This is a genomic window from Flavobacterium sp. Root186, assembly GCF_001428525.1.
In the GTDB taxonomy this organism is placed as follows: domain Bacteria; phylum Bacteroidota; class Bacteroidia; order Flavobacteriales; family Flavobacteriaceae; genus Flavobacterium.
Window position 1 is genome coordinate 230,686 of sequence record NZ_LMHW01000011.1, and the last position, 115,343, is coordinate 346,028.

General features: G+C 32.8%; 111 protein-coding genes and 1 pseudogene (2 of these 112 only partly in view). 36 read left to right on the forward strand and 76 right to left on the reverse strand.

Annotation, left to right across the window (positions count from 1 at the left end):
- Window positions 1-1,159: the 3' portion of a protein-disulfide reductase DsbD gene (locus tag ASD98_RS10060; RefSeq protein WP_056204380.1), read on the forward strand. The gene continues 905 nt to the left of window position 1, outside the view; only the last 1,159 of its 2,064 coding nucleotides appear in the window; its start codon lies beyond the left edge, outside the window; its stop codon occupies window positions 1,157-1,159.
- A gap of 350 nt (window positions 1,160-1,509) precedes the next feature.
- Here ASD98_RS10060 and ASD98_RS10065 read toward each other — a convergent pair whose 3' ends face one another.
- Complete coding sequence (locus tag ASD98_RS10065; RefSeq protein WP_056203772.1) at window positions 1,510-2,826, reverse strand: ammonium transporter; 1,317 nt, start codon at window positions 2,824-2,826, stop codon at window positions 1,510-1,512.
- A 316-nt stretch (window positions 2,827-3,142) separates the two neighbouring features.
- Between ASD98_RS10065 and ASD98_RS10070 the strand changes: the two genes are divergently transcribed.
- Window positions 3,143-4,114, forward strand: a complete 972-nt coding sequence (locus tag ASD98_RS10070; protein WP_056203774.1) for a Gfo/Idh/MocA family protein — start codon at window positions 3,143-3,145, stop codon at window positions 4,112-4,114.
- A gap of 61 nt (window positions 4,115-4,175) precedes the next feature.
- Here ASD98_RS10070 and ASD98_RS10075 read toward each other — a convergent pair whose 3' ends face one another.
- The gene (locus ASD98_RS10075) at window positions 4,176-4,967 is read right to left on the reverse strand and encodes a hypothetical protein (RefSeq protein ID WP_056203776.1); all 792 of its coding nucleotides are present in this window, start codon (window positions 4,965-4,967) and stop codon (window positions 4,176-4,178) included.
- Window positions 4,968-5,379: 412 nt separating this feature from the next.
- Between ASD98_RS10075 and ASD98_RS10080 the strand changes: the two genes are divergently transcribed.
- The gene (locus tag ASD98_RS10080; protein WP_056203779.1) at window positions 5,380-6,915 is read left to right on the forward strand and encodes a YifB family Mg chelatase-like AAA ATPase; all 1,536 of its coding nucleotides are present in this window, start codon (window positions 5,380-5,382) and stop codon (window positions 6,913-6,915) included.
- 186 nt (window positions 6,916-7,101) lie between these two features.
- On the opposite strand, the gene ASD98_RS10085 is transcribed toward ASD98_RS10080, so the two are convergent.
- From ASD98_RS10085 to gltB, 23 genes and pseudogenes are all read right to left on the reverse strand, one after another.
- Entirely contained in the window at window positions 7,102-8,691 is a 1,590-nt protein-coding gene (locus ASD98_RS10085; protein ID WP_056203782.1) for an ABC-F family ATP-binding cassette domain-containing protein, read from the reverse strand.
- A gap of 152 nt (window positions 8,692-8,843) precedes the next feature.
- Window positions 8,844-9,212 carry a nuclear transport factor 2 family protein gene (locus tag ASD98_RS10090; RefSeq protein WP_053471091.1) on the reverse strand — a complete coding sequence of 123 codons (369 nt, stop codon included), beginning with the start codon at window positions 9,210-9,212 and terminating at the stop codon, window positions 8,844-8,846.
- Window positions 9,213-9,247: 35 nt separating this feature from the next.
- Complete coding sequence (locus tag ASD98_RS10095) at window positions 9,248-9,769, reverse strand: hypothetical protein (RefSeq protein WP_056203784.1); 522 nt, start codon at window positions 9,767-9,769, stop codon at window positions 9,248-9,250.
- Entirely contained in the window at window positions 9,769-10,590 is an 822-nt protein-coding gene (locus ASD98_RS10100) for a hypothetical protein (protein WP_056203787.1), read from the reverse strand. The genes ASD98_RS10095 and ASD98_RS10100 overlap by 1 nt, the downstream gene beginning before the upstream one ends.
- A gap of 99 nt (window positions 10,591-10,689) precedes the next feature.
- On the reverse strand, window positions 10,690-11,559 hold the full coding sequence (locus tag ASD98_RS10105) for an alpha/beta hydrolase (protein WP_056203790.1): 870 nt from the start codon (window positions 11,557-11,559) through the stop codon (window positions 10,690-10,692).
- Window positions 11,560-11,645: 86 nt separating this feature from the next.
- Window positions 11,646-12,149: an SRPBCC domain-containing protein gene (locus ASD98_RS10110; protein WP_056203793.1), complete on the reverse strand. Its 504-nt coding sequence runs from the start codon at window positions 12,147-12,149 to the stop codon at window positions 11,646-11,648.
- A 44-nt stretch (window positions 12,150-12,193) separates the two neighbouring features.
- On the reverse strand, window positions 12,194-12,694 hold the full coding sequence (locus tag ASD98_RS10115) for an SRPBCC domain-containing protein (protein WP_056203797.1): 501 nt from the start codon (window positions 12,692-12,694) through the stop codon (window positions 12,194-12,196).
- Window positions 12,684-13,010, reverse strand: a complete 327-nt coding sequence (locus ASD98_RS10120) for a helix-turn-helix transcriptional regulator (RefSeq protein WP_056203800.1) — start codon at window positions 13,008-13,010, stop codon at window positions 12,684-12,686. The genes ASD98_RS10115 and ASD98_RS10120 overlap by 11 nt, the downstream gene beginning before the upstream one ends.
- 176 nt (window positions 13,011-13,186) lie before the next feature.
- Entirely contained in the window at window positions 13,187-14,527 is a 1,341-nt protein-coding gene (locus tag ASD98_RS10125) for a hypothetical protein (RefSeq protein WP_056203804.1), read from the reverse strand.
- Entirely contained in the window at window positions 14,517-16,229 is a 1,713-nt protein-coding gene (locus ASD98_RS10130) for an IPT/TIG domain-containing protein (RefSeq protein WP_056203807.1), read from the reverse strand. The genes ASD98_RS10125 and ASD98_RS10130 overlap by 11 nt, the downstream gene beginning before the upstream one ends.
- A 145-nt stretch (window positions 16,230-16,374) precedes the next feature.
- Complete coding sequence (locus tag ASD98_RS10135) at window positions 16,375-17,562, reverse strand: hypothetical protein (protein ID WP_056203812.1); 1,188 nt, start codon at window positions 17,560-17,562, stop codon at window positions 16,375-16,377.
- A 214-nt stretch (window positions 17,563-17,776) separates the two neighbouring features.
- Complete coding sequence (locus ASD98_RS10140) at window positions 17,777-18,244, reverse strand: hypothetical protein (RefSeq protein WP_056203815.1); 468 nt, start codon at window positions 18,242-18,244, stop codon at window positions 17,777-17,779.
- Window positions 18,245-18,263: 19 nt separating this feature from the next.
- The gene (locus tag ASD98_RS10145) at window positions 18,264-18,674 is read right to left on the reverse strand and encodes a hypothetical protein (RefSeq protein WP_056203820.1); all 411 of its coding nucleotides are present in this window, start codon (window positions 18,672-18,674) and stop codon (window positions 18,264-18,266) included.
- A 32-nt stretch (window positions 18,675-18,706) separates the two neighbouring features.
- Entirely contained in the window at window positions 18,707-19,159 is a 453-nt protein-coding gene (locus ASD98_RS10150; protein ID WP_056203823.1) for a hypothetical protein, read from the reverse strand.
- 54 nt (window positions 19,160-19,213) lie between these two features.
- A complete protein-coding gene (locus tag ASD98_RS10155; protein WP_128414818.1) occupies window positions 19,214-20,167 on the reverse strand; it encodes a hypothetical protein in 954 nt (317 codons plus the stop codon).
- Window positions 20,168-20,172: 5 nt separating this feature from the next.
- Window positions 20,173-20,535 (reverse strand): hypothetical protein, encoded by a 363-nt coding sequence (locus tag ASD98_RS10160; RefSeq protein ID WP_056203829.1) that lies wholly within the window; start codon window positions 20,533-20,535, stop codon window positions 20,173-20,175.
- A gap of 77 nt (window positions 20,536-20,612) precedes the next feature.
- On the reverse strand, window positions 20,613-21,158 hold the full coding sequence (locus ASD98_RS10165) for a hypothetical protein (RefSeq protein ID WP_128414819.1): 546 nt from the start codon (window positions 21,156-21,158) through the stop codon (window positions 20,613-20,615).
- A 468-nt stretch (window positions 21,159-21,626) separates the two neighbouring features.
- Window positions 21,627-22,085 carry a hypothetical protein gene (locus ASD98_RS10175; protein ID WP_056203838.1) on the reverse strand — a complete coding sequence of 153 codons (459 nt, stop codon included), beginning with the start codon at window positions 22,083-22,085 and terminating at the stop codon, window positions 21,627-21,629.
- Window positions 22,086-22,687: 602 nt separating this feature from the next.
- A complete protein-coding gene (locus ASD98_RS10180; protein ID WP_056203841.1) occupies window positions 22,688-23,002 on the reverse strand; it encodes a GIY-YIG nuclease family protein in 315 nt (104 codons plus the stop codon).
- 131 nt (window positions 23,003-23,133) lie between these two features.
- The gene (locus ASD98_RS10185) at window positions 23,134-23,910 is read right to left on the reverse strand and encodes a M15 family metallopeptidase (RefSeq protein ID WP_056203843.1); all 777 of its coding nucleotides are present in this window, start codon (window positions 23,908-23,910) and stop codon (window positions 23,134-23,136) included.
- A 404-nt stretch (window positions 23,911-24,314) separates the two neighbouring features.
- A pseudogene (gene lysA, locus ASD98_RS10190) lies at window positions 24,315-25,541 on the reverse strand (diaminopimelate decarboxylase); the annotation flags it as partial.
- A 368-nt stretch (window positions 25,542-25,909) separates the two neighbouring features.
- Window positions 25,910-27,364 (reverse strand): glutamate synthase subunit beta, encoded by a 1,455-nt coding sequence (locus tag ASD98_RS10195; protein ID WP_056203849.1) that lies wholly within the window; start codon window positions 27,362-27,364, stop codon window positions 25,910-25,912.
- A gap of 97 nt (window positions 27,365-27,461) precedes the next feature.
- Window positions 27,462-31,979: a glutamate synthase large subunit gene (gene gltB / locus ASD98_RS10200; protein ID WP_056203852.1), complete on the reverse strand. Its 4,518-nt coding sequence runs from the start codon at window positions 31,977-31,979 to the stop codon at window positions 27,462-27,464.
- 415 nt (window positions 31,980-32,394) lie between these two features.
- Between gltB and sucC the strand changes: the two genes are divergently transcribed.
- Window positions 32,395-33,588: an ADP-forming succinate--CoA ligase subunit beta gene (gene sucC / locus ASD98_RS10205; RefSeq protein WP_056203855.1), complete on the forward strand. Its 1,194-nt coding sequence runs from the start codon at window positions 32,395-32,397 to the stop codon at window positions 33,586-33,588.
- 271 nt (window positions 33,589-33,859) lie between these two features.
- Here sucC and ASD98_RS10210 read toward each other — a convergent pair whose 3' ends face one another.
- The 4 genes from ASD98_RS10210 to ASD98_RS10225 form a co-directional block, all read right to left on the reverse strand.
- Window positions 33,860-34,318 (reverse strand): DUF1456 family protein, encoded by a 459-nt coding sequence (locus tag ASD98_RS10210; protein ID WP_056203858.1) that lies wholly within the window; start codon window positions 34,316-34,318, stop codon window positions 33,860-33,862.
- Between the two features lie 164 nt (window positions 34,319-34,482).
- Window positions 34,483-35,502: an aminotransferase class I/II-fold pyridoxal phosphate-dependent enzyme gene (locus tag ASD98_RS10215; protein WP_056203863.1), complete on the reverse strand. Its 1,020-nt coding sequence runs from the start codon at window positions 35,500-35,502 to the stop codon at window positions 34,483-34,485.
- Between the two features lies 1 nt (window position 35,503).
- Window positions 35,504-36,514: a dipeptide epimerase gene (locus tag ASD98_RS10220; protein WP_056203866.1), complete on the reverse strand. Its 1,011-nt coding sequence runs from the start codon at window positions 36,512-36,514 to the stop codon at window positions 35,504-35,506.
- Between the two features lie 32 nt (window positions 36,515-36,546).
- Window positions 36,547-37,338, reverse strand: a complete 792-nt coding sequence (locus tag ASD98_RS10225; RefSeq protein WP_369814765.1) for an alpha/beta hydrolase — start codon at window positions 37,336-37,338, stop codon at window positions 36,547-36,549.
- A 57-nt stretch (window positions 37,339-37,395) separates the two neighbouring features.
- Between ASD98_RS10225 and ASD98_RS10230 the strand changes: the two genes are divergently transcribed.
- Window positions 37,396-37,797, forward strand: a complete 402-nt coding sequence (locus tag ASD98_RS10230) for a hypothetical protein (protein ID WP_056203872.1) — start codon at window positions 37,396-37,398, stop codon at window positions 37,795-37,797.
- Here ASD98_RS10230 and uvrB read toward each other — a convergent pair.
- From uvrB to trmD, 11 genes are all read right to left on the reverse strand, one after another.
- Complete coding sequence (gene uvrB, locus ASD98_RS10235; protein ID WP_056203876.1) at window positions 37,794-39,785, reverse strand: excinuclease ABC subunit UvrB; 1,992 nt, start codon at window positions 39,783-39,785, stop codon at window positions 37,794-37,796. The genes ASD98_RS10230 and uvrB overlap by 4 nt on opposite strands.
- 327 nt (window positions 39,786-40,112) lie before the next feature.
- On the reverse strand, window positions 40,113-41,054 hold the full coding sequence (locus ASD98_RS10240) for an alpha/beta fold hydrolase (RefSeq protein ID WP_056203879.1): 942 nt from the start codon (window positions 41,052-41,054) through the stop codon (window positions 40,113-40,115).
- A 400-nt stretch (window positions 41,055-41,454) separates the two neighbouring features.
- Entirely contained in the window at window positions 41,455-42,405 is a 951-nt protein-coding gene (gene rlmF, locus ASD98_RS10245) for a 23S rRNA (adenine(1618)-N(6))-methyltransferase RlmF (protein ID WP_056203882.1), read from the reverse strand.
- Between the two features lie 88 nt (window positions 42,406-42,493).
- Window positions 42,494-43,156, reverse strand: a complete 663-nt coding sequence (locus tag ASD98_RS10250) for a thiamine diphosphokinase (RefSeq protein WP_056203885.1) — start codon at window positions 43,154-43,156, stop codon at window positions 42,494-42,496.
- A 137-nt stretch (window positions 43,157-43,293) separates the two neighbouring features.
- The gene (locus ASD98_RS10255) at window positions 43,294-43,740 is read right to left on the reverse strand and encodes a DinB family protein (RefSeq protein ID WP_056203889.1); all 447 of its coding nucleotides are present in this window, start codon (window positions 43,738-43,740) and stop codon (window positions 43,294-43,296) included.
- A gap of 43 nt (window positions 43,741-43,783) precedes the next feature.
- Entirely contained in the window at window positions 43,784-44,266 is a 483-nt protein-coding gene (locus ASD98_RS10260) for a GyrI-like domain-containing protein (RefSeq protein WP_056203892.1), read from the reverse strand.
- A gap of 6 nt (window positions 44,267-44,272) precedes the next feature.
- Window positions 44,273-45,094: a DUF4249 domain-containing protein gene (locus ASD98_RS10265; protein ID WP_056203895.1), complete on the reverse strand. Its 822-nt coding sequence runs from the start codon at window positions 45,092-45,094 to the stop codon at window positions 44,273-44,275.
- A gap of 36 nt (window positions 45,095-45,130) precedes the next feature.
- Window positions 45,131-47,512 carry a TonB-dependent receptor gene (locus ASD98_RS10270; RefSeq protein ID WP_056203897.1) on the reverse strand — a complete coding sequence of 794 codons (2,382 nt, stop codon included), beginning with the start codon at window positions 47,510-47,512 and terminating at the stop codon, window positions 45,131-45,133.
- A gap of 145 nt (window positions 47,513-47,657) precedes the next feature.
- Entirely contained in the window at window positions 47,658-49,880 is a 2,223-nt protein-coding gene (locus ASD98_RS10275; protein WP_056203901.1) for an NADP-dependent isocitrate dehydrogenase, read from the reverse strand.
- A 280-nt stretch (window positions 49,881-50,160) separates the two neighbouring features.
- The gene (gene rplS, locus ASD98_RS10280; RefSeq protein ID WP_053471187.1) at window positions 50,161-50,511 is read right to left on the reverse strand and encodes a 50S ribosomal protein L19; all 351 of its coding nucleotides are present in this window, start codon (window positions 50,509-50,511) and stop codon (window positions 50,161-50,163) included.
- 174 nt (window positions 50,512-50,685) lie between these two features.
- Window positions 50,686-51,360, reverse strand: coding sequence for a tRNA (guanosine(37)-N1)-methyltransferase TrmD (gene trmD, locus ASD98_RS10285; RefSeq protein ID WP_053471053.1), 675 nt, complete (start codon window positions 51,358-51,360; stop codon window positions 50,686-50,688).
- A gap of 583 nt (window positions 51,361-51,943) precedes the next feature.
- Between trmD and tnpA the strand changes: the two genes are divergently transcribed.
- The 8 genes from tnpA (at window position 51,944) to ASD98_RS10325 (ending at window position 57,797) form a co-directional block, all read left to right on the forward strand.
- Entirely contained in the window at window positions 51,944-52,360 is a 417-nt protein-coding gene (tnpA, locus tag ASD98_RS10290; RefSeq protein WP_369814763.1) for an IS200/IS605 family transposase, read from the forward strand.
- 32 nt (window positions 52,361-52,392) lie between these two features.
- Window positions 52,393-53,301, forward strand: a complete 909-nt coding sequence (locus tag ASD98_RS10295) for an archaemetzincin (RefSeq protein WP_056203903.1) — start codon at window positions 52,393-52,395, stop codon at window positions 53,299-53,301.
- 2 nt (window positions 53,302-53,303) lie between these two features.
- Window positions 53,304-53,837, forward strand: coding sequence for an NADPH-dependent FMN reductase (locus ASD98_RS10300; protein ID WP_056203907.1), 534 nt, complete (start codon window positions 53,304-53,306; stop codon window positions 53,835-53,837).
- Between the two features lie 27 nt (window positions 53,838-53,864).
- The gene (locus ASD98_RS10305) at window positions 53,865-54,734 is read left to right on the forward strand and encodes a sugar phosphate isomerase/epimerase (protein ID WP_056203909.1); all 870 of its coding nucleotides are present in this window, start codon (window positions 53,865-53,867) and stop codon (window positions 54,732-54,734) included.
- A 50-nt stretch (window positions 54,735-54,784) separates the two neighbouring features.
- Window positions 54,785-55,135 (forward strand): cupin domain-containing protein, encoded by a 351-nt coding sequence (locus ASD98_RS10310; protein ID WP_056203911.1) that lies wholly within the window; start codon window positions 54,785-54,787, stop codon window positions 55,133-55,135.
- Window positions 55,136-55,275: 140 nt separating this feature from the next.
- The gene (locus tag ASD98_RS10315) at window positions 55,276-56,412 is read left to right on the forward strand and encodes an MFS transporter (protein WP_242412095.1); all 1,137 of its coding nucleotides are present in this window, start codon (window positions 55,276-55,278) and stop codon (window positions 56,410-56,412) included.
- Window positions 56,413-56,472: 60 nt separating this feature from the next.
- The gene (locus ASD98_RS10320) at window positions 56,473-57,405 is read left to right on the forward strand and encodes a peptidylprolyl isomerase (RefSeq protein ID WP_056203918.1); all 933 of its coding nucleotides are present in this window, start codon (window positions 56,473-56,475) and stop codon (window positions 57,403-57,405) included.
- Window positions 57,406-57,497: 92 nt separating this feature from the next.
- Complete coding sequence (locus ASD98_RS10325; protein WP_056203921.1) at window positions 57,498-57,797, forward strand: c-type cytochrome; 300 nt, start codon at window positions 57,498-57,500, stop codon at window positions 57,795-57,797.
- 112 nt (window positions 57,798-57,909) lie between these two features.
- Here the strand turns inward: ASD98_RS10325 and ASD98_RS10330 are convergent, their stop codons facing one another.
- The 3 genes from ASD98_RS10330 to ASD98_RS10340 all read right to left on the reverse strand — a co-directional run bounded on the left by ASD98_RS10330 (window position 57,910) and on the right by ASD98_RS10340 (window position 60,294).
- Complete coding sequence (locus ASD98_RS10330; RefSeq protein ID WP_056203924.1) at window positions 57,910-58,305, reverse strand: GreA/GreB family elongation factor; 396 nt, start codon at window positions 58,303-58,305, stop codon at window positions 57,910-57,912.
- Between the two features lie 385 nt (window positions 58,306-58,690).
- Window positions 58,691-59,245: a thioredoxin family protein gene (locus ASD98_RS10335; protein ID WP_056203928.1), complete on the reverse strand. Its 555-nt coding sequence runs from the start codon at window positions 59,243-59,245 to the stop codon at window positions 58,691-58,693.
- A gap of 155 nt (window positions 59,246-59,400) precedes the next feature.
- The gene (locus ASD98_RS10340) at window positions 59,401-60,294 is read right to left on the reverse strand and encodes an alpha/beta fold hydrolase (RefSeq protein ID WP_082577829.1); all 894 of its coding nucleotides are present in this window, start codon (window positions 60,292-60,294) and stop codon (window positions 59,401-59,403) included.
- Window positions 60,295-60,424: 130 nt separating this feature from the next.
- On the opposite strand from ASD98_RS10340, the gene ASD98_RS10345 reads away from it, so the two are divergent.
- On the forward strand, window positions 60,425-60,760 hold the full coding sequence (locus ASD98_RS10345; protein ID WP_056203931.1) for a tRNA-binding protein: 336 nt from the start codon (window positions 60,425-60,427) through the stop codon (window positions 60,758-60,760).
- Between the two features lie 290 nt (window positions 60,761-61,050).
- On the opposite strand, the gene ASD98_RS10350 is transcribed toward ASD98_RS10345, so the two are convergent.
- The 4 genes from ASD98_RS10350 to ASD98_RS10365 form a co-directional block, all read right to left on the reverse strand.
- The gene (locus ASD98_RS10350; RefSeq protein ID WP_056203934.1) at window positions 61,051-61,596 is read right to left on the reverse strand and encodes an alpha/beta hydrolase; all 546 of its coding nucleotides are present in this window, start codon (window positions 61,594-61,596) and stop codon (window positions 61,051-61,053) included.
- Between the two features lie 18 nt (window positions 61,597-61,614).
- Window positions 61,615-62,445, reverse strand: coding sequence for an alpha/beta hydrolase (locus ASD98_RS10355; protein ID WP_056203937.1), 831 nt, complete (start codon window positions 62,443-62,445; stop codon window positions 61,615-61,617).
- Window positions 62,446-62,582: 137 nt separating this feature from the next.
- Window positions 62,583-62,951: a PUR family DNA/RNA-binding protein gene (locus ASD98_RS10360; protein ID WP_053471040.1), complete on the reverse strand. Its 369-nt coding sequence runs from the start codon at window positions 62,949-62,951 to the stop codon at window positions 62,583-62,585.
- 69 nt (window positions 62,952-63,020) lie between these two features.
- Window positions 63,021-64,799: an ABC transporter ATP-binding protein gene (locus ASD98_RS10365; RefSeq protein ID WP_056203941.1), complete on the reverse strand. Its 1,779-nt coding sequence runs from the start codon at window positions 64,797-64,799 to the stop codon at window positions 63,021-63,023.
- A gap of 204 nt (window positions 64,800-65,003) precedes the next feature.
- On the opposite strand from ASD98_RS10365, the gene ASD98_RS10370 reads away from it, so the two are divergent.
- The 3 genes from ASD98_RS10370 to yajC all read left to right on the forward strand — a co-directional run bounded on the left by ASD98_RS10370 (window position 65,004) and on the right by yajC (window position 67,673).
- Window positions 65,004-66,110 (forward strand): Glu/Leu/Phe/Val dehydrogenase, encoded by a 1,107-nt coding sequence (locus ASD98_RS10370; RefSeq protein ID WP_056203942.1) that lies wholly within the window; start codon window positions 65,004-65,006, stop codon window positions 66,108-66,110.
- A gap of 284 nt (window positions 66,111-66,394) precedes the next feature.
- A complete protein-coding gene (gene nusB, locus ASD98_RS10375; RefSeq protein WP_056204385.1) occupies window positions 66,395-67,306 on the forward strand; it encodes a transcription antitermination factor NusB in 912 nt (303 codons plus the stop codon).
- A 91-nt stretch (window positions 67,307-67,397) separates the two neighbouring features.
- Window positions 67,398-67,673: a preprotein translocase subunit YajC gene (gene yajC / locus ASD98_RS10380; RefSeq protein WP_056203946.1), complete on the forward strand. Its 276-nt coding sequence runs from the start codon at window positions 67,398-67,400 to the stop codon at window positions 67,671-67,673.
- Between the two features lie 264 nt (window positions 67,674-67,937).
- Here yajC and ASD98_RS10385 read toward each other — a convergent pair whose 3' ends face one another.
- The 6 genes from ASD98_RS10385 to ASD98_RS10410 all read right to left on the reverse strand — a co-directional run bounded on the left by ASD98_RS10385 (window position 67,938) and on the right by ASD98_RS10410 (window position 73,717).
- A complete protein-coding gene (locus tag ASD98_RS10385; RefSeq protein ID WP_199866287.1) occupies window positions 67,938-68,498 on the reverse strand; it encodes a YdeI/OmpD-associated family protein in 561 nt (186 codons plus the stop codon).
- A 27-nt stretch (window positions 68,499-68,525) separates the two neighbouring features.
- A complete protein-coding gene (gene pepT, locus ASD98_RS10390; protein ID WP_056203950.1) occupies window positions 68,526-69,803 on the reverse strand; it encodes a peptidase T in 1,278 nt (425 codons plus the stop codon).
- Window positions 69,804-69,921: 118 nt separating this feature from the next.
- Complete coding sequence (locus tag ASD98_RS10395; RefSeq protein ID WP_056203952.1) at window positions 69,922-71,064, reverse strand: formylglycine-generating enzyme family protein; 1,143 nt, start codon at window positions 71,062-71,064, stop codon at window positions 69,922-69,924.
- Window positions 71,065-71,174: 110 nt separating this feature from the next.
- The gene (locus ASD98_RS10400) at window positions 71,175-72,143 is read right to left on the reverse strand and encodes a DUF6515 family protein (RefSeq protein WP_056203954.1); all 969 of its coding nucleotides are present in this window, start codon (window positions 72,141-72,143) and stop codon (window positions 71,175-71,177) included.
- Between the two features lie 67 nt (window positions 72,144-72,210).
- Window positions 72,211-73,431, reverse strand: a complete 1,221-nt coding sequence (locus tag ASD98_RS10405; RefSeq protein ID WP_056204388.1) for an OprO/OprP family phosphate-selective porin — start codon at window positions 73,429-73,431, stop codon at window positions 72,211-72,213.
- A 22-nt stretch (window positions 73,432-73,453) separates the two neighbouring features.
- Window positions 73,454-73,717: a hypothetical protein gene (locus tag ASD98_RS10410; protein WP_056203957.1), complete on the reverse strand. Its 264-nt coding sequence runs from the start codon at window positions 73,715-73,717 to the stop codon at window positions 73,454-73,456.
- A 211-nt stretch (window positions 73,718-73,928) separates the two neighbouring features.
- Here ASD98_RS10410 and ASD98_RS10415 point away from each other — a divergent pair, with 211 nt between their 5' ends.
- A complete protein-coding gene (locus tag ASD98_RS10415; RefSeq protein WP_056203960.1) occupies window positions 73,929-74,963 on the forward strand; it encodes a quinone-dependent dihydroorotate dehydrogenase in 1,035 nt (344 codons plus the stop codon).
- Here ASD98_RS10415 and ASD98_RS10420 read toward each other — a convergent pair.
- Entirely contained in the window at window positions 74,958-75,665 is a 708-nt protein-coding gene (locus ASD98_RS10420; RefSeq protein WP_056203962.1) for a DUF3307 domain-containing protein, read from the reverse strand. The two genes, ASD98_RS10415 and ASD98_RS10420, sit on opposite strands and share 6 nt — an antisense overlap.
- Entirely contained in the window at window positions 75,662-76,276 is a 615-nt protein-coding gene (locus tag ASD98_RS10425) for a SatD family protein (RefSeq protein WP_056203964.1), read from the reverse strand. The genes ASD98_RS10420 and ASD98_RS10425 overlap by 4 nt, the downstream gene beginning before the upstream one ends.
- A 316-nt stretch (window positions 76,277-76,592) precedes the next feature.
- Here ASD98_RS10425 and ASD98_RS10430 point away from each other — a divergent pair, with 316 nt between their 5' ends.
- The 5 genes from ASD98_RS10430 to guaB all read left to right on the forward strand — a co-directional run bounded on the left by ASD98_RS10430 (window position 76,593) and on the right by guaB (window position 81,556).
- Window positions 76,593-77,459 (forward strand): hydroxymethylglutaryl-CoA lyase, encoded by an 867-nt coding sequence (locus ASD98_RS10430; protein ID WP_056203967.1) that lies wholly within the window; start codon window positions 76,593-76,595, stop codon window positions 77,457-77,459.
- A gap of 14 nt (window positions 77,460-77,473) precedes the next feature.
- Window positions 77,474-77,740 (forward strand): hypothetical protein, encoded by a 267-nt coding sequence (locus ASD98_RS10435; protein WP_056203970.1) that lies wholly within the window; start codon window positions 77,474-77,476, stop codon window positions 77,738-77,740.
- A gap of 204 nt (window positions 77,741-77,944) precedes the next feature.
- Window positions 77,945-78,496: a hypothetical protein gene (locus tag ASD98_RS10440; protein ID WP_056203973.1), complete on the forward strand. Its 552-nt coding sequence runs from the start codon at window positions 77,945-77,947 to the stop codon at window positions 78,494-78,496.
- Window positions 78,493-79,890 carry a DUF5723 family protein gene (locus tag ASD98_RS10445; protein WP_056203976.1) on the forward strand — a complete coding sequence of 466 codons (1,398 nt, stop codon included), beginning with the start codon at window positions 78,493-78,495 and terminating at the stop codon, window positions 79,888-79,890. The genes ASD98_RS10440 and ASD98_RS10445 overlap by 4 nt, the downstream gene beginning before the upstream one ends.
- 193 nt (window positions 79,891-80,083) lie before the next feature.
- Window positions 80,084-81,556 (forward strand): IMP dehydrogenase, encoded by a 1,473-nt coding sequence (gene guaB, locus ASD98_RS10450; protein ID WP_056203980.1) that lies wholly within the window; start codon window positions 80,084-80,086, stop codon window positions 81,554-81,556.
- 60 nt (window positions 81,557-81,616) lie between these two features.
- On the opposite strand, the gene ASD98_RS10455 is transcribed toward guaB, so the two are convergent.
- From ASD98_RS10455 to ASD98_RS10540, 18 genes are all read right to left on the reverse strand, one after another.
- The gene (locus tag ASD98_RS10455; protein WP_056203983.1) at window positions 81,617-81,817 is read right to left on the reverse strand and encodes a hypothetical protein; all 201 of its coding nucleotides are present in this window, start codon (window positions 81,815-81,817) and stop codon (window positions 81,617-81,619) included.
- Window positions 81,804-82,448, reverse strand: a complete 645-nt coding sequence (locus tag ASD98_RS10460) for a hypothetical protein (RefSeq protein ID WP_056203986.1) — start codon at window positions 82,446-82,448, stop codon at window positions 81,804-81,806. The genes ASD98_RS10455 and ASD98_RS10460 overlap by 14 nt, the downstream gene beginning before the upstream one ends.
- Before the next feature lie 161 nt (window positions 82,449-82,609).
- Entirely contained in the window at window positions 82,610-83,500 is an 891-nt protein-coding gene (locus ASD98_RS10465; protein WP_056203989.1) for a L,D-transpeptidase, read from the reverse strand.
- A 100-nt stretch (window positions 83,501-83,600) separates the two neighbouring features.
- Window positions 83,601-84,485, reverse strand: coding sequence for an alpha/beta hydrolase (locus tag ASD98_RS10470; RefSeq protein ID WP_242412097.1), 885 nt, complete (start codon window positions 84,483-84,485; stop codon window positions 83,601-83,603).
- 137 nt (window positions 84,486-84,622) lie between these two features.
- Window positions 84,623-85,135: a hypothetical protein gene (locus ASD98_RS10475; protein ID WP_056203993.1), complete on the reverse strand. Its 513-nt coding sequence runs from the start codon at window positions 85,133-85,135 to the stop codon at window positions 84,623-84,625.
- A gap of 35 nt (window positions 85,136-85,170) precedes the next feature.
- A complete protein-coding gene (locus tag ASD98_RS10480; protein ID WP_056203996.1) occupies window positions 85,171-85,755 on the reverse strand; it encodes an NUDIX domain-containing protein in 585 nt (194 codons plus the stop codon).
- A 56-nt stretch (window positions 85,756-85,811) separates the two neighbouring features.
- A complete protein-coding gene (locus ASD98_RS10485; protein WP_056204000.1) occupies window positions 85,812-87,083 on the reverse strand; it encodes an adenylosuccinate synthase in 1,272 nt (423 codons plus the stop codon).
- Window positions 87,084-87,177: 94 nt separating this feature from the next.
- The gene (locus ASD98_RS10490) at window positions 87,178-87,642 is read right to left on the reverse strand and encodes a Fur family transcriptional regulator (protein ID WP_053471018.1); all 465 of its coding nucleotides are present in this window, start codon (window positions 87,640-87,642) and stop codon (window positions 87,178-87,180) included.
- A 184-nt stretch (window positions 87,643-87,826) separates the two neighbouring features.
- Entirely contained in the window at window positions 87,827-88,369 is a 543-nt protein-coding gene (locus ASD98_RS23705) for a hypothetical protein (RefSeq protein WP_082577830.1), read from the reverse strand.
- Between the two features lie 86 nt (window positions 88,370-88,455).
- Complete coding sequence (locus ASD98_RS10500; protein ID WP_056204002.1) at window positions 88,456-90,678, reverse strand: bifunctional (p)ppGpp synthetase/guanosine-3',5'-bis(diphosphate) 3'-pyrophosphohydrolase; 2,223 nt, start codon at window positions 90,676-90,678, stop codon at window positions 88,456-88,458.
- A 243-nt stretch (window positions 90,679-90,921) separates the two neighbouring features.
- Complete coding sequence (locus ASD98_RS10505; RefSeq protein WP_056204003.1) at window positions 90,922-91,710, reverse strand: RNA methyltransferase; 789 nt, start codon at window positions 91,708-91,710, stop codon at window positions 90,922-90,924.
- Window positions 91,711-91,885: 175 nt separating this feature from the next.
- Window positions 91,886-92,971 carry a phosphoglyceromutase gene (locus tag ASD98_RS10510; protein ID WP_056204006.1) on the reverse strand — a complete coding sequence of 362 codons (1,086 nt, stop codon included), beginning with the start codon at window positions 92,969-92,971 and terminating at the stop codon, window positions 91,886-91,888.
- Between the two features lie 105 nt (window positions 92,972-93,076).
- Complete coding sequence (locus tag ASD98_RS10515; protein ID WP_056204008.1) at window positions 93,077-93,427, reverse strand: hypothetical protein; 351 nt, start codon at window positions 93,425-93,427, stop codon at window positions 93,077-93,079.
- 39 nt (window positions 93,428-93,466) lie between these two features.
- Window positions 93,467-94,798 carry a DUF58 domain-containing protein gene (locus ASD98_RS10520; RefSeq protein WP_056204010.1) on the reverse strand — a complete coding sequence of 444 codons (1,332 nt, stop codon included), beginning with the start codon at window positions 94,796-94,798 and terminating at the stop codon, window positions 93,467-93,469.
- Window positions 94,799-94,872: 74 nt separating this feature from the next.
- Entirely contained in the window at window positions 94,873-95,886 is a 1,014-nt protein-coding gene (locus tag ASD98_RS10525) for a MoxR family ATPase (protein WP_056204013.1), read from the reverse strand.
- Between the two features lie 104 nt (window positions 95,887-95,990).
- Complete coding sequence (locus ASD98_RS10530) at window positions 95,991-97,196, reverse strand: DUF4350 domain-containing protein (protein WP_056204016.1); 1,206 nt, start codon at window positions 97,194-97,196, stop codon at window positions 95,991-95,993.
- Window positions 97,196-97,963 (reverse strand): DUF4129 domain-containing protein, encoded by a 768-nt coding sequence (locus tag ASD98_RS10535; RefSeq protein WP_056204018.1) that lies wholly within the window; start codon window positions 97,961-97,963, stop codon window positions 97,196-97,198. Before ASD98_RS10535 ends, ASD98_RS10530 begins: the two co-directional genes overlap by 1 nt.
- A gap of 12 nt (window positions 97,964-97,975) precedes the next feature.
- Window positions 97,976-98,956: a stage II sporulation protein M gene (locus tag ASD98_RS10540; protein ID WP_056204021.1), complete on the reverse strand. Its 981-nt coding sequence runs from the start codon at window positions 98,954-98,956 to the stop codon at window positions 97,976-97,978.
- A gap of 20 nt (window positions 98,957-98,976) precedes the next feature.
- Here ASD98_RS10540 and ASD98_RS10545 point away from each other — a divergent pair, with 20 nt between their 5' ends.
- From ASD98_RS10545 to ASD98_RS10575, 7 genes are all read left to right on the forward strand, one after another.
- On the forward strand, window positions 98,977-99,720 hold the full coding sequence (locus tag ASD98_RS10545) for an RDD family protein (RefSeq protein WP_056204023.1): 744 nt from the start codon (window positions 98,977-98,979) through the stop codon (window positions 99,718-99,720).
- A 110-nt stretch (window positions 99,721-99,830) separates the two neighbouring features.
- Window positions 99,831-100,676 carry a hypothetical protein gene (locus ASD98_RS10550; protein ID WP_056204027.1) on the forward strand — a complete coding sequence of 282 codons (846 nt, stop codon included), beginning with the start codon at window positions 99,831-99,833 and terminating at the stop codon, window positions 100,674-100,676.
- A 68-nt stretch (window positions 100,677-100,744) separates the two neighbouring features.
- Entirely contained in the window at window positions 100,745-101,347 is a 603-nt protein-coding gene (locus ASD98_RS10555) for a trimeric intracellular cation channel family protein (RefSeq protein WP_056204029.1), read from the forward strand.
- A gap of 121 nt (window positions 101,348-101,468) precedes the next feature.
- Window positions 101,469-102,419: a FemAB family protein gene (locus tag ASD98_RS10560; RefSeq protein ID WP_056204392.1), complete on the forward strand. Its 951-nt coding sequence runs from the start codon at window positions 101,469-101,471 to the stop codon at window positions 102,417-102,419.
- On the forward strand, window positions 102,416-103,516 hold the full coding sequence (locus ASD98_RS10565) for a DegT/DnrJ/EryC1/StrS aminotransferase family protein (RefSeq protein ID WP_056204032.1): 1,101 nt from the start codon (window positions 102,416-102,418) through the stop codon (window positions 103,514-103,516). Before ASD98_RS10560 ends, ASD98_RS10565 begins: the two co-directional genes overlap by 4 nt.
- Window positions 103,517-103,519: 3 nt before the next feature.
- On the forward strand, window positions 103,520-105,028 hold the full coding sequence (locus ASD98_RS10570; RefSeq protein ID WP_056204035.1) for an O-antigen translocase: 1,509 nt from the start codon (window positions 103,520-103,522) through the stop codon (window positions 105,026-105,028).
- Entirely contained in the window at window positions 105,015-105,761 is a 747-nt protein-coding gene (locus ASD98_RS10575) for a hypothetical protein (RefSeq protein WP_056204039.1), read from the forward strand. The genes ASD98_RS10570 and ASD98_RS10575 overlap by 14 nt, the downstream gene beginning before the upstream one ends.
- 36 nt (window positions 105,762-105,797) lie before the next feature.
- Here the strand turns inward: ASD98_RS10575 and ASD98_RS10580 are convergent, their stop codons facing one another.
- A complete protein-coding gene (locus tag ASD98_RS10580) occupies window positions 105,798-106,691 on the reverse strand; it encodes a glycosyltransferase (RefSeq protein WP_056204041.1) in 894 nt (297 codons plus the stop codon).
- 46 nt (window positions 106,692-106,737) lie between these two features.
- Between ASD98_RS10580 and ASD98_RS10585 the strand changes: the two genes are divergently transcribed.
- Genes ASD98_RS10585 through ASD98_RS10595 form a run of 3 tightly spaced genes read left to right on the forward strand, consistent with a single transcriptional unit; the run spans window position 106,738 to window position 109,326 of the window.
- Complete coding sequence (locus tag ASD98_RS10585) at window positions 106,738-107,835, forward strand: glycosyltransferase (RefSeq protein ID WP_056204044.1); 1,098 nt, start codon at window positions 106,738-106,740, stop codon at window positions 107,833-107,835.
- Window positions 107,836-107,839: 4 nt separating this feature from the next.
- Window positions 107,840-108,244 (forward strand): FdtA/QdtA family cupin domain-containing protein, encoded by a 405-nt coding sequence (locus tag ASD98_RS10590; protein WP_056204047.1) that lies wholly within the window; start codon window positions 107,840-107,842, stop codon window positions 108,242-108,244.
- Window positions 108,241-109,326: a glycosyltransferase family 4 protein gene (locus ASD98_RS10595; RefSeq protein WP_056204050.1), complete on the forward strand. Its 1,086-nt coding sequence runs from the start codon at window positions 108,241-108,243 to the stop codon at window positions 109,324-109,326. Before ASD98_RS10590 ends, ASD98_RS10595 begins: the two co-directional genes overlap by 4 nt.
- Here the strand turns inward: ASD98_RS10595 and ASD98_RS10600 are convergent.
- Window positions 109,323-110,210, reverse strand: coding sequence for a glycosyltransferase (locus ASD98_RS10600; protein ID WP_056204053.1), 888 nt, complete (start codon window positions 110,208-110,210; stop codon window positions 109,323-109,325). The two genes, ASD98_RS10595 and ASD98_RS10600, sit on opposite strands and share 4 nt — an antisense overlap.
- A 63-nt stretch (window positions 110,211-110,273) precedes the next feature.
- On the opposite strand from ASD98_RS10600, the gene ASD98_RS10605 reads away from it, so the two are divergent.
- Window positions 110,274-111,110, forward strand: coding sequence for a class I SAM-dependent methyltransferase (locus tag ASD98_RS10605; RefSeq protein WP_082577831.1), 837 nt, complete (start codon window positions 110,274-110,276; stop codon window positions 111,108-111,110).
- Between the two features lie 3 nt (window positions 111,111-111,113).
- On the opposite strand, the gene ASD98_RS10610 is transcribed toward ASD98_RS10605, so the two are convergent.
- Window positions 111,114-111,797 (reverse strand): cell division ATP-binding protein FtsE, encoded by a 684-nt coding sequence (locus ASD98_RS10610; RefSeq protein WP_056204398.1) that lies wholly within the window; start codon window positions 111,795-111,797, stop codon window positions 111,114-111,116.
- Between the two features lie 363 nt (window positions 111,798-112,160).
- Here ASD98_RS10610 and ASD98_RS10615 point away from each other — a divergent pair, with 363 nt between their 5' ends.
- Both ASD98_RS10615 and ASD98_RS10620 read left to right on the forward strand, forming a co-directional pair.
- The gene (locus ASD98_RS10615; RefSeq protein WP_056204056.1) at window positions 112,161-115,178 is read left to right on the forward strand and encodes a tetratricopeptide repeat protein; all 3,018 of its coding nucleotides are present in this window, start codon (window positions 112,161-112,163) and stop codon (window positions 115,176-115,178) included.
- 90 nt (window positions 115,179-115,268) lie between these two features.
- Window positions 115,269-115,343: the start of a PhzF family phenazine biosynthesis protein gene (locus ASD98_RS10620; protein WP_056204401.1), read on the forward strand. It continues 789 nt past the right edge of the window; only the first 75 of its 864 coding nucleotides appear in the window; its start codon is at window positions 115,269-115,271; its stop codon lies beyond the right edge, outside the window.

The following is a 115,343-nucleotide window of genomic DNA, read 5'->3' on the forward strand; positions in this document are numbered from 1 at the left end:
TGTGATCTTAGTTATTTTTGCTACTTCATTTTTAGGTGCTTTTGAAATTATGCTTCCAAATTCGTGGGCAAACAAAGCTGATCAGCAAGCTGATAGAGGAGGAATAATTGGGATATTGTTTATGGCATTAGCGTTAGCAATTGTATCTTTTTCATGTACAGGGCCAATTGTAGGTACGATTTTAGTTGAAGCAGCGACAAATGGAGGTATTGCTCCAGCAGTTGGAATGTTAGGATTTTCTTCTGCATTAGCACTTCCGTTTATGTTGTTTGCAATGTTCCCGGGTTGGTTAAATTCATTGCCAAAATCCGGAGGCTGGTTAAATACTGTAAAAGTAGTTTTAGGCTTTTTAGAATTAGCATTTGCATTTAAATTTTTATCAAATGCCGATTTAGTTTTACAATTACATTTCTTAGAAAGAGAAGTATTCTTAGCGATTTGGATCGCAATTTTCGCAGCAATGACATTATATTTATTTGGAAAAATCACCTTACCTCATGATAGCCCGTTAGAACGTATTTCAGTTGGAAGATTGTATATGGGATTACTTACTTTAATATTTACAGTTTATCTAATTCCGGGACTTTGGGGAGCACCATTAAAATTAATCAGCGCATTTCCGCCACCGCCACAATACAGTGAAAGTCCGTTTGGAGTTGGAGGATCTGGGAATTCAGGCTTGAGTTCTGATGTAAAAGGACTTCCTGAAGGTGCAGAATTAGGTCCGCACGGAATTATGGTTTTCCATGATTATGAAGACGGATTAGCGTATGCAAAAGAAATCCATAAACCAATTATGCTTGATTTTACGGGTTATGCCTGCGTAAACTGCAGAAAAATGGAAAACAACGTTTGGTCTGAACCAACGATTTTACCAATCTTAAAAAATGATGTTGTTTTGATTTCTCTTTATGTTGATGATAAGCGCGAATTACCAAAAGAAGAGCAATTTGTAACAGCTGCAGGAGATAAAATTATTACTGTTGGTGATAAATGGACCGATTTTATGATCTCAAAATATAAAACCAATACACAGCCTTTATATGTAATTACAGACTTAGAAGGAAATAATCTGCATACTTCTAAACCAACAATTAGCTATGTAAGCGCAGATGAATATTTAAATTGGTTAAAAGAAGGAATAGCGAACTTTAAGTAAGTTCTTTTGAGTTATGAATTATGAATTATGAATTATGAGTGAGGAATTAGAGAAATTCTATCTTAATCTCTTGGTAATTTGGAATCTGATATTAAAACATAGCCCGCGGTTTCAACCGCGGGAACACATCAATATCAAACCTTCTATTCTATGCGCCCCACGGTTGAAACCGTGGGCTATGTTTTAAGAAGTTATGCATAAGATATGTGACGAGTGAAGCTTTAATCTAAAATCCACACTCTAAAATCTAAAATATATTTTTAAATCGGTTGAAGTTAATTCAAACAAAAAAGCACTCTAAATAATATAGAGTGCTTTTTTTATCAGCAAGTAGTATAAAAATTAATTTCTTATAAGAATTCTCCGTGTTGAGAGATATCTAAACCTAATTCTTCTTTTTCTTCAGTAACTCTTAGAGGAGTAATTTTATTTACAACAAAGAATAAAATATAAGAACCTACAAAAGCGAAGATTGAAACTACAACTAAAGCAGTTAATTGGTTGATAAATAAAGTTGGAGTTCCGAAGATTAAACCTTGGTTATCACCAACAACAGGGTTAATAGCTTTTGAAGCAAAAACTCCAGTTAATAACATACCTACCATACCACCAACACCGTGACAAGCAAATACATCAAGAGCATCGTCGATTTTTCCTTTAGGGAATTTGCTTACTACAAGGTTACTTACAATTGCAGCAAAAGCTCCAATAAAGATTGCGTGAGAGATACTTACGAAACCAGCAGCAGGCGTAATGGCAACAAGACCTACAACTGCTCCAATACAAGCTCCAAGCGCAGATAATTTGTGTCCTAAAATTTTATCAAGGAAAACCCAAGCCATTGCAGCAGCGGCAGCGGCAACAGTAGTTGTTCCTAAAGCCTGTACAGCTAGACCATTTGATCCTAATGCAGATCCTGCATTGAAACCAAACCATCCAAACCATAGTAAACCTGTTCCTAATAATACATAAGTAATTCTCGCAGGATTAACTTTTTGAATTTTTCTTTTTCCTAAAAAGATAGCTCCGGCTAATGCAGCCCAACCAGCACTCATGTGTACTACAGTTCCACCAGCGAAGTCAAGAACTCCCATTTTAAAGAAAACTCCATCAGGATGCCATGTCATGTGAGCCAAAGGAGCATATATAACAATTATGAATAAAACCATGAATAACAAATAAGCCCAGAAACGTACACGTTCTGCAAAAGCACCTGTAATTAACGCAGGAGTAATAATGGCAAATTTGGCCTGAAATAATGCGAATAACATAAACGGAATCGTTGGTGCAAGACTCCATGCAGTGTTTGTTCCAACACCTTCAAAGAATAAATTAGAAGATGGATTTCCGATGATTCCTCCAATTGTAGGACCAAAAGCCAATCCAAAAGCAACAACAACCCATAAAATTGTAACAATTACCATTGCCATAAAACTTTGAAGCATAGTACTGATAACGTTTTTCTTACCTACCATACCTCCGTAGAAAAATCCTAATCCTGGAGTCATTAACAATACAAAAGCAGTTGCAACGATCATCCAAGCCGTATCTCCTGTATCAAACTTTACAGCTTCTGCCGGAATTGGGTTATCGGCGATGATGAAATTCGATATAAAGGTTAGTACCAAAATAGTGATAAGAATCACACTTAAAATAATTTTTCGCATAGTTATTTAGTTTTAAAATTTTTGATAAAAGTATAAAATGATTTAATACCCCCTAATAAAATAGAGGCTAATGTTTAATTTTTGTTAATTTTTAAATTTAACCCCCTCAATTTTGAATCTATTTGTTAAAATGGACTTAAAATTTACATTTTAGCAGCGTTTTTTTTTACTAGGTTTTCAAATCGAATATTTTTCCTATTTTTTTAATACACTTTTTTGAGTTAAACTTGTTGTTTGTTATCTAAAAACATCTAATTAGATTTATTGTTGAAGTATATTTAATGTTTTTAACACTTTTTATAATTAAAATTTAAGAATGAAAAATCAGAAAATAAAATGGGGAATAATTGGCTTGGGAAATATTGCACATCAATTTGCAACAGACTTATTATTGATAGAAGATGCTGATTTGCTTGCCGTTGCTTCTCGTGATATTTTGAAAGCAGATGAATTTGCTTCAAAATACAATGCAGCAAAAACATACGACTCTTATGAAGCACTTTTTGCAGATCAGGAAGTTGATATAGTTTATATCGCAACGCCTCACGATTCGCACGCTGAATTGTCTATAAAAGCACTTGAAAGCGGTAAACATGTTTTATGCGAAAAACCAATTGCTCTTTCTTATAAAGATGCCGGGCGTATGATCGAGGCTTCTAAAAAACATAATAAGTTTTTTATGGAAGCTTTCTGGACACGTTTTATTCCGGCTGTTCAGGATGTTTTGACAAAAATTGAAAGTGGAATTATAGGCGAACCCAATTACATAAAAGCCGATTTTGCTTTTATAGGAAATGATGAAGAAGGAAGCCGGCTTTTCGATAAAAACCGCGGCGGCGGAGCATTATTTGATATTGGCGTTTATCCATTATTTCTCTCCTATATAGTATTCGGAATTCCGAAAGAGATAATGTCTAAAGCTGTTTATCATAAAAATGGAATTGATTTACAAACTTCAATGATTTTACAATATGAAAAAGCGCAGGCAGTTTTACATTCTTCTATAGTTTCAGAATCTGATATGAAAGCGTTGATTAGCGGAACACAAGGCCGAATCGAATTAAATTCGCCGTGGTTTATGGCCAATGGATATTCTATTTTTAAAGAGGAACATGAATCGATTTATAGTTTGCCGACTCTTGGGAAAGGTTATGCTCATGAGATAATTGAGTGTAATAATTGTATCAGAAATAATCAAATTGAAAGTGAATTTTGGTCACATCAAAATAGTTTGGATTTGAGTAGAATTGTTGAAGAGATTAAAACTCAAATTCAGCTTCCATTTTAAAAAAACTTTTTATTTGTAAAGGCTTACGGAAGTGCCGTTTTTGGGGTTGGAGCCATGACGATTATGATCCAGTTTTTTCAGTTTTACTATAAAGATTTTTTTCAAATATTGTATTCCGGTATATCTCATAACCTTTGTCATTGGTTTCATTGACATATCCCATTTTGTCCATAATTTTGTAGATTAGTTGTCTAACCAATTCACCAATAGTGTCAGGTGATGGTACCTTTTTAAGAAATTCAATTTTGTTGTTTTCTTTATACATTAAAATAAGCAATAAAGAGTTATAGATTTCAATAAACACAATAATATCGTATTTTAAATTTGATTTTTTTGGTAGTTTAGAATTGAGCCAATTCGGTCTCCCTGTCTTGAATGTTGTTACATTTTTAACATCATTTAAGTAAGCACTAACTAAAACATTTAATCTACTAAGTTTGTCGAAATATTGATTAAAATCAATTTTAGAAAGTTCTTCATCTAGATTTGCAGTGATTTTTGCAGATTCTTTCTTGTTTTTCAGTATTTGAATATCTTCTAGTTTTGATAACCTTTCATAAAAGTTATAAAATTGGAAATACTCAATTTGTAAGTCATTCAGTATACCGCACATTTCTTCTAATTTACTGACCAGTATTTGGTGATGACTTACCTTTGTACTTTTATTAACGGCATAAAGGGATATTATTATAGCTATTAAAGTTAATATAGTTCCACACGCAGTAAATACATTATTGTTATCATTAAAAAATTGCACAAAAGGGTATGGTTGAGTTGTAGATTTATTTATAACCCCTTTCACTACATCAGTATGTGAAATTAAAATCATATCGTTAAGTATAGTCTCTTCCATGATAGTTTATATTATCAGATTTTACTAATTTTAAGTATGTAGTACGATTATTTGATTATGTAGTATAAAATAAAGAAACAATTTCATAACGAATAAAGAAATAAATCAAGGCTTTTGAGTTTTTATTTTTAACTTGTTGAAATTTATAAAGTTACAAATAAATTTATGATATTTATTGTTGCCGAAAAGAACAAAAATAAAGTGGTTTAATTTTCGATCCGTCGTTGTTGGAACTGAACTATGTCATAATCTTATTAAACAAATCGATTAATTTTTTTGTTTCCTTGATAAGAACAAACAACTTCATAGAGCTTTATTAAGCTTCAATTTTTAAAACCTTTTATTTGTAATAAAATATTTACAATTTAATATTTTTTCATTAGCTTTAAAAATAAATAATGAAAGGAATATTATGTTAGTAAAAGTTTACGGAAGTGCCGTTTTTGGAGTAGAAGCAACAACGATTACGATCGAGGTTCATATGGATAAAGGAATTGGTTATCATTTAGTTGGTCTTCCGGATAATGCGATAAAAGAAAGCAGTTATAGAATTGCCGCCGCTCTAAAAAATAATGGATTAAGTCTGCCAGGAAAAAAAATTACCATAAATATGGCTCCCGCTGACCTTCGAAAAGAAGGTTCTGCTTATGATTTGCCTCTTGCAATGGGAATTTTAGTAGGTTCAGATCAGATAAAAGCCCCGGAAATTGAACAATATATCATTATGGGCGAACTTTCTCTTGATGGAAGTTTACAGCCTATTCGGGGAGCTTTGCCCATTGCGATAAAAGCAAAAGAAGAAGGTTATAAAGGTTTTTTCCTGCCTATTCAAAATGTAAAAGAAGCCGCCATTGTTGCGGGTTTAGATGTTTATGGGGTTTCGAACCTGCAAGAAATAATTGATTTTTTCGCAGGAAAAGGAACGCTTGAACCAACTGTAATTGATACAAGAGCTGAATTTTATAAAACTCTGGATTTTCCCGAATTTGATTTCTCAGACGTTCGCGGGCAAGAAAGTATAAAACGCTGCATGGAAATTGCTGCGGCCGGAGGACATAATATTATTTTAATTGGCCCGCCCGGAGCCGGAAAAACAATGCTGGCCAAACGTGTCCCAAGTATTCTGCCTCCAATGACACTGCGAGAAGCACTTGAAACCACTAAAATTCATAGTGTTGCCGGAAAATTAAAAGAAGTTGGGTTAATGAATCAACGTCCGTTTAGAAGTCCACATCATACTATTTCAAATGTTGCTTTGGTTGGCGGGGGAAGTTATCCGCAGCCGGGCGAAATCTCGATGGCGCACAATGGCGTTTTATTTCTAGACGAATTGCCGGAATTTAAACGAGATGTTTTAGAAGTTATGCGTCAACCGCTTGAAGATCGTGAAGTTACGATTTCGAGAGCTAAATTTACAGTGACTTATCCGTCATCATTTATGCTTGTGGCGAGTATGAATCCAAGTCCGAGTGGATTTTTCAATGATCCAAATATGCCAAATACTTCATCGCCACATGAAATGCAGCGTTATATGAGTAAAATTTCAGGTCCGCTTTTAGACCGAATCGATATTCATATTGAAGTTACACCGGTTCCGTTTGATAAACTGGCAGACGACCGCAAAGCCGAAAGCAGTGTCGAAATCCGTAAACGTGTTACGGCTGCACGCGAAATCCAAACCAAACGTTTTGCAGACATAGAAAATATTCATTACAACGCTCAAATGAGCAGTAAATTAATTCGTGAGTTTTGTGCACTAGACGAACAATCAAAAGAACTTTTAAAAAATGCCATGGAGCGTCTAAATCTTTCTGCAAGAGCGTATGACAGGATTTTGAAAGTTGCCAGAACTATTGCTGATTTAGATAATGCCCCAGTTGTAATTTCGCAGCATATTGCCGAAGCGATTCAATATAGAAGTTTGGATCGTGAGGGATGGCTGGGGTAAAATTTTAGATTTTAGATTTCTGATTTTAGATTGTAATACTTTGAGGTGAAAACTTTGTCTAAGTTCCCGCAATCTTGTCATTCCGAGGAACGAGGAATCTTCACAAGAAACTCTGCAATCAAAAGACTCAATCTTTGTCGAGTTTCTTGTGAAGATTCCTCGTTCCTCGGAATGACAACAATGCTTTTAATTCAACTCTATAAAATCCTCAATATGTATTTCTTCCAAAAAATGAACATCATGCGAAACTACAATTAAAGTCCCTTTATACTCATTAATTGCAGCAGTTAAAATTTCGATATTTTGAATATCAAGATTATTTGTTGGTTCATCGAGAATAATAATATCCGGTGCCTGATTATTGATTGTTAAGCAGCAAAGCATCAAACGCATTTTTTCTCCTCCGCTTAAAGCAAAACAAGGTTTGTTCCAGTCGTTTTGCGAAAACAGAAATTTATTCAGTTTCATTTTTATATCATGTTCCTGTAAACCCGAAACATTAAATTTTAGAGCTTGTTCATAAACCGAAATTTGATTTTCAATAAGCGAATAATCCTGGTCGATGTAAATTGTTTTCGAATCTACTTTATAAATAGTTCCAGTTTTGGGCTGTAATTCGCTCATGATTATTTTAATCAAAGTCGTTTTTCCAGAACCGTTTAAACCTTTCAAACCAATCCGCTGTCCACTTACAATTTGAAAATTAAGCGGATTTTTCCATAACAATTGATTTTCGTAACCATGATTAATTTCAGTCGCTGTGAAAAGTACTTTCCCTTTATGAAGATTGGTTTTATCAAAGCCAAATTTCATTTGATCAATATCGGGTAAAGCCGATCGCAATTCCTGTAAATCTTTTGAGATTCCGCCAATTTTTTCTGCATGAACACCTTTTGTTTTTGCTGTACTATTTTCGGCATTGTTTCGTAAAGTATTCATCATAATTCTCGAAACGCCGGCTTTCTTCTGCTTTTTTTCACCACGGGAATCGAGTTTGTTTTGACGTTCAAGAGTTTCACGTTCTTTTTCTTTGGCTTTGCGCAAAGCCTTTTCTTTACTTTGAATATCATGACTCAAAGCATTATTTTCGATCTGCTTTTGCTCCGCATAAAAATCATAATTACCGCCATAAACTGTAATTCTATGTTTTGATAATTCGTAAACAGAATGTAGCAAATTCAGTAGTTTTCGATCGTGACTTACTACAATTAAAGTTGAAGAGGTATTTTTTATAAATCCATATAATAATTCTCTTCCCGAAATATCCAAATGATTACTTGGTTCATCGAGTAAAACCAGTTCTGGTTCATGAATTGAAATTCCGGCAAGGAAAACTTTTGTTTTTTGTCCGCCGCTCAGCGTTTCCAGTTTTTGGTTCCAATCTAAATCCTGCAGCTGCCAATATTGTAATGCTTCATTACAGCGTTCTTCGATTGTCCAGTCGTCGTTTAAAATGTTGAGATTTTCTTCAGAAACATTTCCATTAAGAATTTCTTGCAATGCATTCAGCTTGTCTTCAACATGCAAAGCCTCAGCAATTGTAAGATGATTAAACTGCCCAAATATCTGCGGCAGATAATAGGGTTTTGAATCTGTTTTTAATAAACCGTCGGCAGGCTGTAAATCGCGCGCAATAATTTTTAACAATGTTGATTTTCCAACGCCGTTATTGCCAATTAAAGCAATCTTTTCGTGATGGTTAACTGTAAAATTAATTTTATCAAACAACAAATCTTTGTTTGAATGTAGGTATGAGATATTCTGTAAAATAACCATAATTTCTTTCTTTAAGGAATAAACAAATGAGCAAGCCGTTTTGTGGCTTACCTTAAAATTGTCCGAAAGAAATTTTTATTCACATAGAGATTGTGCGGTTTATTTAGTGATGCAAAGATATAAAAAATATTTTTTAAGATTTGAATCTCAGATTATTCAAATTTTAAATTGGCGTTTTTCGACATTAAATAGGAGGTAAGTTTTTTAATTTTCCCATTTTCCATTTCAAAAACATCGCAAAAAACGGCATCGAGTTTATTTCCGTTTTTCATGTTTCCCTGAACAGCGCCTTCGGCAATTACGATGTCATTTTCTTCGATTAATTTTATAATCTGAATCGTTGGACTGCCCACAAAGTTGTCATTTTCAATTTCCTTATCAAATGCTTCTTTACCCACATGCTGATAAATTCCGGGCATTTCCCAAATTACATCATCTGTAAGACAAGCGAGAATTCTTTCATGATCGCTTACCATAAAAGCAGCCATGTATTCGTTTACGGTTTGTTTATTTGGTGTCATATATAAGAAAGAAATAAATAAAGTTAATTACTGTTTTATCGTTCTATTATTTTTGCCTGAAGAATTTTTTCTAAATCCTGAACACTTTTTTTACTTTCAATTTTAAAACCAAATCCAACCATTGCAATTCCGAATATAAGCATTAGATAAGGAATAAACATAAAAAATCCGGCTTCAGAATTAAGTCCGTTGTTGAATAAAATATTGTATGTTACGGCTATACAGGCAACAGAAACACCGCCAATCCAAATAATCATAAAAACTTTTACAAGTTCAGCCAAACTCATTTTTACAATTACTTTAGAGCCATTTATATCCTCTTTAATTTCTCCTTTTATGATAGGTAAAAACGAATTTCTGTAGTTTATAGCTCTTTTAATCTCAAAACTATTATTAAAAATCTTACCAATATAAGGCTTAGAATACGAAAAATTATTGGCGCCAAAACCAAAAGATTTTTCAGCTTCAATTTCGTTTTGCAAATGCAATAAAAGCTCTTCTTTTGTTAGTTTTGAATGGTAAAATAATTCCTCAAAAGGCAGCAATTTTTTAATCATTATTTGATTTTTATTTGTCCGTTTGATTCATAACTAAAAACCCAGGTTCTGCTGCTTTCATAGCTCAAAGCATCATCATAGTATTTAGTTTCTGTATATTTTCTATAATTATTTTTTGAAAGAGATCGATAGAAACACTCCTCTAATAATTGTAATTTTTTGAAAGGATTTGTTGCACTGTCATAATCTTCAAAAGTTCTGATGATTTTTTCGCCCTTACTTACACCATTATGTAATTCAAGATATTCGGTTTTTGTCAAATTACCATTTGCATCGTAATAAAAATTCTCTGCATAAGATCTAACATAATCATTTGGATCTGAAGCATCATAAGGAACATTAGGATAAGTTGTAGTTATTTTTACAAGCTTATTTTCGCTATATGTAAAAATCTGTTTTTTAGCCAAATAAGTACTGGATGTATTTGGGATTTCTTTCGCAATAATTTGATTTGAAGAATTTAAACTAATTAGTTTGGTATTTTTTCCTACTTCAAAATCTGAAGAAGTCGAAAAATCTTCGATAGTTACGGTATTGTTTGAATAAACGAAAGAAGTGTAAACATCTTTTGTGTACACTCTGACGTAACCAGTTGAAGCTGGAACAGGTAAAAAACCACCATTTTTTTTCGCTAGCCTTTGGTTTGAATCATACTCTAAAGTAAACTTCATTCCATCTGAATTAGGTACAAAGTCAGAGTAAAATAAATCAGGGTTTATTTCTTTAAGTAAAGATTCATTATCTGGATTGTTTACCGGCGCATCATCATTAGAGCAAGAAATTATAAACAATGCAAGAAATAAAAATTTAAGTAGTTTCATTTGTTTCAAAATTGTGGTTTTTGGTAATGTTTAATTTTGGTTAAATATAGAGTTTTTTAATAATCTGCTCCTTTTTTTTAAATGAAATTTCTTATTATTTTATTCTTTGCTTTGCGGATAAAAGAATTTAAAAGAATTCGAAACTGCCGGATGTAAAATCGTACCGTGATTCTCCGCAGGGAAATAATCAAAATAACTTTTGATATTTTTGCTTTTTGATGCTTTGATTTTTTCTGCCAATAAATTAGCATCCACTTCCATAACTCTTGGCATTTGGGTTGGCGCAAGTCCTTCTTTGCCTACAGCAATATAAATCTCTATTTGCTGATTGAAATTCTCCTGAAAAATTTCAGAATCCAGATTTAAAATAGATCCATTGTCCCACCATAAGCTTGGGCTTACAATTACGTATTTATTAAAAAGAGAAGGTTTTTTAAATAAGATTTCGGTTTCCAGTAATCCGCCTAAAGATTGACCGATAATCGTTTTAGAATTGTTTGTTTTGTATTTTTTATCAATAAAAGGCTGTAATTCTTTTTCGATAAAAGCAATAAATTTATCTGAATGCCCGGTTGTCGGAAATCGGCTTTTATCCTTTTCGACAGTTGTTGGGAAAGTGAAATCCCTTCTTCTGTCGACAGTTGCAATACCCACAACAATCGATTTTGGAACCTGATTGATCCATTCAAAACTATTAAACTGCACTAAACCCGAAATATGAATAAAATCTTCATCGGCAGAACCATCCAATAGATAAATCACGGGATATTTTTCCTGACCTTTAGGGTTGTAACCTTCAGGAAGGTAGATGTTTAAAATTCTATTTTCGCCTAATTCCTTAGATTGAATTTCATCTATAATACCTAAAACAAAAGGTTTAGTCGTTTCTGTGGTTTTAGATTTGCTGCTTTGGCTGAAAATTAGAGTTGAAGAAAGAAGTAAAAAAGTGAGGATAAAAAACTTGTTCATTATAGAAGTAAAAATGATTTGTAAAAAGACGAAAGTTACAATTTTTATTTTTTGCAGCTTTCGCCTTTCATGCCATTTAAACAAATTTATTTTGCTTTCTCGGCAAAAATCTTGTCTAAACCTTCCATTGCAATGGTAAAACCTTCTTTGAAACCCATTTCGATGATTTTCTCCAAATCAGATAAATTATCATGTTTAATAGCAATATCCACAAAGGTTGAATTTCCTTGCTCAGAAAAATTAACATCCCAACTTGATCTCGGAAAATCAGTATTTAAATTTCCTTCGCTGTCGCTAAAGGCATCCTGATATTTAAAGTTATTTTTCGGACTAATAGAAGTAAAATCAGCAATTGCCCAATGTTCTTCGCCTTGCGGGCCAACCATTGCGTATATTCTGCGTCCGCCTTCTTTAAAATCCATGCTTTTAGTTCTGGATTTCCACGGAGCCGGCGCCCACCATTGATCTAAAATTTCAGGTTCTGTCCATGCAGACCAAACGTTTGCTAATGATGCGTCAAACTCACGTTTTACATTTACGGTACTATTTTCTTTGTCTACAGTAAAATTCATTAAAAGATTTGATTTCATAATTCTCTAGATTTTAAATTCATTCTTACTTTATTGAAACTATTTTATTTTCGTGCTTCAAAGATTTTATCCAGACTTTGCATTGTAGCTGTAATACCTTCTTTGAAACCCATTTCTATTATTTTTTCTAACTCCTCAAAGCTGTCTCGTCTAATTGCAATATCAACAACAGTCAAATCGCCTTTTTCAGAAAATGTTAAATCCCAATAAGAACTTCCAAAAACTGAATTTGGATTTCCTTCGGCATCGCAAAAAGTAGTAGAATGTTTAAAGTTTGTTTTTGGAGAAATCGAAGTATATTCAAAACAACTCCAGCGTTCATCGCCTTCCGGACCAACCATGGCATATAATCTTTTTCCGCCTTCTTTAAATTCCATAACTGTTGTTTTAGATTTAAACGGAGACGGCGCCCACCATTGGTCTAAAATTTCAGATTCTGTCCAAGCAGACCAAACATCTGAAAGCGATGCATCAAATTCACGTTTTATATTTACGGTTTTATTTTCTTTGTCAACATCAAAATTCATTAATAGATTAGATTTCATTTTTTTTAGATTTTAGATTAATTAATACTTGATCCAGCTGGCTAAAGCGGCTTTCCCAGATCTTTTTAAATTGTTCGAGCCATTGGTCAACTTCTTTCATTTTGTCAATTTTTAGTTGATAATAAATTTCTCTGCCCATTTTTTTTTCCTCGAGTAATTCACATTCGTTTAAAATCTTAATATGTTTCGATACGGCTTGTCTTGTCGTATTAAATTGCTCTGCAATAGCATTTGGAGTTAATGCATTGGCAGAAATTAAAACTAAAATTGCTCTTCGGGTTGGATCGGCAATCGCTTGAAAAATATCTCGTTTCATTTTTTAAATATAAATTACGCAACTAATCAGTTGCAAATATAAGCAACTTTTTGGTTGCGCAATATTTTTTTTCAATTTTTTTTAATGTGAGATTTTTATAAAAGAAAAAAGACGCATAAAATGCGCCTTAAAATTTATATATGATGCCTTAACGCATCAGTTGTTAAAAAAAAGAATTAAAACGTTTCGATCGCCGATTTTATATTAAAGCTAAAACTATAATTATAGCTAAAAGACCAATAAGAAAATGATTCATAACTGCCCAGAACTTTAAGTCCTTCGTTTGTCACTAATGGATATATAGGGTACAATTTTGTATCAATAACTTGGATAAGTTCGTAATTGGAATTGAATTTATGTATTTTCTTTTCGCCTTGTACAGTTGCATAAATATTATTATTTGCGTCATAAGCATACTGAAAATAATGTTTTCCTGTAATTTCATTTAGCCTTTTTTCCTCTTTTAATGTTTTAATGTTGTAAACAACTCCATTAATAGAAGTTATAAATTTTGTTCTTGAAGAATTCCAAGCGAGAATATTTGGATCTATAGAGTTGTCCTTTAACATAACCTGAGGAGTAGGATATTGAAAAGTAGGATTACAATCCAAACTTTGACAATTTTCTGGTGTAAAACCATAAATTGACAGCCAATTCGAGTTTCGTGCATATAAAAACAAGAAATTATCATTTCCTATAGATTCGGAATAATCGGAACTCGAAGAGCCTCCTGTTCTGGAAGTTATACCTGTAGAAGTGTCATAAAAAAATAATTCGTCCTGATCTTGATAATAAATACGGTTTCCGGAAACCCAAAAAACTCTTAAATTATAGGCTGATATTCCTGGATAGGATTCAATTGTCTGGTAATTTTCAGCGTTGATTTTGTGTATTTTTCCTTGAAATTCAGCTATATATATTTCGTTGTTTTTTATAATCTGAAATTTACTGTTTAAATAAACTCCATTTTGAAAAGTTTTGGTTTGCTCAACAGTATTTGTTGCACTATTATATTTAATCAGTGATCCGCTGCCATTATTGTCTAATATATGAAAAATATTAGGTTGAACAGGATCTTTTTGAACCTGAAGAGGAACTAAATCGAATTTTACAATCTCACGAATGAATTTTTTTGGTTCGCTTTTCATTTCGTTATTGTAACTAACCTCTTTTCCTCTTTCATCTCTATAAGTAATTCGAACAGAATAGGAAACTTCGTCTTTGTAAGGAACATCGTTATCAATATATGAAGTTTCGTTTGAAGGCAGATTCGCTATTAGCTTTTCCTGATATAAATCAGATTCGCCATTTTTCTCTGTTCTGTATATCAGTAAATTATCAATAATAACACCGTTTGGTCTTTTAAGTTCCCAATCTATTTTTACTTCATTATAAGAAGGTTGAAAATTAGTAATTGATATTGCTAGTTGGCTAGTATCTACTTCATTATCATTGGAACACCCAAAAAAAACAAATGCAATTAAAATATATATTAAATTTCCTTTTTTATAATCCATTTAAAAAATCCTTTCTAAGTTTTTGTGTATATAAACTATTTTGATAGTATGCCGTTGAGCTGTTTTTTAAGTAATAAACTTCATTGTTTATTGTAAAAAAAGATCCGCCATAGCCAAACAGACTATCGAGAGCCATTGGTTTTGATGCATTTGTTACTATGTTGTACAAGTAGTTGAAAAAATTATTATATCGTCCAAAAATATTATTACCATATTCAAAATAGTGTTCATAAGGGTAAGCGGTTACACTTAGATTTGGTGTAATTTTATAAGTTTTAAAATTGATCCCGTACGAAATATAGATATTTCCGCCATTAAAAATATAGCTGCAAGGGTTACCTCCTGCGCTATACTGGCTTACAAGTGGAAGATCTTCAAAGGCAGAGGAAGAAAGTGTAGTCCAGCTATTTGAATTTTTAGAGTATTTGTATTTTTGGTCACGAACAGAAATTTGACCATCATTATTGTTTAAGCCACTAAGGAGATAGAGGTTATCTTGATAGGCAAAAAATATAGGTGCAACAATTTTATTGCTTGGCAATGTTAGCTGTGTTTCTTTAAATGAATTAAGATTTAGTTTCGATAAAGAAAATGACTGATCGCTTACCGACATTTTGTATAAGTAAAGCGTGTCATCATTGTCATATACAGCGTTTACAATATATCCGTAATAATGAAAAGTTGATAACTCGGTCCATTTTTCAGTACTTGGAGAAAATTCTAGCAACGTATAATTGCGGTTAGATTCACCATTTTCTGAAATAGAGTGTTTAAGTGCATATGCTTTATTATTGTGAACAAAAATGGTAAACGGTACATTAACATTTTCTATATAGTCAACTACAATATATTCACCTAAAATTTTAATATTAGAATCAAAGCTGGTTGTCAAACCCGCAGTTTTGTAGGTGATATTTGTAATTGTAAAATCCTTAAAAGGCCCTGGAGGCATCGAAATTTCTAATTTGTTATCTCTTACAGAAAAATAACTTTTAATTCCATTAACATATACTTCTCCAAATTCTTGATTTGGATTAATATTTTCTGCATCTACATAAATAGTTTGTCCTAGCCAGGCTTCACTATTTTGTACACTTTTAATAATGGGATTTTTTAGAACTAATGAAGGAGACGAAGAAGTTTCCTGTAATTGTGATTTAACTTTAACTTCTAAATTAGCTTTTGCAATTTTGGTCGGAATTTGTATTTCGATTTTATTGTAATCATTGTTTACAATTACAGCCTTTTCATTATTTACAAAAACCGAAATAAAATCCTTATTTGTATCAAAATTTTCGCCGTAAACAGTAAGTGTTTCATTAAAAGTAATGCTTTCACTACTATAACTGCTAATAACGGGTTTTTTTAATAAAAAAGTTTTTTCGAAAATCGTTTTATTTTCGTTTAGGTCAATAATTTTCAAAGTTGGATTGCTTCTTTTGATAGTTCGTGGAACAATAACAGTAATTCCTTTTTCCGAACTTTTTTCAATTATTGCTTTTTCCAAGTCAAAGAAAACCTGTAATTTGTCGACTTCAAAATTATCAATTTCTATTGAAATGGGCTGGCCTAATAATCCTGATTCCTGAAAATTTACTAATGTAGGTGCTATATATTGAGGGCCATCAGTGCTGCTGCAAGAATTAAATATAAATGATAATAATACAAATGATATAACAATTGAATATTTGAAAATCTTCATAAATCAGTGTAAAAAATGATTGCTTTTTGGATAAAAATGTAAGAATTAATTTTTCTAGCGCGAAAATAATTCTTTTTTATTGCAAATGTTAAAATTATGACAAGATAAATTGGCCGGTTTATTAAGAAAAGGATTTTTTTAGTATCTAGTTTCGAAATTTATTTCGAACAATAATATCTTTTAACCTTGCTTTTAAATCTTCGCCCGTATCAAAAACCATTTGTTCGTTATTCGGAAACGGAACCGGTCTTTTACTAAAATACGAAATGTAGTTATCCTCGCAGGCATTTCGATCACCTTTGTAAGTCGAATAAATATTTTCAAAAATAAACTCGCTGCTTACCGGAAAAGTCTGCAGTAACTGATTCGTTCTTAAATCAACATAATCTACTTTTGCCGTTACCTGACAAGATTTAAATTGTCTGAACTCGTAAATATTGGCACGAAGCGTTCTGTAATTGTCAACTTTTATTTCTTTTCCTAAACTATCTTTTACAGGTCTTCCGCGACTGTCAAGAAGTGTTTTTACACCATCCTTAATTTGTCTTTCTTTAATAAATTCCTTCTCTTTAATCTGCTCTGGCGATATAAAAATCTCTTTAAAATTTATGATTAAACTGTAATCATAATTTATATTTTTTTGTCTCGCATTGTGGTAAACCGTCCATTTGTCGTTAAGCCCGTACGTTTTAAAATCCAGTAAATCGTCCTGAAGCAGTTTCGGAATCACCATATTGGTTTCGTTTTTAGCATAAACATCCACAAAATCAGTTCCTTTAAACTGCGCATCGTCCATCAGTTTTTTGGTGTTTTTGTAATTCGGATTTATGCTTTCCAAATAGAAAAAATCATCATATGCTTTTCTAAAATCCAGTTTATTTTTTGATTTCAAAAGTGCCGAAGCATTTTCGTATAAATATTTTGAAAGTGCATTTCTACTGCTTACAATTTGATCTGAGTAATTATCAAACGGAAAACTCGCATTTTTTCCTTGTTTCAATAAACGAAGAGGCAGTAAAGGACGAATTTTTTCTTGACGGTTATTTAGCTGTAAATAAGTATTGTAAATACGTTCTGCATTTGCCGGATTGGTTTCTTTTGACATCATATCAAGATCGCGTAAATCTCTGTCTTTTGCCTTTGCAAATGCTTCTTCGAGCAAAAACACATAATCTTGTTTTCCTTTAGAATCCTTATTGTTTCTCAAAGCTTCTACAGCACGATCAATTGCGCCGTCGTAATTACCATCGCTTATTAAAGCCTGAGTTGTTTTAACGCCGCATGAAGAAAAGGCTAAAAATAATATAGAAAATAAAAAAGTAATTTTTTGCATGGTATTCATTTTGAAGGTGTAAATATATCTTTTTTAACTTTCAACAACTATGCCTCTTTTAAATTTTTTAGAAGCAGGGAATTCTGTTTTTCATAATAACCTTTAGTCCCGCTTTCGCCTTTATCTCTTCATTTCATTACGAGGATATCGGCTCTATCGGGGCTAAGCCAGAACAATAGTTTTTCATAAGAAATAGAAAAGATTCTGCCGATTTTTACGCAGTTAAAAACTTTTTAATCAAAACAATCTGTCCTAAATGGTAATAACTATGTTCGATCATGGCTTCGATATTTCTTTTATAAGTTCCGTATTTTTCATCTATAAAAATCTGATCTAATTTTTCGTCGGGCATTTGTTCTGTAAAAGAGGCAAATTCTTCGGCAGCATTCCAGAATTTATCTAAAAAAATCTGCCAGTCTTCCTGCGAAGTAATGGGAGGGAAGTCAAAACTAAATTTGTCTTTTATGTCCAGCGGCCCGCCTTTAAAAACATTATTTATTCCGTTGATATAATAATGAATGTGCTGTGCCAAAATTGAAATAGTATTGAGGTTTTTTACCGGAGTTACAGCAATTTTCCAGTCTAAATTTTCGAGCTGATGTTTGTAATTGGTGTTAGCAATCCAGGTTCCGTTTAAAATAGTTTCTCTAAAACGATTGGCAATTTCTACAGTGTTTTTCATAGTTGTATTATTGACGTTGTTAGTATATTGTTATTTTATATTTTTTAGATGCACCGCTGTTGCACAAATTCTCAGTTTCATCATTATCATTAAGCGGAGTAACTTTTATTGAAACAGTAAATTCATAAGTGCCGCTTGCTTTAGGAATACCGCTAAAATTTACTTTGTCATTTACAATGCTGTAATTAAGTCCCGGAGGGAGATTTCCTTCAATTGAAACAGAAGAAATATAATATTGATCTGTACTTGTGTTTAGCATTTCATAACTTACATTGTCATTGTAAGTTACGAAAATTGGCCCGGCCTTTAATTCTTTAGAAATCAAATCAGGTCTTCTTTCCTTTATACAATCTATAACCTGTTCACAGCTTATAGATGTAAATAGTAAAAAGATGGAAAGAATAATTTTAAAGAGTTTATGTTTTTTCATTTACTTTCATTATTTGAGGATAATAAAGGTTGTTATTTATTTAAAATAGCCTCTATTTTTGCTTCAGATTTTTCTTTGATTGGGCTGTCAGGATGAAAACTCCAGATGATTAGAAATTTTCCTTTTGCCAGATATTCTTCCGGATGTTCATCAGTTGGCTGGCCGTCTTTTCCCCATAATAATCCCTGCAGAAATCGATCGCCTTTAAAAACGTGATCAAATTCAAAATACATAATTGAGCCGCTGTCTGCTCTGTTCTTAAAACTTTGTATTTGTTTGCTTTTTACGGTTCCTACAATGTTGCTGTAGGTTTCAATATCTGTATAAAAATTACAAGCCTGGGGAGTAACACAAATCTGACCGTCATTAGGAGTGTAGCCTTTGGGAATTTCTTTGGCTTTTAGTTTTAAATCAGCAAGAGTCTGGCTTAATACATTTGCCGTAAATAATAAAAATAATGCCGACAGGGGAATCGTAATTTTCATAAGTTTTTGGAGTTTGATTAGGTTAAGTTTTTATAGTTTTAGTTTGATATTGATTTAGGAGTTTTTTAAATTCAGAATGATATTATAAACATTATTCCAATTGATTAGAAGTCCGATTGAAAATGAGATTACATTACATACTACAGAAGCTAAAAGCGCCTTTTTAAAATCTATTTTTAATAATTTATAAATTATAACTGATTCAATAAGTATTGCAAAGCATTCGCTAAATGCGATATAAGGAAATCTTGATGTTATAAATGCCGGAAAAACTAACCAAACGTACGGTAAAGTTGAAAATGAAGCTATAAACCCTGTAATTAACAACAGCTTATTTGTTATGTTTAGTTTCTTGTATTTGGTTTTAAATAGAAGAAATAAAATAAGGGTTTCGATGAAAATTGTAAACAGCAATGCAATTAAAAAATGGAATACTTCGGCGTTTGGGTAAATCTCAATTATTCTGTCGTCATTTTTAAAAGGATAAACATCGCTTTTGCTTTGTTCTTCATAAACATATTCTTTTACCGAAAATGGTTCTCCATTACTATATTCAAATAATTCGGTGCATTTATATAATATAATTCTTGTCTTGGTAAGTTTCACAATTTTATAATGTTCTTCAAGAAACGACAAGGGATCGTCATTATCAGTGTATCCGCCCTCGCTGCCGATAGAAATATTAGCTTTTAGAACATTTTTATCCTCTAACCAATTAATATTATCTAAATTTTTATTTAAAAGATAACTTTTCTTGGCAGCCATGATATAAAGCATGTTGAATTTATATCCTTTGTGAAGGCAATCTTTAGAATTTATAATATAGGATTCAGTAGAGTGGTCTCCTGACACTTTCTTTATATAGCCAATAAAAGAATAATCCGGAAACTCATCTATGTTTATTATTTTGACGCATTTTTCATAGTAATGTGTGTTTTCGGGAACAACATCGCAGTAGGATGTTTGAAAAAAGAATAAAAAGAGCGCTAAGAAAAGTAGGTTTTTCATATTTTTTATCCTCTTCTAATTTTTACCTGATAAACAATTTCCCAAAAAATAATAGAAAACAGGGCATTAGCAAATATTGCTGTTTTAACCTGATACGGATCGTAATTTAAAAGCAAATGTAAGTTTGTAAACTTCAAAGCCAGAAATAAAGCCAAAGCAGCAATTCCGACAGCGAAAAGTATATTTAATAAAGGTTTCCATTTTAAAGCTAAAAAAGCATAAATAAGATTAAGAAAAGCAAACCCACAGCCTAAAGTTATATAGGGATCTGTTTTTAATTTTTCTCCCAGCAATAATAAAGGGGAAGTTGCTGTAAGATATAAAAAGAAGAGAATTGAATAAAGTAGGATTCGTATTTGTGGTTTCATTTTGTTTGTTTTTGCTAATGCAAGTTATGTAAATAATTTCAGTGATATAATTCTTATATTGAGAATTTCAATGCTACTTATGCATTATTTTTATTCATTTGTTTTCTTAAAAAATGAATTATTAAAAAGACAATAAAAGCTAAAATTGCAAATTTTGAAGCATTTCCGGATTTATTCATTCGCTCTTGATGTTCTTTGCCATAAGGGCCTGAATGTTTAATAGTTCCCAGAACGAACAACATTTTTTGAAAATTTGATTTATCATTTTTAGGATCCGCAAAAAGTTGAATATTAATCCAGCCTTTTTCTCCAAGGCTCTTTGCTTCAAATAATGTTTTTCCGAATACATTATATCTGGCAAGTGAATAATTTTTATTGGCGTCAATTATTAAAGTATCACATTTATAGTCTTTGGCAGTTATTTCATTAAGCATTTTTAGCACACTTTCTGATCTTTCTTCGCCTGCATATAAATTTTCATAATACTGATATCCAATGAACGTTGATTCTTCCACATTAGTAGAATCAATAAAAATTTTTCCATTTTCATAAAAGTCACTATAATTTAATCCTTCATTTTCTTTTTTTACTTGTGTAAATTCACTCGGAACCTGAAAAGTCAAATCTCTTAGTTCGATTTTGGCTTGTGAATAAAAGCTAATCGTCGTGATTAAAATTAATAGAAATGGGTTTTTCATAGAGAAGTATAGATTGTTTTTAAGTTTACCTGCTGATTCTAACGTTTAGCTCATGCTTGAAAATTTGTACTCACTAGTGGGATTTTACCCTAAAAAATCGTCAAAATACAAAAACATTTTGCCTAAATATATTAAACTGATAATAAGAAAAATAAAAGAAAAAATCAGATAGCTTTTATTTTTAAAAATTCTAAAAAATGCAAAAAATAGATATCCAAAAATAATACTAGTGATGATATATAACATTTTTAAGAATCCTATTCCGTCTTCGTCAATCACTATATATGGTTCCTCGTTGATAGTATATGGAGTAATAAAATAGCTGACGATTAAAAGAAAAAATCCGATAAAAAATAATATTCGTATTATGATTTTCATAGTATTTAATTGGAATTATCTTTTTAATTCTAGCTTTATTATATCTAGTAAAATTCTATTGTCTTTGGTAGTGTAAACTTCAGTAATCTTTTTCCATTGTCCATTTTGTATAATAAGAATTTTTTCATCTCCCAAATCTAACCATACTTCAAATTCAATATATTTTGCATTTGTTGAATGTACAGTAATTATATATTGATTTCTTTTTTCAGTTTCTTCGATTTGAATCTGACTATTTACTGTTTTTAAATCTATGTGGTTATTTCGAATAGCTAATTTTTCAAATTCTGGCACTACAGAAAAAAGCACCTTACTTTCTCCGACTTTGAGCTTGGGAAATTCTTTAAATTCTGGATACCAGCTATGAAGTATAACTTTTGGTTTTTTCTTCAATCTTATTGTGCCCTGAGAATGAATATTATTTGACCATATAAAGAAAAAAATAAATAATAATATAATTTTCGATTTACTCATTTGTTGGTTTTGTTGTTTGATAATAAGACTACATTATTTAGTTATTTCTGGGGAGAATTGAAGACAGGCTTGTGTTTGCGGTTTGCTTAACAACTGGATAAAATGTCATATAATTGCCCCATTTTGTGAATTTTTATTTCGAGTCCTTTGTATTTCATTATTAGGAAGTTCAGTTGCTTTGTTATTTTTGCGCAACCATAAAATTAATTCATCGGCTCCAATATTAATTTTTGATGACATATTATCTTTTTTGTATTTGCTAAAATAAGTCTTTTAGGTTATAAATCATTAAATAGATTTCCTTATTGTCTAATGAAATTGATGTCATCAGGGATAGAGGCGGTATCTTTTAGTGAACTGAAACGGAGCCAAAGATATAGCCGAAAGCCCGGCCCGTAGGCAGATGCCCAAATAAAATTCAATTTTCTAAATTCCAAGCGTTGTGGTTACGTAGTGGAGATTTCTCCTTCGTCGAAATGACAAGATTGCATAGAAATTTGTTAAAGGTTTAACCACAAAGTATGTCATTTCGACGAAGGAGAAATCTTCGCAAGTAACTCTACAAAGATTGAAAACGCTACGCCGAAATTCCCTAATACATATTATGCAAATAAATAATTCAAAAATTCCAGATTTGGATTAATAGTTTTTATCAAATCAATTTTCTTTTCCCTTCGCCAGTCTTTTACTTCTTTTTCGCGAGCAATTGCGTCCTGAATCCAAGTGAATTTTTCGTAATATAATAAGAATGTAACATTGTATTTTGACGCAAAGGTTTTGTTTCCCTTTGTACTATTCTCTGTATGTTGACTTAAACGAATTTTCAAATTATTTGTAACTCCAGTATAGAAAACGGTTTTTGATTTGTTTGTTATTATGTAGAGGTAATAAGTATGATAACCTTCTTGTAAATGCATTTTTTTGCTAAAGATAAAAATAATTTTAAGAATTTTCTTTCTTTATGTTTTATCTGCATTGTGGAGTTACTTGCGGAGATTTCTCCTTCGTCGAAATGACGAATATGGCGGTTATTTTGTGGAGCGTGGAATTATTTTAAAATTTTCGCAACTTCAAAATGCATTCCATCTCTTCTTGTAAAATGTCCGCCCCAATAAAAACCGTTTGCATTTGCAATTTCGACTAATTCTCTAACGCATCCTTTTTGTCCAACTAAAGCAGGAACTGCGCCTAGTTTATTCCAGTTATAATTTATGTCGAAAGCTGTGCCAAATGCGTGATTGCTTAAAGTTGTTTTACTTCCTCTAATAAATCGTGGATTGTATGAGCCTTCCCAGGTTAAAACATGGTGAAGCAGTTTGTTTCTATCCCATTCTGCCCAAAGGTTTATTAATTGTTTTTCTGCTTTTTTATGAAAATAAACCGTTTCTGTGCCTTTAATTTGTATGAGCTGCGGAATTTTGATTTTTATAATATTCTCTTTATCCCAATTATTTGTAATTATGATATTTTCGGGATTATCTGGTAAAGGGGCAGATTTAAACTTTAGTTCTCCAAACACTTTTTGTTTTTCGGCATTTGAAACAATAGGTTCAAAATTTGGTTTTGGAGGAAAACTGTCATTTGTAATATTTTGTTCATCATCTGTAACAACTCCAAAACCGAGTAACATTGCGGCTCCAATCGTAAAATTTCCTACTTTGCCGTCTGGGTTTAGATTGTGTGCCTTTTGAAATTCTTTGGTCGAAAAATCCAGAGCTTCATCAAAAACTCCAGATGCAGTTCCTTTATACAATCCTAAACCGGTTAAAAAAAACTGCCACTTTTTAACGTCATTTCCTGATGAGCCAATTTTTATAAGTTTCATATCTTAAAATTGAATTATTAGTTAATATAAATTTTATCAAGTATTTGGCGAGATAGTTTATTTATTTTGGAGAAGACTAATATTTCTAATTTTTGGCAAATAGGAGTAAAGAATATTTATGTTTCTATAAATCAGATAGATAAGTCAAAAATACAGATATCTTTTTAATTGTAATCGAGTATTTTTACCTGTTTATCAAGTGGTTATGTTTTCTGTCAATAGTTCAATTTTTTAAAATTCCAAATTCCAAATTCCAATTATTGCGGTTACTTTGCGTTGGCTTCGACTTCGCTCAGCCTGACAGTCGTTTATAAATCTAAAATCTGAACTCTAAAATCTGCAATAAAAAAATCCCGCCTCAATTAAGAAACGGGATTCAATAGATATTCTCTTTTTTTTTTATTTTAAACTGTTGCAGCAATTTCTTGCGGTAACGGAATTTGATTTTTAAGTAAATCTTCGAATGTTTCATGCGCACGAATTAAGATTCCTTTTCCGTCTTTCCAAAGAACTTCGGCTGGTTTGTATCTTGAATTGTAGTTGGAAGACATTGAGAAGCAATATGCTCCGGCATTTCTGAAAGCAAGAATATCGCCTTCGGTAATTTCTGAGATTCTGCGGTTGTTGGCAAAAGTATCAGTTTCGCAAATGTATCCTACAACAGAGTAAAAACGCTCTTTTCCTTTTGGGTTTGAGATGTTTTCGATATAATGTTGTGAACCGTAAAACATTGGACGGATTAAGTGGTTGAAACCACTGTCAACTCCGGCGAAAACTGTTGATGTTGTTTGTTTTACTACGTTTACTTTTGCTAAGAAGAAACCTGCTTCGCTCACCAGGAATTTTCCTGGTTCGAAAATCAAGGTTAAATCTCTGCCGTATTCTGCACAGAAAGAATTGAATCTTTTTGATAATTTTTTACCTAATTCTTCAATGTCGGTTTCGATATCGTCTTTTTTGTAAGGAACTTTGAATCCGCTTCCGAAATCTAAAAACTCTAAATCTTTGAAGTGTTTTGCAGTATCGAACAAGATTTCAGCAGCATACAAGAATACTTCGATATCTAAAATATCAGATCCTGTGTGCATGTGAATTCCAACGATACTCATTTTTGTATTCTCTACAATTCGCAATATATGCGGAATTTGATGTACCGAAATTCCGAATTTACTATCGATATGTCCAACAGAAATATTAGCATTTCCACCCGCCATTACGTGCGGATTGATACGAATACATACCGGAATTTGAGGATATTTTGTTCCGAATTGCTCCAGAATGGATAAGTTATCGATATTGATTTGTACACCCATTGCGGCAACTTCTTCAATTTCTTCAAGAGAAACTCCGTTTGGTGTAAAGAAAATTTTGTCAGGGTCATAGCCAGCATGAAGTCCTAATAAAACTTCTTGAATTGATACAGTATCTAAACCAGACCCCATGTTCTTTAATAACTGAAGAATCGCAACGTTTGACAATGCCTTCATGGCGTAATTAACTCTTAAGTTTTCTACCTTAGAGAAAGCTTTAGTTAACCTATTGTACTGAGATTGGATTTTTTCGGCATCATAAACATATAATGGACTTCCAAATTGGTCTGCTAACTGCAGTAAATCTTTTGCTTGCATTTTTAAATCATTTTGGGCAAAGTTATTACACTTTTGACTAACTGCAAATTATTTGTAGAAAAATAACAAATTGTAACAAATTGTTTGTTTTTAAACAAAAAGTGCTTTATTTTGAATTTTTATAAAAAAAATATTGTTAGCCCACCTATTTTACGAATCAAACAGGATAAACACAGATTTAAAATAAATATAAAAAAAATCCGCGTAAATCTGTTTAATCTGTGAAATCCGCGGACTAAATTTAAAAACAAAACCCCTGAAAATAATTCAAGGGTTTGTTAGTAGTTATGTTGTTTATTGGAATAAAGATTAAATAAAATGCAAGGAAAAAAACTTAGAACCTTAGCATCTCAGTATCTTAGAATCTAAGATTATAGACTTGGTAAATCTCCTTTTCCTTTAGTAGGCAGGTTGGTAGAACCCATTAAGAACAAATCTACCTCTCTTGCTGCTTCGCGACCTTCTGAAATAGCCCACACGATTAATGATTGTCCTCTTCTCATATCACCTGCAGTGAAAATGTGAGGAACGTTTGTTTGATAATTATGAGCTTTGTAATTGCTTCTAAAATCTAATTCAAGACCTAACTGCTCGCTTAATGTTTTCTCCGGACCTGTAAATCCAAGAGCTAATAAAGCTAAATCGCAAGGCCAGATTTTCTCTGAACCTTCTTTTTCGATTAATTCAGGTCTTTGTCCCGGAGTCATTTTCCATTGAACTTCAACGGTTTTTAATCCGGTTAATTCACCCTTATCATTAGAAATAAATTCTTTTGTATTGATTAACCAGTTTCTGTCACATCCTTCTTCATGAGAAGAAGATGTTTTTAACTGCAATGGCCAGAAAGGCCAAGGAGTTGACTCGCTTCTTCCAATTGGAGGTTTTGGTAAAATCTCAAAGTTAGTTACCGATTTTGCTCCGTGTCTGTTTGAAGTTCCAACGCAGTCAGAACCTGTATCTCCACCACCAATAACGATTACATCTTTACCAGTAGCTTTTACCTGATCCGGAATAGATTCTCCGTATAAAACTTTAGTTTGTTGTGTAAGGAAATCCATAGCCTGAACAACGCCTTTGCTTTCGATTCCTTTAGTTGGCAAGCTTCTTCTTTCTGTTGCTCCTCCGCATAAAACGATAGAGTCGAAAGCGTTTAATTCTGCTACGCTAAAGTTTACACCAACATTCACATTAGTTTTAAAAGTGATTCCTTCAGCTTCAAGGATTGCTACACGTCTGTCGATAATTCCTTTTTCTAATTTGAAATTTGGAATTCCGTAACGTAATAAACCTCCAATTGCGTTGTCTCTTTCAAAAACTGTAACCGTGTGTCCGGCTCTGTTTAATTGCTGTGCAGCTGCAAGTCCCGCAGGTCCTGAACCAATAACGGCAACTGTTTTTCCAGTTCTTGTTTTTGGAGTTTGAGGTTTGATCCACCCTTCGGCAAAACCAATTTCAACAATGTTTTTCTCGATGTTTTCGATTGATACAGGATCTTTGATGATTCCTAATACACATGCTTTTTCGCATGGAGCAGGGCATAAACGTCCTGTGAATTCTGGGAAGTTATTAGTCGATTGTAAAATCTCTAATGCACTCTGCCATTCTTCCTGATGTACCATATCGTTGAAGTCAGGAATTAAATTTCCTAATGGACAACCACTGTGGCAAAAAGGAATACCACAATCCATACATCTTGAACCTTGTTCTTTTACTTTATCTTTTGCTAACGGAATAGTAAATTCATTATAGTTAGAAACACGTTCTGCTACTGCTAAATTACTTTCGTCGGCTCTGTTATATTCTTTAAATCCGCCTATTTTACCCATGACATTTTTATTAAATTTAGTTGTGAGATGTGAAATGTGGGAAGTGAGTTGAGAAACTCAACCTTAGTACCTCTGCACCTTTGTAACTCAGAACCTTTTAATCAGCTATTAATTCTTCTATTTTTTTCTCTTCTGCAATTCGTTGTAATGCTTTTTTGTAATCAGTTGGCATTACTTTTACGAAGTGCTTTTGTTGGTTTTCCCAGTCTGCTAAAATTCTTTTTGCTAATGGACTGCTTGTGTACAATGAATGATTTTTGATCAATCGTCTTAGTTTGGTAACGTCTTCTTCTTCCATCGGGTCGAATGCAACCATTTCCATATTACATAAAGTCGAATCGAATTTTTGATTTGGATCGTAAACATAAGCTACACCACCGCTCATACCAGCGGCGAAGTTTCTTCCTGTTTTTCCTAAAACTACCACTGTACCACCGGTCATGTATTCGCATCCGTGATCTCCAATTCCTTCAACAACTGCAGTTGCTCCAGAATTTCTAACACAGAAACGCTCTCCGGCCATTCCATTAATATAAGCCTCTCCGGTAATAGCTCCGTAAAGGGCAACGTTTCCGATAATGATATTGTCTTCGGGTTTGAAGGTTGCAGTAGGAGGGACTTTGATAATCAATTTTCCTCCAGAAAGACCTTTTCCTAAATAATCATTACAGTTTCCGTGAATTTTAAATGACAATCCGTTTGTTGCAAAAGCACCAAAACTTTGTCCGGCAGAACCTTCAAAATCAACTAAAATAGTGTCATCAGGTAATCCTTGTGCGCCATAAATTTTTGAGATTTCATTACTCAAAATCGCACCTACAGAACGGTCTGTATTTTTAATTTTAAATGTAACTCTTGTTTTTTCTTTTCTATAAATAGACGGAATCGCTTCTTTAATGATATCAAAATCTAATACATTTTCAAGTTGGTGATCTTGTTCAGTTGTATTGTGAATCGGTTCTGTTTTAGCTTTTTCCGGTTTGTATAGAATAGAAGATAAATCTAAACCATTGGCTTTGTAATGTTTGATCGCTTTGTTCACATTTAATTTTTGTGACTGACCAACCATTTCTTTTAAGGTTCTGAAACCTAATTGCGCCATGATTTCTCTTAATTCCTCAGCAATAAAATACATGAAGTTGATTACGTGCTCTGGAGTTCCTTTGAAATTTTTTCTTAATTCAGGATCCTGAGTTGCAATACCAACCGGGCAGGTATTTAAGTGACAGGCTCTCATCATAATACAGCCTGAAGCTACAAGTGGAGCAGTTGCAAAACCAAATTCTTCAGCTCCTAATAAAGCAGCGATAGCAACGTCACGACCTGTTTTCAACTGTCCGTCACATTCTAGAACTACACGGCTTCTTAAATCGTTTAAGATCAAAGTCTGCTGCGCTTCAGCTAAACCAAGTTCCCACGGAATACCTGTGTGTTGTAAAGATGTTAATGGAGCAGCTCCCGTTCCTCCGTCATAACCAGAAATTAAGATAACGTCAGCTTTTGCTTTGGCAACACCGGCAGCGATGGTTCCAACTCCAACTTCAGAAACTAATTTTACGTTAATACGGGCTTCACGGTTTGCATTTTTCAAATCGTAAATCAATTGAGATAAATCCTCAATAGAATAAATATCGTGGTGAGGCGGAGGTGAAATCAAACCTACATAAGGCGTAGAGTTTCTGGTTTCAGCAATCCAAGGCACTACTTTTTCTCCAGGTAACTGTCCACCTTCACCAGGTTTTGCTCCCTGAGCCATTTTAATCTGGATTTCTTTAGCGTTTGTCAAATAGTTGATCGAAACACCAAAACGTCCCGAAGCAACTTGTTTGATTGCACTGTTTCTAGAATCTCCGTTAATTTCTTTCTGGAAACGTTTTGGATCTTCTCCACCTTCTCCAGAGTTACTTTTTCCACCAATTCTGTTCATTGCAATGGCTAAATTCTCGTGCGCTTCTCTACTGATAGATCCGTAAGACATCGCACCTGTTTTGAATTTCTTTACAATTTCTGTCCAAGGTTCTACTTCATCAATAGAAATTGGATCTAAATTATTGAATTCAAACATCCCTCTAATAGTCATTAAGTTTGAGCTTTGCTCGTTAACCATATTAGAGTATTCTTTATAACTTTCAGGACTGTTCAAACGAACGGCCTGTTGTAATTTAGAAATGGTAGTTGGATTAAACATGTGTTTTTCTCCACCACGTCTCCATCTGTAAATACCCCCAATTTCTAAAGAAAGCAAACTTGCCACTTTTGAATTTGGAAATGCTTTTTGAAAACGTTTTTTTACTTCTTTTTCTACTTCGATCAAACCAATTCCTTCGATTCTTGAAGGTGTGTAAGGGAAATATTTTGAAGTAAAGGTTTTGTTTAAACCTAAAATCTCGAAAATTTGTGCAGCTCTATATGAATGTAAAGTAGAGATACCAATTTTGTTCATGATTTTAACGATTCCTTTTGCAATCGCTTTATTGTAGTTTACAATCGCATAATCTGCTTTTACACCTTTAATAAATCCTTGATTTACCTGATCGTGAATAATTTCATTTACCATGTATGGATTGATTGCACTTGCACCGTATCCGAACAATAAAGCAAAATGATGTGGTTCACGAGGCTCTGCAGATTCAATTATGATTCCGAATTTTGAACGAACCTGTAAAATGTTTAAAGAGTGGTGAATGTAAGAACAAGCCAATAACATTGGAATTGGAGCTAATTCTTCGCTAACGCCTCTATCTGAAAGAATGATAACATTGCATCCTTCATTTACAGCTTTGTAAGTTGCCTGAACACATTTTTCAAGTGCACGCTCTAAACCGTTAACTCCTTTTTCTATTTTATATAAAGTAGAGATAGTAGCCGATTTAAAATCTACGTGATCAATGTTTCTGATTTTATCTAAATCCTCGTTAGATATAACCGGATTTTGAATTTTTAGTTTTTTACACTGCTTAGATTCAATTTCAAAAATATTGAAATCACCTCCAACCGCTAAACTAATATCGGTAATGATTTCTTCACGAATACCATCCAAAGGCGGATTGGTAACCTGAGCAAATAATTGTTTGAAATAGTTGTACAATAATTGAGGCTGGTCTGATAATACTGCCAAAGGCGTATCATTACCCATAGAACTGATGGCTTCAGCTCCTTGTCCTCCCATTGGGTTGATGATTGTTTTTAAATCTTCAATTGTATAACCAAATAAACGCTGTCTGGTTTGGAAATCTAATTTCTCAACCGGAGTTGGGTTATTGGTATAAGGAACTTTTGCTAAAGGCAATAAGTTAGCGTCTAACCATTCTTGGTACGGACGTTTTGTAACGATCGCTTTTTTAACTTCTTCGTCTTCAATAATACGACCTTCGTTCATGTCAACCAGGAACATTTTTCCTGGCTCTAAACGACCGTGCTGAATTACATCTTCCGGATCGATATCCAGTACACCAATTTCTGATGACATGATTACGAAACCACTATGTGTTAATGTATAACGAGAAGGACGCAATCCGTTTCTGTCTAATAAGGCACCAATTACGTTACCATCTGTAAACGGAATAGAAGCTGGACCATCCCAAGGTTCCATGATACAAGCGTTGAACTCGTAGAAAGCTCTTTTTTCAGGAGACATTGTCTGATGCTTTTCCCAAGCTTCAGGAACTACCATCATCATCGCTTCAGGCAATGAACGACCTGTCATTAATAAAAGTTCTACGACCATATCCATAGAAGCAGAATCTGATTTTCCTTCTAAGATAATTGGGAATAATTTTTTGATATCATCGCCAAAAACAGCACTCTGCATAAGCTCTTCACGAGCACGCATACGGCTTACGTTTCCACGAAGTGTGTTGATCTCACCATTATGACACATGTATCTAAACGGTTGAGCTAGATCCCAAGAAGGGAATGTATTTGTAGAGAAACGCTGGTGTACAAGCGCTAAACGAGTCACCAAGTCCGGATCTTTCAAATCTATATAATAACGGCTGATGTCTTCCGGCATCAATAGACCTTTATATATTATAGTAGTTGTCGATAAACTAGTAAAATAAAACATGTGGCTTTCAGAAGTTTTAGAACCTCTTACGGCGTGTTCTGCAATTTTTCTAGCTGCAAAAAGTTTTGCATTGAATTCTTGTTCAGTTAAATTTTGTCCGTTTTTAGAAACGAAAACTTGTTTAACTGTTGGTTCTTTTTCTGCGGCGATCTGCCCTAAATTTTCAACGTCAACAGGTACATCTCTCCAACCTAAGATCTTTAAATTTTGATCTTTAATAGTTGATTCGAATGCATTGATACAAAAAGATACCTGGTTTTTGCTTTTTGGTAAAAAAACCATTCCTACTGCATACTCACGCGTTTCCGGGATTTCAAAGTCACATACTTTCTTAAAAAAATCATGAGGAATATCAAATAAAATTCCCGCTCCGTCTCCAGTTCTTCCATCAGAACTAACGGCACCACGATGTTCCAATTTAATTAAGATGTCTAATGCTTTGTGAATAATATCATTTGATTTAATACCATTCAAATTACAAATAAATCCTGCACCACAATTGTCGTGTTCAAATTCAGGCAGATAGAGCCCTTGTTCTTTAACTTTCATTCTTGATATTTTTTCTACAAAAATAAAGATTTCGTTAAACATAATGTATTGAAATTATACTTTCGCTTACATTTTTGTTGTAATACTAGAAAAAGGCTTCTTAATTGATAATAATATTGTATTAACCATTGCGAAATGATAAAATGATAATGCGAATTAAAATATATTAAGAAAAATCGTCGTAAGGCTAATAAATACGGTGATGTTTTTGTTAAATATCAAACGTTTTAGTGGTTTTGAGTTAACTTTAACAAATCGTTTAGTTAACTATTTCTTTGCGTTGCGAAAGAATAAACGTTTAATACCTGTAAGTGTCATTTTTTAATAGAAAAACATTTTACTATTAAGTTGAATTTTGCTATTTTTGTCGCACTTTTATTCTGAACTAAATTCAGAACCAGACAAATTCTATATTATGAACATACACGAATATCAAGGAAAAGAAATTTTAGCAAGTTACGGAGTACGCATTCAACGCGGAATTGTGGCTAACAATGCGGTTGAAGCTGTAGCTGCTGCAAAACAATTAACTGCCGAAACTGGTACAGGATGGCACGTAATAAAAGCACAAATTCACGCAGGTGGTCGTGGAAAAGGCGGTGGAGTTAAGCTAGCTAAAAATCTTCAACAAGTTGAAGAAATTGCAGGACAAATTATCGGAATGCAATTGATTACACCTCAGACTTCTGCTGAGGGTAAAAAAGTAAACAAAGTTTTAGTTGCTGAAGATGTATACTATCCTGGTGAAAGCGAAACTTCTGAGTTTTATGTTTCTGTTTTATTGAATAGAGGTACAGGACGTAACATGATTATGTATTCTACTGAAGGTGGAATGGATATCGAAGAAGTTGCTGAACACACTCCACACTTAATTTTTACAGAAGAAGTTGATCCTTCTGTTGGATTACAAGGTTTTCAAGCTAGAAGAATTGCCTTTAACTTAGGTCTTTCTGGAAATGCTTTCAAAGAAATGGTAAAATTCATCGATTCATTATACAATGCTTACATTGGTTCTGATGCTTCTATGTTTGAAATCAACCCGGTTTTGAAAACATCTGACAATAAAATTATGGCTGTTGATGCTAAAGTAAATATTGATGATAATGCTTTATACAGACAACCTAAATATGCTGAAATGAGAGATATCCGTGAGGAGAATCCAATCGAAGTTGAAGCTAAAGAAGTAGGTTTGAACTATGTAGATCTTGACGGTACTGTAGGATGTATGGTAAACGGAGCTGGTCTTGCAATGGCAACTATGGATTTAATTAAATATGCTGGTTTTGAGCCTGCTAACTTCCTTGACGTTGGTGGAACTGCTGATGCTAAACGTGTTGAAACTGCTTTCCGTATTATCTTAAAAGATCCAAACGTAAAAGCTATTTTGATTAACATCTTCGGAGGAATCGTTCGTTGTGACCGTGTTGCTCAAGGAGTTGTTGATGCTTACAAAAACATGGGTGACGCTATTAAAGTGCCAATTATTGTTCGTTTGCAAGGAACAAATGCTGAAATTGCAAAAGAATTAATTGACAATTCAGGTATGCCAATCTTATCAGCTGTTCAGTTTCAAGAAGCTGCTGACCAAGTTAAAGCTGCTCTTTCTTAATTAAATAAGAAATCAATTATATAGAAAATCCCTTCGATATTCGGAGGGATTTTTTGTTTGTAGTTATGTCAAAAAAATCAATACATGAAATTTTTTATGGATAATGTATATCGTAGAGACGCACAGCAGTGCGTCTACGCAACGTATTTCCCATTATGGATTCACGAGACGTAGACGCACTGCTGTGCGTCTCTACGATAAATGATGTGTAATAAAAAAATCCCTTCGAATATCGAAGGGATTTTATGAAATTATGATATCGCAATATTGATTATTTCTTATTCTTACCGTTTTTGTAAACCACTTTTTCTACAACCTGTATTTTTGGTGCAGCCGGTTTTTTCTTAAAAGGTTTTTTAGCAGCAGAACCAGTTTTAGAAGGTGCTTTATCGCCTCTTCCTCTTTCTGAATCTTTAGAAGCAGCTTTAAATTCAGGTCTTTCTTTTGTGCTGTCTTTCTTAGGAATTTCCGCTTTATGTTTGGCTAAAACATCATTCGGGTTTTTAGGATTTTCTTTTGTTCCTCTTAAGTGAATTACTAATCCGTTCAGGAAGTTACGTAAAACCTGATCACCACATTCCATGTAATTTTCATGATCTTCGGCTCTAAAAAAAGCGCCCAATTCTGATTTCGTAATTCTAAAATCTACTAATTCTAAAATTTCAACTATTTGGTCATCACGAAGCATCAAAGCCACGCGAAGTTTTTTAAGTATATCGTTATTTGTCATCGTTTATTTTTTACAAAGGTACGTTTTAAAAGTAATTTGATTACAACTTATTGAACAGAGTAAAGGTTTTTTGCCACGAATTTCACGAATTTTCACAAATTAAATTTTAAGCACCATACAATTCGTGAAATTCGTGACAGACTTTTTATTTTTTCAGTACAATTCTATGTATTTAGAACTTCAATTAATTTATCTAAATCTTCTTTGAGATGGTTGGCTGTAATTACAATTCGATTTAGTGGTTCAGCATCTTTGGTGTATTTAAAGCTGGCAATAATAATTTTTTCGGCTTTTAATTTTTCTACTAATTCCTTTGATAAAAGATAAATCAAAGGGTAGTTTTTATCAAACTTGACATTGTTGTTTTGGATTAAAATCGAGTCTGCATATTTTAAATTATCCAGCAGTTTTATGTGTTGTAAAGTATAAATTTCTGCAGCATCTGAAAGTGTTTGAACAAAAGCAGGGTTCATTCCCGCTGCACTTGTAAAAGTTTCCATTTCTTTTATTTTATTGATAAAATCAACATTCCCTGCTATAACACCACCAGTTAAACCAAAAGCTTTTCCTAGAGAAGAAACCATGATTTTTCTTTTGAGAGGGAAATCAATTGATGCGTAAATCCCGGCTCCATTTTTACCTAAAATCCCAAAAGAATGTGATTCATCCAAAATTAAAGTAACTTCTTTATGATTTGGAATTTGTTTTAAAAATGATAAATCAACAGGTTTTGTTTCAAAAGAAGGAACACCGTCAGTAAGAATCACTATTTTTTCAGCTTTTGAGTCTAATAAACGATCATTTAATTTGTCATTAACGAATAACGGAAGACTATTTTCAATTTTGATTGCATTGTGTGTGTCATTAAAATGAAAAAAACAATCTGTCTGCTTTTTCATTAAATCGATAACCAATTTCCCGGCCAGCATTCCTGAAGAAACCGTAACCGTACTTTCTGAACCTATGTGAGCAGCTAAAAACTTTTCACCATTGTCATAAGCACTTAATTTGATGTTGGCTGTTCTGGAACTGCCGTAAGTTGTTCCCCATTTTAAAATATTCTGCACGACTAAATCCTGGAATTTTTTATTGGTTGGCAGCCCCAAATAAGCAGTTCCGCCAAAATACAAATACTGTTCTTGGTCAATTTCTATAATTCGATCGGGAAATTTTTCTACTATCATTTTATAGAAGTGTAACCCCGGTTCCGTTAAGATCAGAATAACTCACAGCACCATTTTTTATGGTTACTCCGGTTGCAATATCTTCTGCTAAAAGCAAAGCACCATCCATATCAACATAATCAAGTTGAGGTAATAAATGAGCAATTGCAGAAATCCCAACTGTTGATTCCGTCATGCAGCCTACCATCGTTTTTAAACCTAATTTTTTAGCTTCTTCGATCATGCGCTTTCCCGGGGTTAAACCGCCGCATTTTACTAGTTTTACATTAACTCCATGAAAATGATTGAAACATTTTGCGACATCTTCCTCAATAATACAGCTTTCATCTGCAATTACCGGAAGAACAGAATGTTTAAAAACCTCTTTGTGCGCTTCCCAATTGTCTGCTTTCATAGGTTGTTCTAAAAACTCAACGCCCAGTTTTTTTAATTCAATAGCATTATTAATTGTTTCATCAACAGTCCAGCCGCAATTGGCATCGATTCTAAAAATAGCATCTGTATGTTTTCTAAGTTCTTTTACGATGGCAATATCTTCTTTGGTTCCTAATTTAATTTTATAAATAGGCCAGGGAAGTTCCTGCATTTTTGAAACCATTTTTTCAATAGAAGCAATTCCAATTGTGTAATCCGTAAGCGGATTTCTTTCGGTTGTGTAATTCCATAATTCGTATAACTTTTTACCTTTTTTACGAGCATACAAATCATTATAAGCTAAATCTAAAGCGCAAAGTGCAAACATATCCTCTTTCAAATACGGATACATTTTTGCCCAAAATGCATCTGGAGTTTCATCTTGTGTGTTTTCAATAATGCTCCTGATTTTTTCTAAATCCTGAATCATCATTGAAACTGTTGTTTTGTAATACGGATTTGAAGTTGCTTCTCCAAAACCCGAAAAACCATCACTCTGAAGTTCAACAATTAAAGAAGGCTGAAAATCAATTGATTCTCTTGAAATCGTGAAAGTATGTTTTAGTTTTAGGTTATATTCTCTTAAAATTAGTTTCATGATTTTTGTGCTGTTTTTTTATGTTTTTTTTCTCAATAATTAAGCCAAAGAACTGCTTTTACAAAACCGTCCCTCCACAATTTTTCATTATGTTCGCCGCCTTTTACAACTTTAGATTTGGTGAGATGAAGACAGTAACAACGCTTTGTATCCAATAATTTTTCCATTTTGGTCATGTCTTTTACCATATTTTCATCTTCTTTATCGCCGCATAAAAAGTAAAATTTTGTTTTAATTTTTGGAATCTTCTCAGTAAAAGTATAGATATCGTTTGTGTACCAAAATGAAGGTGAAAAAACGCCTGCCTTGCCAAATACTTCGGGATATTTCAAAGCTCCATAATACGAAACTAAACCACCAAGTGAACTTCCAAAAATGATTGTATTCTTAGCTTTTGTTTTGGTTCTGTAGTTTTTATCTATATAAGGTTTTAATGTTTTTACGATAAATTCTAAATAATTATCGGCATTTCCTCCGCCGTATTTTTCATTTTTAAAAGGTGTTAATTCGTCGATACGTTTTTCGTTTCCGTGTTCAATCCCAACAACTATTATTTGCGCTTTTAAACTGTCTAATTTTTCGTCGACATTCCATTCGCCGACATAAGAAGTTTTGGCATCAAACAAATTCTGAGCATCGTGCATATAAATTACACTGTATTTTTTGGCTGAAGCCGAATAATTTTCGGGAAGATAGATCCAGATTTTCTTTTGGGTGTTTAATTGAGGTGCTTCAATGGTAAAAGTTGACACGCTTTTTGAAGCCGTACTTTGTGCATTTCCGGCAATCATCCAAAGAAATATAAATATGAAAAATCCCCTCATCATTAGATTTTGTGTTTTTAATTTAAAAGCAATATTTTAGCTAAAAATAACAAATTGATGAATACCGAAGCACAAAAGAAAAGTTTACTTTTAGAATTAATTGCGTTTTCTACAGTCGATGGGCAATTACATAAAAGAGAGTATGAATTTTTGTGGCACGTTGCTCAGGAATTAAATATCGGGCTGGATGTTTTTCATGATTTATTTCATCAGGAAATTAAGCCAGTAGTTGTAAAATCAGAATTTCAGCGTATTCAGCAGTTTTACAGATTGGCTTTAATCATGCACTGCGATGGAATTTTACACGAAAAAGAAGCAAAAGCCATTCAGCAGATTGCGATTGAAATGGGATTAAACCCAACTGCAGTAAAGCGTATTTTAGATTTAATGAAAAAAGCTCCAAATGCCATGATTGATCCTAAAGTTTTATTAAGAGTTTTTCAGGAACAACATAATTAAGGTAATTGTTCCTGTAACTTTTTGATATCATCACGTAGTTTTGCAGCCTGCATAAAATCTAATTCTTTTGCTGCTTTTTCCATTGATTTTCGTTTCTCACGAATCATTTTCTCAAGATCTGCTTTTGACATGTATGCTGTTTCCGGTTCTGCAGCGGCTGACAAAGTATGACCTAGTTCGTATTCTACCAAAGGATTTTTAGTAAAAGCACTTTCTATTTTTTTGTTTAATGCCTGTGGTGTTATATTATTTTCGATATTATAATTGATTTGTTTCGTTCTTCTATAATTGGTTTCGTCGATTGTTCTCTGCATACTCGCCGTAATTTTATCGGCATACATAATTGCTTTACCATTTAAGTTTCTCGCTGCACGCCCAATTGTTTGAGTTAAAGAACGGTGATTTCTTAAGAAACCTTCTTTATCAGCGTCTAGAATTGCCACAAGCGAAACTTCGGGTAAATCTAAACCTTCACGAAGTAAGTTTACTCCAATTAAAACATCAAAAATTCCTTTTCGTAAATCCTGCATGATTTCGATACGTTCTAAAGTATCCACTTCAGAATGGATGTATCGGCATCGAATATTGACTTTGGTTAAATATTTGGCTAATTCTTCTGCCATTCTTTTAGTCAAAGTTGTTACCAAAACTCTTTCGTCTAGCTCACAGCGAACCTGAATTTCTTCAATCAAATCATCAATTTGATTTAAACTTGGACGCACTTCAATAACCGGATCTAATAATCCCGTTGGACGAATAATCTGCTCAACATAAATACCATCAGATTTCTGTAATTCGTAATCTGCCGGAGTTGCCGAAACGTAAATTACCTGATTTTGCAAAGCTTCGAACTCTTCAAATTTCAAAGGTCTGTTGTCCATTGCGGCAGGTAAACGGAAACCATATTCAACCAAGTTTTCTTTACGGCTGCGGTCACCTCCATACATGGCGTGTACCTGCGAAACCGTAACGTGGCTTTCGTCAACAATCATTAAAAAATCGTTTGGGAAATAATCTAGTAAACAGAAAGGTCTTGTTCCGGCTTGTCTTCCGTCAAGATAACGGGAATAATTCTCAATTCCGGAGCAATAACCCAATTCACGAATCATTTCTAAATCGAAATTGGTTCTTTCTTCCAAACGTTTGGCTTCTAAATGTTTGCCTATTTCTTTAAAATAATCTACTTGTTTTACCAAATCCTGCTGGATTTCCCAAATTGCACCTTGAAGGACTTCCGGCGAAGTCACAAACATATTGGCAGGATAAATAGTCAGTCTTTTAAACTTTTCAATTACCTGAGAAGTCTTCGCATCAAAAGATTCTATTTCTTCAATTTCATCTCCAAAAAAATGAACCCTGTAAGCATCATCTGCATAACTTGGATAAATTTCAACCGTATCACCTTTAATTCTAAAAGTTCCCGGATTAAAATCGGCTTCTGTTCTGGCGTACAAACTTTGTACAAGACTATGCAGCAATTTAGTTCTCGAAATAAGCTGATCTCTGCTGATCTCAATAACATTCTTCTTAAATTCAACAGGATTTCCAATACCGTATAAACACGATACAGATGCTACTACCAAAACATCACGTCGACCAGAAAGAAGGGAAGATGTGGTGCTTAAACGCATCTTTTCAAGCTCTTCATTGATAGATAAATCTTTTTCAATAAAAACTCCTGTTACGGGCATAAAAGCTTCCGGCTGATAATAATCGTAGTAAGAAACGAAATACTCCACCGCATTATTCGGGAAAAATTGTTTGAATTCTGAATACAGCTGTGCGGCCAAAGTTTTGTTATGTGCCAAAACTATGGTAGGGCGCTGTACTTCCTGAATAACATTGGCTACTGTAAATGTTTTACCTGATCCTGTAACTCCTAATAATGTTTGGTATTTTTCTCCACCAACTACACCTTGTGCGAGTTTTTGTATGGCTTGCGGCTGGTCTCCTTTTGGACTATATTCTGAAGATACTTGGAAATTCATTTTTGACTGATGAAAAGTTGGTTTTGTAAAGATACAAAGTTTGAATGCTATAAAAAAGATAAAAAACCTGATGATTTGTATAGTCCCTACGGGACAATTTTAAAATATAACAGCCCTTTATTTCTACCGATATTTAATCTCTACGAGATAGTTTTTCCGAATTAATTTTAAATTATAATTAGAATATTTAACCAAATTTAATAGTCAAAAGATAATTTTTTCAACAAATAATTTGTTCTTAAATATATCTCGCAGAGATTAAATATCGGTAGCAAAACAAATATTCGCTTGTACAAATTGTCCTCCCGTAGGGACTATACATTTCCGTTATTCTAAAAAATTAATAACAGCATCATTTATAATTTTTGGCTGGTCGATAGTTAAAAAATGCCCGGCATCTTTTATGATTTTTGTTTTGCTGTTGACTAAGTGTTTTTGTGCCCGCTCTAAACTTTCTTCAGAATTAATAACATCTTTATCGCCAATTAAAACCAGAACGGGATTATTGATTGATTCTAATTCTTTATCTGAAAAAGGCGTCATTTTTAGCATACTTGAATTTGATTTGGCGTATTTATTAGCCAGATAAAATTGCCTGTTGTAGATAGGACTAATTTTTTCCGGATGCGTAGAAAATGTTTTTAATGTTTTGCTGAATTTCTTTTCACTAGGAAAAAGTTTTAAAAGTAAAGCTGATGATGTTTTTCTAGGTTTGTCAATGAATTTAAAAGTTTGTGCCGGACTTAACAGCACAATTTTATCTATAGAATTTTCTTTTTGAATGGCCAATAATGTTGCAATCCAGCCACCTCGGGAAGCACCAATGATGTCAAATTTCTTTAATTTATAATGATCAAAAATTTCGTTGTACCAAACGACAATTTCTTCTGATGAAAGTGGTTTTGCGGTTAAATGAGATTTTCCGGCTTCCATCAAAAAGTCGATGGCATAAATGCGATGATTCTTGGCTAAAGCTTTAATGTTAGGATACCACATGGTTGAACTGGCATCCATTCCGTGGAGTAAAACTAAATCCTTTCCATTTTTTGGTCCGGCGATAATGACATGGGCAGTTCCAAAATTTGTTTTTACATTTTCTTCGGTATATGGAATGTCCCAAAGTTTCAAAGCTTTGTTATAAGCAGTTTCATATTTTTGTTCTTCGCTTTTAGTTTTAAAAACGTAATCTTCAAATTTTGTCTTTTTGGTTGAAGCGCAGCTTGTGACTAAAAATAAAAGTATTGCTAATCTGGAGTATAATTTTGACATGGTATAAGTTCAATTTGAACTTAAAGTTACGATTATAGAAAACAGAAACTGTATCAGAATTTTGTTTTAAAATATCATAATTACAATCTGTCATGCTTTTTTGGATGTCAAATGATAGATTTGAACAAATGATAAAATCGCATTTGGAATAATAATCGGTAAAAGCCATTGGTTAAAATCTCTGTAATCTTAAAAAAAAATACCATAAACAACAAAACAAATACATCCAAATAAGTTTATGAGTCGTATTGTTTTTAGGTCTTTTAGCAAAAATCCTCCAACAATAAAAAAGGAAGCGAGATAACCTATATATTCTGCCATGATTCTGATATTTAATAGTTTAGGACAAACCTAACAAAAGTGTATTATAAAATCAAGAATTTAGCTGAAAATCAATTATTTAAATGAAATTTTTTCGCTGTTGAATATCACTTATAAATGTCCAAGCTACAATACGACTATTTTTCTGTCCTTGCGACATTTCAATTGTTTTGACTTCAAAGGCATTTACTTTTTTCAAAGTTTTATAAATCGAAGAAAGATTTTCTTTTTTAGAAACCAAAGTTGTAAACCACAAACATTGGGAAGCGTATTTTGCGCTTTCGTAAATCATTTGTGTTACAAAACCAATTTCGCCGCCGTTGCACCACAATTCAGCATTTTGCCCTCCAAAGTTTAAAACTGGATTTGTATTTCTTTTTTCCTTTGGATTTAGATTGGAAACTTTTCTCGAAGTGCTTTTATTTGCTTCTTCTGCTGACGCGTGAAAAGGCGGATTACACATTGTGAATGTAAATCGGTCTTCGGGAATTATAATGTTTTTAAAGATAAATCGGGATTCTGTCTGCTGTTGTAAGCTGATTGCATCGATTAATCTTGGATTGGCTTCAATAATTTTACTGCAGTTTTCGATTGCTTTTTTGTCAATATCAGTCGCAACAAAACTCCAGTTGTAAATAGAATTCCCTAATATCGGATAGATTAAATTTGAACCCGATCCGATGTCTAATCCTAAAACAGAATTTCCTTCAGGAACTTGATTGTTGTTTATTTCTGCTAATAAATCGGCTATGTAATGAATATAATCTGCTCTTCCGGGAATTGGCGGGCAAAGATAATTTTTAGGAATATTCCAGTTTTGAATGTCATAATACGTTTGCAATAAAGCTTTATTTAAAGTTTTTACTGCAAGCGGATTGCTGAAATCAATGGTTTCGATTCCATATTTATTGATGGAAATAAAAGCTTTTAAATCAGGACAATTTGAAATAAGAAGTTCAAAATCATATCTGGAACGATGAAGATTTCTTGGATGTAAATTGTCTTTTTGGGAATTGTTTTCTGCTTTCATTTTGATTTATTTCGCTGCAAAGGTACACATTCCTTTTTTGACTGGATTAAAAATCCAGCCCTATAAAATGAACCGAGCCTTTGGCTCTTTAATCAAAACATTCCATTAGTAACAAATCACCGTTTGTGTGATAAATAGTTACAAGGCCGTCGTTTGCAACTGAATTACTGCTTCCCGTTCTGTAACCCATTGTTAAGGTGTCATTTTGTAGAGGATATTCTAAATTGGTAGAATAAATACCATTTACAACACCAATTGGGATTAGGGAAATTGGAGTTTTAGCAGTATACCATTTTTCAAATTTTGTTGGAAGTAAAAAGATTTTTGAATGATCGTCGAGAATTACAATTTTAAGTAAATCTCTATAGCGAACAATATTGGTTAAGTTAGTAATCGTATGATCTGCACGTCTTCCGGTTGCCCAAACTACGTTTACTGCAGGAATTTTTCTTTTAACTAAATAATCAAAAGCTTTTTCTAAATCGGTTTTATCCTGATCTGGGGTGTGAACAATTTCGAGTGGATATTGTGACGTTTTATAAATCTCGGGATCAAAACCTCTGTCAAAATCTCCTAAAAGTACATCGATTTTTATGCCTAATTCAATTACTCTTTCTATTGCCGAATCTAAAACAATAACCAACGGAGACCATTCAAGCAATTGTCCTAATAATTCAGGATCGCAGGCCGCCCCGTTTGCAATTATTAATGCTGGTTCCTGATCGTCGCGGACTATATGGTGTGATGACATGTGAGATTTTTTGGATGTAGTGCAAAGGTACGTCTTGAATTTTAGATTTTAGAGTGTTGATTTTAGATTTTTTTTGCCACAGATTTCACAGATTTAAATGATTAATCCTTTTAATCTGTGAAATCTGTGGCATATTATTATAAGTCTAATAATCGTCGATGGTAATTTATCTGGCCAACGTGATAGGCTAAATGTGTTGCGAGATGAACTAAGAAGAATCCTGTTGTCATTTCTTTTTCGAAAACAATTTGCGGGTAAATGGAGTTTAAATCTGCTTCGGTTAAAATATCCAGCACATCATTTACAACTATAATTGTATTTTCAATTTTATCGATTAATTCTGATTTTGGAATATCTTTTAGGGAAAATTCTAAAGGACGATTTCGAATATATCTTGTTTTTCCAATTTCGGCACCAATGTAAGTGTTGATGTTTCCAATTAAATGCAGTGTAAGATTTCCGGCAGAATTAGAAATATTTTTATCAACAGCCCAAATTTGCTTTTCGAATTCGTATGATTCAATTTCAAATTTGAGTTTATTTAAATCTCTATTAAAAAGTATTTTTAGTGTTTCGATTAACATTTTTTTTAGTTGAAATTAAAAAGAATAATTCATAGCCAAGCGATTAATCCCTGTTTTTTATCGGAATCCAGATTTCTTCTTCCGATTCTGGATCTTCTTTTTTGTACTTATGATCCATAACGGCAAAATGCGGCCTGTCGTCAACTGTGTATTTTGAATTTGGAAGCCATTCTGCAAAAATTGTGTGATAGGTTTTATGTCCTTCTGAAGCAGGGCCATAATGTATAAAAACGGCATATAAACCATCTGGAACAATTAAAGTTTCCATTCCTGGCGGGACTTCGTCATAATTTGCAACTTCTACAGCAGCCCATTTTTGGAAAATTTTATTAGGGTCAAAGTTATCAAAATGCCCGGTAGAAAAGACTTCCAGGGAATATAAGTTCTCATCAATTGTATTTTTGATTTCTTTTCGTTTTGGCATAAAACTGCTCCACAACTGAAATGTTTTGTTTTCGATAAAGGACATTTCAATATGCTTTCCGATAAGTTTTTTCTCGGTTAAAGTTTCAATTCTGGCTTCCATGTTTTGTTATTCTATTTTGAATTTTTTTGTCTGACTTTCGCTAAGTGAAAAATAGCCTAATGGATAATTTGCCTTATCGGTTGTGTTGATGATGTTTCCTTTTACAGTTGCAGGCGGCGATTGAAAAGGTCCGCCAACATTACTGCCGGCAATACTTACCAAAATATTCATGTAATTATAGTATTGCTTTGAAATGCCGTAATGTGTTATTTCTATTTCGTCCCCAGCTTTGAGTTCGTCATCATCAGAAACACTAAAGAATTCATTTCCCTGAAAAAACTTATCCTCATCAACATAAAAATTAGAAGTAACTTTATTAGAGTACGCATATTTATATAAATAGAAATTATCTACATCTGCAGGGTCGTTAAAATAAGCTCTTATTTCGATATCTTTTCCTGTAAATCCACCTTCGTTGTTTTGTTCAATATGAGTAATAGGTGCAACAGATTTTAAAGTTTCAGATGCTGTATAGGTATTTCCTCCGCTGATAACAGTCAGCGTATAAGTTTCGTTAATTTCCGGTGTGAAATTATTACAGAGATAACGTCCCGTTTTTGGAACTTCTGTAAAATTAAATTGTACGTTTTCGCTGTTTCTGATATAAATAGTTGCTCCCGAAACCGTTGGAATTACCGATTCAAAATAACCGGTTGTTGTTGTTAATTTTATTGTCTGCTGTTTTCCAGTAGTACCTTTTTGCCAGTTTATGGCCGCTTCGATAACTAATTTTGGAGGTGCGGTATCCAGATCAACATCTACTACATCTTCACAGCTTGCGAAGAAAACCGATGTAAATAAAACAATTAATGCGATTATTTTTTTCATACTATATCTTTTTATTTTCTTTTCAGAAATGAATTTTTAAAATTTGAAATTATAACTAACGGCCGGAACTATTCCGAAGATTGATAATCGTACCGCTTCATTTAAACCTGTATCAGAATTTTGCCTAAAGTTAATAGAAGCTGCGTTGCTTCGGTTGTACAAATTATAAATGCTGAAAACCCATTCGCCTTTCCAGTTTCTGCCTTTGTTACTTCTCGGCGTTAAGGTAGCGGAAACATCTAAATGATGATAAGCCGGAAGACGATTTTCATTTCGAAGACCGTAACTTGGAACCGTAATTCCTAAATATTCATATTGTGAGTTCGGGTAAGTAACCGGCTGTCCGGACTGCAAAGCGAAGTTAGCTCCAAAGGACCATTTTTCGTTTAAATTATAAGCAGACGTTATTGCTAGATTATGTGTTTTATCGTAAGGAGAACTATACCATTGACCATTGTTGATTCCAATTTCTTCCGGAGTTCTTCCAGGCGTCTGCTGTTCTGATTTTGATAAAGTATACGAAACCCAGCCGTTAAATTTGCCTTCATTTTTTTTAACCATAATTTCTAAACCGTAAGCACGCATTCTTCCGTTCAGGATAACTTGTTCGATGGCATTATTGGCAATCAAATTTGCACCGTCAATATAATCTAATCTGTTCTGTATTTTTTTGTAATAAGTTTCAACTTCCAACGAATAGGCGCCTTCTTTAATATTTCGGAAATATCCTAAAGCAACCTGATCTGCAATTTGTGGTTTAATATAATTGTCACTTGGCATCCAGACGTCTAATGGAGTAGGAGATGAGGTATTGGAAATTAACTGGAGATACTGCACCATACGATTATAACTCGCTTTTATGGACTGATCGTCATTTAATTGATAGGAGATTGAAAGTCTCGGCTCGAAATTATTATAATCCTGAATTACTTTATTTTTACCGAAATACTTTGTAGAGGTTGGAGTTCCTTTTTCATAAACCTCCGTATCTGAATTAAAAACTACCGGACTATTATTGTCGTAATAATTTATGGTTGAAGAACCCAAACGATAGAACAAACTGTAACGTAATCCATACGCCAGCGTTATTCTTTTCGAAAGCTGATTTTCGGCATCTAAATAAATCGAAGGTTCAAAAGCATATTTTTTATCTAATTGATCCGGATTAATCCCAGAAGTAGTATTACTTGGTATAATAGTTCCCGGATTGAATTCGTAGTAAATTCCGCTTAAACCATAATTGAGTTTGAATTTATCTGAAATATAATGTTTGAAATCGTATTTGATATTATAGTTTTGAATTCCCGAATCCCATTTAAAGCCAACATAATCCAAATCAAGACCGTAATAATAATCGCTGTAAATAAGGGATAAATTAGAGAATAATTTATTAGAATATAAATGATTCCAGCGCAGGTTTAAAGTTGAATTTCCGTAAATATTAGTAAAGCTTTTGTTTAAGCTGAAAACATCACGGCCAAAATACCCCGATAAATATAAATTGTTATTGTCGTTTAATTTATAACTCAGTTTAGCGTTTAAATCATAAAAATAAGCAGAATTGTCTTTGTTGTCTTCTGAAAGTTTTAAAAATAAATGGGCATAAGATCCTCTTCCGCCAATTAAAAAAGAACCTTTGTCTTTTACAATTGGACCTTCCAGAAGAAGTCGGCTTGAAACTAAACCAATTCCTCCGTTCATATGAAAATTTTTACTGCTTCCGTCTTTTTGATAAATATCTAAAACAGAAGAAGCTCTTCCGCCAAATCTTGCCGGAATCCCGCCTTTATACAATTTTAAATCTTTAATGGCATCCGGATTAAAAACCGAGAAAAATCCAAAAACGTGAGATGAATTGAAGATTGTCGCTTCATCTAGCAAAATTAAATTTTGATCTGCGCCGCCGCCGCGAACATTAAATCCAGAAGCGCCTTCGCCCGCATTTGTAACTCCGGGAAGTGATAAAATTGATTTTAAAACATCGACTTCACCTAAAACTACCGGCATTTTTTTTATGGTTGAAATAGAGAGTTTGTTGACGCTCATTTCTGGCGATTTGATATTTATTTTTCCTTTATTATCTGTAATGACAACTTCCTGAAGTTCTTCGCCGCTTTCGCTGATGGAAAAATTGTTTTTGGTATTTTGATTTAAAGTGATTGTTTGCTGAATGGTTTGATAACCCACATAACTAATTTCGATTTGATGTTCACCACGAGGAACTGTAATAGAATAAAAACCGTATTCGTTTGTTGTAGTTCCTATTTTTAAAGCTGGAATATAAATATTGACACCAATTAAGGTTTCGTTGTTTTTTGAATCTTTAATAGTACCGCTTAGTGTAAATTTATCCTGAGAAAAAGAATGAAGTGTGGTAAAAAGAATGATGAGAAGGAAACTAATCTTTTTTGTAATCATCGTTTTGGTTTTGAGTTACATAGTTAACAATTCTTGCTAAATATTAGAGTCCAACTATTGTTAAACATTAGTTAAGAATAAAAAAGGGCAGCTTTTGCAAGCTGCCCTTTTTACCTTTATTTTAAAAATGCACGGAGTGCATTTCTTATTTTATTTTTGCAATAATTGCATTGAATGTTTCACTAGGACGCATTGCTTTGCTTATTAACTCAGGAGTTGGCTGGTAGTATCCGCCAATGTTTTGAGCTTTTCCTTGTGCACTAATTAATTCAGCGTCGATTTTAGCTTCGTTTGCTTCAAATTCAGCAGCAATAGGAGTAAAGATCGCTTTTAATTCTGCATCTTTGTTTTGAGCAGCTAAAGCTTGAGCCCAGTAAAATGCAAGATAAAAGTGAGAACCACGATTGTCAATTTGCCCAACTTTACGAGCTGGAGATTTATCGTTTGCTAAGAATTTATCGTTTGCTTCGTCTAGAGTTTCAGCTAATACAATTGATTTAGAATTGTCTAGAGTTTGTCCTAAATGCTCTAATGAAGCACCAAGAGCTAAAAATTCTCCTAATGAATCCCAACGTAAATATCCTTCTTCTGTAAATTGCTCAACGTGTTTTGGAGCAGATCCTCCAGCACCAGTTTCGAACAATCCACCACCGTTCATTAAAGGAACGATAGATAACATTTTTGCAGAAGTCCCAAGTTCTAAAATAGGGAATAAATCTGTAAGGTAGTCACGTAAAACGTTTCCTGTTACAGAAATAGTATCTAAACCTTTGATGATTCTGTCTAAAGTAAACTCAGTTGCAGCAACTGGGTTTAAAATACGGATATCTAAGTTTGTAGTATCGTAATCTTTAAGATATTTTTGAACTTTTACGATCAACTCTCTGTCATGCGCTCTGTTTTCGTCTAACCAGAAAACAGCAGGAGTTTGAGATAAACGAGCTCTGTTTACAGCTAGTTTAACCCAGTCCTGAATAGGAGCATCTTTTGCCTGACACATTCTGAAGATATCGTTTGTTTCAACGTTTTGTTCCATTAAAACAGTTCCGTTTGCATCAACAACACGAACAACACCATCACCTTTTATTTGGAAAGTTTTATCGTGAGATCCGTATTCTTCAGCTTTTTGAGCCATTAATCCAACGTTAGGAACACTTCCCATTGTTTTAGGATCAAAAGCACCGTGTTTTTTACAGAAATCAATAGTTGCTGTATAAATACCAGAATAAGAACGGTCTGGAATAACTGCAATTGTATCTTGTGCTTTACCATCTTTGTTCCACATCTGTCCAGAAGTACGGATCATTGCCGGCATAGAAGCATCAACAATAACATCAGATGGAACGTGTAAGTTTGTAATTCCTTTATCAGAATTAACCATTGCTAAAGCTGGTCCGTTTTCGATTGCTTTAGTAATATCTGCTTCAACTTCAGCTTGTTCAGGTCTTCCGGCAATTTTTGCGTAGATATCACCTAAACCATTTCTGGTATCAATATTTAATTCTGCAAATAAAGTTTCGTATTTTTTGAAAAGATCAGCAAAATATACTTCAACGATAGCGCCAAAGATAATTGGATCTGAAACTTTCATCATAGTAGCTTTCAAATGCACAGAAAGTAAAACACCTTCTTTTTTAGCTTCTGCAATAGCATCAGCAGCAAAAGTTTTTAATTTTTTTACACTTAAAACAGAGCTGTCGATGATTTCACCAGCTTTAAGCGGCGTACTAGCTTTTAAAACAGTTGTAGTTCCGTCTTTTGCAACAAATTCGATTTTTACATCGTTAGCTTCAGCAACAGTAAGTGACTGCTCACTTCCGTAGAAATCACCGTTTGGCATAGAAGCAACTTTAGTTTTTGAATCAGCAGACCAGGCACCCATTGAGTGAGGATTTGCTTTTGCAAAGTTTTTAACGGCTCTTGGCGCTCTACGATCAGAGTTTCCTTCACGTAAAACAGGGTTTACAGCAGAACCTAATACTTTTGCATATTTTGCTTTAATTTCCTTTTCGGCATCATTTTGCGGATCTTCCGGGAAATTAGGAACATTGTAACCATGAGATTGTAATTCTGCAATAGCAGCTTTTAATTGTGGTACAGATGCTGAAATGTTTGGTAATTTGATAATGTTAGCTTCTGGTTTTGTTGCTAACTGACCCAATTCAGCAAGAGCATCTACTGTTTTTTGAGCATCTGTTAAAGACTCAGGAAAATTAGATAAAATTCTTCCTGCCAAAGAGATGTCTCTAGTTTCAATAGCAATACCAGCTGTAGAAGTAAAAGCCTGAACAATAGGTAATAAAGAATAAGTCGCTAATAAAGGCGCCTCATCAGTTAAGGTGTAAAAAATTTTTGAATTCTGTGTCATTTTTTTTTTTTTATAATCGTGTCGTCAAAGAATGGCGATGTAAAAGGTATGAGTTGGCTCAAAATGAGCGGAGCAAATATAATAAAAACAGTCCGAAAACGGTTTAGTTTTCCTGATAATTGCTGAAATTATCAGATTGCTAATACGATTTCGTAAAATTGCTAAATCGATGATTTTGATATTAAAAAATTACGGTTTTGATATTGCTTAAAAAGAAGGCATAAAAAAAACTCGTTTCAAATAGTATGAAACGAGTTTTTTATAACAGATTGATAAATGATTATCTTCTTTTATCTTTAATCTTAGCTTTTTTACCAGTAAGTTCTCTGAAGTAGAAAATTCTAGCTCTACGAACTGCACCTTTTTTGTTGATTTCGATTTTTTGTAAAGCTGGTAAGTTTACTGGGAAGATACGCTCAACTCCAATAGCTCCAGACATTTTACGAATCGTGAAAGTTTCTGTGTTACCAGAACCTCTTCTTTGAATAACAACTCCTTTAAAAAACTGAGTTCTTGTTTTTTCACCCTCTTTAATTTCGTAGAAAACTGTGATAGTATCTCCAGCTCCAAATTCAGGGAAATCTTTTTTAGCAACGAATTCGGTTTGAACGAATTTTAATAAATCTGCCATGATAATTTTATTATTATAGTTTAATAGAGTAACATTCACGGATCTCGCCAGAGGTTAGTCTAATTCGGGTGCAAATGTAATTAAAATATTTAAAATTCCAATAAAAATAAATTCCAAATTCTAATTTCTTAACTAGTTGATTAATTGGAATTTGGGATTTTAAAAATTTGGAATTTATTCCAACAAATCCGGACGTCTATTCTTAGTATGCTCATATGCTTTATCTTCGCGCCATTTATCAATTTTGGCAAAATGGCCGCTGGTTAAAACTTCCGGAACTTTCCATCCTTTATAATCTGCGGGTCTTGTATATATTGGTCCTGAAAGTAAATTGTCCTGAAAACTATCTGTTAAGGCTGAGGTTTCATCACTTAAAACACCGGGAATTAAACGAATTAAAGCATCTGATAAAACTAATGCGCCCAATTCTCCGCCAGATAAAACGTAATCACCAATCGAAATTTCCTTAGTAATAAAATGATCTCTAACACGTTGGTCAACACCTTTATAATGCCCGCATAAAATGATAATGTTTTCATACATCGACATTTTATTGGCCATTTTCTGGTTTAAGGTTTCGCCGTCTGGAGACATATAAATTACTTCGTCATACTCACGCTGACTTTTAAGATGCGTAATACAATCATCAATAGGCTGAATTGTCATTACCATTCCGGCACCGCCGCCAAAAGGATAATCGTCTACACTTTTTTGTTTATTAGTGCTGTAGTCACGAAGATTATGAAAATGTACTTCGACCAAGCCTTTGTCAATGGCACGTTTCATAATTGATGCCTCAAAAGGGCTTCTTAATAATTCAGGTAAAAGTGTAACAATGTCAATTCTCATTTTTTCTTCAATAATTTGGGCAAAGATACGAAGTTAAAAATGAAGATATAAAAATGTATAGTCCCTACGGGACAAAAAATTATGTTGATACAATTTTTTCTACCCATATTATGTTCCTAGCGGAACAATTTGTTTTTTGGATGTATAGTCTTTAATGGAATAATATTATTGATAAAATTTTACCATTTTTTATTGAAACTCTGGAATTAGATTAGGTGTAGTCCCTACGGGACAAAAAAACTTACCGATATTTTTTCTACCGATATTTTGTTCCTAGCGGAACTTTTTAGCATAATCTCATTTTAATAAATTCCGATTAAAATCAATACAAATATCCCGCTAGGGATAAAATATCGGTAGAAAAAAAATGGATCAACATTCATAATGTCCCGTTAGGGACTATACATTTTTGCTAAAATTAAAAGAAAGAATATTCCTTCTTTTTTATATATTTGAAGACAATCAAAAAATATTCCGCTAGGAATAAAATATCGGTAGAAAAAATATCGGTAAGTTTTTTTGTCCCGTAGGGACTACACAATCATGGCAAATACCTACACCCAAATTCACATTCATTTTGTTTTTGCTGTATAGACAAGCGGCTATACATACAAACTGGAAAAATGATTTATATAAATACATTTCAGGAATTATTAAAAACAATAATCATAAGGTCTTAGCGATCAATGGCGTTTCTGACCATGTTCATATTTTAATCGGGATAAGACCCGTGCAATCAATATCTGAATTGATGAAAAGCATAAAGCAAAATTCATCCAAATGGATAAACGAAAATAAATTTACCAACATTTATTTTGAATGGCAGGAAGGATATGGAGCATTTTCATATAGTAAATCTCAATTAAGTGCAGTTGCTGATTATATAGAAAATCAAGAAGAACATCATAAAAAGAAAACATTTAAAGAAGAGTATATCAATTTTCTCGAAAAATTTGAAGTTGATTATGATGAAAAGTTTATTTTTAAGGAATTAATTTAAAATTGGTTTTTAAAATATATTCCAAAGAATAAATGAAAAAAATAACTATTCTTCTTCTCATATTATTTTGCGCTTGTAACAAGGAAAGAGCGAAAGAAATCTCAAAAGAAGCTTCAAAACAAATTCCGGAAGAAGCGTCCTATTTTAAGAACATCAAAGCTAATGACGTTAAATTACCAAAACCAAGTTATGGAGATTGGCTTTTTTCTCATCCTGAAGATGGACAGACTTTTGAACAATATTTTAGATCTAAGCACATCGTTCCGACTAAAGAGGAGAATATTATTTATATAAAACCAATTGGAAATTTTAATTCTCTGCAGAAGAAACAGATTCAGCTTGTTAATGAGTATTTAGAACTCTTTTTTCAATTAAAAACAAAAACATTAGAACCAATTTCTAATGATATAGTTCCAAATTCAGCAAGAAGAATGTCTACGGAAGGTCATGAACAATTATTAGCAGGATATCTTTTAAATGATATATTAAAAGAAGAAAAACCGGAGAATAGAATTGCATTAATGGGACTTTCAGAATTGGATTTATACCCTAAACCGGAATGGAATTATGTTTTTGGACTTGCTTCCTATAGAGATAAAGTAGGCGTAAGCTCTATTTACAGATTTCAGGATGGTAAACTTACTGCCGAAAATTTTGATTTGTGTTTGGTAAGATTACTAAAAACGAGTTCTCATGAAATTGGACATATGTTTGGAATGCACCATTGTATTAATGCTGATTGTGTAATGAATGGAACCAACAGTTTATCTGAAACAGATAGAAGTACGATACGATTGTGCTCTGTCTGCCAGAGGAAACTGAATTCGTGTATTCAATATGATAATAAAAAGAGGTTAGCGGACTTAGAGAACTTTTTTAAAAGAAACAATCTGACTGAGGAATCTGATTTAATGAAAAAAGATATTTCAGTTATTCAATAAAAATGAAAACAATTAAAATATTTGCGATAACAGGCAGTACAAGAAAAAACTCAAGCAATTTTAAAATTCTAAAATATATTTCAGAAAATATAAAATCAGGTCTTGAAGTTGATATTTTTGAAGATTTAGATCGAATTCCGCATTTTAATCCGGATTTAGATACAGAGAATCCGCCAGAAGAAATTCGTTTATTTAGAGATAAAATCGTGAATGCTTACGGAATTATAATTTGTACTCCGGAATATGTTTTTAGTCTGCCCGGAAGTTTAAAAAATGCTTTAGAATGGTGTGTGTCGACAACTATTTTATCTAATAAAAAAGTTGGATTAATTACCGCTTCTGCTTCTGGAGAAATGGGACATCAACAGCTTTTGTTAATTATGAAAACCCTTGAAGCTAAATTTGATGATAATATGCAGCTTTTAATTCAGGGCATTCGCGGTAAAATCGATGCTGAAGGAAAAATTATAAACGAAGAAACAGAAATTGCGCTTCAAAACTTTATAAATAATTTTGAGAATCAATTTTTATATTAGATTTACTTTTTAAAATTAAGATCAAAAATGGTTACAAGAAGAAACTTTATTATAAATACAAGTCTGGCTGCTACGGCTGTTCTGGCTTTACCGTCATTAGCATTTTCTATGAATAAAAAAGAAATAGGTTTACAGTTATATACATTGCGAGAAGAACTTCCGAAAAATGTAAAAGAAACTTTAGAAAAAGTTGCTGCTTCAGGATATACAAATGTAGAAACGTACGGCTTTTCTATTAAAGATCAGTTTTGGGGATTGACACCAGTTGAATTGAAAAAGATATTGGACGATAACAAACTAAAAGCGGTTAGCGGACATTATAATTTAGGAAGTTATTTATACGACGGAAATACAGCAGAATTAATCGCTGCAATTGAAGCAGCAAAGATTTTAAAAAACGAATTTTTAACCGTTCCGTGGATTGATGAGCCTTTTAGAAAAATAGAAGATTATAAAAAGATTGCGCTGCGTTTGAATCAGGCTGCAAAAATGTGCAAAGAAGCGGGGTTAAAATTAGCGTACCACAATCATGATTTCGAATTTCAAAAGCATGATGGAATTACCGGGTATGAGATCTTATTGAATGAAACCGATAAAAATCTGGTTTATTTTGAATTAGATTTATATTGGGTAGTTCGTTCAGGAAATGATCCGTTAAAATTATTCAAAGAAAATCCGGGGCGTTTTAAATTGTGGCATGTAAAAGACATGGACAAAACAAATCCGGCTTTAAATACAGAAATTGGTTCAGGATCAATTGATTTTAAGCCTTTTTTCAAAGAGGCAAAACAATCAGGAATGGTTCACTTTTTTGTGGAACAGGAAAATAATTATGCTGGAGATTCTTTTCAATCTATTAAAATAAGTTCTGATTTTATTTCAAAAGAATTGATTTAAAACAGAATCATCAAAATGTTTTATTTTTGTAAAAATCAATTTTGAAAGTTATGTCGAATATAGGAACAAGCAAAGAATTTATAAAAGGAGACGAAATAGAGTGGGAAGTAGTTGGTGAAGGAATTAAGCGTAAAATCCTGGCTTTTGATGATAAAGTGATGCTTGTAAATGTTCATTTTGAAACGGGAGGAATTGGCGTTTTGCACGAACATTATCACTCTCAGGTAACGTATATCGCAAGCGGAAAATTTGACGTAACCATAAGCGGTGTTACACAAACATTAAAAGAAGGCGATAGTTTTTATATTCCGCCCCATGCCATTCACGGTGTAGTATGTTTGGAAAGCGGCATGCTTACAGATGTTTTTAGCCCGGCAAGAGAAGATTTCTTAAAAGTATAAAGATTAATAAGCAGGATAATTATCATTTAAGAACCTTGATTTGATCTTAAATTTTAAAAATTATAACTTTTTTAAAGTTTTGATTAAGATTAGATTGGTATTTTTGCAAAATGAATTTATCTAAAACCAACGTCCTGTTTATGGCAGTTTGCACTGGTCTTATAGTTGCAAATCTTTATTACTGCCAGCCTTTAATTGTTTTAATTGCCAACGAATTTAAAATTCCAGAAGCCAGCGCCGGAACTATAACTTATTTAACTCAAGCAGGTTATGCTATTGGGTTGTTTTTTATGGTACCGCTTGGTGATAAATTAGAACGAAAAAAGCAAATTTTAATCACCACTTTTGCCTCTGTAATTGCATTGTTGATTGCCGCAACGGCAAAAAGTTTTTTTATTCTACAAATTGCTTCTTTATTGATTGGAATCACTTCGATTGTACCGCAGCTTATTTTGCCTTTGGCAGCTTCGTTAAGCACAACCGAACAGCGAGGGAAAGTTATCGGAACCATTATGAGCGGTTTATTGGTCGGTATTTTACTTTCCAGAACTTTAAGCGGTTTTATTGGCGAAGTTTTAGGTTGGAGATCAATGTTTTATATCGCTGCCGGAATTTGTCTTTTAATCTTTTTTGTTATTCAAAGTAAATTCCCTGTAAACAAACCTCAGTTTCAAGGAACTTATGGTCAATTAATCCAGTCTCTGTTTACACTTATAAAAACGCAGCCGGTTTTGCGTGAAGCTACAGCAATTAATGTTTTCAGTTTCGCTCAGTTTGGAGCTTTTTGGACCATAATGGTTTTATTACTTTCCGGAGAACCGTTTCATTTTAATAGTGCTACAATTGGTTTATTCGGAATTGTAGGTGCTTCCGGAGCTTTGGCCGCGCCTTTGGTTGGAAAAATCGGAGATAAAGGAAATTCAAGAATTGCAGTTGGTTACGGCTGTTTATTAATCCTGATAAGCTTCTTGATTTTTTATTTTTCTATAGAAAGTGTAATCGGAATTGCTATTGGAATTGTCTTTATTGATATCGGAATTCAGGGAGTTCATATTTCAAACCAAACCAGAGTGTATTCACTATTGCCAGATGCCAGAAACAGACTAAATACGGTATTTATGTCGTTTAGCTTTTTAGGAACTGCCGCAGGATCTGCCTACGGATTATTATTGTGGAAACTTGGCGGATGGCATGCGGTAACGATTGGCTGCATGGTTTTATCTGCACTGTCATTAATAGTTTACGGACTTACTTATAAATCAAAATCTAAAAAATAGAAAGCACAAATTGATATAAAATTAATTTGTAAATTTGCGTTCAATTAAAAAATAACAACAATGGAAAACGGAATATACGCTAAATTCAATACAAGCAAAGGTTCGATTTTAGTTAAACTTACACACGACTTAACACCGGGAACCGTAGGGAATTTTGTAGCTCTTGCAGAAGGAAATATGGAGAATAAAGTAAAACCTCAAGGACAAAAATTCTATGATGGATTAAACTTTCACAGAGTAATTCCTGATTTTATGATTCAGGGTGGATGTCCTAAAGGAACTGGAACTGGAGATCCGGGATATAAATTTGATGATGAATTTGATCCAAGTTTAAAACACGATCGTCCGGGAGTTTTATCTATGGCAAATTCAGGACCTGGAAGTAATGGTTCTCAATTTTTTATCACACACGTTCCAACTCCTTGGTTAGACGGAAAACATAGTGTTTTTGGCCACGTTATAGAAGGACAAGATGTAGTAGATGCTGTTGCTCAAGGTGATGCTTTAGAGACTTTAGAAATCATCAGAGTTGGAGAAGAAGCTCAAAAATGGAATGCTATTGAAGCTTTTATTGGTTTAAAAGGCGCTCGTCTAAAACGTGAAGCAGCTTTAAAAGCAGAATCTGAAGCTAAAATGGAACAATTAGCTGCTGGTTTTGATAAAACTGAAAGCGGTTTACGTTATAAAATGATCCAAAAAGGAGACGGTAAAAGAGCAGAAGCTGGAAAAACAGTTTCTGTACACTATGAAGGATCTTTAGAAAGCGGAAAAGTTTTTGATTCATCTTACCCGCGTAAAAAACCAATCGAATTCAAATTAGGAGTTGGACAGGTTATCGAAGGATGGGACGAAGGTATTGCTTTATTACAAGTTGGAGACAAAGCTCGTTTTGTAATTCCATCTGATTTGGCTTACGGACCATCTGGAGCAGGAGGAGTTATCCCGCCAAACGCAACTTTGATTTTTGACGTTGAATTAATGGACGTAAAATAAGGATTTACAAGCAATTTAGTATTGTTTTAAATAGTAATCCCATTCGCATGCCGAATGGGATTTTTTTTATATTTACTATAAAAACAAAGACAATGAAAAATATTTTAATCCTTGCAGCGCTTGCTTTATTTGTAGTTTCCTGCGGAACTCAAAAAACACCTGCCGTTGCAGCAACTCCTGCCGAACCTGCAAAAACGGTGGTATTAACTCCTGAATTAGAAGCAGGTAGAGATTTGTATGAAAACAATTGTGCAAAATGCCACAAATTGAAAGATCCAAAAAAATATACAAAAGAAGAATGGGGGCCAATTTTGGTTAGAATGGGCAAAAAAGCTAAGTTAGACGAAACCCAAATGGCATCAATTACAAATTATATTGATTCACAATTGTAATTCTGTATCTTAAAAAAGCATAACAAAAAACCTGTTCAAAATTATTGAACAGGTTTTTTGTTTTTCAAATAGATATAAAAAAACACCTTCACAGAATGAGGTGTTTAAAAAGTTAGGAATGATGTACAGATGTATTGTCTACAGCGATTATTTTTAAAGTTTTGATACCAGTCGGCATTTCCCAGTCAACTTCGTCATTTTCTTTAAAACCAATAATAGCAACACTTAAAGGTGCCAGAATTGAAATTTTAGATTGCTTTACATCTGCAAATGAAGGTAAAACAATTTGAATTTTCATTTGCTTCTTCGCGATTACATCTTCAATGGTTACAAAAGAATTAATCCTGATAACAGAGCTGCCAAGTTCGCTTTCTTTGCTTATTACAGCGCGGTCTAACTCTTGCGAAAGCTGATTGGCTTCTTTAGTATTTGTTGAATTTTTACTTTTTAAAATCAATTCTCTTAAAAATTGATAATCTGATTTACAGAAAGTGGGTGTTGGTTTCATATCTATATTGAATTTATTGTTGTTGAATTTGAATGATTTTTCTTCTTTTATGCTTTCTAAAGCGAGTTGCTGCTCAGCTTGTTTTAAAACAAGATAGCATCTAAAATGGTTAATTTGAAAAACAAAAAAGTATCGACCAAAATTTAATTTTTGTCAAATAAATAATGTTTAAATTGATGTAAATCCTCCGCCTGAAAGAAGAATTGAAATAGACGGAGGCCTAATTAATAAAGGCCTTACTATGTGAAATAAATACAGCGGAAAGCGGTTTTCTTGTAAGGGAAAACAGCGAAGTAAAAACTGTAAATATTGTTATAGTGTTCACAATGAGTGATGTTAATTATGATTTGTAAAGATAAGTAAAGTTTCTTAATACTTACAAATTTTATTTCCATTTGATATTACACCCAATGCTTGGCTTCTGAATTTCATTCAAAGATCGGTTGTAAATCAGGGCATCAATTGCATTTCTTAAGTCAGTTCCGCTTAAGGGAATTCCGTTTCCGGGTCTGGAATCGTCTAATTGCCCTCTGTAAAACAACTTACCCTGATTATCGAATAAATAAAAATCTGGCGTGCAGGCTGCATCGTATGCTTTAGCGACTTCCTGAGTTTCATCAAATAAATAGGGAAAATCAAATTTATGCTGTAAAGCAAAATCAGTCATTAATTCTGGAGAGTCTTGAGGATATTTTACAATATCATTGCTTGAAATAGCAATAATACCAAGTCCCTGAACACGATAATCATGAGATATCATCACAATTTCATTAATAACATGAAGCACAAACGGGCAGTGATTGCACATAAAAACAACAAGCGTACCTTTTGATCCTTTTAAATCTTCAAATGAATAAGTATTATTCGAATTTGTGTCTTTTAGATAAAAATTAGGAGCAATTGTTCCAAGCGGAGTCATATTTGAAGGAGTGCGTGCCATTTTTTACAGAAATTAATACTCAAAAATAGCTTTAAAAATCTGTAAATAAAAGAGTGTAAGAAGAATTGTTGTATTTATTTAACCTACAGATTTTACGGATTAATATAAATTATTATAATTCGTAAAATCCGTAAAATCTGTGGGCCATATTAATTTTATGAATTCAAAAATTCAAGTAAATCTTCGTTTAATTTGTCTCTGTCAGTGTAGAATAAACCATGCGGAGCACCTTCGTAAACAATATACGTGTTGTTTGCAATAGCTTCAGATGCTTTTTTGGACGTTAAATCGATGGGAACGATTTTGTCATCATTTCCGTGAATGATTAAAGTCGGAACTGTTACAGTGCTCAGTTCGTCTCTAAAATCAGTAAATGAAAAAGATTCGGCACATTTTAAAGTTGCGTGTGGAGATGCAAACGAACAAAGCATTCTGTAATATTCTAATAAAGCTGTACTTAACGGTTTATTGATAATATTTACACCAAAGAATGTCTTTCCGAAATTATCAACAAATCCAATTCGGTCTTCTTTGATTGCCGCCGCAGTAGTTTCGCTTTTTTCTCTTGGATGCCCCTCTGGATTATCTTCAGTTTTTAATAAAAATGGAATAATCGACGAAATCAAAGCGGCTTTTGCAACACCTTTTCCCTGATGTCTGCTAAAATAACGAACCACTTCGCCGCCACCCATAGAAAAGCCAACCAAAGTCACATTTTCTAATTCCAGCTGGTTTATAATTTCACTTAAATCATCAGTTAAAGTGTCATAATCATATCCTTCCCAAGGCTGTGATGATTTACCAAAACCGCGGCGGTCATAAGCAATTACTCTGTAATTATTTCTAACTAAAAATTCAACCTGGTATTCCCACATTTCGTTAGAAAGCGGCCATCCGTGAATTAAAATTACCGGTTTTCCTTTTCCGTAATCCTTTACATAAAGCTTTACGTTTTTGGCAGTTTCAATGTATTTATCTGTATTTAATTGATGGATATCAAAATCTAAATCTCTTAGAGTTGGATTGGCATTTATTACACTATTTTCCATTTTTATATTTTTTTACTAATTAGTTACTAAACATGTATAGTAAAATTAAATGGAGTCTGAAAAAAATAGGTTATAGAATTAGTAGTATTACTTACAAAATTTATAGGTTTGTAAATAAACAATTTTTAAAATGGATTTAACCTGGAATGAATTTGAAAGAACAGATATGCGCATAGGAACAATCATCGAAGTAAATGATTTTCCCGAAGCCAGAAAACCTGCTTTTCAACTCACAATAGATTTTGGTGACGAGATTGGTATCAGAAAATCATCTGCACAAATTACAAAACGATACCAAAAAGAAGATTTAGTAAACAGACAAATCGTAGCCGTTGTAAATTTTCCGAAAAAACAAATAGGAAGATTTATGAGTGAATGTCTTGTTCTCGGTGCTGTAGGCGAGGAGGGAGACGTTATTTTATTGGCACCTGATTTTAAGATCGAAAATGGTCTTCGAATAGGGTGATTTTTAGGTTACAGTCGCAGTCGCAGTTTTCAGTTTGCCACAGATTCCAAAGATTAAAAGGATTCTTGATTTAGCGATTAATTTTTTTGCAACGAATTACACTAATTAGAACTGATTATTCTTTAAACTCCAGCTTTGTGATCTTTAATGAATCATAATTCAGCAAACTTTTAATAGAAACTTTATGAACTTTGCGTAATATCTTTGCGGTTAATTTTTAACGGCAGTGGAAGTCTCAGTTTTCAGTTTTGAATACGCTGATTACTGTGACTGAAAACTGAGACTGAAAACTAAGAAATTTTCTCAATCAACTTTTGTAAAATCACTTGCCCTTCTTCCCAATATCTTAAATCAGAATCCGAGTTAATATGGCCTTGTTCTCCAACGTTTACAAAATCACTTCCCCATTTTTCTGCAAAATATTGTTTTCTTTCAAATAAGGCATAAGGATCATTTTCGCTGGCCACAACTATCGATGGAAATGGTAATTTATAAAGTGGCATTGGCGAAAAATTTCTAATAATATCTGGCGTATGCTTTGGCGAATCAACATCTGCCGGAGCGACTAATAATGCACCAATAATGTTTTTATTGGAATTGTTTTCTGCCCAATGTAAAACTAATGAAACGGCAAGACTGTGTGCTACTAAAATAGTTGGACTTTCCAATTTAGAAACGGCTTCATTTAAACGGGCAATCCAATCTTCGCGAACAGGTTCGTCCCAATTATCCTGAACTAAACGAATTGAATTTTTAAATTTTTCATGCCAAAAGGTCTGCCAGTGTTTTTCGCCTGAATTTCCTAATCCGGGTAAAATTAAAAGTTGTGTTTCCATTGCCGTGGAATTATAGGTTTATTTTTTAGTTTGTTTTTCTTTTAAAATTCGGTTGACTTCGTTTACCAATAAAGGAAAACCAGGTTCAGTCATTCCGTGGCCGTATCCGTCTAATTCGTAAAGTTTTGTCTGAGTATGACCAACTAGTTTCATCATTCTGGCCATATATGCGTTTTCTTCATATCGGCCTAACATTTCCAGTTCACGATCTCCTGTAATCAATAAAAGAGGCGGAGCATCGGCGCGAACGTGATACAAAGGTGCAAAGGTATCAATTGTGGGTTGTTTTTCCGGAATTCCGTTTTCTCTTCTAACTTCAAAATGAGTAATACATTGTCCGCTAAACGGAATAAGTCCGGCAATTCGGTTTGCATCAATTCCTTCTTTTTGAAGATATTTTTTATCTAATCCAATCATCATACCCAAATATCCTCCGGCAGAATGGCCGGAAACGAATATTAAAGAAGAATCACCGCCGTAATTGCTGATATTATTAAATGCCCAGGCAACAGCCGCTGCAGCATCTTCAATAGCTTTTACAGTTTTTGCTTTTGGAGACAATCTGTAATTTACACCAATAATCGCAAAACCTTTATTTTTTAATGCTTCGGGAATTTCTTTGTTTCCACCGGTTAAACCGCCACCGTGAAACCAGACAATTGTTGCAAAACCTTTTGTGTTTTTTGGATAATAAATATCCAGAACACATCTTTCATTAATGTAACTGTCTGATTTATTTATTTCTGAAGAATAATACTGAATGTTTGATTTGGTTTCATAATCTAATTTTTGAGCAAATGACGAAATCCCAATAAATAAGAAACAAAGTAAAAGAGTTATTTTTTTCATTTTTAAATAGTTGAATTGTTTTTAATAATCTCAAATTCCAAAATATAAAAATCTAAAATCGATAACTTAAACGTATAAAAAAAGTCCAAAAATGCTATACATATTGGACTTGTACTTTTAGAAAAGTTATATAAAGATTAAATATCGTCAAAATCAATATCAGTAAAGCTGGACCTTGGTGTTTCTGCTTTATCAGAACCGTATTCTTTTTTAAAATCTTTTTGATGTCTTTCAGAGATTACCTCTTCGCCTTTGTGATTCAAAACGTATGAAGTCATTTCTTCTAATATTTCGGCAAAAGCACTAAAATCTTCTTTGTATAAATAAATTTTGTGTTTTTTAAAGTGAAAAGAACCATCTTCTTCAGTAAATTTTTTGCTTTCGGTAATCGTAATATAATAATCGTCAGCTTTAGTAGCTCTCACATCAAAGAAATAAGTTCTTCTTCCTGCTCGTAATACTTTAGAAAAAATCTCTTCTTTTTCTAACATGTCATTTTCTCTCATAATACGTTCTATCATTTTTGGTAATTAATAGTACTCAAAAATCATAAAAATTTATCTATTACGCAACAATTAAAGTAATTCTTTTTCCGAAAGTTGTTTTAAATATAACGATGCATAGTAGCCTTCCTGATTTATTAATTGATTATGAGAGCCTTGTTGAATGATTTCGCCATCCTCAAGAATGATGATTCTATCAGCATTTTTGGCGGAAGATACTCGGTGACTGACAATTATGGTAGTTTTATCCTTACAAAATTCAAATAGATTATGTAGGATAGTTTCCTCAGTTTCGGTATCAACAGCAGACAAACAATCATCAAAAAGTAAAATGGCAGGATTTTTTATAATTGCTCTTGCGATCGATACGCGCTGCTTTTGCCCGCCGGAGAGCGTAATTCCTCTTTCTCCTAAAATAGTGTCGTATTGCTTGTTAAATGCGATAATATTATCGTGTACGACAGCATTTTTGGCTGCTTTAATAACCTCTTCATCACTCGCATTTTGATTTCCGAATTTGATATTATTTTTAATGGTGTCCGAAAATAAGAATGCATCCTGAGGAACAATTCCGATACTGTTTCTTAAATCGTTTAAATTTAAAGAGCTAATTTCATTTTGGTCAATCGTAATTCTTCCATCGGTAACATCATAAAGACGGGAAATCAAAGATAGAATGGTAGATTTTCCAGAACCGGTTTTTCCTAAAATTGCAAGTGTTTCTCCTTTTTTTACCGTGAAACTTACATTTTTTAAAGCTTCAATATTAGTGTCTTCATACGTATAACTAACATTTTCAAAAGCAATTGAGCCTTGAATGTCTGATGAATTTTGATTGTTGTTTTTAATCTCCGGTTCAATTTTTAAAAATTCGTTTAAACGTTTTTGAGAAGCCTCTGCTTCCTGAACCATTGATGAAACCCATCCAAGAGAAGCAACAGGCCAGGTTAGCATATTTATGTATAAAATAAATTCGGCAATAGTACCAATATTTGGAATTGTTCCGTTGATGTACATAACACCTCCAAAATAAATTACAACCAAATTACTAATTCCGATAAGGGCAATCATTAAAGGCCCAAACAGCGACTGAACTTTGGCCAGATCTAAACTCTTGCGTTTACTTTCTTCTGCAAGATTTACCATGTTGTTTTGGTGCTGATTTTCTAAAGAATAGGCTTTTATAACTCTGATTCCGGAAAATATTTCCTGAGTAAAACTCGAAACTTTAGATAAATACTGTTGAAAAGTAGTGCTTCGTTTATTTATTTCTGAACTCAGTTTAAAAATACAATAAGACAAAATTGGTAACGGAAGTATTGTATATAAAGTCAACAGAGGTGAAACATTGTACATATATAATAATACGATCGCAAAACGAATAAACGTATTTATGGTATACATTACAGCTGGACCTACATACATACGAACTTTAGAAACGTCTTCGCTAATTCGGTTCATTAAATCTCCCGTACGGTTTTGTTTGTAGAAATTTTGAGAAAGGTTTTCGTATTGTCTAAAAACTTCATTTTTTAAATCAAACTCGATATGACGCGACATTACAATTAAAGTCTGACGCATTAAAAAGGTAAGGAACCCTCCAACAATTGCACTTCCGGTGATTAAGAGCACATTATGAATTAATTCCTGCTGATAAAAATCTACAAGTATAGAAGATTTTTTATCGGCATCTGATAATTTTAAAAACCGCTCGATAATGTCAAATGAATGGCTGACAAGCTTTGGAGTAAATAAAAAGAATATTTGTGCGATTATGGTGATTAAAATTCCAAGCGAAAAACTGAATTTATATTTAATGAAATATTTGTTTAAATAGCTTAATTCTTTCATTTTTTTAAGAGATTCGATATTGACTTGATTTAATTTTATGAATTATTCTTAATTAAAAGTATAATAAAATGCAATCTAATCAAAATAAATATTTTGTATAATTGTTATTTTAAAGATAAAAAATTAGCACATGTATATTTTTTGTTTATGTTTGAGTTGTCTTTTTGACAAATTCATAATTTTAAACAACTAAATAGTAACGCTATGGATGCAACTTTCGCAACTGGAAAGGAACTTCAAAAAATGGATCCTGTTTTTGGTCAATTATCTTTTGACGATCACGAACAAATTGTATTTTGCAATGACAAAGATACAGGTTTAAAAGCAATTATTGGTATTCATAATTCAGTTATGGGGCCAGCTTTAGGAGGTACTAGAATGTGGAATTACAATACTGAATGGGAAGCATTAAACGATGTTTTGCGTCTTTCAAGAGGTATGACATATAAATCTGCTATTACCGGTCTGAATATTGGCGGTGGTAAAGCAGTAATTATTGGTGATGCTAAAACGCAGAAAACACCAGAATTGATGCGTAAGTTTGGTGAGTTTGTGCACTCTTTAAGCGGAAGATATATTACAGCGGAAGATGTTGGAATGGAAACTAAAGACATGGATACTGTAAGAGACGTAACACCTTATGTTACCGGAATCTCTGAAGAAAGAGGCGGATCCGGAAATCCTTCTCCTGTAACAGCTTACGGAGTTTATTTAGGAATGAAAGCGGCTGCAAAAAGTCAGTTTGGTTCTGATGTTTTAGAAGGTAAAAAAGTTTTGGTTCAGGGAATTGGACACGTGGGTGAAACACTGGTTGAATATTTAACTAAAGAAGGAGCTCAGGTAACGATTACGGATATTAATGAAGAAAAATTATATCAGGTTGCTTCAAAATACAATGCGGCAATTTATACTGGTGAAGATTTATATACGGCTGATGTTGATATCTATGCGCCTTGTGCAATGGGAGCAACAATTAATGACAATACAGTAGAAAAAATTAAAGCTAAAGTTATTGCTGGTGCAGCAAACAACCAATTGGCAGATGAAAATGTTCACGGTGCAAGATTACAGGAAAGAGGAATTTTATATGCTCCTGATTTCTTGATCAATGCTGGTGGAATCATCAATGTTTATGCTGAATTAGAACATTATGGAAAAGCTGAAATCATGGCTAAAACAGAAAATATCTATAATACTACCTTAGAAATTATCGATTATGCTGTGAGAAACGGTATGACAACACATAAAGCTGCGCTTACAATTGCTCAAAATCGTATCGATGCGAGAAAGATTGAAAACGCTAAGAAATAATTAGTGTTCAGTGTTCACTTTTTTTAGTGTTCAGTTATAGTATTTAGTCTCAGTTTACGGTTTTATCTGTAAACTGAGATTTTTTTTATCTGTATTCTAAGCTGAACACTAAATACTGAACACTGATAACTCCAACAGACCACTAAATTCTGAAAACTGACCACTAAAACCATGACTTTTTTGTGAATTAATTTTAAAATATGCCTTAAAAGTTATACTTTTGCAGACTAATTTTTAAATGTTCTTACAAGGTGGTAAATAGAAGACACATACGCGTTAAAGTAATGCAATCCATTTATGCAATGCACCAAAGCGGTTCTGATAATATGGAAAAAGAAGAGAAATTTCTTTTTTACAGTATTGATAATATTCAGGACTTATATCTTATAATGCTTTCTTCATTGATTGAAATTTGTAAAAAAGAATCTGTTTATTTGCATCTTTCAAGCAAAAAACATCTTGCAACTGCTGCAGAACGTAATCCGAACGAAAAGTTCATCAAAAACAAAATCTTTCAGCTTCTTGCCGAAAGTAATTCCCTTAGCATCGCTTTAGAAAATCGTAAAATCAACAACTGGTCATTAAACGACGATTATATCATTTTACTTTTAAATGATATTAAAGCAAGCGATTTGTATAAAAAATACATGAGCAATAATGTCAATACTTTTGAGGAAGACAAACAATTTATTGCTGATTTATTTGCCGAAGTTATTGTCCCGAATGATAAATTATATGAATATTTAGAGGATGATAAATTGACTTGGGTTGATGATATTCCGGTTGTAAATACGCATATTATCAAACAATTGAAAGCAATTAAAACAGAAGATCCGGACGATTTTAGAGTTCCTAAATTGTATAAAGACGTTGAGGATAAAGATTTTGCTAAAGATTTGTTCAGAAGAACAGTTTTAAACGAATCTGTTTTAGCAAAAGAGTATGACGATAAAACACCAAACTGGGACAGTGAAAGGATTGCCGAAATTGATACAATTATCCTGAAAATGGCAATTTGCGAATTTTTGAAATTCCCTTCAATTCCTGTAAAAGTAACTCTTAACGAATATTTAGAAATTGCAAAAGAGTATTCTACACCAAAAAGTAGTATTTTTATCAACGGAATTTTAGATAACCTTGTAAAAGAACTTACGGCTAATAAAAAGATGGTAAAAGTAGGTAGAGGGTTAATGTAAAAAAAAAAAAATGTGTTGTCACTCTAAGCGAATCCGAAGAGCCAGCTCCAAAATAAAATATTAATATAAATCAAAAAACAGAATTTAAATTATGGGACAATTAACTCAATTTGCGCCATTTCTATTAATGTTTGTGGTAATCTATTTCTTCATGATCAGACCACAGCAAAAAAGAGCAAAAAACGAAAAAGAATTTGAAAGCAGCCTAAAAGTAGGTGATAAAATAGTTACTAAAAGTGGTTTTCACGGTAAAATTGCTGAATTAGCAGAAACTACTGTTGTAATTGAAACTATGTCAGGAAAATTAAAATTAGAGCGTTCAGCTATTTCTTTGGAAATGAGTGCTGCCTTGAATAAAAAGGCTTAAGCTTTTTTAAATTACAATATTTTAAATCCCAAATTCCAAATATGGAGTTTGGGATTTTTTTTGTTTATACTAAGGGTGTCTGGAATGTCATTGCGAGGAACGAAGCAATCTCACGATGCTTATCACGATGTTCATGTTAGTGCGGTTGCTTCGTTCCTCGCAATGACAATAGTTTGTGTAAAAAAACCTTTGTCAAAGTTTTAAACTTTGACAAAGGTCTTATATAGCTTGGAATTTGAGATTTAAAAAATTGAAATTTAAAATCTATCTGTATTTATCATTCAACCCAACATTCCCTAAAATCATCGGAATCACTTTTTCAATTCTCGAAAGTTTTGTTTTTTCCTGTTTGGCAGTTTCAATATATTCCAGAAACTCGTATTGTTTATAAGGACTAAATTTTTCAAAAGCTTCTTTTAAAGCTGGATTTTTAATCATTTCTGCATTAAGAAGTTCAGAAACTATAGCTTCTTTTTTTGAAGGTTTAATGATTTTTCCCTGCTTTTCATTTTCAATAGCTTCTAAGATATATTCTAAAATTTCTTTTTCATTTATTTCTTCTTTTGAAGCAAAACGCCATTGGCGCAGTGATTTTGTAACTTGTTCCTGAGCATTAATGAGTTTCTTTTTCTCATCTTTCAGGAAAACCCCATTAAAAAACCAAATCGTAAAATAATCTTTAAAACCTCCTATACCAATAACATTCTTTTTCTCATAAACATAAACCGGACCGCCCCATTTTGTGGTTTCTTTTAGCTCGGTTTTGTCAATGATAGCTTTAAGGAGAAGTAATTCTTCTTCCCATTGGCTTCCATATTTCCACATCCCTTTATTTTCAGAACCTGATTCCAATTATTTTTTTGCTTTAGAATTTTCTTTTACATCAAAAATACCCGGAATTGCTGTTAGTTCAGCAATTTTTACAATAACATCAGTCGCTTTTTGAATACTTTCTGCAGGAACATATTCATATTTTCCGTGGAAGTTGTGTCCGCCCGCAAAAATATTTGGGCAAGGTAATCCCATATAGGATAACTGTGATCCGTCAGTACCGCCGCGAATAGGTTTAATGATGGGCTTGATGTTTAACTCGCGCATTGCTTTTTCGGCAATATCAACAATATGTTTTACCGGAAGTACTTTTTCTTTCATATTGTAATACTGATCTTTAATTTCAGTAGTCACAATATCTTCACCGAATTGTTTAGCAAATTTCTTATTGATTTTTTTGGCAATTTTTCCAATTAAATCTTTTCGTTTTTCAAACTTGTTCTTGTTATGATCGCGGATAATTAGCTCTAAAACCGTTTCTTCGATACTTCCCGTTAAATGATGAACATGGTAAAAACCTTCGTAACCTTTTGTTTCCTGCGGAGTTTCGCCTTTAGGAAGCTCATTGATGAATTCATTTGCAATCAACATTGAGTTGATCATTTTTCCTTTTGCATAACCAGGATGAACACTTTTTCCTTTAAAAGTAATTTTAGCCCCGGCAGCATTAAAATTTTCATATTCTAATTCGCCAATCTGGCTTCCATCCATAGTGTACGCCCATTGAGCACCAAATTTTTCCACATCAAAATGATGTGCACCGCGTCCAATTTCTTCATCGGGAGTAAAACCAATTCTGATTTTTCCATGTTTGATTTCCGGATGCTGAATTAAATATTCCATTGCTGAAACAATCTCTGTAATTCCAGCTTTATCATCGGCGCCTAATAGAGTCGTTCCGTCAGTTGTAATGATCGTCTGTCCTTTATATTGTAATAAATCTTTAAAGTAATTAGGAGAAAGAATGATATTTTTCTCAGCGTTTAAAACAATATCTTTTCCGTCGTAATTCTCTACAATCTGCGGTTTTACATTTGCACCGCTAAAGTCTGGTGAAGTGTCAAAATGAGAAACAAACCCAATTGTTGGAACTTCATGATCAACATTACTTGGCAAAGTTGCCATAATGTAAGCTTTGTCATCTATCGTAACATCTGTTAGGCCGATTTCTTTTAGTTCTTCGACTAATTTATTGGCAAGATTCCATTGTTTTTCTGTACTTGGGGTTGTTTTCGAATTCGGATCTGATTCAGTATCAATTGTTACATAACTGATAAAACGATCTATGATATGTTGCATTTCTTTTTATTTTTAGCAAATATAGGCATTTTTTTTAGCGGACATATTTTGAGGTTTAGTTCAAAAATAAAAAAGGATTCTGTTTTAAGAATCCCTTTTGCCGTAGTTTTTTATCTTTTTAAATACTTTTTACGCATCTAAAACCAAGATGATTGGCAGCAGATCTAATTTCGCCTTTTCCTCTTGTTCCCACCATATATCGTGTGCAATATTGATCTGTACATAAAAAGGACCCGCCGCGGTGAACTTTTTTTATTTGAGTTGGATCATTAGGGTCATTATATGCATCTGGCCCTTGCGGGTTTTTAGCTGTTATCCCGTTTTCGCTTAATGATTTATAATAATCTACACTATACCAGTCGTTTGTCCATTCCCATACATTTCCTGCAACATCATACAATCCGTAAGCATTTGGAGCAAATTGCGCGACAGGAGCAATGCCTTTAAAACCATCTTCTCCCGTATCACCATCTTTAATGGGGAAATGTCCCTGATAAATATTGGCCTGAAATTTTCCCTTAGGTTTCAACGTGTTTCCCCAGGCGTAGATTTCCCCGGTTTTTCCGCCTCTGGCAGCAAATTCCCATTCTGCTTCAGTTGGAAGTCTTTTTCCTGCCCATTTTGCATAAGCTGCAGCATCTTCATAAGTGATATGTACAACAGGATATTTCTCTTTGCCTTTTATAGAGCTTTGAGGGCCAAGCGGATGTTTCCAGTCTGTTCCTCCAACGTAAGACCACCATTGCAGAAAATTATTCAAATTTACTGCGGATGGAGTAGGAGTGAATATTACAGAACCTGTAATTAAATCTTCTTCGGCTGCAGTTGGAAATTCTTCTTTAGTGGGTTTTTGTTCAGCAACGGTAATATATCCGGTTGCTTTTACAAATTTTTCATATTCTTCGTTTGTCACTTCTGTTTTATCCATATAATAGCCGTCAACATACACGCGATGAATAGGAGCAGCATCTTTTGTTACGCCAGATAAACTGCATAAACTTTCATCTGCGACATTACTTCCCATTGAGAATTCGCCGCCAGGAATCCAGACCATTCCTTCTGGGGCTTTTCCTGTCGGTTTATTTTTATTTTCGATTGTTGGTTTAAATGCCGATGGTTCTGATGCATTTGGAGTTTCATGACAATCCAAAGCCGTTTCTGTTACTTTTACTTTAGGTGAAATTAATCTTGTTACACCGTAAGTAATTGAAATTATGGAGATTGTTAGTATAGCGAAAATCCAAAAAGTTTTATTTTTCATTGTAATGGTTTTTTAAGCTGTATTGGTTGTCAATAAGTTGAATCAAAAGTATGAAAATAACCTTTAAAGTTATATTAGTTTGATGGAATTAATAAAATAAGTATATTTTGTTATTTATCTTCTTCAACCAGTACTACTTCATATTTGTCTTTTCCGTCAACTTTTACAGGTTGATAGTAGGTTTCACCAAACTTAACATATTTTACATCGCCAATTGTCACTTCTTTACCACCTTCCGGTAAATTGTCAACAATAGTTCCTGCTGTTGGAGGCACAACTTTGTATGTACTGCCATCTTTTTCATAATAAGTTCCTCCGTAATAATAATTGTTGACCGTTCCGGTATTAACCGTTTGCGCTCCACTCGGAATATTATTTACTGTTCCTCCAACTGGTGCCGGAACAGCGGTATAACCTCCATTTGAAGGTGCGTACCAAACTCCCTGATCATAATGATACTGCGTACTTTCTACACTCACAACTATGGCTGTTACGGCTAAAGTTGCTACAAAAAATCCCCAAGGATGCCAAACTGGGCCATAATAAAATGGTCTGTATGGATGAAAGTAATACGGATTGTAAGCATGATATCTGTAACCGCCATACACATAAGGCGGACGAGCATAAACAACAGTATTTCGTCTAACAACAGTATTTCTGTTGTTATTTATTGTAATGTCTCTGCTTCTGTCAACGTTTCTGGTATTCCCACTTATGTTGGTGTTTCTATTGCCGGAATTTCTAATGTTATTATTAGAATTTCGGTTAGAGTTATTGGTTCTATTGCTAATCTTTGTGTTTGAACCATTAGAAGGTCTGGTAACTTTTGTTCCTGAACCATTTGAACCCGGTCTTGTTACTGCCGGCTTGTTTGTAGAGGGTTTTGTTACTGCTGGTCGTGATTGATTGGCAGGTCTTGATTGATGTGCCGGTCTTGCCTGTGCAGCTCCTCCAGCTCTGTGAACGCCACCGCCGCTGCCGCCGCGTCGTTGTGCTATGCTGTCAATAGAAATCAAAAAAAACGATCCGGCTAAACATATTGTTACTGCTTTTCTTATTGTTTTGTTTATATTTTTCATTTTCAGTGTTTTATGTTGTATAAAGTTATTAAAAAAAGAATTTGTATTAAAAAAAGAAGTAAGAATTTTACAATGAAATATCCCATTGTATTCTAAAACGCCAGCCCTGTTCTAATGGAAGTGTCTTGTCCTGAAAACTAAAATAGCTTACTTCAGAAGTAAGTTTGTTTTTATGTCCCTTGAAAAACCAGTTAAAAGCTAATGTTGATTCGTCTTGTCTATTTTGTCTTATGGAATTGTCTGGTCTGTAAGCAGCGTGTCTTCCAGCTATCTCTAAATGTTTTGGCCACCATTCAAAAACATTATGAAAAAAATACCCGGCCTGAATGTAATATCCTTTCATAATTGTCATATTGCTATTATTGTATTTATCAATTATTTCTTTCGTATGCCATTCGCTTTGCCATGAAAAACCTCGATACATAAAAGCCGTTTCTAAATTCCATTGATTCACTCTGTACTGACCAGGTAAGCCATTTTCAAAACCATCTAATGACCCTCCTCCAGCTTGTGAAAAACGAGTGTAAGGACTTCTGTTAGTGATTGCTGAAAAAGCAATAATTGGAGTTAGCTTTTCATGAAATTCTAAGTCACAGCCTTCAAAATCAAGAAATCTTCCTAGGAAATTCCATTGTGTTCTTCCAAAATACATTAGATTGTTGTCATCATTGGCAGTACTTCCACGTCCAGTTCCTGTTAATGCTGCAAACCAATAATTAAAATCGGCAATTCCTGATCCTTTTAAATGTCCATAGACTTCAATTCCTAATTGTCTGTCGACTGTAAAGGGTCGATTGATTAAAGATCGTTCTACCATTTGCTGTTCACCGCTGCTTATAAAACGCTCGCGGGTAAATTCTGTTTTCCATTGCCCGACTTTAAAACTCAGCCAATCCCATTTTTCGATCATAATTCTAAAATCAAGTAAATTGGACTGGCTTAATTCGTATTCCCAATAATATTTCAGCCACGGTTCAAATGCGTGACCGCCAATTTTTAATCTCGCCCTGTTTATTTTAAAAGTAGTTTTGGCATCCTGACTGTAATCGTCGTATGTTAAAGGATCTGTATCGTAAGGGATAGAAAAACGAAATTGTAACCTGCTTTGCAATTGAAAAAGAAACTTATTGTCTCTGGTCTGCAATTCAATTCCTTTACTGCCATATCTGACATTCATCAGTTTAGTTGTGTCTTTTTCTTGTTGAGAAAATCCTTTAAAACCAATCAATAAAATAAAAGATACAATCAAATTTTTTAAAATACAATTTGTTTTTTTTACGCTGTACATAAGTTCAATAGGGTTGTATAAATTATTTTCTTCCAAAGTTTTTTGCAATTCCTAAAGCAATTCCCCAGGCCGGAAAACTTAAAGCTTCCCGGTTTCCCTCATCATCCCTTCCTTCAAAAACATGTAAATGATTTATTGAAATACCAATTTGATGATGTGGACTAAAAGTTTTTTCTTCACTTTCCTGTGCTGTAATTTTAGTATATCCGGCGAAACAAAATAATAGTACCGGAAAAGCTATTTTTCCGAAAAGAATGTTGATTCTTGCTTTCCTTTCATTTTGCATAATTTCTGGTTTTGAAATGAAAAATTTATAACAAGATTTTTGTAACTACTTCAAAATTAAATAATAAATAATCCAGAGAAGAGAATTAAAAGGTTTGAAATTGTTTCATTTTATAACTTGCAACCTCTTATTAATTTGTTTTTTATAAAACAGTACCTTTTTAAACTATAATATTTAAATTTGCAGCCAAAATAACAACAACACAACTCTTATGTATAAATTGATAATTCGCCCGATACTTTTTTGGTTTGATCCGGAAGAAGTGCATTACTTTACTTTTTCATTTGTAAAATTCATTTCAAAAATCCCTGGAGTTTCGGCAATTATAAGATCAATTTATGAAGTAAAAGATGCTCGTTTAGAAAGAGAAGTTTTCGGAATTAAATTTAAAAATCCGGTTGGACTTGCGGCGGGATTTGATAAAGATGCAAAACTGTATAAAGAACTTTCTGATTTTGGTTTTGGTTTTATCGAAATTGGAACCGTAACTCCGGTTGGCCAGGAAGGAAATCCTAAAAAACGTTTGTTCCGTTTAAAAGAAGATCAGGCGATTATTAACCGAATGGGTTTTAATAACGGCGGAGTTCTGGAAGCTGTAGAACGTTTGAAAAAGAATTCAGGAGTTTTAATTGGCGGAAACATCGGAAAAAATAAAGTGACGCCAAACGAAAATGCAGTTGACGATTATATCATTTGTTTTGATGCCCTTTTTGATCATGTGGATTATTTTGTAGTGAATGTAAGTTCGCCAAATACACCAAATTTAAGAGCATTGCAAGACAAAGAACCTTTAACGGCTTTGTTACAGACGCTGCAAAACAGAAATATCGAAAAGCAAAAAACAAGCACTCAAAAAATAAAACCAATTCTTTTAAAAATTGCTCCGGATCTTACAGACGAGCAATTATTAGATATTATTGATATTGTAAAAACAACGCAGATTGCGGGTGTAATTGCTACAAATACGACTATTTCAAGAGACGGACTTCAGTCTCAAAATCAATCTGAAATGGGAGGTTTATCCGGAAAACCATTAACTAAACGCTCTACCGAAGTTATTCGTTTTCTTTCGGAAAAAAGCAATAAAGCATTTCCAATTATTGGAGTAGGAGGAATTCACTCTGCCGATGATGCCATCGAAAAACTAAATGCAGGAGCAAGTTTAGTGCAATTGTACACCGGTTTTATTTATGAAGGGCCAGCGTTAATAAAAGCAATCAATAAAAAAGTTTTAAGGCAATTATAAAAGAAGCGCCTGAACAAGTATTCCGGCAAGAATTGCAATTCCGAAACTGATTAATGTACCAATTAAAACATATTCAGTCAGTTTTCGGTCTTTGGCTTCTTTTAAATCTCCAAATCTAAAAATAGATTTTGCAGCCAGTAAAAAACCAATCGCTTCAAAATGTCCGGTTAAGATAAATCCGAACACAAATAAACGTTCTAAAATACCAATATAATTTCCGGCAGCTATCAGTGAGTTATCCTGATGGCTGTTTTCGTTTTCGGGTGCCCAGATTGAAATAATGGTTTTGATGAAAATAGAAGTGGGTTTAGTCAATAGTAAAACTCCGGTTATCAAAATCCAGAATGTGTTATGTTGCCAAAAATAAATGATTCCTTTGTTTTGGTATAAAAGTACTACGCCTATTAAAACCAAAATATGCGCAATTTGATCAACAACAAACCAAGTACGTTTTGTTTTCTTTTTCTGAAAATTAAGTTTGATCAAATCAATGATACCGTGTGTAACCGCAATTAAAACTGCATACGGAATAAAACTGATTTCTCCGGCCAAAATTGCAGCTAAAACTCCATGTAATAAAACATGAATGTATAAGTAAATGCTTTTATGTTTTTTGCTTTCTTTATCGGTTACCCAAGAATTTGGCTGCCATATGAAATCGCCTAATAAATGTGCCAGAAACAGTTTTATAAATAGAATCATGATGCTGTAAGTTGTTTTATTTGTGTCCTAAAATAACGATCTAAATTCATAACCAAATCAAACTGAGCACGTTTTTGTCTTCGGCTTACGGCAGCTTGATTAATGCCTAATTTTTGTCCCAATTCTTCTTGTGAAAGGCTTGGATTTTCTATTGCTTTTGCAACAAAATCTGCCGATTGTACCAGCCAGTTATCCATAAAAGTCAAAGCAAGCTGAATCATTAAGTTCAGTTTTTCATCAAAATCCGTATCGCCTGTTCGCAATGCTAAAGTCACTTTTTGCTTTTTTAAAGTCTCAAAAAGTTCTCCCGAATTTATAAAAGCCGTTCCGTTACTTTCAGATATTTTAGCTGCATCATGCGTTTTATCTCCAAAACCAATACTCATTCGTGCATCTGATTTTATAGCTCTTAAATGCGCTTTTACTAAAATGGCGGTCAACAAAGCATCTTCCGGATTTTTAACTTCAATTTGAAATTCGTCACCACGGTAAACTTCCCATTCACTTGGCGTTTTACCAAACGGAGCCAGGATTTTTTTTAAATCTTCGACCCAATGCTGAGATTCCTGTTGTCTTGAACCAATTATGTCGCCTGTAATTACACTAGTCATAATCAAATATAATTAAAAAATAATAAAAATTCTATTACAAATATACGTAATATTTTTTATTATTACACTTTTTGGTAATATATAAAATTATTACACTTTTATGTAATATTTATTTCTATTACGATATAACGTAATAATTCAGGAACACCTTATATTCCTTTCATCAAAAACTATTTAAGCACTAAATTTAAATGACCTTATATAGCTTATATGGTTAAAAAACATAGCTGGCATGGTTAAAAAAAACAATTCACAAAGAGTTAATTTTTATTTCTTTAAAAAAGAACCTAACTTAGCTTTTACAAAAGAATAAGCTTTGAATAAAGAGATCAAGATTATCGAATGTCCACGAGACGCCATGCAGGGTATCAAAACCTTTATTCCAACAAAAAATAAAGTAACTTATATACAAGCTTTGCTTCGTGTAGGGTTTGATACAATCGATTTTGGAAGTTTTGTTTCTCCAAAAGCAATTCCGCAAATGCAGGATACGGCTGAGGTCTTGGCACAATTAGACTTATCTCAAACAACCAGTAAATTACTTTCGATAATTGCCAATACACAAGGCGCAGCTTTGGCTGCAGAACATGAAGCCATTCAATATTTAGGATTTCCTTTCTCAATATCTGAAAATTTTCAGATGCGTAATACACATAAAACGATCGCTGAATCTTTGGTAACGCTTGAAGAAATTCTGGAAATAGCCGATAAAAAAAATAAAGAAGTTGTAACCTATCTTTCAATGGGTTTCGGAAATCCATACGGAGATCCGTGGAATGTTGAAATTGTAGCCGAATGGACCGAAAAACTGGCCGGAATGGGCGTTAAAATTTTATCGCTTTCAGATACAGTAGGAAGTTCTACACCGGAAGTTATTACATATTTGTTTTCGAATTTAATTCCGAAATATCCTGAAATTGAGTTTGGAGCACATCTGCACACTACGCCTGACAGCTGGTTTGAAAAAATTGATGCTGCATCAAAAGCCGGATGTATACGTTTTGACGGCGCAATTCAGGGATTTGGAGGCTGCCCAATGGCAACCGATAAGCTGACTGGAAATATGCCAACAGAAAAATTGATTTCGTATTTTACTGCCAATAAAAAAATAACAGGACTTAATTCTTTAAGTTTTGAAAGTGCTTACAATGAAGCTTCTAAATTGTTTGGAAAGTTTCATTAAAAAATAATGAAATTATGAGTGATTTTAAACTTTGGTTAGAGTTTGAAGAAGTAGATCCAGATAATTGGCAGATAAATAATGATTTTTGCAATATAAATGTTGAGTTAGCTGATGGCAGGAAATATGGAATGAATGTTTGGACTTATGAATTTCTAAAAACAACAGTAGAAAATGATAAGACGAACGGAGATAATCTTCATGGCTTATATGTTATTCCGCCTGATTTATTTGTAAAAGAATTAACCAGAGGCTGTATTGAAAAACAATTGAAGATTTATTAAAAATTGATAATCTTGAAGTCGTATTAAACTCAAGTATAGTAATAAAGAATAATATTAAATTATAATCTGCACTTAATTAACTAAGTTTTGAAGTGCTTATAAATGAAGCATCTAAATTATTTGGAAAATTTCATTAAAAAATAACACAAAATAAGTAATATCTGACAAGAAAAGGCGTTTTTATTTATCTTAATTAAATTAAAAATGAAACGAAATCTTTTATATAGAATCTCTGTAACATTCTTTTCAGCAGTTTTATTTCTCTCTTGTTCAAGTGACTTAGATTTTGACCAAATCGATGATTTTGTGCTCGAACCTGTTTTTGTGGCAAATCTCGCTTACTTTAATGTTAGTGCTGACCAAATTGACGATAATGGACAAGGACAGCAAATACCTCCTGATGTTGAAGAATTTGATGTTTTTAAAAAGAAATTTTTCACAGATAATCTGGCAAAAGCCGAGCTTAATTTCGAAATCGAAAATACGATAAACAGAGCTTTTGAAATTGAATTGCAATTTATAGATGTTAATAATCAGGTATTAGAAACCATTGATTTAGCTGTTCCAACCTATACCGGAGGATCAAATATCATAAAATATCCAGCAGAGGTTTTTGAAGGAGAACGGTTAAATTTATTAAAAAAGACCATGAAAATTGGTTTTATAGTAACAACCGTAACAGGATCTGGGTCAGGGGATATTTCAGGTAATTTAAAATTCAAATCAGGTGCAACCGTTTATATGAAAATAAAATGAGACAAGCACTTTTAATTTTGATACTGATGCTGCAGTTCTTTTGTTATTCTCAAAATAAACAAGTGTTGTACAATTTTGCGTCTATTCCGCAGTCGTTACTTGTAAATCCTGGTGCCGATGTTTCGTATAAAAATTATTTTGGAGTTCCGCTTCTGTCTGGAGTTTCTGCCAATATTGGTTCGAGCAGTTTTTCGGCGTATGATTTATTTGCTGATAATGGAGTTGATTTTAATGATAAAGTCCGGAATATTATCAATAAATCATCCGCAAATGATAAGACGCAGGTAAACCAGCAGCTCGAAATTTTTTCCGGCGGATTTAGAATAGGAGGCGAGGAGAGCCAATCGTATATTTCGTTTGGGGCTTATCAGGAATTTGATTTTTTAATGTATTTCCCAAAAGACCTTGCTATTTTAGCAGTAGACGGAAACCAGAATTATATTGGAAAATCATTCAATTTAGGCGATTTAAATTTACGCGCCGAAGTACTTTCAGTTTTCCATGTTGGTTTTCATAAAAGGCTAAACAAAAAGCTGGTTTTAGGCGGGCGAGCTAAAATTTATTCAAGCGGTGCTAATGCAACTTCAACCAAAAACGCGGGATATATTTATACGGGACAAGGTACAGGAACAAATTTATATACTCAAATAATCGAATCAAACTTAGAACTTAAAACTTCAGGCATCGGAAAATTTACAAAAGATGAATATGAAGGAAGTATTCCGGGGGATATTGCACACAATACTTTTTTGAAGGGAAGTTTAGGTTTAGGATTTGATGCTGGTATTACCTATAATATTAAAGAAAATCTGCAGCTTACTGCCAGTATCCTTGATGTTGGTTTTATAAAACATACTAAAGATATTGAGACGTTAAGGTATAAAGGAACTTACAGATACGACGGAGTAAATCCAAATTTTGATGCTGTAAATGAACCGGAAAATATTTTTGATGAATTTGATGCCGCCATTCCGCGCGATACGTCTTATGCTAAATATACAACCTGGCGACCAGTAAAATTTAATTCTTCCATTCAATATTCATTTGGAGAATCCAGATACGATGGAGAATGTAATTGTAAAGTTGAAAACGAAAGAAAATATTTAAACGCAGTAGGCGCACAATTGTTTTTAATGACAATGCCTGAAACACCGTACGTTGCTTTAACGGCTTTTTATCAACGCAGTATTTTTGAAAAGCTAGATGCCAAAGTAACTTATACATTCGATCCGTATTCGAATAAAAATATTGGTTTGGGGCTTTCCGGAACTCTCGGAAAATTTAATATTTACGCTCTATTCGATAATGTTTTAGAATATAAAGATGTCACAAAAGCGCATAGCCTTGCGTTTCAATTTGGCTTCAACTTCATTTTTCAAGATTCTAAAAATTAAATTTCAATAATTAAATTCCAAATCCAATTGAGTAAGACCTTTATTTTTGCTTTATTGATTGGAATTTGGGATTTAAAAATTTGGAATTTAAATCGTAAGATGTTTCCTGTAAACTTAAATTTATGAATAAGTTAGTATTTAAGTTAGCAATTTATTCACTATATTTGCACGCAATTCAACTAGAAATTGCACCATGATAGCACACAACTCCAAGATTATCGGCGAAGGTTTAACTTACGACGATGTATTATTAGTACCTAACTACTCGAATGTGCTTCCCCGCGAAGTGAGTATCAAATCAAAATTTTCAAGAAACATAACATTAAACGTTCCAATCGTATCTGCTGCTATGGATACAGTGACCGAAAGTGCAATGGCAATCGCTATGGCACAAGAAGGCGGAATTGGAGTTTTACATAAAAACATGACGATTGAGCAGCAAGCTGCCAAGGTTAGAAAAGTAAAGCGTGCTGAAGCAGGAATGATTATCGATCCGGTAACATTACCAATGAATTCAACTATTGCAGACGCTAAAAACGCCATGAGAGAATTCGGAATTGGCGGTATTCCAATCGTTGACGAAAACAGAATTCTTAAAGGAATTGTTACCAATCGTGACTTACGTTTCGAAAAAAACGGAGCAAGACCAATTGCTGAGGTAATGACAAGTACAAACTTAGTTACTGTTGCCGAAGGAACTTCATTAGAACAAGCCGAAGTAGTTTTACAAGGCCATAAAATCGAAAAATTACCAGTTGTAAATGCTAAAAACGAATTAGTTGGTTTAATTACGTTTAGAGATATTACAAAACTGACTCAAAAACCAATCGCTAATAAGGATACTTTTGGTCGTTTGAGAGTTGCTGCTGCAATTGGTGTTACCGGAGATGCAGTTCAAAGAGCTGAAGCTTTAGTTGCTGCCGGTGTAGATGCCATTATTATCGATACAGCACACGGACATACTGAAGGTGTGGTAAATGTATTGAAAGAAGTAAAATCAAAATTCCCTCAAATAGATGTAGTGGTTGGAAACATTGCAACACCGGAAGCCGCTAAATATTTAGTAGAAAATGGTGCTGATGGTGTAAAAGTAGGAATCGGACCTGGTTCTATCTGTACTACACGTATTGTTGCAGGTGTTGGTTTTCCTCAGTTTTCAGCAGTTTTAGAAGTTGCTGCGGCAATCAAAGGAACTGGAGTTCCGGTTATTGCTGATGGTGGAATTCGTTATACTGGAGATATTCCTAAAGCAATTGCTGCAGGTGCTGACTGCGTAATGTTAGGTTCATTATTAGCCGGGACAAAAGAATCTCCGGGTGAAACTATTATTTTTGAAGGAAGAAAATTCAAATCATACCGCGGAATGGGTTCTGTTGAAGCGATGCAAACGGGTTCTAAAGATCGTTATTTCCAGGATGTTGAAGACGATGTTAAAAAATTAGTTCCGGAAGGAATTGTTGGTCGTGTTCCTTATAAAGGAGAATTAAACGAAAGTATGCTTCAGTTTATTGGAGGTCTTCGCGCCGGAATGGGATACTGTGGTTCGAAAGATATTCCAACTTTACAAGAATCTGGACGTTTTGTTAGAATCACATCAAGTGGAATCACTGAAAGTCACCCGCATAACGTAACGATTACAAAAGAAGCTCCAAATTATTCTAGATAATTTTTAGTTTTTCAAATATTAAAAAAGGCATAAGAGTTTGATTCTTATGCCTTTTTTAGTTTATTTTTTGGAGATCTTAGCAAGTTGACTATAATCGCTTTTTGATTTTAAATCAATATTAAAGTCGGTATGCTTTAGGTTAAGATTTAATTCCATGTTTAAAGTATTTTCACTTACAAAATGATTTGGGATATCATAGACTAATTTTCCTGTCCCATTTCCTGAACCACTCGACTCAAAACTAGTGTCAGTAAATTTCATTGAATATACTTTGCACAATATCAAAAAAAGCAGATTTTGCAGTAATACTTTTTAAGTTATATGTTGTTGTAATAATCATTTCGATGTTAATGCCTCCAATAGGAAGCTTAAGCGGACTTTCCTGAGAAAAAGATTCACCTACTTTTAATTTTTTCTCCGGTAGAGCTAGTTGATTAAAAGTACTTTGAACCATTTGAAAAATACTTTTTTTAAAATTTTCTTCCATTCCAGTACCTACGATCGAATCCAATTTTGGCATGCTTGAAAGCGTAGTATTACCAAACAAAAGAGTTCCGCTTGGAATTACACTTTTTCCATCTTTATCAGAAGCTTTTATATATTTTATAGTAATAGGGAAATTTCCATCTTTACCAATTTTGCCAGTTTTAGAAACAGTTTCTACATTAAATAAATTCTTTATTTTAACTGGATTTTCTGTCCCGTTTTCCTTTAGCATCTTCAAAAGATTCTCAGATCCTGAATATGTCATTTCATAATCTGAAGAGTTAATTACGGTTTGATTGTAAATAGTTTCAGGCGAGTAACCCGGTTTGAAGTCTAAAATTTCATTCGATTGTCCGTAATTGAAAAATGGTATAATAATAAAAAATAGTAAAAATGATTTTTTCATGTGTGAAAATTAGGGAGATAAATATTTGACGCTTTATTAAACGAAAATAGACAAATTATCATCAATGAAAATTTTATTTTATCTAAATTTTTGCCTTTGGTTTAAAACAAAAAAGCAACTTATAGATAAATTATAAGCTGCTTTTTCAGGAAGAATATTTTTTAAAGTGAAGTGGTTTGTTCCGCTTCTCTCAGTTTTTGATTATCTAAAATCTTCTGAATAAAAGGTTTTACCTCATTTTCAATATCAGATTCAGATATATTTAATGCTTTTGGATCAGATGCCAATTGCAGCCACGGTTTTGGAGCGTCAAAATCATAACTTCCAAAAACTACCACCGGAGTTCCTTTTACTTTTACATTTTCTTTGTCTTTCAAAATCCATTCGTCGGCAAAGGTGTAAAGATATTTAGCGTCTTTTTCCAGTAATCGTAGACAAGAATGTGAAGCAGGATATCCTGGTAATTCATATTGATGAAAACCAACTCCAAGTTTGTTCTCAATATTGAAATTCCATTTTAATTCCCATTCGTCATTAAAAGTGCTAGTTGTTTTTTCTGCTTTCCAGTTGGTAAAGAATAATCCTGTTGGTGTTGGATCTTTTTTTCTTCCCATGTTTGTTGGACCTGTACGAACTAATTCACCGTTTTCATAAGCGGCAAAAGTCTGCGTAGGATAAGAAAAAATAATAATTTTAGAAACATCCTGTAAAGCAGAAACATGGAGTGGAAATGGTAAATAATAAACCAGATCTCCGCTAAAATCCGCCGGAATAACTACTGAATCTAACTTTTTAAAATTTGCTTTATCCGTTCTGTTTACTGCATAAACAATATCCAGTTTACTGCTGTCTGCCTCATTAGTTTTAAGCCAGTCTTTTGTTTTATTAATTTGATAAGAAACAGCTGATTCGGGTTTCTTATATTCTATTTTCTTTTTCGGCTTTGCATTTTTATTTTCAGTAAGATTTATTGTGTCGCTCTTTTTGCAAGAAACTAACAGTCCTAAAATCAATATAAGTAGTACGTTTGCTGTATAATATAACTTTTTCATAGTTCGTAAATTTTATAGAAATAAAATTATACATATGATAGTTAAAAAGGGTTACATAATTCTTTGAATAGTTTGCTGGATTTTCATTTGCAACTTTTTGTTATAACGAATTTATAAATCCCGAAACATCTTCTGTCCACTGAATTTTATTTTTGATTAGATAATTTTCATGTCCGGTGTCTTTATAGATATTAATTCTTTTTTGACCTTTTAAATTTTTATAAATAATATCTATCTCTTCTATGCTTACACTTTTATCTTTTTCACCATAAAGCAATAAAACTGGGCAGGAGATATTTTTTGCATACTCTGACGGATCATGATTGAATCCCCAAAAACCATTTTGTATGCCTCCCCAAAAGACTAGTAATCCAGCCATTGGAAATGTAGGTGCGTTCATTTTTTTAAATCTTGCACAAACAGTTTTGTACATAGATCCAAATGGACATTCGATAATTATTCCTTTGGGGGTTATTTTATAATCATTGATAGATTTCATAATGGAGACAGCTCCCATGGATGTTCCAAATAAATAAATATTTTTTTCTCCTGTTTTGGTTATGTAATCAAAGCTGGTTTTTACCTGTTCGGCTTCCTCAAAACCAATTGTAGTTTGATTTCCTTGTGAATTACCACTTCCCATAAAATCAACAAGCATTGTGCTGAAACCTAATTTTATAAATTCATTTGATCTTTCAATCATTGAAGATTTTTCTCCTCCGTAACCATGAAAAAGTATAACAGTTCCGTTAGAATTTTTAGTTTTAATAAACCAGCATTCGATTTCTTTATTGCTTTTTAGTTTTAAAGTCTGATATTGCTGCGTTGGAAATTTATTGTTTTTTGGTTTAGGGTTATTGACTCCAAAAAATATTGTTTTTGCTTTATCAATTGCAGATAATTTCTCAGGGCTTTTGGTTTTTTCTGAATTATTTTCTGTGAAATGAGTAAACTTATAGGCGTGAAAAAAAGCGATAATATTCATAATTATAAAAATGAATAGTATTATCCTTAAAAATTTATTCTTAAACAATTTCATTTTATTTCTGTTCAATTAATTTCAATGTATATTCAAACTGCGTATCCTTATTTTGCAAAAAGTCTTCTAAAGTTTGTTTGACTTCATGGTCTGGAATAATTCCTTCCAAAAATCTGATTGGTTTTTTTAGGTACATCTTGGTCTAAACTTACAATCGAAAATTTGGTTTTAATTTTGTTTATGCTATGAATTTCTGAGCCTAACGGAATTTCAGCGTTTTGAAAATTTATGACTAATCTGCCTTCTATAAGTTTTACGGGGTATGAAAAAAATACATTTCCTGATGAAAATTTATTCTGAAATCCATCAGGAAGTGTAGTATCATTGTGTACGCTGCCTTCAAAATCAGTAATTTTTAAAATTACTTTGTAAAATTCGAGCAGTGTTTTAGGTTTGTCTATTTGTGAAAATGCCCAGTAATAAATACTGTCAATTTGCTGCTTTGTGCGGTATTTATATAATCCTGAATTTGCTTTTTCTCTTATTTCTTTAAAGATAGTAAGATCTTGTTTTGGTTTTTCGACTGGCAGTTTCTCATTTTGCGCGATTATAAGAAACGGAAAAAACAGAAAAAAGAAGATTTTAGATTGGAACATCTTAAAGTTTTTAGAACCTAAAAATAGTCAAAAAACTATATCAAATTTTTAATTTTTGCATGCTGCAGCAACAAAATAGTTTTAGCATCTGTAATCTCTCCAGATTCAATCATGGCGTAAGCTTGATCAAAAGTATATTCCAAAACTTCAATATTTTCCTGTTCAGCATCCAGTCCGCCGCCTGAGCTAACTTTCATATTTTCATCATATTCTCCCACAAATAAATAGAGAATTTCTGTTACAGAACCCGGAGACATATATGTTTCGATAACTTTTTGAACTTTTTTTAAGCGATACCCTGTTTCTTCCTCTGTTTCGCGAATGATAGCTTGCTCTGCATTATCCTTGTCTAAAAGTCCGGCACAAACCTCGATCATCATTCCGGTTTTATTTCCGTTAAGATAGGTTGGTAAACGAAATTGTCTTGTTAGTATAACTGTTTTTTTAGAAATATTGTATAATAATATGCCGGCACCATTTCCGCGGTCATAGACTTCACGAATATGCGATTCTACTTTTTCGTTTTCCTTTTTATAATTAAAAGTAACTTTGTTTAATACATACCAATTGTCTGATAATAACTTGGTTTCTGTAATTTCAATTTCTGGATTTTTTCTCATTTCGAAAATAGTTTCATAAAAAAAAAACGCCCTGATTATCAGAGCGTTTAAATGTATTATTTTGTTATTGTTTGCTTTCTGTCTGGTCCAACCGATACAATTTTGATTGGCACTTCGATTTCTTTTTCAATAAACTCAATATATTCTTTTAGCTCGATTGGCAATGCATCGTAAGTTGTCAATCCTGTTAAATCTGCTTTCCATCCTTTAAACTCTTTGTAAATTGGAGTAACATTTTCTGGTTCGATGTTATAAGGGAAGTGAGCAATGTTTTGTCCTTTATAGTTATATTCCGTACAAACTTTTAAAGTTTCAAAACCAGAAAGAACATCACCTTTCATCATCATCAATTGCGTAACTCCATTTACCTGTACAGCATATTTTAAAGCCACAAGGTCTAACCATCCGCAACGTCTTTGTCTTCCTGTAACAGATCCAAATTCGTTACCAACTCTCGCCATTGTCGCACCAACTTCGTCAAAAAGTTCTGTTGGGAAAGGTCCGCTTCCAACACGAGTTACATAAGCTTTAAAAATTCCGTAAACTTCTTTGATTTTGTTAGGAGCAATTCCCAAACCTGTACAAGCTCCTGCTGCAGTAGTATTTGATGAAGTTACAAAAGGATAAGTTCCAAAATCAACATCTAATAAAGAACCCTGAGCTCCTTCGCATAGAATAGATTTACCTGCTTTTTGAGCTTGGTGAATATATTCTTCGCTGTCAATAAAATCTAATTTTTTTAATTCTTCTATAGCTTCAAAAAACTCTTTTTCAAGTTCAGCTAAATTGTATTGAATCGCAACATCGTAGAAAGCAATCATAGCTTCGTGCTTGTCAGCCAATGCTCTGTAACGCTCGTTAAAATCTTCTAATTCGATATCTCCAACGCGTAAACCGTTTCTACCCGTTTTGTCCATATAAGTTGGTCCAATTCCTTTAAGAGTAGAACCAATTTTTGCTTTTCCTTTTGATGCTTCAGAAGCCGCGTCAAGCAAACGGTGCGTTGGTAAAATTAAGTGTGCTTTTCTGGAAATGATTAATTTCTTTTTGATGTCAAGGTTGAATTTCTCTAACCCTTCAATTTCTTTTTGAAAAACTACTGGATCGATTACAACGCCATTTCCGATAATATTTATTGAATCTTTATGGAAAATTCCAGAAGGAATAGTTCTAAGTACATGCTTAATTCCGTCAAATTCTAATGTATGTCCTGCATTTGGTCCTCCTTGAAAACGTGCAATAATATCATAATTTGAGGTAAGAACGTCAACAATCTTTCCTTTACCTTCATCTCCCCATTGTAATCCTAGTAATAAATCTACGGTCATTCTGTTTTTAATTTGCGTTAGGACAATCAAAACTTGTCCTACTGATTATGTAGTTAATTTTCTTTTTTTTTAATTTTTTGAAAAAGTCTTTATTTTAAGACTGTGAACTCTGTTTTTTGTTTCCGTAGAAATAAAGCGAGTGATTTGTGATTTCAATATCAAATATCTCTTCGATAGTTTTTTTGATGGTTTGAATTCTTGGATCGCAAAATTCGATTACCTCACCAGAATCTGTCATAATGATATGATCGTGCTGTTTATCAAAATATGATTTTTCGTAGTAAGCCTGATTTTGCCCAAATTGATGTTTTCTAACCAAAGCGCAGTCTAACAATAACTCGATCGTGTTGTAAAGCGTAGCCCTGCTCACACGGTAGTTTTTGTTTTTCATTTTGATGTATAGGTTTTCTATGTCAAAATGCTCCTCGCTATCGTAAATTTCCTGAAGTATAGCATAACGCTCAGGAGTTTTGCGATGCCCTTTTTGTTCAAGATACATTGTAAAAACATTTTTTACAATTTCTTGATTCTTAGTGTTGTCAGTTGAAATAAGTGTCATATCCTGCAAAGATAATTTTTTATTTTTAATGAATAAAAGTTTCGGGTTTAAAGTTTAACGTTTAAACTGGAATTTGATAACAGAGAATGTACCAAATTCAGGCTTTTGCGCTATTATATTTTACAAAATTCAACAGAACTTAATTAACATAATTATTTTAATTTAGGAGAAAAATAACAGATTTTCAGCTCGTTTTTGACATATACATGTACCAGTTCCATTCCCATGTTTTTCCCTGATCGTCAGACATAGCCTGACTCCACACCGGATTATTTTCGTCACGGGCATCCCATCTAAATACCTGAATTACATTTTTGCCTTCATAAATATCTTTAGAGAAAAAATGTCCAATTTTATCTTCAAATGAGCCTAAAACAGGTTTGTCTAATGTTCCTGAATTGGAATCGGCCCAGTAAATGCTCCACAATTTTGTCTTCGGATTAAATAATCTAACGGTCATTCCTTCAAAAGGTTCTCCATCAAAAGTGGCAAGAAAATTATCAATATTCCCAATTCCGTTTAAAATCTTATACATTTCCTGAGTAGACGGAAACTCAATCCACTCCGTACAATTGGCAAATCTTGTTTTTAATTTTTTGTTACGAATAACCGATTTTCCCTGAAAGAAATCGAAATCATCTTTTGAAGAAGATTTAGAAGCGAGAATTAAAAGCTCTCCATTTTCATCAAAATTGATTTCTGGAATTTCTAAGGAATTTGCGTTCATGAAAAAAATATTTATATCAATAGTTTAAGTAAAATGGTCGCGATATTGTATTCTTTTGACTTTAAGACTTTAAACTTTCGACTTATTTATGTTCTATATTCTCTGGTAACTTTATCAACACCGTCAATTTTCTTAATAGCATTGATCATTTTTTTCAGAATCGTATTGTTTTGAACAATTACAGCAATTTGTCCGTGAAAAATTCCGGCATCAGTACTCAAAGAAATACTCTGAATATTAACACTCATATTGTTTGAAATTACACGGGTTAATTGGTTGGTAAGTCCTAAAACGTCCATTCCGGTAATATTGATAATGGCTTTAAATTCTTCTTGTGAAGAATCGATCCATTTGGCACTCATGATTCTGTAGGCGTAATTAGACTGCATTCCGATAGCGTTTGGACAATCTTTTTTATGCACTTTAATTCCTTCGTTTATCGTTACAAAACCAAAAACATCATCACCCGGAATTGGGTTACAGCATTGCGAAAGTTTATAATCGAGTTTATCATGTTCTGTTCCAAAAACCAGCATGTCGTAATTACTGCTAATGACTGGTTTATGAATATCTTCGGCAGCTGTGTTGTCTTTATTTCTTTTAATTTTATTTTTAAAGAAATTGATAAAAGTATTTCCTTTTTGTGCTGCGTAATCTTTTAACTGCTGATTTTCTATTGCGCCAATTCCAACGCGATAAAATAAATCTAAACTGGTTTTTAATTTAAAAAAGTTAACTAACTCGTTTGTAACTTGTTCGTTAAGTGTAATCTTTAAATGTTTAAGTTTTCTGGTAAGTAATTCTTTTCCTTCCTCGCCAATTTTTTTGGTGTTCTCGTTAAGAACGTTTTTAATCTTATTTTTTGCTCTAGAAGTCGTTACATATTCTAACCAGTTTACCGTAGGTTTTTGGTTTGCCGATGTAATGACTTCAACCTGATCGCCGCTTTTTAATTCGTGATTTAAAGGAACAAGACGTCCGTTTACTCGGGTTCCTCTTGTTTTAATTCCAATTTCAGAGTGAATACTAAAGGCAAAATCCAGCGAAGTTGCGCCTTTTGGTAATGATTTTATTTCTCCTTTTGGAGTAAAAATGAAAATTTCTTTTGAATATAAATTCATTTTGAAATCTTCTACAAAATCCACAGCATTTGTTTCAGGATTTTCTAAAGCTTCGCGAAGTAAATTCAGCCAGACATCTAAACCGCTTTCTTCGCTTGCTCCATTTTTGTATTTGTAGTGTGCTGCGTAACCTTTCTCTGCAATTTCATCCATACGCTCGCTTCGAACCTGAACTTCGACCCAGCGCCCTTTTGGCCCCATGACGGTAATGTGAAGTGCTTCATAACCAGTTGATTTTGGAGATGAAATCCAGTCACGCAAACGGCTCGGGCTCGGTCTGTAATGATCAGTTACAATAGAATATATTTTCCAGGCAATGAATTTTTCATCATGCGGATCTGATTTATAAACAATTCTAAGTGCAAATTTGTCATACACTTCATCAAAACTCACGTTTTGCGCACGCATTTTACGGCGAATCGAATAAATAGATTTCGGACGGCCTTTTATGATATAATCTATATTTTCAACATCTAAAGATTTCTTCAAAACATCCGAGATGTCTTTGATGTAAGCATCCTGTTCTTCTTTTGTTTCTCTAATTTTGCTTACAATATCTTCGTATACAGCAGGTTCTGTGTATTTTAATCCTAAATCTTCTAATTTGGTTTTGATATTGTAAAGTCCCAAACGATGGGCGAGAGGAGCATAGATATAAAGTGTTTCAGAAGCAATTTTAGTCTGTTTATATTCTGCCATCGAATCCATGGTTTGCATATTGTGAAGACGATCGGCTAATTTTATCAAAATTACACGCACGTCATCATTCAAAGTCAGAATCATTTTGCGGAAATTTTCCGCCTGCATGGAAGCATTTAAATCTTTTTGAACTAATGAAATTTTAGTTAAACCTTCAACAAGCTGTGCTACTTTTGGGTTAAATAAACGCTCAATATCTTCAACAGTTATGGGAGTATCTTCGACAACATCGTGCAATAAAGCTGCGGCAATAGAAGTCGCTCCCAGACCAATTTCTGAGGCAACAATTTTCGCAACTGCAATAGGATGAAAGATATACGCTTCACCAGATTTGCGTCTTTGTTCTTTATGAGCATCAACAGCAACATCAAAAGCTTTTCGAATTAATTTTTTGTCGGCAGGTGTTAAAGTCTGGTAACTAATTCGCAGTAATTCCTTGTATTCGTGCGTAATTGCTTTGTTTTCTTTTTCAATATCTATTTCTATCATAACGGCATAGTTCAAGTACTAAAAATAAGAATAACTTAGAACATACGCAAGGGAATGGATTGTTGATTTTAGAGTTTAGATTTTAGATTTTTGAGGGTGAAATTTTTGGATTTTTGCTTCTGAAAAGGGGCTTCGACTTCGCTCAGCCTGACAGCTAAAAAAAGATATTTAAAAATAAATTCCAAGTTTTTAAATTCCAAATTCCAATAAAAAGAGCGGAGCGATTTTTTCTAAAATCTAAAATCAGAACCCTCTTTGTCTTTTCGCTTCAAAAATTAAAATGGCTGCAGCAACAGAAACATTCATGCTGTCGATTTCGCCCTGCATTGGGATAATAATATTTTGAGTTGCAGCGTCACGCCATTGCTGCGTTAAGCCGGTAGCTTCTGTGCCTACAACTAAAGCAGTTGGAGTAGTGAAATTTTGAGTGTGATATGAAGTTGAATTCTGTAAAGTGGCAGAATAAAAATTGATCTTTTTTTCTTTCAAAAAAGCAATAATTTCTTCGGTTGTTCCGGTTGCGATTTGGTTGGTAAACAAACAGCCAACGCTGGAACGTACAATATTTGGATTGTATAAATCGCTTTTTGGGTCTGCAATTAAAACGGCATCAAGATTTGCAGCGTCTGCAGTACGTAAAACGGCACCAACATTTCCGGGTTTTTCCAGAGATTCGGCTACTAAAATTAATGGATTATCAGATAATTTTAAATCAGATAATTTTAATGATTTGGTTTTGGCTACAGCCAAAATACCTTCGGTTGTATCGCGATAAGCTAGTTTTTGATAAACTTCTTTGTTGATTTCGATTAACTGAACTGATTGAGCAACTAATTTATTGATTTGGTTTTCGGTAACTAAATCGGGTAGAAATAAAACGGTTTCAATTTCGTAACCGCCTTTTATGGCTAATGAAATTTCACGTTGTCCTTCAATTAAAAATGTTCCGGTCTGCTTTCTGGCTTTTGCTTTTTCCTGTAATAAGACAAGCGATTTTATAAACGGATTTTGAACTGAAGTTATTTGTTTCATTTTTTTAAGGCTCAAAGTTGCAAAGGTTCAAAGGTACAGAGTTTTTTTCTTCCTGCAAGGTTTTTAAAACCTTCGAGGTTTAGCTGCAAAGTTTTTCCGCCACGAATTCACGAATTTTATATAGATTTCGAAATTAAATAATTCATGAATTCGTGGCGGAAAAAAATATTGAAAACTATTTCTCAAAAACTTCTCTAACCTCGCTTTCAACAGGATGATCTGTGGTGAAATTATATCCCATAATTTTTGCAAAAGTCTGGGCGAATTGTTTTTGGTAGAATTGCGATTCTGTTTTGATTTCGCCTTTTGCGGCAATTTCCGGTCCCATTGTAGCAAACCAAATTTGCGATGCACCTGCAACATCTGCTCCGTGATCTGTCCATTGCGATTTTATTTTGTCGCCGCGGCCGTGGTCAACCGTTATAAATAAAGTTGTTTTGTTTTTGTACTGTGGATCATTTTGTACAAAATCCCAGATTTCTTTAATCCATTTATCTACCTGATTTACTGCGTCTAAATACGATCTGTAATGTCCATGATGCGCCCATTCGTCGGTTTCGCCGTAAGAGATATATAGTACTTTTGGTTTTTTGGTTTTGAGTTCGTCCATTGCCTCATAATGCGTGAAAACATCAAGACATTCATCTTCGTGAAAAGGTTTAAACGAATTATTTCGCATTTCGTTTAATAGTTTTTGAGATGCAGTAGGTTTGTTTCCACCCACATTATCAAAAGCAGAAATTACAGGAAAACCTCCTCTTTCTTCATTTAAAATTCGGTCAAAAGCGTCCCATGCACCAAAAGCAGCAACTTTTCCTTTTAGTTTAGATTGTTTATTTAGGAATTCCAGAACATTTACGTTTGGATTAGGTTTGTAACCGTTAGAATTTATCTGAACGTCAACATTTCCGGTCATGATTTCGCTATATCCAGGATAACTAAACCAATACGGATTTGAAACATCGACTTTACTTCCAAGATCACGATTTCCGTAAATTTGCCCTTTTGAAGCAATTTCTGTCCAGAAAAAAGGCATGATTTTTTGACGTGATCCTACGAAATCTGAAGCGGAATATTTTTTATAAATATAAGTACTGTCTCCCTGATTGAATTTTTTATCATTGGCAATCGCCGGATCTAATCCTTTAAAAACTTCCTGCCATCTGAAACCGTCAGTAGTAATGATAATAATGTTTTCTGTTTTTTGTGCAGAAGAAAATAAACTGGTTAAAATGATTAGAATGAAATATATTTTTTTCATGGCTTTTGTTTTACAAAGTTGACACGACAAAGATTTAAAGTTTTTTTATCAATTCTAATTTATAACGAGCATTTAATGTTTTAATAATGTTTTGTTTAGAAAGATTTAAATTCCAAAAAAGTAATTAAAATAACTTTTTTTAGGTTCTATGCTTTTTCCTTTTCCAACTTCAATATAATCTCCATTAGAATTTTTTCTCATTATTGTGATTTCATGATTACTTTTTCTTAATATATCACCAACAAATAGTTCAGGACCTTCGTAATCGTCTTTATAAAAAAAGCTATCCTTTTCGTAATAAATTTCTATTCCTCGACCTTTTTCAATTTTTTGAATTTCGCCATTAAAATATTTGTTGTGAAAGTCTTGGCTCTTTTCATAATAATCTCGTTTTGAATTATAAACAATAAATAAGAAAATTGAAATGATTAAACCAATAAATATGTTTTTTGCCATTTTTACATTTTATATCCCACAAACGTCATTTCACAATTTCTACAAAATCCCTCTAGCCTTAATCTCCAAATACTTATTAATAGCATCCAAAGTCAAATTCTCAGGCTGCGTTAAAACCGAATGGATTCCGTATTTCTTCAATTCGTTTGCGATAAGACGTTTTTCAAACATGAACTTTTCGGCAATTACTTTATCGTAGACTTCCTGAATCGTATCTGTTTTTTTATTGATGATAGCGTTTAATTCCGTATTCTGAAAAAAGACAACAACCAGTAAATGACTTTTTGCAATTCCTTTTAAATAGGGTAGCTGACGATGTAAACCGTCCATAGTTTCAAAATTCGTGTACAGAATAATTAAACTTCTTTGGTTGATGTTTTTCTTGATATCAACATACAATCGGCTGTAATCGCTTTCGAAAAAGTCGGTTTTGATATTGTATAAAGTTTCGAGGATTTTTTGCATTTGCGAACCTCTTCTTTCTGCAAAAACTCTGTTTTCTACTTTTTTAGAGAAAGCAAAAATTCCTGCTTTATCTTGTTTTTTCAGAATAACATTTGCTAAAACTAAAGTCGAATTTATCGCATAATCCAATAAACTTAATCCGTCAAAAGGCATTTGCATAACACGCCCTTTGTCAATTGCCAAATAAACAGACTGTGATTTTTCGTCCTGAAACTGATTTACCATCAGCGCATTTTTCTTTGCTGTGGCTTTCCAGTTTAAAGTTCGAAGATCATCGCCCTGAACATATTCTTTGATTTGTTCGAATTCCATGGTATGACCAATTCTGCGGATTTTCTTGATTCCGTATTGATACAAGTTATTCGAAAATGCCAATAAATCGTATTTTCTTAATTGAATATAAGACGGATAAGTTGGCACCATTTGGTCTTTTGCAAAAGAAAATCTTCTTGAAATTAATCGTAACGGCGAAGAAACATAAACATTTAAATAACCAAAATGATATTCGCCACGTTCTGTTGGACGAAGATCATATCCGATTTCTTTTTCTTCTGATGCTTTTACTTTTTTTGCAATTTTAAAATTACGAACCTGAAATTGAAACGGAATTTCATCAATTATCCTGACCAAAATTGGAAAAGTATAATGATTCCTGATTTGAATGTTTATAGGATTTAAATCTCCGTTTGAAAGCTTTTCCGGTGTAATTCTCTCAGCTTCAATTCCTGTTTTGGCCAGATATAATATTAAAATATCCAAGCCTAAAAAAGTGATCAAAACCAAAACAACAAACCAAACCGCATTATACAAATTCGGAAAAATAAAAGCGCAGACAAATAATGCTATAATGCCCAAAAGCACATAGAAGAAGAAATTATTGAGATATAGACTTTTTATGAATTTCATTTTTTAGTTTACAGTTTTCAGTCGCAGTCTCAGTTTTCAGTCTCAGTTAAAAACTGTAAACGGAGACTGAATACTTATCTAGGAATCTCTACGGTTTCGATAATTTGTTTGATAATTTCAGAACTTGTAATTCCTTCCATTTCACGTTCCGGAGCAACGATAACACGATGTTGTAAAACAGGAATTGCAGCTTCTTTAATATCTTCCGGAGTAACGAAATCACGTCCGCGAATGGCAGCGAAACCTTTTGAAGCGTTCAAAATAGCAATCGATGCACGAGGTGAGGCTCCTAAATATAGAAACGCATTTTCTCGTGTGTTTACTACGATTCTTGCGATATATTCCAATAGATTTTGCTCTACTCTGATTTGTTTAACTAAAGCTTGATATTGATTTATTTCTGCAGAAGAAAGAAGCGTTTGAATAGCTTCTAATTTTCCGTGATCCTGCAATAAATGCTCTCTCTGAATAATCAGGATTTCTTCGTTTAATTTTGGATAATCGATTGTAATTTTAAACAAGAAACGGTCTAATTGCGCTTCTGGCAAACGGTAAGTTCCTTCTTGTTCAATTGGATTTTGCGTTGCAATTACCAAAAATGGAGTTTCTAATTTATATCCAGAACCGTCAATTGTAATTTGACGTTCTTCCATAACTTCAAAAAGAGCGGCTTGAGTTTTTGCCGGAGCACGGTTGATCTCGTCAATTAAAATTAAATTAGAGAAGATTGGGCCTTTTTTGAATTCAAATTCTGAACTTTTTAAATTGAAAATAGAAGTTCCTAAAATATCAGATGGCATTAAATCCGGCGTAAACTGAATTCGGCTAAAACCAATATTTAATGTTTTTGCAAGTAGTTTTGCTGTAATCGTTTTTGCAACTCCCGGAACACCTTCCAGTAAAACGTGTCCGTTTGATAAAATAGCAACCAAAAGCTGGTCAACCATTTTATGCTGTCCAACGATTACGGTTTCAATTTCTTTTTTAATTGCATTTACGTGATCTAAAAGAGGTGTTAAATTTATTCTGGTTTCAAAATTCACATTTTCATTTGTGATTTCTGTTTCTGGTCTATTAATATCGTCCATGTTTGGTGTTTTTTAATTCGTTTATTTTATTTTTTTTGTCACAGATTAAAGAATAAAAAGGATTTTATCAAAATGTATTAATCTTAAAATCTTGACAGATATTTTTAATGTATAATTTTTTCGATTGCATTATTAATTCGGATTAAATCCTCTTCAATACTGGCGTGGTAACTATTTCGGTGTTCGTTAATTAAAAATACCAGTTCCTGAATATCTTTTTCATCTTTGCCTGTTTTATGATGCAGTTTTTTGACAAATTCGTCATCAAGTTTTGTGGTATCAATTAAATATTCGGTTCTGATTCTTTCTAAGAAATAAATGATTTTTTTATCGATTATATTTTTGTGATCGCCTTCCTGATAATACAAATTACCAATTGTTTTGGTAAAATCGATTGTCAAATTAGACAATGGCTGCAAAATAGGAACGATTCGCTGTTTTCTTTTAGCATTAAATATCATAAAAATCAACATTCCGATCAGAAATAAATACCAGGCCCATTTTAAGGCCGGCTGACTTAAAATGTATCGAAGCGGTGATCCAGAAATATTTTCATCTGTCTGCAATTTTGTGTACCAAAAAATATCTCCTTTCGGAATATAAGAAAGCACATTTTCAGCATATTGATAACGATCCTTTTTAAGCAGATTATAATTTGTAAAAGCAACAGGATGCATGTGCAGAAAGAAATTTCCGTTTTTATAAGGGATTTTTATAAAATTGATGTTTTTTTTCTTTTTTGGATTTCCCTGATAACCTAAAACAATTGTGTTTAAAGTGTCAATCTTTGAGAAATAATCGGCAATATCGCCTGTTGATTTGTATATTTTTTGACTCAGTTTTTTATTAGCCATCCAGACAGAAGCACTATCCGTTGGACGAAAATTTGAATTGTATTCAAACTTTAAGCTGTCTAATAAAGGCTGTGGAAAATTTGACATGCTTAAAAAAGCATTATTTCCGTGTGAAACGAAATACATAATCTCTTTCATCGACTGATCATCAATATTATTCTGAACAGAAATATTGACAAAAGTTCCTTTTACGGAATAAGTCTCTACCAATGAATCTTCATCGTACTTTGAATCTAAAAACTCATAAGGCGTTACAGCTGAAATTCTTTGGATTTTTTGCTTTTTTAAAATACGGCCAATTTCTTTATCAAAAACATATAATCCGTAAGGGATTTTGTCATTGACAGAGTAAGTTGGGCGCCAGTCTATAGGTTTAGGTTTGTTGTAATCTGAAACTAAAATTAAGATTAAAATAAAAACCAGAACAGAAATGTATATTTTGATACTTTTACTCATTAACTAAAGGTTTTTATTGCATTCTTAAATCTATTTTGTGCTTTATTGAAAGTGTTTTCATCAATTTCAAATTCGCCGTACCAAATGTAATTGTACAAATACGATAAGTATGTAAACTCTTCTCTATGGGCAGGTCTTTGAAGCTCGTATAAATAATCTGAATTTGTTTTTTCGATATCCCATTCGATATAATTATTTTGGGCCATTATTTTTAATAGCCAAAGATAATAGTATCTAATTGCTGCACGTTTTTCACCCGATTCAAGACTTTCTTTTATCAATTTTTCGAAATCTAAAAGGTGAATATTTTTTTCTATGTCAGAATAGTAAACGGTTCTTTTATTAGAATTTTTACCAAAAATCCATTGTCCTTCTTTATTAATAATTGCTTTTACAATTAAATAAATCACAGCAATAATTCCTAAAACAACAACAATCCTGATAAGTATTGAGACAAAATTCAAAGAAGCCTCTGTTGTGCCAAAAGAAAACAGATTCCTTAAAATACCTGCAAGCCAGCCTTTAAAACGATCCCAAAGACTTTTTTCAGGAGTTTTATATTCGTAAACAAAATCTGAATCGGTATATTTTTTCTGGTAATTTTTCGAAAAAGTTTTGCTTTCAATTGAGTCTGAATCAATTTGAATATCTTTTTCAGTGTATTTTACCGTAGCAATTTTTGGAGGATCTTCTGTCAGCAAAGAATCCTGCGCATTTGAAATACTGCAGAAAAAGAAAAAAGATAAAATAAATAAAATTTTATTCATTACTGGTTTTAATTAATTCGGTTTGGCTGATAATTTATGTACTTTTTTGTAAACAATAGAAGGGTAGACCAAGTAATAAAATGAAATTATTCCTAAAGTAAATAATATTATAAAACTGCTTAACCAGTTGGGCATATCGATAGAATATCTCGTAATAAATCCTTCAAGAAAACCGGCACTAATAGTAAAAGGAAAAGTACTTAAAAATATTTTAAAACTGTTTTTAAAGCCAATTTTAAAAGAATTAATTCTTGAATACGTTTTAGGAAACAGGATAGAAGCACCCAAAATAAATCCGGCAGCAGACTCAATTACAATGGCAAAAATTTCCATAGAACCATGAATCCAGATTCCGCGGACACTTTTCCAGAAAACATTTTGCTCGTAAAAGAAATATTGAAAAGAACCAAGCATTAATGAATTTTGAAGAAAAACATAAAACGTTCCAATTCCGCCTATAATTCCGTACATATAACATTTTGCACCTACATAAAGATTGTTCATTGTAATACCTACAAAGCTTCCCCAGTTAGAACCAGAGCCGTAAACGGCCATTGGGTTTCCTTTCTTGATATTTTCTAAAGTCATATTGACATAATCGTCGCCTAATATCAATCGAACAAAATTTTGATCATAGCGTGCAGAAACGACACCCATTGCAACAGTGGCAAAAAAGAGGATAAAAGCGTATAACAAATATCTTTTGTACTCAAAAAGCAAAAGCGGCACTTCTATTTTAAAAAATTCTACAATTCTGTTTTTTTCCGTTCGCTTTGTTTTATAAATCTTTTGATAAATCTGTGAAGCTAAATGATTTAAATAGATAACTGTCTTACTTTTAGGGTAATAAGTTTGCGCATAGGAAAGATCATTCATTAATTGAATGTACAAATTAGCTAATTCGTCTGGATTTTTCTTAGCTTTACCGAAAATAGCTAGCTCAAATTCCAGCCATTTTTCTTTATTTTGTTTTATAAAGGCAACTTCTCTCATTGAGGGCTAAAATATAAAATATGTCAGAATTATCTATTAACACAACACAAAATGTTAAAATAAATTTTATCGCTGCCTCTGTAGGCGAGCGATTAGGCGCTTATTTCATCGATTTAGGTATTAAACTTTCTTATATATTCGTCATTATTTGGATATTTTTTTACTGGATGGACATTGATAGGTTAATGACAAATTTAGATACCTGGTCCAGAGGAGCAATATTTTTGGTGTTATTTTTCCCGCTAATTATTTACTCCATAACCTTAGAAAGTATTTTTGAAGGACAGTCCTTTGGAAAAAAACTGGTAAAAATAAAAGTAGTAAAAATAGACGGTTATCAGGCTGGTTTTGGCGATTATCTAATTCGTTGGTTTTTTAGAATAATTGATTTTAGTTTATTCAACGGAATGATTGGTTTAATTGCGGTGGCTTCGAGTAAAAAATCGCAGCGATTAGGAGATATGGCAGCCGGAACAGCTGTAATTACTTTAAAAAACAAAATTAATATAAGCCATACAATCTTAGAAGATATAGGCGAAGCTTATGTGCCAACTTATCCTTTGGTAATTAAATTATCTGATAATGATATGAGAATTATTAAAGAAACTTTTCAAAGTGCCTTGACTAAAAATGATCATGAAATTATCTATAAACTGGTTGCAAAAATTGAAGGCGTAACCGGAATCAAAAATCAATCAGGAAATAATAATGATTTTATCAGGGTAGTTTTAAAAGATTACAATTTCTATACGCAGCATATGTAATGAATTGCTGAGGGTTAATTCATTGTGTTTCTTGGTGTTAATTATTCGTTTAAATTTTATAAATTTATCAGACGTGGAAAATCCGGATTATAAATTAAATTCTAAATGATATGATGATTAAAAAATTAACTGCTGTATTATTGCTGTTTTTTATGTCTGTTTTTAGTTTTGCTCAGGGCGGAAAAAAACTAGATAAAATTATTAAAAGAGATTATCAGATTATTGAAGGTACAATAAGTAAAATGTCTGATAAAACGGTTGAATATTCTTTACCCGGAGAAACTCTGGTAATATCTCTCGATGTTTCGCAAATAGCCAGAATCGATTTTGCAAGCGGACGCTCTCAGACTTTTGATGTAACTCAGGGGAATAATTCATCTTCAAACTCAACGGTTATTGCAGCAACGGAGACGAAGCCGAATACTATTGCTGTACTTCCGGTTCCTTATTTAAATTCAGATACACAGGAAAGCTCAGAAGATATGGCGAAATTCGCCCAGAATGATCTTTACAATAAATTGATCGATAAATCGTCGAATATTTTTCCGCTCACGGTTCAGGATTTAAGAACGACGAACAGTTTATTGCATAAAGCGGGAATAGATCACAACAATATTGATGAAACACCAATTGAAGACCTTGAAAAAATACTTGGAGTCGATAATATTGTGGCAGCAAAAGTCTCATACACCATGAATTCAGGAACAACTGCCACAACTTACAGCAGCGGAAATGCAAAAATAAGTGATAATAATAAAAAGGTTAAAACCAATGATGTTACGACAACAACTGCAAACACACAGGTTTATTACTATTACACAGTTTATTTTGACATGTATAAAAATACCGCAAAAATATATTCGCAGACTCGAAAACCATTTTTGGCAATAAAAGACAGCTGGATGGATTCGATTACCTATTTATTGAAAAGAAGCCCTATTTACACAAAAAAATAACAAATTGAGGAGTTGCAATTAATTTAATCTTTGTATCTCTGCACCTTTAATTTTTTGCACCTTAAAAAATGTTTCACTTATTAGATATTATTGGCACGATGGCATTTGCAATGTCTGGCGCATTAACAGCGATGCATAAAAGACTCGATCCGTTTGGGGTTTTTATCATTGCTTTTGTCACTGCTGTTGGCGGCGGAACGCTTCGTGATGTTTTAATTGGAAGAACTCCAGTAGGCTGGATGATGAATCTTCAATATGTTTATGTCATTATTTTAGGTTTTTTTCTGGCTATTATTTTCAGAAAAAAGTTTGATAAATTAAGGACTTCCCTTTTTTTGTTTGATACAATAGGTTTGGGAGTTTTTACCTTAATTGGCCTCGAAAAAGGAATTACAACAGGTCTTCATCCTGTAATTTGTGTTGCATTAGGAACAATGACAGCCTGTTTTGGCGGTGTAATACGTGATATTTTGTGTACCGAAATTCCAACGATTTTTAGAAGAGAAATCTACGCAACAATTTGTATTTTTGGCGGTATCGTATTCTTTGTACTTAAGAAATTAAATTTAGAAGATGATGTTTTGTACCTTGTAACCTCCGTGATAATAATTTCAGTTCGTTTATTAGCGGTAAAATACAAATGGTATCTTCCGGCTTTTGAGCATAAATAAAGATTTTTGTTTGTCACGAATTGCACTAATTTTCACGAATTTCTTTTGTATTAAAATTTCATTAAGCGGCTTTTATTCGTGAAAATTAGTGAAATTGGCGGCAAAAGAACAAACACCAAAAATGAATAAATATACCGTAAAAAAATACGATCAAAACGATTACAAATTATGGAATGACTTTATTGTTCAGGCCAAAAATGCAACGTTTTTATTTCATCGTGATTTTATGGAATATCATCAGGATCGTTTTGAAGACTTTTCCCTTTTAATTTTTGAAGAAGAAAAATTACGGGCCATTCTTCCTGCCAATAAAAAAGAAAACTCGATTTATTCGCATCAGGGACTTACTTATGGAGGGTTGGTTTTTTCTTCTAAATTAAATGCCGAAAAAACAGAGTCGATTCTGGATTCTATTTTATTATTTTTGAAAGAAAACGCGATTATAACTTTCTATTACAAACCCATTCCGATTTTTTATTTTCCCGAAGGAAATCAGGAACTTGATTTTTTTTTATTTAAAAGAGGAGCTGTTTTAGAACGAAAAGAAATGAATTTGGCAGCAAATTTAAATTCGCCTCTAAAAATTTCGAAAAGTAAATTAAAACATTTTAGGAGAATTGAAAATCTCGATTTGGATATAATTGAAGAAGAAGATTTTAAACCGTTTTGGAATGAAGTTTTAGAACCGAGATTATTAGAAAAATTTAATGAAAAACCAGTTCATTCAAAAGAAGAAATAGCACTTTTAAAAGAGCGATTCCCAAAAAACATCAAGCAATTTTCAGTTTATCAAAATGATGAAATTATTGCCGGAATAACCATTTTTGAAACTCAAAATGTAATAAAATCACAATATGGCGCAACATCTAAAAAAGGAGAAGAAACGCGGGCTTTGGATTTTTTATTCATTAATTTGATTCACCGATATAAGCGAAAAGGAAAACATTTTTTTGATATGGGAATTGTAAATGAAGAAAATAAATCCGGCTATCATTCTGGTCTTCTAAAACAAAAAGAAGAATTAGGCTGTAAAGTTTACAATCAGGATTTTTATAAATTAGATATAAAATGATACCGTTTCTAGATCTAAAAAAAATTAATGAACCATATGAAACTGCCTTTCAGGATAAACTGAAACTGGTTTTAGACAATGGCTGGTACATTTTAGGAAAAGAAACAGAAACCTTCGAAAAAGCTTTTGCAGCATATTGCCATACTGAATATTGCATTGGGGCAGGCAATGGTTTTGATGCTTTGGTTTTGATTTTTAAAGGTTATATTGAACTGGGAAAACTCAAAAAAGGAGATGAAGTTATTGTTCCTGCAAATACTTATATTGCAAGTATTTTATCCATTTTACAAGCAGATTTAGTTCCGGTTTTAGTTGAACCGAAATTAGAAACTTATAACATCAATCCAAGTTTAATTCCTGAAAAAATTACATCAAAAACAAAAGCCATTTTGGCCGTTCACCTTTACGGACAATTAGCCCAAATGGATAAAATAAAGGAAATTGCAGAACAAAACAATCTTTTAATAGTTGAAGATGCAGCCCAGTCACACGGAGCAATTAATAATCAACAATTAACAATTAATAATTCAAACTCTGCAATTGCTTATAGTTTTTACCCTGGAAAAAATTTAGGCTGTCTTGGTGATGGCGGTGCAATTACTACGAACGATCCTGAATTAGCAAAAGTGTTGTTTTCACTTCGAAGTTATGGTTCGAAGAAAAAATATTATAACGAATATGTTGGCATAAATTCAAGATTAGATGAATTACAAGCCGCATTTTTAAATGTAAAACTGCCCAATTTAGATGCTGATAATGCCAAACGAAGAGCAGTTGCAAAACGTTATTTGGCTGAAATAAAAAATGATAAAATCGAATTACCATTTTGGGATTTTTCAAATAATCATGTTTTTCATTTGTTTGTTATAAGAACTGAAAAAAGAGATCATTTACAACAGTATTTGACCAAAAATAATATTCAAACCGTAATTCATTATCCGGTTCCGCCGCATAAACAAAATGCATTTCCAGACTGGAATAAGCTGTCATTTCCTATTACAGAAAAGATTCACAATGAAGTTTTGAGTCTGCCAATGAGTCCTGTTTTAACAGAAACGGAAGTAAATTATATTATCGAAATTCTAAATCAGTATTAATTCGTGATTGATAGCAAAAAATCATATCAACAGATTTTAAAAACAACTTCACTTTTCGGAGGCGTTCAGTTTTTTTCGATTTTAATTTCAATAATCCGCACCAAATTAATTGCCGTTTTTATAGGTCCGGCCGGAATGGGAATTATCGCTTTACTAAATTCGACTTTGAGTGTTTTAAGCAGTATTTCTGGTCTTGGAATTGAAACCAGCGCTGTAAAAAGTATTTCAGAAAATTTCAATAAAGAGGATATTCGAATGGTTTCGATAACAATTCGAATCGTAAAAAGAATTGTTCTCTTTACCGGAATATTAGGAATGGTTTTGACCTTAATTTTTTCAAAAGCTTTGAGTATCCTTACTTTTGGCGACTCGAGCAAAACGTATTCGTTTATATTTCTTTCTCTTACTATTTTATTCAAACAATTATCTTCTGGACAATTAGCTGTTTTGCAAGGTTTAAGACATTTAAAATTTTTAGCCAAAGCTAATTTTTATGGAAATTTATTCGGATTATTGTTTTCAATTCCGCTTTATATTTATTTTAAAATCGATGCTGTAATTCCAACCATCTTGCTTGCGTCAGTATCTTCATTAATTTTTTCTTTTTATTATTCAAATAAAGTACGAGTAGAAAGTAAGAAAGGAGAAATGACAAAAGAAGTCTTTGTAACCGAAGGCAAATCAATTGTAAAATTAGGTTTTATGCTCACCATAAGCAGTGTTTTAACGCTTTTGACAGCTTATCTAATTCAAATTTATATTGGAAAAACCGGAGGCTTGGAACAAGTAGGATTTTATAACGCCGGATTTACGTTATTAAACTCTTATGTGGGAATCATTTTTACGGTTATGAGTACAGATTATTTTCCAAAATTAGCATCTATAAACTCTGATAATGATAAAGTTAGGATAAGCGTACAGCAGCAGGCTTTTATTTCTGTTTTGATTATAACGCCCATTATTGTTTTGTTTCTTGCTTTCAGCCAAGTTATCGTTAAGTTGCTTTATACATTAAAGTTTGAAGCTATTTTACCCATGATTTGTGTTGGAATTTTAGGAATGATTTTTCGTGCCGTTTCCTGGGCAATGGGATTTATTTTAATTGCAAAAGGCGATTCTAAAATGTTTATAAAAACTGCAGTTGGTTTTAATGTTTTATCTTTAGTAATGAATGTTTTAGGGTATTATTTTTACGGATTGGAAGGTTTAGGTTTTAGTTTCTGCCTTTATTTTTTATGTCATTTTATCGGCTTAAAAATTATTACTAAAAAAAGACATAATTTCTATTTTGAAACTGAATTCTATCAAATTTACCTGGTTTGTTTTATAATTTGTACAGTTTCATTTTTACTTCAATTTATCGAAACATCGGTTTTAAAATATGGTTTATTATCGGTTATGATTTTGGTATCTTTCGGTTTTAGTTTGTATCATATTGATAAAAAGATGAATTTAAGCGAAATATTTACGTCATTTGTTCAGCGAAAAAAAGAGAATAATGATTCAGAATAGTTATAGAAAATGCCGCTCATTTTATCATAAACTAAAGTTTTACTGTAAGGTAAACTGGATTAAAACGCTGTATTTTAATTTTAAGAAGTTTCCTTTTGAAACCGCCAAAAAACTGCCTGTTTTCTTTTACGGAAAAGTAAAATTCACTTCAATTAATGGCGAAATTCAACTAAATGGAAAAATCCAAAAAGGAATGATTGGCTTTGGCCAGCCTTATGAATTGAATACTGTTCATAAAGGAATTGCTGAAATCAATATTTTAGGAAAATTAATTTTTAAAGGAAAGTTCCAATTTGGCAAAGATTGCTTTGTTTTTGTGGGAGAAAATGCTGTTTGCGAACTTGGAAACATGGCTTCTCTCGCTTCCAGCGGAAAATTAATCTGCGTCGAAAAAATTGTTTTAGGTGATTATGCCCGTTTTGGTTCTGAATCGCAGATTATTGACACCAATTTCCATGATTTAATTGATACTCAAACCGGAGAAAAACTTAAAAAATCTGCTCCAATTAATATCGGAAATTATAATTTTATGAGCAACAGGGTTTCTGTTTTAAAAGGAACTCAAACGGCAAATTTCTGCACCGTTGCCTCAAATAGTTTGTGTACCAAAGATTATACTTCGCTTGGCGAAAATATCTTAATAGGTGGGGTTCCCGCCAAATTAATCCGAAGTAATATTTCTCGGGATTGGAGCGGAGAAAAACAGCAATTAGATGATTTTTTGACGATTTAATTAGGCAGAATCCAGCAAATAATTACAAGTAGCCATCTAAAAGATTTTAATTCGTTGTTTTATTTCTAATAGAAGATATTTTAAAAGAAGTTTATAATTAGATGTTTTAAAGTTTAAAAACATTTCAAAATGTATTCGTTTTAAAATAGTTCTATGCTCTTTTTTTGTTCTGTTTAATTGGATTGCTTTCTTGATAATCAAATAAGTAGAATAATTGATTTTTTTGGATCTTAAATCGTTTTTGATATGAAAATGAGTTCCTAAAGATGTTGTGGTAATTCGTTTTTTTATTAAAATTTCATCTATATAATCGAAATCATACTTACGTGAAGCACGAATCCATAAGTCTAAATCTTCATAGGCCAGATTTTCATCATAACCTTGTAAATCATCAAAAACTGATTTTTTAACCATTGATGAAACAGAGCAAATACTATTTCCTCCCGAAATTACACTCAAATAAATGTCTCCGGTTTCTCTTTTTTCGATTGTTTTTTTGAATTCATCTACCGGGAAAAAATAAGAATAAAAAGCCCCTTTTTCATTGATTAATTCAGCATTTCCATAAACAACTCCAAGATTTTTAAAGCGATTTTTATCAAAGGCTTTTAATTGCAATGAAACACAGTCTGGCAATAAAATATCATCGCATGCTAAATCAATAATATACTCGCCTTTAGCAAGTTTCAGAGCCTTATTAAAGGATTTTGTGCTTCCTAAATTAGTTTCATTTTCAATAAATTGAATTTCAGGATAATCTATAATCCAGTTTTTTATAACTTCTCGCGAATTATCAGTGCTAAAATCATCAACAATTATCAATTCAATAAATGGATAACCCTGATTTAGAGCAGACAATAAACTCTGCAAAACAAATTTTTCATGGTTATAGCACAGGCATATAATGCTCACTATTGATTTATCTTGCATATTGTTTTTAGAGTTATATATTTGATACGAAAATAAGAAATCAAGAATGATATCATCTCACAAAAAAAAGAAAATTGCTCTTATTGGTTATCGTTTAAGCGGAGGCGGAAGCGATAAAGTAATGGCAAATTTGTCTGTTTTTTTTGAAAAACAGGGATTTGAAGTTGATATTATTATTGTTTTAGATGAAGTTAGTTTCCCTTATTCAGGAAAGTTGATAAACTTAGGATTGTTGAAAAACAAAAGCAACGGATTGTATAATAAAGTAAAAAGATTAAAGGTTTTAAGAGAATATTTAAACCAAAATCAGTTTGATTTTATTATTGATTTTCGTTTTCGGACAAAAATTTTACAGGAACTAATTTTAGCCCGATTTATATACAATGCCAAAACTATTTTTACTGTTCACAGTTTTTTAATCGATCATTATATGCCAGGAAAATCATGGCTGACACGATTAATGTACAATCATTGTTACGCCAATGTAGCGATTACAGATGAAATGAAAACGTTGATTGAAAGTACACATGAACTTCAAAATGTAATTACGATTCATAATCCGGTAAATCTTGAAGAAATTAAGGAAAAACAAGATGAAAAAATTGAGTTGGAATTTGATTTCATAATTGCAATTGGCCAATATGAAAATGAGATTAAACAATTTGATAAACTGATTTTAAGTTACAGCAAATCTCATTTGTCTCAAAAACAGATTCATTTGATAATTATAGGAAATGGCGACGAAACAAAACTCAAAAATGCAATTGCAGCAAATAATGTTTCCCAGTTTGTTCATCTTTTAGGGTATCAAAATAATCCGTTTAAATATGTACAGAAAGCTCAATTTTTAGTTTTATGCAGTAAAAATGAAGGTTTTCCAAATGTGATTTTAGAAGCCTTAGCCTGCGAAACTCCAGTTGTCTCTTTTGATTGTGATTTTGGACCAAGAGTTATGATTACTTCTTTTGAAAATGGTATTTTGGTTGAGAATCAAAATTGGGATAAACTAACAGAAACAATGAATTTATTTATGGCTGATGAAAGTTTATATCAGCATTGTAAAAAAAATGCATTAAAAAGTATTGAGCCATTTTTATTAGAAAAAATTGGACAGCAATGGTTAAATTTGTTACAGGCACATTAAAAATATGACAACAATTCAAGATATTTCATTACTTAAAATTCCGGTTGTCGAAGACCTGAGCGGGAATTTGGCATTTATTCAAAACGGAGTTCTGCCTTTTGAATTTAAGCGTGTTTATTATCTTTTTGATGTTCCGAGCAGTGCTTTTCGCGGCGGACATTCGCATATAGAACAGCATGAAGTTTTGATCGCTTTAAGCGGAAGTTTTGAAGTAACGGTAAATGACGGAAAAGACAAAAAAAGTTATTTACTCAATAAACCTAATGTTGGATTGTATCTTCCAAAAGGAATTTGGAGAGAGTTAGAAAACTTTTCTTCCGGTGCGGTTTGTCTGGTTTTGGCTTCAGATGTTTTTGAAGAAGGAGATTATATTCGGGATTATGAAACTTTCTTGAATTCTAAAAAATGAAACTGCTTTATATTGTTCCAAAAATAAAAAATGCTGGCGGCGTTGCGAGAGTTTTGTCCATTAAAGCCAATTATTTTATTGAACACTTTGGTTACGAAGTGCATATTTTAGCTCAAAACGAAGCAGAAGATTTGCCTTTTTATGACTTTAATTCTAAAGTCATCTTTCATAATATGATTTTGAAAGGAAATGTTTTTCATTTTCTAAACTCGTATAAAAAGCAGTTAAAACAAAAAATAGAGGAAATAAAACCAGATGTAATTCTTGTTACTGATAATGGTTTGAAAGCTTTTATTTTACCATTAATTGTTAATACAAAAATTCCAATTGTTTTGGAGATTCATTCTTCTAAATTTATTGAAGAACAATCACTTAAAACAGATATATTTTCAAAATATCTTCTAAAACTAAAATACCTGTTCAAAGATTTTGGCGCTGGAAAATACACTAAAGCAGTCGTTTTATCTCCCGAAAATGTAAAAGATTGGCATATTGATAATGCAGCAATAATTCCAAATCCTTCCTGGATTAAAACCGAAAATTCTGCAGCTTTAAAAAACAAACGGGTTATTGCCGTGGCAAGAAATTCGTATGAAAAAGGTTTAGACAGAACGCTGCTAATCTGGGAAAAAACGATACAAAAACATCCAGACTGGATTTTAGATATTTATACAGATGAAGTTGATTCGTTAAACAATATTGTTATTGATTTGGGATTAACTTCCACAATAAATGTTTTCAATTTTGTAAAAAACATTGAGGAGAAATATCTTGAATCTTCCATTTTAGTTATGACTTCGCGATTTGAAGCATTTCCGATGGTTTTAATAGAAGCAATGTCTTTAGGTCTTCCCAGTATTTCTTATGATTGTCCTTCAGGCCCGAGATCCATTATTTCAGATAACGAAAATGGCTTTTTAATCCCGAATGAAAATTTAGATTTATTTTCTGAAAAACTTTCTTTTTTAATTGAAAACGAAGAATTGAGAATGAAATTTGGCGCAGCATCAAAAGAAAGTATGCAAAAATATCAGCTTGATCCTGTTATGAAACAATGGAGTAGTTTACTGGAGAATCTTTAATTTGTTATTATACTGCACAAATACGTTAACTTGTAAATATTAAGGAGTATTAAAGAAGGATTTTTAGAGTTTAACTGTTTTAAAATTAATGTGTTAAAAGTTTTAAAGAATAAACTTGCCGGATAACGTAATTTTAGGCGTTTCAGTAAATGGTATATACGCAGGATCTTTACAAAATCAGGATCAATTTGTTTTTTATGATCAAGAATAATCAGGTTCTCTAAACTGTTTTTTACTTTAGATATATAAATAAGATTCTCGTCGATATCGCCGTGTTGAATCGCGTTTTCGATATGTTTTACTTTAAAATGAGATTGACTTACCTGATATGCAAAAAGCGTATCTTCATGTCCGTATTTAATTAAATTAGAATCAAATGTTATTTTTCTAAAACAATCTTTTTTAATTAATGTATTATTAAACATCAGAGTTTTATACAAAGCAGTATTTCTTTGAGAAACAGTTTTGTCTTCTACTAAACGTCCGTATTTCCAGCGTAATTTTTGCTTGTCTGAATATACATTTTCGGGATGAATTCGGCCTCCATATACAATATCTGAATCCGGTGCATTATCTAAATAGTTTTGTATATAATTTGGGTTGATTACGATAGAATCGCCATCAATAAAAAGGAGATTTTGGTATTGTGCTTTTGATGCTAAAAGATTTCTGTTAGAACTTAATCCAATGTTTTTTTCTAAAGAAACAAAAGAGCAATTCTGTAGCGTATTTATTTTTTTATTTTCTTTATTCAGTACAGAATTTGAGGCATCGTCCTGACATAGAATTTCAAAATTAATTCCAATAAAACGGCATTGTTCAGCAAGTTCTTCTACAAGCGAAAACACATTGTAATTGTAAACCGGAATTAAAATAGAAAGCATTTATTCTCTTTTTTAAAATATATTTGTAAAGGAAATGTTTTTTATTAAAATAATAAATCAAAAATGAATTTAAGGTCTCTTTATTATGCTATTTCTCCAAAGTCAAGATTTCTGGTTCGTAAGATTTATTATTTTCCTGCTGATTTTTGGAATTCTTTAAATAGAAGCAACAACAAATATGTGCCTAAAAAAGGAGACATCTTTATTGGTTCCGGCGATTTTTTGTCTCAAGGAAAACATCATTTAGAACTCTTAAAAGAATATACATCGCTGCAACCTGATCATTATGTATTAGATGTTGGCTGCGGAATTGGCCGTGCTGCGGTACCATTAACGCAGTATTTGTCAAAAAAAGGAAAATACGAAGGTTTTGATGTTGTAAAAAAAGGAATTGACTGGTGCAGAAAAAACATCAGCAAAGATTTCTCTAATTTTAATTTTCAGCACATTTCGCTCAATAATGATTTATACAATCTAACTAATCAAAAGGCAGAGAATTTTAAATTTCCTTACGAAGACAATTCTTTTGATACCGTTTTTCTGTTCTCGGTTTTTACTCATATGCAGCCAAAAGAAATTCAGAACTATCTGAATGAAATTTACAGAGTTTTAAAAACTGATGGAAAATGTCTTTCGACTTTCTTTATTTATGATGATCAAAATGAAAATTACATTTCAAAAGAAAATAAAGGTTTCTGTTTTCCTTATCAAAAAGAAAATTACAGATTAATGAATGAAAAAGTTCCTTCTGCTAATATTGCTTTTAAAGAAGAATTACTTTTTGAGATGGTTAAAAAGAGCCAGTTAAAATTAGAAAATAAGATATACGGAACCTGGTCAAACAGAGCGGTTAATGACTTGTTTGATTATCAGGATATTTTTATTCTAAAAAAAGTTTAAGATTTATACGCTTCTTTGAACCACTTCGAAGATTCTTTCATCTTCACATTTTAATGTTTTAGAAGGGAATTTCATCAATAAAGCATAATCATGAGTTGCCATGATAACGGTTTTACCAAGTGCGTTGATGTTTTTTAATACTTCTAAAACCTCAGAACTTGTCTGCGGATCAAGATTTCCTGTAGGTTCATCGGCTAAAATAAACTCAGGATCGTTAAGTAAAGCTCTTGCAATTGCAACACGCTGCTGTTCTCCGCCAGAAAGCTGGTGAGGCATTTTGTTAAGGAAATCTTTCATTCCAACTTTATCCAAAACTTCGTCGATTTTGTATTCCATCGCTTCTTTTTCAACCCAGCCGGTTGCTTTAAGAACAAAAAGCATATTGTCCTGAACAGAACGGTCTGGAAGTAATTTGAAATCCTGGAAAACAATACCGATTTTACGTCTCAAATACGGAATATCTTTTTCTTTTAAAGTTGCCAAATCAAAGTCAACAATATGAGCTTCACCTTCTGTTAAAGGTAAATCAGCGTACAAAGTTTTTAAAAAGCTGCTTTTTCCGGAACCTGTTTTCCCAATGATGTAGATAAATTCACCATGCTGGACATCTAAATTAATATGAGATAAAATTTTTCTTCCTTCTTGATATATAGTGACTTCTTTAAGAGATAGTACGGTTTCTGACATAATAAAATTGATTTGAATGGTAAAAGTAATAAGATAACGACTGGATTCAAAATAAATTTCAATCATTTCTGTGAGAAATTTCAAAAAATAGCCACAGATTAAAGGATTATAATGATTTTATTGTTTTTTGAGAAAATTAATTTTTCAATTTGTGAAAGTCTGTGAAATCTGTGGCAAATATAAAAGAGGTGTTGTTTTAATTGTAACAAAGAAAAATATTTCCGGAAAGTTTGAGAACCAATCTTTTGGGGTTTAATATGCTGTTTAATAATTGCGATTAAAACATTTATTCATAATAAATTCAGGAAACGTTTCGTTATAAACGGTATAAAATGATAAATTTGAATACTAAATACAACTAAAATGCATAGACTTTCCTGGTTCTTTTTATTCCAAATTATCCTTACTTCGACCATAGTTTCGGCACAAAAATCAGCTATTTATACTTACGATTTAAAGGATTTTGACAAAGCACAGGCTTTATATAACGATAAACAATACGCTTCGGCACAACATATTTTTGAGTATGTAAAAAATAATACGGCACAAACAGAAGAAGTAAAATCAGACTGCGCTTATTATATCGCCAATTGCGCCATTAGAACCAATCAGCCAAATGCCGATGCTTTGATGGAAAAATTCGTTGAAGATTATCCAACAAGTACCAAACAAAATCAGGCTTATATTGAAGTGGCACAATATTTCTTCGAACAGGGAAATTATCCAAAAGCTTTACAATGGTTTGACAAGGTTGACGAAAGTTACATGAGCAAATCAGATTCGGATAAATTTAATTTCCAAAAAGGATACAGCTATTTTACTGCTAAAAAGAAAAAAGAAGCAACAACCTATTTTAATAAAGTCGTAAATTCTCCTGAATTTGGTTCGCAAGCCAAATATTATTTAGGATTTATGGCGTATGAAGGAGACGATTATAAAGAAGCAACGAAATATTTTGATGAGGTTTCGGGTGAAGAAAAATACAAAGAAAAGCTTTCGTATTATCAAGCCGATATGAATTTCAAACTTGGAAATTTCCAAAAAGCAATCGATTTGGGCCAAAAAGCAATGGCGAAATCAAATGAAATGGAAAAATCAGAATTGAACAAAATTATTGGAGAAAGTTATTTCAATTTAAAACAATACGATAAAGCGATTCCGTATTTGGAGCAATATGCGGGAAAAAAAGGAAAATGGAATAACACCGATTTTTACCAGCTAGGTTATGCATATTATGAGCAGAAAAATTACGAAAAAGCCATTTCTCAATTCAATAAAATTATTGAAGGAAAAGATTTCGTAGCCCAAAATGCGTATTATCATTTAGGTTTAAGTTATTTAAATACAGGCAAAAAACAAGAAGCTTTGAACGCATTTAAAAATGCTTCAGAAATGGATTTCAATGCACAAATTCAGGAAGATGCAGCACTGAATTATGCAAAAGTGAGTTATGATATTGGAAACGCTTACCAAACCGTTCCGGGAATTTTACTTGATTTCCTAAAAAAATACCCAAACAATTCAAGCAGGACAGAAGTAGAAAAACTTTTAGTTGACTCTTATATTTCGACTAAAAATTACAAAGAAGCTTTAGCCTTATTAGAAAAAAACAGAAGTGCCGAAAACAAAGCGGCGTATCAAAAAGTGCTTTTTTACAGAGGGGTTGAATTATTCAATGAATCGAATTATTCTGAAGCCGGAAAAATGTTTAAAAGTGCCATAAGCGAACAAAAAATACCTGAATTTACAGCTCGTGCAACATTCTGGAAAGCAGAAACAGAATATGTTTCAGATGATTTTCAAAATGCATTATTGACGTATAAACAATTTACTGGACTTGCTGCGGCAAAAACTACAGACGAATACAAAAACATCAATTATAACATTGGTTACACGTATTTTAAATTGAAAGAATACGATCAGGCGGCGAACTCGTTTCAGGCTCAAATCGATAATTCTCCTTCAGATAAAGTTCGTTTGAATGATTCGTATTTACGTTTAGGGGATTCACGTTTTGTGAATTCTAAATATGCTCAGGCAAATGAAGCTTACGGAAAAGCAATGGACGCAAAAAGTGTTGATGCAGATTATGCTCAGTTTCAAAAAGCACTTTCGTATGGTTTTATGTCTAAAAACGATCAGAAAATCAATGAGCTGAATAACTTCCTAAAAATGTATAAAAAATCAGAATATCGTGATGATGCTTTATTCGAATTAGGAAATACATATGTGGCCGATAAAAAGAACGATTTAGCAATTAAGACTTTTGATCAGCTGATTTCGGAATACAAAAACGGATCTTTTACTTCAAAATCTATTTTGAAACAAGGTTTGATTTATTACAACTCTGATCGTGACGAACAAGCTTTGACAAAATTCAAAAAAGTAGCGGCCGAGTTCCCAAAAACGCCGGAAGCTCTTGAAGCAGTTTCGACAGCAAGATTAATTTATGTTGATTCAGGAAAAGTGGATGAATATGCAACTTGGGTTCGAACTTTAGATTTCGTTTCAGTTACAGATGCTGAGTTAGATAACGATACTTACGACGCCGCTAACAAACAATACAGTCAAAATAACAGCAAAGCAGCGATTACAGGATTTGCAGGTTATGTAAGTAAATTTCCTTCGGGATTACACGCTTTAGAAGCTAATTTCAATTTGGCACAATTGTATTATGCTGAAGGTTCGGAAACTAAATCAATTCAGAATTATCAATATGTAATTGATCAGCCAAGAAGCGAATTTACAGAACAAGCCTTAAACAGATTGGCTCAGATTTATTTGAAAGCTAAAGATTGTGATAAAGCGATTCCGGTTTTAGTTCGTTTAGAAAGCGAAGCCGATTATCCGCAAAACAAAAACTTTGCTCAGGCCAATCTGATGAAATGTTATTATGACAAAAAAGATTATGACAATTCGGTTATTGCAGCAGATAAAGTTTTAGCTAATCCAAAATCAGATGCAAATGTAAAAGCCGATGCACAGATTATTGTAGCGCGTGCGGCAATTCAAACCGGAGATGAAGATAAAGCAAAAGCAGCGTATGCAAAACTGTCTACAACTTCAAAAGGAGAATTAGCAGCAGAAGCGTTGTATTATGATGCTTATTTTAAAACAAAAGAAGGGAAATTTGATGCGTCTAACACAGCAGTTCAAAAACTGGCAAAAAGCTATTCTGCTTACAAATATTACGGAGCAAAAGGATTGGTTTTAATGGCGAAAAACTTTTACGGATTAAAAGACAGCTATCAGGCAACTTATATTCTGGATAACGTAATCAGCAACTTTACAGATTATCCGGATGTTGTCGAAGAAGCGAAAAAAGAGTTGAGTGCGATTAAGTTAGAGGAGTCTAAAACGAATTCGTCGATTAATAAATAAGAAAAGAGAGTAGAAAAGAAGAAAGATGCAGAAGCAAGATTGAAAAGTCTTTTCTCTTTGTTCTATTCTCAAAAAGAAAAAAAGAAAGAAATGAGTTTACCTTTTTATATAGTTGATGTTTTTGCTGATAAAAAATATGCAGGAAATCAGCTGGCGGTTTTTTTA

What these genes read in the sequence shown, in the direction of transcription:
- ASD98_RS10065 (WP_056203772.1), bottom strand. Translation starts at nt 2,826, where the DNA reads ATGCGAAAAATTATTTTAAGTGTGATTCTTATCACTATTTTGGTACTA.
- ASD98_RS10070 (WP_056203774.1), top strand. Translation starts at nt 3,143, where the DNA reads ATGAAAAATCAGAAAATAAAATGGGGAATAATTGGCTTGGGAAATATT.
- ASD98_RS10075 (WP_056203776.1), bottom strand. Translation starts at nt 4,967, where the DNA reads ATGGAAGAGACTATACTTAACGATATGATTTTAATTTCACATACTGAT.
- ASD98_RS10080 (WP_056203779.1), top strand. Translation starts at nt 5,380, where the DNA reads ATGTTAGTAAAAGTTTACGGAAGTGCCGTTTTTGGAGTAGAAGCAACA.
- ASD98_RS10085 (WP_056203782.1), bottom strand. Translation starts at nt 8,691, where the DNA reads ATGGTTATTTTACAGAATATCTCATACCTACATTCAAACAAAGATTTG.
- ASD98_RS10090 (WP_053471091.1), bottom strand. Translation starts at nt 9,212, where the DNA reads ATGACACCAAATAAACAAACCGTAAACGAATACATGGCTGCTTTTATG.
- ASD98_RS10095 (WP_056203784.1), bottom strand. Translation starts at nt 9,769, where the DNA reads ATGATTAAAAAATTGCTGCCTTTTGAGGAATTATTTTACCATTCAAAA.
- ASD98_RS10100 (WP_056203787.1), bottom strand. Translation starts at nt 10,590, where the DNA reads ATGAAACTACTTAAATTTTTATTTCTTGCATTGTTTATAATTTCTTGC.
- ASD98_RS10105 (WP_056203790.1), bottom strand. Translation starts at nt 11,559, where the DNA reads ATGAACAAGTTTTTTATCCTCACTTTTTTACTTCTTTCTTCAACTCTA.
- ASD98_RS10110 (WP_056203793.1), bottom strand. Translation starts at nt 12,149, where the DNA reads ATGAAATCAAATCTTTTAATGAATTTTACTGTAGACAAAGAAAATAGT.
- ASD98_RS10115 (WP_056203797.1), bottom strand. Translation starts at nt 12,694, where the DNA reads ATGAAATCTAATCTATTAATGAATTTTGATGTTGACAAAGAAAATAAA.
- ASD98_RS10120 (WP_056203800.1), bottom strand. Translation starts at nt 13,010, where the DNA reads ATGAAACGAGATATTTTTCAAGCGATTGCCGATCCAACCCGAAGAGCA.
- ASD98_RS10125 (WP_056203804.1), bottom strand. Translation starts at nt 14,527, where the DNA reads ATGGATTATAAAAAAGGAAATTTAATATATATTTTAATTGCATTTGTT.
- ASD98_RS10130 (WP_056203807.1), bottom strand. Translation starts at nt 16,229, where the DNA reads ATGAAGATTTTCAAATATTCAATTGTTATATCATTTGTATTATTATCA.
- ASD98_RS10135 (WP_056203812.1), bottom strand. Translation starts at nt 17,562, where the DNA reads ATGCAAAAAATTACTTTTTTATTTTCTATATTATTTTTAGCCTTTTCT.
- ASD98_RS10140 (WP_056203815.1), bottom strand. Translation starts at nt 18,244, where the DNA reads ATGAAAAACACTGTAGAAATTGCCAATCGTTTTAGAGAAACTATTTTA.
- ASD98_RS10145 (WP_056203820.1), bottom strand. Translation starts at nt 18,674, where the DNA reads ATGAAAAAACATAAACTCTTTAAAATTATTCTTTCCATCTTTTTACTA.
- ASD98_RS10150 (WP_056203823.1), bottom strand. Translation starts at nt 19,159, where the DNA reads ATGAAAATTACGATTCCCCTGTCGGCATTATTTTTATTATTTACGGCA.
- ASD98_RS10155 (WP_128414818.1), bottom strand. Translation starts at nt 20,167, where the DNA reads ATGAAAAACCTACTTTTCTTAGCGCTCTTTTTATTCTTTTTTCAAACA.
- ASD98_RS10160 (WP_056203829.1), bottom strand. Translation starts at nt 20,535, where the DNA reads ATGAAACCACAAATACGAATCCTACTTTATTCAATTCTCTTCTTTTTA.
- ASD98_RS10175 (WP_056203838.1), bottom strand. Translation starts at nt 22,085, where the DNA reads ATGAGTAAATCGAAAATTATATTATTATTTATTTTTTTCTTTATATGG.
- ASD98_RS10180 (WP_056203841.1), bottom strand. Translation starts at nt 23,002, where the DNA reads ATGCATTTACAAGAAGGTTATCATACTTATTACCTCTACATAATAACA.
- ASD98_RS10185 (WP_056203843.1), bottom strand. Translation starts at nt 23,910, where the DNA reads ATGAAACTTATAAAAATTGGCTCATCAGGAAATGACGTTAAAAAGTGG.
- ASD98_RS10195 (WP_056203849.1), bottom strand. Translation starts at nt 27,364, where the DNA reads ATGGGTAAAATAGGCGGATTTAAAGAATATAACAGAGCCGACGAAAGT.
- gltB (WP_056203852.1), bottom strand. Translation starts at nt 31,979, where the DNA reads ATGAAAGTTAAAGAACAAGGGCTCTATCTGCCTGAATTTGAACACGAC.
- sucC (WP_056203855.1), top strand. Translation starts at nt 32,395, where the DNA reads ATGAACATACACGAATATCAAGGAAAAGAAATTTTAGCAAGTTACGGA.
- ASD98_RS10210 (WP_056203858.1), bottom strand. Translation starts at nt 34,318, where the DNA reads ATGACAAATAACGATATACTTAAAAAACTTCGCGTGGCTTTGATGCTT.
- ASD98_RS10215 (WP_056203863.1), bottom strand. Translation starts at nt 35,502, where the DNA reads ATGATAGTAGAAAAATTTCCCGATCGAATTATAGAAATTGACCAAGAA.
- ASD98_RS10220 (WP_056203866.1), bottom strand. Translation starts at nt 36,514, where the DNA reads ATGAAACTAATTTTAAGAGAATATAACCTAAAACTAAAACATACTTTC.
- ASD98_RS10225 (WP_369814765.1), bottom strand. Translation starts at nt 37,338, where the DNA reads ATGAGGGGATTTTTCATATTTATATTTCTTTGGATGATTGCCGGAAAT.
- ASD98_RS10230 (WP_056203872.1), top strand. Translation starts at nt 37,396, where the DNA reads ATGAATACCGAAGCACAAAAGAAAAGTTTACTTTTAGAATTAATTGCG.
- uvrB (WP_056203876.1), bottom strand. Translation starts at nt 39,785, where the DNA reads ATGAATTTCCAAGTATCTTCAGAATATAGTCCAAAAGGAGACCAGCCG.
- ASD98_RS10240 (WP_056203879.1), bottom strand. Translation starts at nt 41,054, where the DNA reads ATGTCAAAATTATACTCCAGATTAGCAATACTTTTATTTTTAGTCACA.
- rlmF (WP_056203882.1), bottom strand. Translation starts at nt 42,405, where the DNA reads ATGAAAGCAGAAAACAATTCCCAAAAAGACAATTTACATCCAAGAAAT.
- ASD98_RS10250 (WP_056203885.1), bottom strand. Translation starts at nt 43,156, where the DNA reads ATGTCATCACACCATATAGTCCGCGACGATCAGGAACCAGCATTAATA.
- ASD98_RS10255 (WP_056203889.1), bottom strand. Translation starts at nt 43,740, where the DNA reads ATGTTAATCGAAACACTAAAAATACTTTTTAATAGAGATTTAAATAAA.
- ASD98_RS10260 (WP_056203892.1), bottom strand. Translation starts at nt 44,266, where the DNA reads ATGGAAGCCAGAATTGAAACTTTAACCGAGAAAAAACTTATCGGAAAG.
- ASD98_RS10265 (WP_056203895.1), bottom strand. Translation starts at nt 45,094, where the DNA reads ATGAAAAAAATAATCGCATTAATTGTTTTATTTACATCGGTTTTCTTC.
- ASD98_RS10270 (WP_056203897.1), bottom strand. Translation starts at nt 47,512, where the DNA reads ATGATTACAAAAAAGATTAGTTTCCTTCTCATCATTCTTTTTACCACA.
- ASD98_RS10275 (WP_056203901.1), bottom strand. Translation starts at nt 49,880, where the DNA reads ATGACACAGAATTCAAAAATTTTTTACACCTTAACTGATGAGGCGCCT.
- rplS (WP_053471187.1), bottom strand. Translation starts at nt 50,511, where the DNA reads ATGGCAGATTTATTAAAATTCGTTCAAACCGAATTCGTTGCTAAAAAA.
- trmD (WP_053471053.1), bottom strand. Translation starts at nt 51,360, where the DNA reads ATGAGAATTGACATTGTTACACTTTTACCTGAATTATTAAGAAGCCCT.
- ASD98_RS10295 (WP_056203903.1), top strand. Translation starts at nt 52,393, where the DNA reads ATGAAAAAAATAACTATTCTTCTTCTCATATTATTTTGCGCTTGTAAC.
- ASD98_RS10300 (WP_056203907.1), top strand. Translation starts at nt 53,304, where the DNA reads ATGAAAACAATTAAAATATTTGCGATAACAGGCAGTACAAGAAAAAAC.
- ASD98_RS10305 (WP_056203909.1), top strand. Translation starts at nt 53,865, where the DNA reads ATGGTTACAAGAAGAAACTTTATTATAAATACAAGTCTGGCTGCTACG.
- ASD98_RS10310 (WP_056203911.1), top strand. Translation starts at nt 54,785, where the DNA reads ATGTCGAATATAGGAACAAGCAAAGAATTTATAAAAGGAGACGAAATA.
- ASD98_RS10315 (WP_242412095.1), top strand. Translation starts at nt 55,276, where the DNA reads ATGGCAGTTTGCACTGGTCTTATAGTTGCAAATCTTTATTACTGCCAG.
- ASD98_RS10320 (WP_056203918.1), top strand. Translation starts at nt 56,473, where the DNA reads ATGGAAAACGGAATATACGCTAAATTCAATACAAGCAAAGGTTCGATT.
- ASD98_RS10325 (WP_056203921.1), top strand. Translation starts at nt 57,498, where the DNA reads ATGAAAAATATTTTAATCCTTGCAGCGCTTGCTTTATTTGTAGTTTCC.
- ASD98_RS10330 (WP_056203924.1), bottom strand. Translation starts at nt 58,305, where the DNA reads ATGAAACCAACACCCACTTTCTGTAAATCAGATTATCAATTTTTAAGA.
- ASD98_RS10335 (WP_056203928.1), bottom strand. Translation starts at nt 59,245, where the DNA reads ATGGCACGCACTCCTTCAAATATGACTCCGCTTGGAACAATTGCTCCT.
- ASD98_RS10340 (WP_082577829.1), bottom strand. Translation starts at nt 60,294, where the DNA reads ATGGAAAATAGTGTAATAAATGCCAATCCAACTCTAAGAGATTTAGAT.
- ASD98_RS10345 (WP_056203931.1), top strand. Translation starts at nt 60,425, where the DNA reads ATGGATTTAACCTGGAATGAATTTGAAAGAACAGATATGCGCATAGGA.
- ASD98_RS10350 (WP_056203934.1), bottom strand. Translation starts at nt 61,596, where the DNA reads ATGGAAACACAACTTTTAATTTTACCCGGATTAGGAAATTCAGGCGAA.
- ASD98_RS10355 (WP_056203937.1), bottom strand. Translation starts at nt 62,445, where the DNA reads ATGAAAAAAATAACTCTTTTACTTTGTTTCTTATTTATTGGGATTTCG.
- ASD98_RS10360 (WP_053471040.1), bottom strand. Translation starts at nt 62,951, where the DNA reads ATGAGAGAAAATGACATGTTAGAAAAAGAAGAGATTTTTTCTAAAGTA.
- ASD98_RS10365 (WP_056203941.1), bottom strand. Translation starts at nt 64,799, where the DNA reads ATGAAAGAATTAAGCTATTTAAACAAATATTTCATTAAATATAAATTC.
- ASD98_RS10370 (WP_056203942.1), top strand. Translation starts at nt 65,004, where the DNA reads ATGGATGCAACTTTCGCAACTGGAAAGGAACTTCAAAAAATGGATCCT.
- nusB (WP_056204385.1), top strand. Translation starts at nt 66,395, where the DNA reads ATGCAATCCATTTATGCAATGCACCAAAGCGGTTCTGATAATATGGAA.
- yajC (WP_056203946.1), top strand. Translation starts at nt 67,398, where the DNA reads ATGGGACAATTAACTCAATTTGCGCCATTTCTATTAATGTTTGTGGTA.
- ASD98_RS10385 (WP_199866287.1), bottom strand. Translation starts at nt 68,498, where the DNA reads ATGTGGAAATATGGAAGCCAATGGGAAGAAGAATTACTTCTCCTTAAA.
- pepT (WP_056203950.1), bottom strand. Translation starts at nt 69,803, where the DNA reads ATGCAACATATCATAGATCGTTTTATCAGTTATGTAACAATTGATACT.
- ASD98_RS10395 (WP_056203952.1), bottom strand. Translation starts at nt 71,064, where the DNA reads ATGAAAAATAAAACTTTTTGGATTTTCGCTATACTAACAATCTCCATA.
- ASD98_RS10400 (WP_056203954.1), bottom strand. Translation starts at nt 72,143, where the DNA reads ATGAAAAATATAAACAAAACAATAAGAAAAGCAGTAACAATATGTTTA.
- ASD98_RS10405 (WP_056204388.1), bottom strand. Translation starts at nt 73,431, where the DNA reads ATGTACAGCGTAAAAAAAACAAATTGTATTTTAAAAAATTTGATTGTA.
- ASD98_RS10410 (WP_056203957.1), bottom strand. Translation starts at nt 73,717, where the DNA reads ATGCAAAATGAAAGGAAAGCAAGAATCAACATTCTTTTCGGAAAAATA.
- ASD98_RS10415 (WP_056203960.1), top strand. Translation starts at nt 73,929, where the DNA reads ATGTATAAATTGATAATTCGCCCGATACTTTTTTGGTTTGATCCGGAA.
- ASD98_RS10420 (WP_056203962.1), bottom strand. Translation starts at nt 75,665, where the DNA reads ATGATTCTATTTATAAAACTGTTTCTGGCACATTTATTAGGCGATTTC.
- ASD98_RS10425 (WP_056203964.1), bottom strand. Translation starts at nt 76,276, where the DNA reads ATGACTAGTGTAATTACAGGCGACATAATTGGTTCAAGACAACAGGAA.
- ASD98_RS10435 (WP_056203970.1), top strand. Translation starts at nt 77,474, where the DNA reads ATGAGTGATTTTAAACTTTGGTTAGAGTTTGAAGAAGTAGATCCAGAT.
- ASD98_RS10440 (WP_056203973.1), top strand. Translation starts at nt 77,945, where the DNA reads ATGAAACGAAATCTTTTATATAGAATCTCTGTAACATTCTTTTCAGCA.
- ASD98_RS10445 (WP_056203976.1), top strand. Translation starts at nt 78,493, where the DNA reads ATGAGACAAGCACTTTTAATTTTGATACTGATGCTGCAGTTCTTTTGT.
- guaB (WP_056203980.1), top strand. Translation starts at nt 80,084, where the DNA reads ATGATAGCACACAACTCCAAGATTATCGGCGAAGGTTTAACTTACGAC.
- ASD98_RS10455 (WP_056203983.1), bottom strand. Translation starts at nt 81,817, where the DNA reads ATGAAATTTACTGACACTAGTTTTGAGTCGAGTGGTTCAGGAAATGGG.
- ASD98_RS10460 (WP_056203986.1), bottom strand. Translation starts at nt 82,448, where the DNA reads ATGAAAAAATCATTTTTACTATTTTTTATTATTATACCATTTTTCAAT.
- ASD98_RS10465 (WP_056203989.1), bottom strand. Translation starts at nt 83,500, where the DNA reads ATGAAAAAGTTATATTATACAGCAAACGTACTACTTATATTGATTTTA.
- ASD98_RS10470 (WP_242412097.1), bottom strand. Translation starts at nt 84,485, where the DNA reads ATGAATATTATCGCTTTTTTTCACGCCTATAAGTTTACTCATTTCACA.
- ASD98_RS10475 (WP_056203993.1), bottom strand. Translation starts at nt 85,135, where the DNA reads ATGTTCCAATCTAAAATCTTCTTTTTTCTGTTTTTTCCGTTTCTTATA.
- ASD98_RS10480 (WP_056203996.1), bottom strand. Translation starts at nt 85,755, where the DNA reads ATGAGAAAAAATCCAGAAATTGAAATTACAGAAACCAAGTTATTATCA.
- ASD98_RS10485 (WP_056204000.1), bottom strand. Translation starts at nt 87,083, where the DNA reads ATGACCGTAGATTTATTACTAGGATTACAATGGGGAGATGAAGGTAAA.
- ASD98_RS10490 (WP_053471018.1), bottom strand. Translation starts at nt 87,642, where the DNA reads ATGACACTTATTTCAACTGACAACACTAAGAATCAAGAAATTGTAAAA.
- ASD98_RS23705 (WP_082577830.1), bottom strand. Translation starts at nt 88,369, where the DNA reads ATGAACGCAAATTCCTTAGAAATTCCAGAAATCAATTTTGATGAAAAT.
- ASD98_RS10500 (WP_056204002.1), bottom strand. Translation starts at nt 90,678, where the DNA reads ATGATAGAAATAGATATTGAAAAAGAAAACAAAGCAATTACGCACGAA.
- ASD98_RS10505 (WP_056204003.1), bottom strand. Translation starts at nt 91,710, where the DNA reads ATGAAACAAATAACTTCAGTTCAAAATCCGTTTATAAAATCGCTTGTC.
- ASD98_RS10510 (WP_056204006.1), bottom strand. Translation starts at nt 92,971, where the DNA reads ATGAAAAAAATATATTTCATTCTAATCATTTTAACCAGTTTATTTTCT.
- ASD98_RS10515 (WP_056204008.1), bottom strand. Translation starts at nt 93,427, where the DNA reads ATGGCAAAAAACATATTTATTGGTTTAATCATTTCAATTTTCTTATTT.
- ASD98_RS10520 (WP_056204010.1), bottom strand. Translation starts at nt 94,798, where the DNA reads ATGAAATTCATAAAAAGTCTATATCTCAATAATTTCTTCTTCTATGTG.
- ASD98_RS10525 (WP_056204013.1), bottom strand. Translation starts at nt 95,886, where the DNA reads ATGGACGATATTAATAGACCAGAAACAGAAATCACAAATGAAAATGTG.
- ASD98_RS10530 (WP_056204016.1), bottom strand. Translation starts at nt 97,196, where the DNA reads ATGAGTAAAAGTATCAAAATATACATTTCTGTTCTGGTTTTTATTTTA.
- ASD98_RS10535 (WP_056204018.1), bottom strand. Translation starts at nt 97,963, where the DNA reads ATGAATAAAATTTTATTTATTTTATCTTTTTTCTTTTTCTGCAGTATT.
- ASD98_RS10540 (WP_056204021.1), bottom strand. Translation starts at nt 98,956, where the DNA reads ATGAGAGAAGTTGCCTTTATAAAACAAAATAAAGAAAAATGGCTGGAA.
- ASD98_RS10545 (WP_056204023.1), top strand. Translation starts at nt 98,977, where the DNA reads ATGTCAGAATTATCTATTAACACAACACAAAATGTTAAAATAAATTTT.
- ASD98_RS10550 (WP_056204027.1), top strand. Translation starts at nt 99,831, where the DNA reads ATGATGATTAAAAAATTAACTGCTGTATTATTGCTGTTTTTTATGTCT.
- ASD98_RS10555 (WP_056204029.1), top strand. Translation starts at nt 100,745, where the DNA reads ATGTTTCACTTATTAGATATTATTGGCACGATGGCATTTGCAATGTCT.
- ASD98_RS10560 (WP_056204392.1), top strand. Translation starts at nt 101,469, where the DNA reads ATGAATAAATATACCGTAAAAAAATACGATCAAAACGATTACAAATTA.
- ASD98_RS10565 (WP_056204032.1), top strand. Translation starts at nt 102,416, where the DNA reads ATGATACCGTTTCTAGATCTAAAAAAAATTAATGAACCATATGAAACT.
- ASD98_RS10575 (WP_056204039.1), top strand. Translation starts at nt 105,015, where the DNA reads ATGATTCAGAATAGTTATAGAAAATGCCGCTCATTTTATCATAAACTA.
- ASD98_RS10580 (WP_056204041.1), bottom strand. Translation starts at nt 106,691, where the DNA reads ATGCAAGATAAATCAATAGTGAGCATTATATGCCTGTGCTATAACCAT.
- ASD98_RS10585 (WP_056204044.1), top strand. Translation starts at nt 106,738, where the DNA reads ATGATATCATCTCACAAAAAAAAGAAAATTGCTCTTATTGGTTATCGT.
- ASD98_RS10590 (WP_056204047.1), top strand. Translation starts at nt 107,840, where the DNA reads ATGACAACAATTCAAGATATTTCATTACTTAAAATTCCGGTTGTCGAA.
- ASD98_RS10595 (WP_056204050.1), top strand. Translation starts at nt 108,241, where the DNA reads ATGAAACTGCTTTATATTGTTCCAAAAATAAAAAATGCTGGCGGCGTT.
- ASD98_RS10600 (WP_056204053.1), bottom strand. Translation starts at nt 110,210, where the DNA reads ATGCTTTCTATTTTAATTCCGGTTTACAATTACAATGTGTTTTCGCTT.
- ASD98_RS10605 (WP_082577831.1), top strand. Translation starts at nt 110,274, where the DNA reads ATGAATTTAAGGTCTCTTTATTATGCTATTTCTCCAAAGTCAAGATTT.
- ASD98_RS10610 (WP_056204398.1), bottom strand. Translation starts at nt 111,797, where the DNA reads ATGTCAGAAACCGTACTATCTCTTAAAGAAGTCACTATATATCAAGAA.
- ASD98_RS10615 (WP_056204056.1), top strand. Translation starts at nt 112,161, where the DNA reads ATGCATAGACTTTCCTGGTTCTTTTTATTCCAAATTATCCTTACTTCG.